This is a genomic window from Pseudoalteromonas sp. NJ631 (genome assembly GCF_000276645.1).
In the GTDB taxonomy this organism is placed as follows: Bacteria; Pseudomonadota; Gammaproteobacteria; order Enterobacterales; family Alteromonadaceae; genus Pseudoalteromonas; species Pseudoalteromonas piscicida.
The window spans coordinates 173015-288357 of record NZ_AKXJ01000004.1 but is presented as its reverse complement, the minus strand read 5'-3'; the positions used below and the strand labels follow the sequence as shown (position 1 = coordinate 288357).

Annotated in this window: 117 protein-coding genes (1 of these 117 cut by a window edge); 63 read left to right on the top strand and 54 right to left on the bottom strand. The window is 42.7% G+C overall.

Going from position 1 to position 115343, the window contains the following annotated elements; all coding sequences use genetic code 11:
- The 6 genes from A587_RS0110105 to A587_RS0110080 form a co-directional block, all read left to right on the top strand.
- On the top strand, window positions 1-2739 hold the 3' portion of the coding sequence (locus A587_RS0110105) for a TonB-dependent receptor (protein ID WP_017217481.1). 246 nt of this gene lie to the left of the window's left edge; only the last 2739 of its 2985 coding nucleotides appear in the window; its start codon lies beyond the left edge, outside the window; it ends in the stop codon at window positions 2737-2739.
- 95 nt (window positions 2740-2834) lie between these two features.
- Window positions 2835-3833, top strand: coding sequence for a proline racemase family protein (locus A587_RS0110100; protein WP_017217480.1), 999 nt, complete (start codon window positions 2835-2837; stop codon window positions 3831-3833).
- Window positions 3830-4918, top strand: a complete 1089-nt coding sequence (locus A587_RS0110095; RefSeq protein ID WP_017217479.1) for a M24 family metallopeptidase — start codon at window positions 3830-3832, stop codon at window positions 4916-4918. The genes A587_RS0110100 and A587_RS0110095 overlap by 4 nt, the downstream gene beginning before the upstream one ends.
- A 9-nt stretch (window positions 4919-4927) precedes the next feature.
- Complete coding sequence (locus A587_RS0110090) at window positions 4928-5872, top strand: ornithine cyclodeaminase family protein (RefSeq protein WP_017217478.1); 945 nt, start codon at window positions 4928-4930, stop codon at window positions 5870-5872.
- A complete protein-coding gene (locus tag A587_RS0110085) occupies window positions 5853-6110 on the top strand; it encodes a hypothetical protein (protein WP_017217477.1) in 258 nt (85 codons plus the stop codon). Before A587_RS0110090 ends, A587_RS0110085 begins: the two co-directional genes overlap by 20 nt.
- Before the next feature lie 556 nt (window positions 6111-6666).
- Complete coding sequence (locus A587_RS0110080; RefSeq protein WP_017217476.1) at window positions 6667-6981, top strand: cupin domain-containing protein; 315 nt, start codon at window positions 6667-6669, stop codon at window positions 6979-6981.
- A 233-nt stretch (window positions 6982-7214) separates the two neighbouring features.
- Here the strand turns inward: A587_RS0110080 and A587_RS0110075 are convergent, their stop codons facing one another.
- Window positions 7215-8186, bottom strand: a complete 972-nt coding sequence (locus A587_RS0110075; RefSeq protein WP_017217475.1) for a hypothetical protein — start codon at window positions 8184-8186, stop codon at window positions 7215-7217.
- A 367-nt stretch (window positions 8187-8553) separates the two neighbouring features.
- Between A587_RS0110075 and A587_RS0110070 the strand changes: the two genes are divergently transcribed.
- The 3 genes from A587_RS0110070 to A587_RS24905 all read left to right on the top strand — a co-directional run bounded on the left by A587_RS0110070 (window position 8554) and on the right by A587_RS24905 (window position 12439).
- Entirely contained in the window at window positions 8554-9678 is a 1125-nt protein-coding gene (locus A587_RS0110070) for a hypothetical protein (RefSeq protein WP_017217474.1), read from the top strand.
- Between the two features lie 74 nt (window positions 9679-9752).
- Window positions 9753-10499 carry a hypothetical protein gene (locus A587_RS0110065; RefSeq protein ID WP_017217473.1) on the top strand — a complete coding sequence of 249 codons (747 nt, stop codon included), beginning with the start codon at window positions 9753-9755 and terminating at the stop codon, window positions 10497-10499.
- 197 nt (window positions 10500-10696) lie between these two features.
- Window positions 10697-12439, top strand: a complete 1743-nt coding sequence (locus tag A587_RS24905) for an alpha/beta hydrolase family protein (RefSeq protein WP_017217472.1) — start codon at window positions 10697-10699, stop codon at window positions 12437-12439.
- A 102-nt stretch (window positions 12440-12541) separates the two neighbouring features.
- Here A587_RS24905 and A587_RS0110055 read toward each other — a convergent pair whose 3' ends face one another.
- Window positions 12542-13711, bottom strand: a complete 1170-nt coding sequence (locus tag A587_RS0110055) for a putative manganese transporter (protein ID WP_051020064.1) — start codon at window positions 13709-13711, stop codon at window positions 12542-12544.
- A gap of 70 nt (window positions 13712-13781) precedes the next feature.
- Window positions 13782-15407, bottom strand: a complete 1626-nt coding sequence (locus A587_RS0110050; RefSeq protein WP_017217470.1) for a M28 family metallopeptidase — start codon at window positions 15405-15407, stop codon at window positions 13782-13784.
- 229 nt (window positions 15408-15636) lie between these two features.
- On the opposite strand from A587_RS0110050, the gene A587_RS0110040 reads away from it, so the two are divergent.
- The 5 genes from A587_RS0110040 (at window position 15637) to A587_RS0110020 (ending at window position 20178) form a co-directional block, all read left to right on the top strand.
- Window positions 15637-16437, top strand: coding sequence for a DUF3025 domain-containing protein (locus A587_RS0110040; RefSeq protein WP_010372614.1), 801 nt, complete (start codon window positions 15637-15639; stop codon window positions 16435-16437).
- A gap of 1 nt (window position 16438) precedes the next feature.
- Complete coding sequence (locus tag A587_RS0110035) at window positions 16439-17224, top strand: ABC transporter ATP-binding protein (RefSeq protein WP_017217469.1); 786 nt, start codon at window positions 16439-16441, stop codon at window positions 17222-17224.
- Window positions 17217-18425: an ABC transporter permease gene (locus tag A587_RS0110030; protein WP_017217468.1), complete on the top strand. Its 1209-nt coding sequence runs from the start codon at window positions 17217-17219 to the stop codon at window positions 18423-18425. Before A587_RS0110035 ends, A587_RS0110030 begins: the two co-directional genes overlap by 8 nt.
- 155 nt (window positions 18426-18580) lie before the next feature.
- Window positions 18581-19729, top strand: coding sequence for a hypothetical protein (locus A587_RS0110025; protein ID WP_017217467.1), 1149 nt, complete (start codon window positions 18581-18583; stop codon window positions 19727-19729).
- Window positions 19730-19884: 155 nt separating this feature from the next.
- Window positions 19885-20178, top strand: coding sequence for a hypothetical protein (locus A587_RS0110020; protein ID WP_017217466.1), 294 nt, complete (start codon window positions 19885-19887; stop codon window positions 20176-20178).
- Between the two features lie 32 nt (window positions 20179-20210).
- Here A587_RS0110020 and A587_RS0110015 read toward each other — a convergent pair whose 3' ends face one another.
- The 3 genes from A587_RS0110015 to tsaA all read right to left on the bottom strand — a co-directional run bounded on the left by A587_RS0110015 (window position 20211) and on the right by tsaA (window position 23708).
- The gene (locus tag A587_RS0110015; protein ID WP_017217465.1) at window positions 20211-21011 is read right to left on the bottom strand and encodes a UDP-2,3-diacylglucosamine diphosphatase; all 801 of its coding nucleotides are present in this window, start codon (window positions 21009-21011) and stop codon (window positions 20211-20213) included.
- A gap of 130 nt (window positions 21012-21141) precedes the next feature.
- Window positions 21142-22869, bottom strand: a complete 1728-nt coding sequence (locus tag A587_RS0110010) for a proline--tRNA ligase (RefSeq protein ID WP_017217464.1) — start codon at window positions 22867-22869, stop codon at window positions 21142-21144.
- A 131-nt stretch (window positions 22870-23000) separates the two neighbouring features.
- Window positions 23001-23708, bottom strand: coding sequence for a tRNA (N6-threonylcarbamoyladenosine(37)-N6)-methyltransferase TrmO (tsaA, locus tag A587_RS0110005; protein ID WP_017217463.1), 708 nt, complete (start codon window positions 23706-23708; stop codon window positions 23001-23003).
- A gap of 156 nt (window positions 23709-23864) precedes the next feature.
- Between tsaA and A587_RS0110000 the strand changes: the two genes are divergently transcribed.
- From A587_RS0110000 to A587_RS0109990, 3 genes are all read left to right on the top strand, one after another.
- Window positions 23865-24047, top strand: a complete 183-nt coding sequence (locus A587_RS0110000; protein WP_017217462.1) for a hypothetical protein — start codon at window positions 23865-23867, stop codon at window positions 24045-24047.
- Window positions 24047-24334 (top strand): hypothetical protein, encoded by a 288-nt coding sequence (locus tag A587_RS0109995; protein WP_010372642.1) that lies wholly within the window; start codon window positions 24047-24049, stop codon window positions 24332-24334. The genes A587_RS0110000 and A587_RS0109995 overlap by 1 nt, the downstream gene beginning before the upstream one ends.
- Window positions 24335-24592: 258 nt before the next feature.
- Window positions 24593-25642 (top strand): energy transducer TonB, encoded by a 1050-nt coding sequence (locus A587_RS0109990; RefSeq protein WP_017217461.1) that lies wholly within the window; start codon window positions 24593-24595, stop codon window positions 25640-25642.
- A gap of 41 nt (window positions 25643-25683) precedes the next feature.
- Here A587_RS0109990 and A587_RS0109985 read toward each other — a convergent pair whose 3' ends face one another.
- Together A587_RS0109985 and A587_RS0109980 are read right to left on the bottom strand one after the other, a co-directional pair.
- Window positions 25684-26163: an acyl-CoA thioesterase gene (locus tag A587_RS0109985; RefSeq protein ID WP_010372647.1), complete on the bottom strand. Its 480-nt coding sequence runs from the start codon at window positions 26161-26163 to the stop codon at window positions 25684-25686.
- 83 nt (window positions 26164-26246) lie between these two features.
- Window positions 26247-27896 carry an electron transfer flavoprotein-ubiquinone oxidoreductase gene (locus A587_RS0109980; RefSeq protein ID WP_017217460.1) on the bottom strand — a complete coding sequence of 550 codons (1650 nt, stop codon included), beginning with the start codon at window positions 27894-27896 and terminating at the stop codon, window positions 26247-26249.
- 176 nt (window positions 27897-28072) lie between these two features.
- Between A587_RS0109980 and A587_RS0109975 the strand changes: the two genes are divergently transcribed.
- The 4 genes from A587_RS0109975 (at window position 28073) to A587_RS0109960 (ending at window position 31215) form a co-directional block, all read left to right on the top strand.
- Window positions 28073-28825, top strand: coding sequence for an electron transfer flavoprotein subunit beta/FixA family protein (locus A587_RS0109975; protein WP_017217459.1), 753 nt, complete (start codon window positions 28073-28075; stop codon window positions 28823-28825).
- Window positions 28822-29748 (top strand): electron transfer flavoprotein subunit alpha/FixB family protein, encoded by a 927-nt coding sequence (locus A587_RS0109970; protein WP_017217458.1) that lies wholly within the window; start codon window positions 28822-28824, stop codon window positions 29746-29748. The genes A587_RS0109975 and A587_RS0109970 overlap by 4 nt, the downstream gene beginning before the upstream one ends.
- Window positions 29749-29860: 112 nt before the next feature.
- On the top strand, window positions 29861-30268 hold the full coding sequence (gene fos / locus A587_RS0109965) for a fosfomycin resistance glutathione transferase (protein WP_017217457.1): 408 nt from the start codon (window positions 29861-29863) through the stop codon (window positions 30266-30268).
- 92 nt (window positions 30269-30360) lie between these two features.
- Entirely contained in the window at window positions 30361-31215 is an 855-nt protein-coding gene (locus tag A587_RS0109960) for a pirin family protein (RefSeq protein ID WP_017217456.1), read from the top strand.
- Window positions 31216-31259: 44 nt separating this feature from the next.
- Here the strand turns inward: A587_RS0109960 and A587_RS0109955 are convergent, their stop codons facing one another.
- Window positions 31260-32330, bottom strand: a complete 1071-nt coding sequence (locus A587_RS0109955; protein ID WP_017217455.1) for a DUF3083 family protein — start codon at window positions 32328-32330, stop codon at window positions 31260-31262.
- Window positions 32331-32578: 248 nt separating this feature from the next.
- Here A587_RS0109955 and glnS point away from each other — a divergent pair, with 248 nt between their 5' ends.
- The 9 genes from glnS (at window position 32579) to A587_RS0109905 (ending at window position 41053) form a co-directional block, all read left to right on the top strand.
- Window positions 32579-34243, top strand: a complete 1665-nt coding sequence (glnS, locus tag A587_RS0109945; protein WP_017217453.1) for a glutamine--tRNA ligase — start codon at window positions 32579-32581, stop codon at window positions 34241-34243.
- A gap of 56 nt (window positions 34244-34299) precedes the next feature.
- Window positions 34300-36126, top strand: a complete 1827-nt coding sequence (locus A587_RS0109940; RefSeq protein WP_017217452.1) for a protein kinase domain-containing protein — start codon at window positions 34300-34302, stop codon at window positions 36124-36126.
- A gap of 86 nt (window positions 36127-36212) precedes the next feature.
- Window positions 36213-36686: a DUF1203 domain-containing protein gene (locus A587_RS0109935; RefSeq protein ID WP_017217451.1), complete on the top strand. Its 474-nt coding sequence runs from the start codon at window positions 36213-36215 to the stop codon at window positions 36684-36686.
- A 144-nt stretch (window positions 36687-36830) separates the two neighbouring features.
- Window positions 36831-38105 carry an RNA polymerase sigma factor gene (locus tag A587_RS0109930; RefSeq protein ID WP_017217450.1) on the top strand — a complete coding sequence of 425 codons (1275 nt, stop codon included), beginning with the start codon at window positions 36831-36833 and terminating at the stop codon, window positions 38103-38105.
- Window positions 38106-38242: 137 nt separating this feature from the next.
- Window positions 38243-39091 (top strand): YciI family protein, encoded by an 849-nt coding sequence (locus A587_RS0109925; RefSeq protein WP_010372679.1) that lies wholly within the window; start codon window positions 38243-38245, stop codon window positions 39089-39091.
- Window positions 39092-39176: 85 nt separating this feature from the next.
- Window positions 39177-39566, top strand: coding sequence for a YciI family protein (locus A587_RS0109920; protein WP_017217449.1), 390 nt, complete (start codon window positions 39177-39179; stop codon window positions 39564-39566).
- Between the two features lie 14 nt (window positions 39567-39580).
- Window positions 39581-39934: a DUF1428 domain-containing protein gene (locus tag A587_RS0109915; RefSeq protein ID WP_017217448.1), complete on the top strand. Its 354-nt coding sequence runs from the start codon at window positions 39581-39583 to the stop codon at window positions 39932-39934.
- A gap of 54 nt (window positions 39935-39988) precedes the next feature.
- The gene (locus A587_RS0109910) at window positions 39989-40621 is read left to right on the top strand and encodes a glutathione S-transferase family protein (RefSeq protein WP_017217447.1); all 633 of its coding nucleotides are present in this window, start codon (window positions 39989-39991) and stop codon (window positions 40619-40621) included.
- A 24-nt stretch (window positions 40622-40645) separates the two neighbouring features.
- Window positions 40646-41053, top strand: coding sequence for a VOC family protein (locus tag A587_RS0109905; RefSeq protein ID WP_017217446.1), 408 nt, complete (start codon window positions 40646-40648; stop codon window positions 41051-41053).
- 48 nt (window positions 41054-41101) lie between these two features.
- Here the strand turns inward: A587_RS0109905 and fur are convergent, their stop codons facing one another.
- From fur to A587_RS0109880, 5 genes are all read right to left on the bottom strand, one after another.
- Window positions 41102-41548, bottom strand: coding sequence for a ferric iron uptake transcriptional regulator (gene fur / locus A587_RS0109900; protein ID WP_010372691.1), 447 nt, complete (start codon window positions 41546-41548; stop codon window positions 41102-41104).
- A 103-nt stretch (window positions 41549-41651) separates the two neighbouring features.
- Window positions 41652-42179, bottom strand: coding sequence for a flavodoxin FldA (gene fldA / locus A587_RS0109895; protein WP_010372695.1), 528 nt, complete (start codon window positions 42177-42179; stop codon window positions 41652-41654).
- A gap of 14 nt (window positions 42180-42193) precedes the next feature.
- The gene (ybfE, locus tag A587_RS0109890; protein ID WP_010372698.1) at window positions 42194-42472 is read right to left on the bottom strand and encodes a LexA regulated protein; all 279 of its coding nucleotides are present in this window, start codon (window positions 42470-42472) and stop codon (window positions 42194-42196) included.
- A complete protein-coding gene (locus A587_RS0109885; RefSeq protein WP_010372701.1) occupies window positions 42472-42693 on the bottom strand; it encodes a DUF2788 domain-containing protein in 222 nt (73 codons plus the stop codon). The genes ybfE and A587_RS0109885 overlap by 1 nt, the downstream gene beginning before the upstream one ends.
- 87 nt (window positions 42694-42780) lie before the next feature.
- On the bottom strand, window positions 42781-43548 hold the full coding sequence (locus A587_RS0109880; RefSeq protein WP_017217445.1) for an alpha/beta fold hydrolase: 768 nt from the start codon (window positions 43546-43548) through the stop codon (window positions 42781-42783).
- 136 nt (window positions 43549-43684) lie between these two features.
- Here A587_RS0109880 and seqA point away from each other — a divergent pair, with 136 nt between their 5' ends.
- From seqA to A587_RS0109850, 6 genes are all read left to right on the top strand, one after another.
- Window positions 43685-44233: a replication initiation negative regulator SeqA gene (gene seqA, locus A587_RS0109875; protein WP_017217444.1), complete on the top strand. Its 549-nt coding sequence runs from the start codon at window positions 43685-43687 to the stop codon at window positions 44231-44233.
- A gap of 13 nt (window positions 44234-44246) precedes the next feature.
- On the top strand, window positions 44247-45884 hold the full coding sequence (gene pgm / locus A587_RS0109870; RefSeq protein WP_017217443.1) for a phosphoglucomutase (alpha-D-glucose-1,6-bisphosphate-dependent): 1638 nt from the start codon (window positions 44247-44249) through the stop codon (window positions 45882-45884).
- An 82-nt stretch (window positions 45885-45966) separates the two neighbouring features.
- The gene (astE, locus tag A587_RS0109865; RefSeq protein WP_017217442.1) at window positions 45967-47001 is read left to right on the top strand and encodes a succinylglutamate desuccinylase; all 1035 of its coding nucleotides are present in this window, start codon (window positions 45967-45969) and stop codon (window positions 46999-47001) included.
- Window positions 47002-47352: 351 nt separating this feature from the next.
- Window positions 47353-48570, top strand: coding sequence for a thiamine pyrophosphate-dependent dehydrogenase E1 component subunit alpha (locus A587_RS0109860; protein ID WP_010372716.1), 1218 nt, complete (start codon window positions 47353-47355; stop codon window positions 48568-48570).
- Window positions 48570-49547 (top strand): alpha-ketoacid dehydrogenase subunit beta, encoded by a 978-nt coding sequence (locus A587_RS0109855; protein WP_010604720.1) that lies wholly within the window; start codon window positions 48570-48572, stop codon window positions 49545-49547. Before A587_RS0109860 ends, A587_RS0109855 begins: the two co-directional genes overlap by 1 nt.
- A gap of 9 nt (window positions 49548-49556) precedes the next feature.
- Window positions 49557-51128: a dihydrolipoyllysine-residue acetyltransferase gene (locus A587_RS0109850; RefSeq protein WP_017217441.1), complete on the top strand. Its 1572-nt coding sequence runs from the start codon at window positions 49557-49559 to the stop codon at window positions 51126-51128.
- 676 nt (window positions 51129-51804) lie between these two features.
- On the opposite strand, the gene A587_RS0109845 is transcribed toward A587_RS0109850, so the two are convergent.
- The 8 genes from A587_RS0109845 to A587_RS0109810 form a co-directional block, all read right to left on the bottom strand.
- On the bottom strand, window positions 51805-54870 hold the full coding sequence (locus A587_RS0109845; protein WP_017217440.1) for a TonB-dependent receptor domain-containing protein: 3066 nt from the start codon (window positions 54868-54870) through the stop codon (window positions 51805-51807).
- A 355-nt stretch (window positions 54871-55225) separates the two neighbouring features.
- On the bottom strand, window positions 55226-55474 hold the full coding sequence (locus A587_RS0109840) for a hypothetical protein (protein ID WP_017217439.1): 249 nt from the start codon (window positions 55472-55474) through the stop codon (window positions 55226-55228).
- A 12-nt stretch (window positions 55475-55486) separates the two neighbouring features.
- Window positions 55487-56311, bottom strand: a complete 825-nt coding sequence (locus A587_RS0109835; RefSeq protein ID WP_017217438.1) for a CsiV family protein — start codon at window positions 56309-56311, stop codon at window positions 55487-55489.
- On the bottom strand, window positions 56308-59781 hold the full coding sequence (mfd, locus tag A587_RS0109830; RefSeq protein ID WP_017217437.1) for a transcription-repair coupling factor: 3474 nt from the start codon (window positions 59779-59781) through the stop codon (window positions 56308-56310). The genes A587_RS0109835 and mfd overlap by 4 nt, the downstream gene beginning before the upstream one ends.
- A gap of 16 nt (window positions 59782-59797) precedes the next feature.
- A complete protein-coding gene (locus A587_RS0109825) occupies window positions 59798-60688 on the bottom strand; it encodes a carbon-nitrogen hydrolase (protein WP_017217436.1) in 891 nt (296 codons plus the stop codon).
- Between the two features lie 5 nt (window positions 60689-60693).
- Window positions 60694-61731: an agmatine deiminase family protein gene (locus A587_RS0109820; protein WP_017217435.1), complete on the bottom strand. Its 1038-nt coding sequence runs from the start codon at window positions 61729-61731 to the stop codon at window positions 60694-60696.
- Between the two features lie 114 nt (window positions 61732-61845).
- Window positions 61846-62412, bottom strand: a complete 567-nt coding sequence (locus A587_RS0109815) for a hypothetical protein (protein ID WP_010372743.1) — start codon at window positions 62410-62412, stop codon at window positions 61846-61848.
- Between the two features lie 66 nt (window positions 62413-62478).
- Entirely contained in the window at window positions 62479-64347 is a 1869-nt protein-coding gene (locus A587_RS0109810) for a methyl-accepting chemotaxis protein (RefSeq protein WP_026000948.1), read from the bottom strand.
- Window positions 64348-64512: 165 nt separating this feature from the next.
- On the opposite strand from A587_RS0109810, the gene A587_RS0109805 reads away from it, so the two are divergent.
- Window positions 64513-65472 (top strand): DUF4382 domain-containing protein, encoded by a 960-nt coding sequence (locus A587_RS0109805; protein WP_017217433.1) that lies wholly within the window; start codon window positions 64513-64515, stop codon window positions 65470-65472.
- A gap of 53 nt (window positions 65473-65525) precedes the next feature.
- Here A587_RS0109805 and ald read toward each other — a convergent pair whose 3' ends face one another.
- Complete coding sequence (ald, locus tag A587_RS0109800; protein WP_017217432.1) at window positions 65526-66647, bottom strand: alanine dehydrogenase; 1122 nt, start codon at window positions 66645-66647, stop codon at window positions 65526-65528.
- Window positions 66648-66786: 139 nt separating this feature from the next.
- Between ald and lrp the strand changes: the two genes are divergently transcribed.
- From lrp to rmf, 7 genes are all read left to right on the top strand, one after another.
- A complete protein-coding gene (gene lrp / locus A587_RS0109795; protein WP_010372754.1) occupies window positions 66787-67266 on the top strand; it encodes a leucine-responsive transcriptional regulator Lrp in 480 nt (159 codons plus the stop codon).
- A gap of 114 nt (window positions 67267-67380) precedes the next feature.
- A complete protein-coding gene (locus A587_RS0109790) occupies window positions 67381-69990 on the top strand; it encodes a DNA translocase FtsK (RefSeq protein ID WP_017217431.1) in 2610 nt (869 codons plus the stop codon).
- On the top strand, window positions 69990-70628 hold the full coding sequence (gene lolA / locus A587_RS0109785) for an outer membrane lipoprotein chaperone LolA (RefSeq protein WP_017217430.1): 639 nt from the start codon (window positions 69990-69992) through the stop codon (window positions 70626-70628). The genes A587_RS0109790 and lolA overlap by 1 nt, the downstream gene beginning before the upstream one ends.
- The gene (locus A587_RS0109780; RefSeq protein WP_017217429.1) at window positions 70621-71961 is read left to right on the top strand and encodes a replication-associated recombination protein A; all 1341 of its coding nucleotides are present in this window, start codon (window positions 70621-70623) and stop codon (window positions 71959-71961) included. The genes lolA and A587_RS0109780 overlap by 8 nt, the downstream gene beginning before the upstream one ends.
- A 2-nt stretch (window positions 71962-71963) precedes the next feature.
- Window positions 71964-72344 carry a fluoride efflux transporter CrcB gene (crcB, locus tag A587_RS0109775; RefSeq protein WP_010604733.1) on the top strand — a complete coding sequence of 127 codons (381 nt, stop codon included), beginning with the start codon at window positions 71964-71966 and terminating at the stop codon, window positions 72342-72344.
- 7 nt (window positions 72345-72351) lie between these two features.
- A complete protein-coding gene (serS, locus tag A587_RS0109770; RefSeq protein WP_017217428.1) occupies window positions 72352-73647 on the top strand; it encodes a serine--tRNA ligase in 1296 nt (431 codons plus the stop codon).
- Between the two features lie 488 nt (window positions 73648-74135).
- Entirely contained in the window at window positions 74136-74306 is a 171-nt protein-coding gene (rmf, locus tag A587_RS0109765; RefSeq protein ID WP_010372771.1) for a ribosome modulation factor, read from the top strand.
- Window positions 74307-74376: 70 nt separating this feature from the next.
- Here the strand turns inward: rmf and fabA are convergent, their stop codons facing one another.
- A complete protein-coding gene (gene fabA / locus A587_RS0109760) occupies window positions 74377-74892 on the bottom strand; it encodes a 3-hydroxyacyl-[acyl-carrier-protein] dehydratase FabA (RefSeq protein WP_010372774.1) in 516 nt (171 codons plus the stop codon).
- Between the two features lie 240 nt (window positions 74893-75132).
- On the opposite strand from fabA, the gene A587_RS0109755 reads away from it, so the two are divergent.
- The 16 genes from A587_RS0109755 to A587_RS0109680 all read left to right on the top strand — a co-directional run bounded on the left by A587_RS0109755 (window position 75133) and on the right by A587_RS0109680 (window position 89951).
- Window positions 75133-75987, top strand: a complete 855-nt coding sequence (locus A587_RS0109755) for a 6-carboxytetrahydropterin synthase (protein ID WP_017217426.1) — start codon at window positions 75133-75135, stop codon at window positions 75985-75987.
- Complete coding sequence (locus A587_RS0109750) at window positions 75980-76804, top strand: M23 family metallopeptidase (protein WP_017217425.1); 825 nt, start codon at window positions 75980-75982, stop codon at window positions 76802-76804. The genes A587_RS0109755 and A587_RS0109750 overlap by 8 nt, the downstream gene beginning before the upstream one ends.
- A complete protein-coding gene (locus tag A587_RS0109745) occupies window positions 76801-77235 on the top strand; it encodes an acyl-CoA thioesterase (protein ID WP_010372783.1) in 435 nt (144 codons plus the stop codon). The genes A587_RS0109750 and A587_RS0109745 overlap by 4 nt, the downstream gene beginning before the upstream one ends.
- Window positions 77236-77519: 284 nt before the next feature.
- The gene (locus A587_RS0109740) at window positions 77520-77885 is read left to right on the top strand and encodes a response regulator (protein WP_010372787.1); all 366 of its coding nucleotides are present in this window, start codon (window positions 77520-77522) and stop codon (window positions 77883-77885) included.
- Window positions 77882-78463, top strand: a complete 582-nt coding sequence (locus A587_RS0109735) for a chemotaxis protein CheX (RefSeq protein WP_010372790.1) — start codon at window positions 77882-77884, stop codon at window positions 78461-78463. Before A587_RS0109740 ends, A587_RS0109735 begins: the two co-directional genes overlap by 4 nt.
- A gap of 2 nt (window positions 78464-78465) precedes the next feature.
- Window positions 78466-79764 (top strand): sensor histidine kinase, encoded by a 1299-nt coding sequence (locus A587_RS0109730; protein ID WP_017217424.1) that lies wholly within the window; start codon window positions 78466-78468, stop codon window positions 79762-79764.
- A gap of 325 nt (window positions 79765-80089) precedes the next feature.
- Complete coding sequence (locus A587_RS0109725) at window positions 80090-80605, top strand: chemotaxis protein CheW (RefSeq protein WP_017217423.1); 516 nt, start codon at window positions 80090-80092, stop codon at window positions 80603-80605.
- The gene (locus tag A587_RS0109720; RefSeq protein ID WP_017217422.1) at window positions 80605-81792 is read left to right on the top strand and encodes a methyl-accepting chemotaxis protein; all 1188 of its coding nucleotides are present in this window, start codon (window positions 80605-80607) and stop codon (window positions 81790-81792) included. Before A587_RS0109725 ends, A587_RS0109720 begins: the two co-directional genes overlap by 1 nt.
- An 8-nt stretch (window positions 81793-81800) precedes the next feature.
- Window positions 81801-82166 (top strand): response regulator, encoded by a 366-nt coding sequence (locus A587_RS0109715; protein ID WP_010604742.1) that lies wholly within the window; start codon window positions 81801-81803, stop codon window positions 82164-82166.
- Window positions 82167-82176: 10 nt separating this feature from the next.
- Window positions 82177-82461 carry an STAS domain-containing protein gene (locus A587_RS0109710; RefSeq protein ID WP_017217421.1) on the top strand — a complete coding sequence of 95 codons (285 nt, stop codon included), beginning with the start codon at window positions 82177-82179 and terminating at the stop codon, window positions 82459-82461.
- Between the two features lies 1 nt (window position 82462).
- Window positions 82463-84439: a chemotaxis protein CheA gene (locus tag A587_RS0109705; protein ID WP_017217420.1), complete on the top strand. Its 1977-nt coding sequence runs from the start codon at window positions 82463-82465 to the stop codon at window positions 84437-84439.
- Between the two features lie 14 nt (window positions 84440-84453).
- Window positions 84454-86688, top strand: a complete 2235-nt coding sequence (locus A587_RS0109700) for a methyl-accepting chemotaxis protein (RefSeq protein WP_017217419.1) — start codon at window positions 84454-84456, stop codon at window positions 86686-86688.
- A gap of 11 nt (window positions 86689-86699) precedes the next feature.
- Complete coding sequence (locus A587_RS0109695; RefSeq protein ID WP_017217418.1) at window positions 86700-87500, top strand: CheR family methyltransferase; 801 nt, start codon at window positions 86700-86702, stop codon at window positions 87498-87500.
- Entirely contained in the window at window positions 87494-87994 is a 501-nt protein-coding gene (locus tag A587_RS0109690; RefSeq protein ID WP_232288046.1) for a chemotaxis protein CheD, read from the top strand. Before A587_RS0109695 ends, A587_RS0109690 begins: the two co-directional genes overlap by 7 nt.
- Entirely contained in the window at window positions 87994-89046 is a 1053-nt protein-coding gene (locus A587_RS0109685) for a protein-glutamate methylesterase/protein-glutamine glutaminase (protein WP_017217416.1), read from the top strand. Before A587_RS0109690 ends, A587_RS0109685 begins: the two co-directional genes overlap by 1 nt.
- Before the next feature lie 53 nt (window positions 89047-89099).
- Entirely contained in the window at window positions 89100-89951 is an 852-nt protein-coding gene (locus tag A587_RS0109680) for a lysozyme inhibitor LprI family protein (protein WP_017217415.1), read from the top strand.
- 34 nt (window positions 89952-89985) lie between these two features.
- On the opposite strand, the gene A587_RS0109675 is transcribed toward A587_RS0109680, so the two are convergent.
- From A587_RS0109675 to A587_RS0109625, 11 genes are all read right to left on the bottom strand, one after another.
- The gene (locus A587_RS0109675) at window positions 89986-90378 is read right to left on the bottom strand and encodes a hypothetical protein (RefSeq protein WP_232288044.1); all 393 of its coding nucleotides are present in this window, start codon (window positions 90376-90378) and stop codon (window positions 89986-89988) included.
- 59 nt (window positions 90379-90437) lie between these two features.
- On the bottom strand, window positions 90438-92729 hold the full coding sequence (locus A587_RS0109670) for a sensor domain-containing diguanylate cyclase (RefSeq protein ID WP_017217414.1): 2292 nt from the start codon (window positions 92727-92729) through the stop codon (window positions 90438-90440).
- Between the two features lie 2 nt (window positions 92730-92731).
- Window positions 92732-93709, bottom strand: coding sequence for a response regulator (locus tag A587_RS0109665; RefSeq protein ID WP_017217413.1), 978 nt, complete (start codon window positions 93707-93709; stop codon window positions 92732-92734).
- Window positions 93681-94820: a response regulator gene (locus tag A587_RS0109660; RefSeq protein WP_017217412.1), complete on the bottom strand. Its 1140-nt coding sequence runs from the start codon at window positions 94818-94820 to the stop codon at window positions 93681-93683. Before A587_RS0109660 ends, A587_RS0109665 begins: the two co-directional genes overlap by 29 nt.
- Window positions 94810-96708 (bottom strand): EAL domain-containing response regulator, encoded by a 1899-nt coding sequence (locus A587_RS0109655; RefSeq protein WP_010604754.1) that lies wholly within the window; start codon window positions 96706-96708, stop codon window positions 94810-94812. The genes A587_RS0109660 and A587_RS0109655 overlap by 11 nt, the downstream gene beginning before the upstream one ends.
- Window positions 96709-96710: 2 nt before the next feature.
- The gene (locus A587_RS0109650; RefSeq protein WP_017217411.1) at window positions 96711-97310 is read right to left on the bottom strand and encodes a response regulator; all 600 of its coding nucleotides are present in this window, start codon (window positions 97308-97310) and stop codon (window positions 96711-96713) included.
- A gap of 149 nt (window positions 97311-97459) precedes the next feature.
- On the bottom strand, window positions 97460-98788 hold the full coding sequence (locus tag A587_RS0109645; protein ID WP_017217410.1) for a Na+/H+ antiporter family protein: 1329 nt from the start codon (window positions 98786-98788) through the stop codon (window positions 97460-97462).
- 1 nt (window position 98789) lies between these two features.
- Entirely contained in the window at window positions 98790-100733 is a 1944-nt protein-coding gene (locus A587_RS0109640; RefSeq protein WP_017217409.1) for a transglutaminase family protein, read from the bottom strand.
- Window positions 100723-101652, bottom strand: coding sequence for a DUF58 domain-containing protein (locus A587_RS0109635; RefSeq protein WP_232288043.1), 930 nt, complete (start codon window positions 101650-101652; stop codon window positions 100723-100725). The genes A587_RS0109640 and A587_RS0109635 overlap by 11 nt, the downstream gene beginning before the upstream one ends.
- Window positions 101653-101666: 14 nt before the next feature.
- Window positions 101667-102572: an AAA family ATPase gene (locus A587_RS0109630; RefSeq protein ID WP_017217407.1), complete on the bottom strand. Its 906-nt coding sequence runs from the start codon at window positions 102570-102572 to the stop codon at window positions 101667-101669.
- A complete protein-coding gene (locus tag A587_RS0109625; RefSeq protein WP_010372856.1) occupies window positions 102569-102952 on the bottom strand; it encodes a response regulator in 384 nt (127 codons plus the stop codon). Before A587_RS0109625 ends, A587_RS0109630 begins: the two co-directional genes overlap by 4 nt.
- A 386-nt stretch (window positions 102953-103338) precedes the next feature.
- Between A587_RS0109625 and A587_RS0109620 the strand changes: the two genes are divergently transcribed.
- Window positions 103339-103818, top strand: a complete 480-nt coding sequence (locus A587_RS0109620) for a hypothetical protein (RefSeq protein ID WP_017217406.1) — start codon at window positions 103339-103341, stop codon at window positions 103816-103818.
- Between the two features lie 62 nt (window positions 103819-103880).
- On the opposite strand, the gene A587_RS25160 is transcribed toward A587_RS0109620, so the two are convergent.
- The 11 genes from A587_RS25160 to A587_RS0109565 are packed head-to-tail and all read right to left on the bottom strand — an operon-like array spanning window position 103881 to window position 109096.
- Window positions 103881-104036, bottom strand: coding sequence for a hypothetical protein (locus A587_RS25160; RefSeq protein WP_017217405.1), 156 nt, complete (start codon window positions 104034-104036; stop codon window positions 103881-103883).
- Complete coding sequence (locus A587_RS25155) at window positions 104030-104179, bottom strand: hypothetical protein (protein ID WP_017217404.1); 150 nt, start codon at window positions 104177-104179, stop codon at window positions 104030-104032. Before A587_RS25155 ends, A587_RS25160 begins: the two co-directional genes overlap by 7 nt.
- A gap of 3 nt (window positions 104180-104182) precedes the next feature.
- Window positions 104183-104563: a hypothetical protein gene (locus tag A587_RS0109605; protein ID WP_010605414.1), complete on the bottom strand. Its 381-nt coding sequence runs from the start codon at window positions 104561-104563 to the stop codon at window positions 104183-104185.
- The gene (locus A587_RS0109600) at window positions 104556-105014 is read right to left on the bottom strand and encodes a virion protein (RefSeq protein WP_017217403.1); all 459 of its coding nucleotides are present in this window, start codon (window positions 105012-105014) and stop codon (window positions 104556-104558) included. Before A587_RS0109600 ends, A587_RS0109605 begins: the two co-directional genes overlap by 8 nt.
- Entirely contained in the window at window positions 105014-106447 is a 1434-nt protein-coding gene (locus A587_RS0109595; protein WP_017217402.1) for a hypothetical protein, read from the bottom strand. The genes A587_RS0109600 and A587_RS0109595 overlap by 1 nt, the downstream gene beginning before the upstream one ends.
- A 1-nt stretch (window position 106448) precedes the next feature.
- Complete coding sequence (locus A587_RS0109590) at window positions 106449-107270, bottom strand: hypothetical protein (RefSeq protein WP_017217401.1); 822 nt, start codon at window positions 107268-107270, stop codon at window positions 106449-106451.
- Window positions 107263-107622: a hypothetical protein gene (locus tag A587_RS0109585; protein ID WP_017217400.1), complete on the bottom strand. Its 360-nt coding sequence runs from the start codon at window positions 107620-107622 to the stop codon at window positions 107263-107265. Before A587_RS0109585 ends, A587_RS0109590 begins: the two co-directional genes overlap by 8 nt.
- Window positions 107619-107834 (bottom strand): hypothetical protein, encoded by a 216-nt coding sequence (locus A587_RS0109580; RefSeq protein ID WP_017217399.1) that lies wholly within the window; start codon window positions 107832-107834, stop codon window positions 107619-107621. The genes A587_RS0109585 and A587_RS0109580 overlap by 4 nt, the downstream gene beginning before the upstream one ends.
- On the bottom strand, window positions 107831-107953 hold the full coding sequence (locus A587_RS25355) for a hypothetical protein (protein WP_017217398.1): 123 nt from the start codon (window positions 107951-107953) through the stop codon (window positions 107831-107833). Before A587_RS25355 ends, A587_RS0109580 begins: the two co-directional genes overlap by 4 nt.
- Before the next feature lie 3 nt (window positions 107954-107956).
- Window positions 107957-108277, bottom strand: coding sequence for a hypothetical protein (locus A587_RS0109570; protein ID WP_017217397.1), 321 nt, complete (start codon window positions 108275-108277; stop codon window positions 107957-107959).
- 9 nt (window positions 108278-108286) lie between these two features.
- Window positions 108287-109096, bottom strand: coding sequence for a major capsid protein P2 (locus A587_RS0109565; RefSeq protein ID WP_017217396.1), 810 nt, complete (start codon window positions 109094-109096; stop codon window positions 108287-108289).
- Window positions 109097-109306: 210 nt separating this feature from the next.
- Here A587_RS0109565 and A587_RS0109555 point away from each other — a divergent pair, with 210 nt between their 5' ends.
- Window positions 109307-110050: a hypothetical protein gene (locus A587_RS0109555; protein WP_017217394.1), complete on the top strand. Its 744-nt coding sequence runs from the start codon at window positions 109307-109309 to the stop codon at window positions 110048-110050.
- Here A587_RS0109555 and A587_RS0109550 read toward each other — a convergent pair.
- The 5 genes from A587_RS0109550 to A587_RS0109530 all read right to left on the bottom strand — a co-directional run bounded on the left by A587_RS0109550 (window position 110040) and on the right by A587_RS0109530 (window position 112820).
- Complete coding sequence (locus A587_RS0109550; RefSeq protein WP_017217393.1) at window positions 110040-110690, bottom strand: hypothetical protein; 651 nt, start codon at window positions 110688-110690, stop codon at window positions 110040-110042. The two genes, A587_RS0109555 and A587_RS0109550, sit on opposite strands and share 11 nt — an antisense overlap.
- Complete coding sequence (locus A587_RS0109545; protein WP_010605424.1) at window positions 110665-111081, bottom strand: hypothetical protein; 417 nt, start codon at window positions 111079-111081, stop codon at window positions 110665-110667. The genes A587_RS0109550 and A587_RS0109545 overlap by 26 nt, the downstream gene beginning before the upstream one ends.
- Entirely contained in the window at window positions 111078-111389 is a 312-nt protein-coding gene (locus A587_RS0109540) for a hypothetical protein (protein WP_017217392.1), read from the bottom strand. The genes A587_RS0109545 and A587_RS0109540 overlap by 4 nt, the downstream gene beginning before the upstream one ends.
- Window positions 111382-111576: a hypothetical protein gene (locus tag A587_RS0109535; RefSeq protein ID WP_010605426.1), complete on the bottom strand. Its 195-nt coding sequence runs from the start codon at window positions 111574-111576 to the stop codon at window positions 111382-111384. The genes A587_RS0109540 and A587_RS0109535 overlap by 8 nt, the downstream gene beginning before the upstream one ends.
- Window positions 111577-112505: 929 nt before the next feature.
- Window positions 112506-112820 carry a hypothetical protein gene (locus tag A587_RS0109530; RefSeq protein WP_017217391.1) on the bottom strand — a complete coding sequence of 105 codons (315 nt, stop codon included), beginning with the start codon at window positions 112818-112820 and terminating at the stop codon, window positions 112506-112508.
- A 227-nt stretch (window positions 112821-113047) separates the two neighbouring features.
- On the opposite strand from A587_RS0109530, the gene A587_RS0109525 reads away from it, so the two are divergent.
- Window positions 113048-113341 (top strand): hypothetical protein, encoded by a 294-nt coding sequence (locus A587_RS0109525; protein ID WP_017217390.1) that lies wholly within the window; start codon window positions 113048-113050, stop codon window positions 113339-113341.
- A 352-nt stretch (window positions 113342-113693) separates the two neighbouring features.
- On the opposite strand, the gene A587_RS0109520 is transcribed toward A587_RS0109525, so the two are convergent.
- The 3 genes from A587_RS0109520 to A587_RS0109510 are packed head-to-tail and all read right to left on the bottom strand — an operon-like array spanning window position 113694 to window position 115339.
- Window positions 113694-114266: a tRNA-(ms[2]io[6]A)-hydroxylase gene (locus A587_RS0109520; protein ID WP_017217389.1), complete on the bottom strand. Its 573-nt coding sequence runs from the start codon at window positions 114264-114266 to the stop codon at window positions 113694-113696.
- Window positions 114267-114308: 42 nt separating this feature from the next.
- Window positions 114309-114962, bottom strand: a complete 654-nt coding sequence (locus A587_RS0109515; protein ID WP_017217388.1) for a sulfotransferase family protein — start codon at window positions 114960-114962, stop codon at window positions 114309-114311.
- Window positions 114963-114964: 2 nt separating this feature from the next.
- Window positions 114965-115339: an MAPEG family protein gene (locus A587_RS0109510; protein ID WP_017217387.1), complete on the bottom strand. Its 375-nt coding sequence runs from the start codon at window positions 115337-115339 to the stop codon at window positions 114965-114967.
- Between the last annotated feature and the right edge of the window lie 4 nt (window positions 115340-115343).

The window sequence follows — 115343 nt, the reverse complement described above, 5'->3', positions numbered from 1 at the left end:
GTTGGTCGTTACAGCGTGTCGATTAATAAAGCAGGATTTGAAACCGTTATTGAAGAGGATGTCGAGCTTAATATTGGACAGGCGCTGATCTTAGACGCTCAACTATTACAACAAGGACAGGATATAGAACGGATAGCAGTAACTGGTACGGCTATCCGACGTGTTGATATGGCCTCGTCAACGGCTGGCGTAACCTTTACAGACGCAGAGCTTAAAGTTATGCCAGTAAACACCGGCTTTGAAAGTATCGCGTTACTCGCACCGGGTACCGCTGAACCAGGTGGTAGTTCGTTTCGTGGTGCATCAAGCTTTGGCGGTTCTTCGTCAGCAGAAAATGGCTATTACTTTAATGGCCTAAATGTCACGAGTATTCAAACGGGTTTAGGCTCAATTCGCTTGCCTTGGGAAGCTATTTCGCAAACCCAAATTAAAACGGGGGGAATTAGCCCTGAATTTGGTGGTGCATTAGGGGGGATAGTTAATGCAATCTCTAAATCTGGTGATAACGAATTTAACTTAGGGGCGGAAGTGAGGGTCGATCCTTCATCAAGTCATAGTTATCACGACTCTAATTATTTAGATAATGGCACCATCAATATAAATACTGAGCAAGATTATGACTCGTTCAAAGAACTGCAAATCTGGGCGAGTGGTGCACTCATTGAAGACAGCTTATTTTACTATGGCCTGTATGCGCCTCGACGAGAGGTTAATCGCTGGGCTGGACAAACGACCTTCAATGACAGAAGCCGAGATGAAGACCGCTGGTTTGCAAAACTAGATTGGTTCATCAATGAAGACCACTCAATCGGTTTTTCAGCCATGAATAACAAAAGAGAATGGACGAGACAAACCTATGCCTATGATTGGGAAAGCGATGCGATTGGTGATAAACAAGGTGTAGCGGCTCCAGGTGAAGATGGCGGTAAGGTTTACAGCATCAACTATAATGGGTACTTTTCTGACTTCTTCTCGGTGTCTGCGGTAGTTGGCCGAGTCACAGAAAATGTAGAAAACATTGTCGCATCGACCGTACCGGGAGTTTGGGATGAAAGAGAAGGGACGGTAACGTTATCAAGCCACACGGCAAGCGGTGTTTCTGAGCAAGAATTTATCCGTGACCAAGCGAGAATAGATTTTAATATCGATTTGGACTACCACTCCATTCTGTTCGGTGTCGATTATACCAAAGTGACAGTAGATTATTTTGAAGGTCAAAATGGTCTTGGAGACGCAGAAGGCTGGTGGACAATCAAAACTGCTGGTGAAGGTAGCATTTCTGGTGCTGCGCTAGGTCAGGATTATATCGAACGTCGAATAAGAACAAGGACGGTTGATTCTGAGGTTAATTCACTCGCATTCTACGTCAATGATTCTTGGCAGGTCACCGACCAACTCGTGTTAAATCTGGGCTTGCGTTATAGTCAGTTTGAAAATACCGTCACCGACGGCAGAGCATTTGTTGATATGGATAACCAACTTGCGCCTAGATTTCAAGCGATTTATGACCTAAACGGTGATGGCGAATCCAAAGTTTTCTTTACTTACGGGCGATACTTCCAACCTGTATCTGCCAACATGAACATCACTCAAGGCTCGGCTTCAGTAGAGTGGTTTGAGTATTTCGACCTAGATCAAGTCGACAGTGATGGTTATCCTGTTTTATTGAGTGATGGTTCGCCAAGTCGAGGGGAAATGCTTCGAGATAGACGCTGGCGCCAACGCGGAATTACAGAGCCCGGTTTGATAGCTTCGTCCACCCTTAAGCCGATGTATTCTGATGAATTAACCTTAGGGTATCAGACCACCGTTTTTGACGATATGGCATTTGGAGTTAGGGCGATTTATCGAGATCTTGGACGCAGTGTTGAAGATACGGATGTCGGCCCTGTGCTTGCGAAGAAATTGGCCGAACTCGGTATCCAAGACAATGTCGGTCAGGGTTCTTACTATGTGCTAAATAACCCGGGTGAAGCGATCACCATGAGTTATGACTTTGATGGCGATGGCCAAGTCGATGAAGTGACACTTAGTGCAGAAGAGCTTGCCCTGCAACAAGCAGTGCGTAAATATCTGGCACTTGAATTTACCTTAGAAGGCAATATTACCGAAAAGTTACGGATTAATTCTTCTTATACTTGGTCACATAGCTATGGTAATACAGAAGGTTTAGTGAAAACCGATAACGATCAGGCCGATCCAGGTTGGACAACTTCCTATGACTACGCGGATCTGATGGATCACGGCTATGGTAATTTGCCGAACGACCATCGCCATTCAATAAAAGTATCAGGTTCTTACGATATCACAGATGAGTTAACTCTTGGGCTGGTTGCAAGAACGTCATCAGGTCGCCCGACTAACTATTTCTCAAAACACCCTGTCGGTGTAGATAGCTGTGCGCCTGGTAACCCTTGGGATGCTTGCGTGAGTAAATATTACGGCCATGTTTCGCATTACGACGAAAATGGTAACCCAGCCCCTCGCGGCAGCGTTGATAATCTTCCTTGGGCAACCACGGTAGACTTATCACTCAGTTACTCTACCGACATCATGGGACATGACTTGTTACTCAAGGGCACCGTTTATAACCTACTAAACAGTGATAAAGCGCTTGGGATCAATGAACAGCGATCTTTAGATGGTGAAAAAGGCTTAATCGTTAATCCTGACTACGGCATAACAACGTTACGACAAACTGAGCGTTACGCGTCGTTGGTTGCAAGGTTTACATTCTAGTTTCCCTGGTGATAGCCAAGTCTGGGTGCTATGCACCTAGTTCTTGGTTTAAGCCAAGCCAAGTGTTTGGCTTATTTCATGTCACGGAGAGTATGATGACGTTAACAATAGATTTGGAGCAGATACTGAGTCACGCGAAAGTAGTAGAGACGGTTGACATGCATACCGCCGGAGAGCCTTTGCGGGTGATTGTCGGTGGCTTCCCTGAACCTCAAGGCAACACTATTTTAGATAAACGGCAATACTGCGTAGAAAATCTTGATCACTATCGCACCGCGCTGATGTATGAGCCTAGGGGTCATGCTGATATGTATGGTGCGCTTATCGTTGAAAAGCAGTTACCAGAAAGCGATTTTGGCGTGTTATTTCTTCATAATGAAGGGTACTCAACAATGTGTGGTCATGCGGTTATTGCTTTAGCCACACTATTTTTACAGCACAATCCTGCAAAGAAGCAGTTATTGATAGATACGCCTGCTGGGCTAATTACTGCATGGCTAAGAGACGGCCAAGCTGAATTTGCCAATGTACCAGCAGAGGTGGTGACACTTGATAAGCAAGTGAAGACATCTGAATTTGGTTTAATCTCAGTGGATATTGCATTTGGTGGAGCGTTTTACGCCTATATTAACGCTGATACAATCGATTTAGCTCTTACGTCAGCAAATGCTGCTTACATTCAGCAGTTAGGTTTAACGCTTAAACAAGAAATTGCAACACAGATTAGCTTAGCGCATGACGATGCGCGCCTTGCGTTTTTATATGGTGTGATTTTCTATTCCAATTCTCAAAAATCGGACTCTGCCCACAGTAAACATGTATGCATTTTTGCCGATGGCGAATTAGATCGCAGTCCAACAGGGACTGGGGTCAGTAGTAGAGCTGCAATTCTTGCCGCCAGAGATGAGCTCGCCGCAAATCAACGTATCTTTATTGAAGGTATATTAGGCTTGGGCTTGGATGTTTGTTATCAACTTAGTGATGACAGTAAATCGTTAATCCCAATAGTTTCGGGCACGGCCTATATTACAGGCCGACACCAATTTATTTTAGACGACCACGATCCATTAGTAAGAGGATTTTTACTACGATGAATGTAGATTACGCAGCCAGACAGCAACGCTTAGTCAATAAATTACAACAACATCAAAGCGACGCTATCATTATTTATGGCTACGAGAATATTGTATATTTAACCGGCTTTACCGGTCATGCCGCAACATTGTTGATCTCTTCAAATGGGCGACACCGACTCATTACCGATTATCGTTACTTTGAGCGTGCTTGCAATGAAGCAGTTGGAGTCGAAGTTATTTTAAGAAATCGTGATAAAGAAACGTTACCTGATTGTATTTTTAGATTATTGGATGGGCCGCGACAGCTTGCATTTGAAGCGCATCAAATCAGTCACGCAGATTATGTCTCATTAAACATCAGCGCAAAAAATACCACGCTTATCGCCGCGCCGCTTTGGGTGGAATCACTAAGACAAGTTAAAGATAGTGATGAAATTAACTGTATTAAACGTGCCGCCGAGATAGCTGACTCGGCGCTTGCCCATACACTGCCTTTGTTAAAAGTAGGGATCACTGAGCGAGAAGCGGCAATTGAGCTTGAGTATCAGATGCAAAAGCTAGGCTCCGAAGGTCTCTCTTTTGACACAATCCTATTATTTGGTGCGCGTTCTTCCTTACCGCACGGAAACCCAGGACAGACAAAACTTAACCTAGGCGATTTAGTACTTATCGACTTTGGTGCGGTGATAAGCGGCTACCGCTCTGATATGACGCGAAGTTACGTGTTAGGGGAGCCGACGAAGCAACAACAATCCATTTATGACACGGTCCAACATGCGCAGCGAGCTGCGTTGGCGCTAATAAAAGCGGGCGTTAACTGCATAGATTTAAATAACGCATCACACGATGTGTTGAGTCATAGTGACTTTTCACAATACGCAGGTGAGGGACTTGGTCACGGTGTGGGGCTATTTCTACACGAGCAGCCGTTTATTAAACCTGGGGTCGATCACCAATTAGAAGCTGGCAATATCATAACCATAGAGCCGGGTATTTACATTCCAAATTATGGTGGTGTGCGCTTGGAAGAAGATATATTGGTGACTGAAAATGGTTTTGAATGCTTAACCCACGCGCCACAAGTATTTCAGCTAACAAACTAAGGGATGATGATGCAAATTATTACTCGCCAAGAGGTCGCGGATAACCTCAACTACCCAAGCTTAATTCAAGCGCTTAAACACGGTTTTGCGCAACCAGCAGGTACACCAACACGGCAAGTTTTTGAGCTAGATAATAGTCACAGCAATCATGACGCTTTTGCTGTTTTACCTGCTTGGAATGCCGATGTGATTGGCGTAAAGGCGTTTACCTATTTCCCTGATAACAACCAGTACGATAAAGCCAGCCTTTATTCAAAAATCATGCTGTTTTCTAGGCAGTTCGGTGAGCCGCTCGCGCTTGTGGACGGCACCGAAGTAACATTGTGGAGAACCTCTGCTGTGTCAGCATTAGCCGCGGAGTATTTAGCACCTAAACATGCCAAACATTTGGTTTTCTTCGGTTCAGGCAATTTAGCCAGTTACATGATTAATGCGCATTTAAGTGTAAGGAATTATAGTAAAATTTCAATAATTGCACGTAATTCTGAAAAAGGACGCCTGTTGCTGGAGCTATTGTCCTCGCAGCATCAGGGAGTGGAATTTTCATTGTATCAGCAGGCAACCGCATCTGTTATTGCTTCGGCAGATGTGATCAGCTGTGCAACAGGCAGTCATACGCCTTTGTTCAATGGAGAGTGGTTGAGCGATGGCACGCATATAGACTGCATTGGCAATCACCATAAAGATTGTCGAGAAACTGATACCACAACGGTAACTAAGAGCCGCGTTTTTGCAGATAGTCGCGCCAATGTATTGAACGAGGCGGGCGAATTGTTGTTACCGATCAGTGAAGGTAAGTTTAGCCCCGATAAGGTGGTTGCAGAGCTTAGCGAAATGACTAAAAATAACCTAGGTCGAAGTAACGAGAATGAAATTACTTTGTTTAAGTCTGTAGGAACAGCGCTGAGTGATTTAATTGGAGCGAAATTAGTGTATGACTTGGTTCAAAAATAAAGAGCACGGTAAAGTGTATGAAGTAACCGCAGTAGTCAAAGCTGCTGATAAGCGCTTGGTGAATCCGCTTATTTGTCACGAATGTCACATGTTGGTTAGTTATCAAGGAGTTGGCGGCGAAACGAAAAGCGAAAAGCTGCTTTATGACGAGGTGTTTTACAAAGCGTTTCAAAACCACGATAGCTGTTACGTCATGGTGGATGACAATGGTATTCGCCATTATCATCCAAGTGAGTAAAGTGACTTATTTAATTAAGTGAACACAATTAGGTGAATAAGTGCTAATTTTTGACCTGACAGAGTACAAATATAGAATGCTATGAGTACGGACACTTCAGCTATTGGTCAGGTGCTGACTGCGGTACTAACATGTTTCTGTCCCACAATGAGTTAACATAAATGCTCTAAGGGTCTGCGTTGAGCGCATAGCGGACGGTGAACAAAGCCATGTGTACGATTTAGCAGCTCGATAGCTGCTTAAAATCAATTGGTTAACCTGCTTAATTGCTCAGCCTAGCGGCCTCTGTGCGCGTAAAAAATATAATTGCTTATTAAGGCAAATTTAGATGTAATGAAGACATAATAAGCGCTGAGCAATGCAGGGAAAGCTTACAAACACTAGCTAGGAAAGTGAGAGCTTCCAAAAAGCCTATTTTTTCTAAGTAAGCTATAGCATAAACAACACCAACTCTGTAACACCGAGCAGGTAGCGGCTCAGTCCAAAAAGCGATTATGCAACACAGACTACGTGTCGCATAAATACTAAAATGTTATGTGTTCTAGCGAGGATTGAGATGTCTGGAAGTTACCCTGCAAAAATAAAGAAATTACCTCTCTACGATGGTCGTTTTGATGCTTACAAGCTAGAGGCTAAAGATAGCGATGTTTTGTTCGCCTCATATCCTGCGGGAACTGAAATTCCACCACATACACATGATACTGACAACTATGGTGTAATAACTAAGGGCGAGTTGATTCTAACTATGGATGGAAAAACTGAGAAAATAGGGCTCGGGCAGTGGTATCACGTTCCTGCCCACGTCGAACATTCAGCTCGGTTCGAAGTAGAAACAGATGAAATTGAATTCTGGTTTACAAAGAACATATAACATAATCATCAACAGAATAATCATTGATGACACCCACCGTTATTTGTATCTATGCTGGCAAAGTGAGATTAAAACGTGCGGAAACACCTCAATCACTGGGTACAAAAACGTTTTTCGATAGGCCAATTTTTAGCGCTTAAGCGTATTTCTACACTAAAATTGGGTTATTGCGCACGACAACGTGCTGTAAATACAGCAGTAAGAAAATTCTAGAATTGAGAATGTGAGTTTTGCTAAGCCAGCAAGCGCTCGCAGTTTTTTAGGTTCGTTCGTCGTCGTTTTTGAAGTGTTTCGCAGTAAGCGGTTATTGTCCGCTCTCGACCAACGGCACCGTGAAATACCCGTGAAAATTGCGTAGTGAGTTTTATCCAGTTCTCCGGATCTATATTTAGTCGAGTAAGAATGGATTGAGACTCAAAGATATAACCGCGTTTATCGGCGTGAATACATTGGCCCGTGAGCTCAACTAATTCAATATAGGATTTGAGTTCAAAAGGCAGGCCTTTGGGCATATGTTTTCGTGGGCTACCAGCGAAGCGTAGTAGACTTTTTGGTTGTTTGCCCTGTTTAGCGTAGTCAATTCGTTTTTTGATGCTGGTGTAGTCTGAGGTCTCAGGTGTTGCGGCAATTTTGGCTCTAATAGGGTTTAAGTCTACGTAAGCGAGACAAGCAGCCAGTGCTGCCTCGTCCAGTAATGCTTGGGATTTAAATCGACCTTCCCAAAACCGACCTGTACAATCATCTTCTTTATTTGCTCGACGGGCGATGTCTTCGTTAAGTACCCGCATAAACCAGCTAATATCTGCGAGCCTTTCCCTGTACTTGGAGACATGCTCGTTGAGTATTAATCGCTCCGACTCACTGAGTGGTTCATTTTCAATATACTTTTGGCTTATCCAATTGCCCTTAAACAACTTGTGCCACCTTATCACAACTGCTTTATCCGACAGGCGCTTAGCTTTTTTATCATCAACATATAAAACAATATGAGTGTGATTACTCATCACCGCATAAGCACAAATATCAATACAAAACACAGACCCCAACATCAGGAGCTTTTCTTCAACCCAATCACGGCGGTGTTCATATGATTTTCCAGTAAATTTATCTTCACCGCAGAGAAAGGCACGCCTTACACAGCGGGAGATGCAGTGGTAATATTTGGTGTCAGTTAAACTGATTTGTCTTTTACGGGCAGTTGCCATAGTTTGGTTTCCTCAATCCTTTGAGTGCAGAGTTAAAGCTTAGGCGGTATATTTAGAAGGTGCAAATTAGTGGTGGGTGTCAGTGATTTGTCCAGTGGTGGGTGTCAGTGATTTGTCTCAGTGATTTGTCATAACGGTGTTGCTAGCAAGCAGCTTTCATGGCTTGGTGCAATCACATTGCTTTTTGGCATGCTTTCATTGGTAGTTATCCTATGTCTGCCGCTGTTCTAGCTCCGAGCACTTTAACAAGCGCATGTTGTTCGCCCCTACGGGGCTGGGACCTCCGTTCCGCTGCGCTTCACTACGGCCCCAAATGCGGGCGTTAGACATCTATAGCAATCAACAGCATATGGAGAGTATTTTATAAATGAGCGTTATTTCATCTTTTAATAATTTAGATAAGCGGTTTGCGTGGTCATTCTTAGGGTTTATGTTGGCCGCCGTTTTTGGTGGAATAACAATTTATACTGAATTTTTTAGAGTCGATACACCTTCTGTTATCGTAGAAATAGTGAGTGAAGCAAATGTTCTTGATGTGAAAGAAGATATCAATGAGCTAAAAGTTTTCTACGGTGACGTTGATATTAAAAGCTTAAATCAAACATTGTCGGTACTATTTGTTAGGGTGAAAAACATTGGTGGAGCTCCGATTCTAAATGGCTACTATGATATAAATTACCCATTTAATATTTCATTGAAGGAAGGTAAGTTTTTAAAAGTAGAGCAATTAAACGCTACTAATGGATACCTAGAATCAGCAGCTCAGCCAAAAATCGAGACTGACAAGAAAATTATTCTCCCTGAGGTGATCTTGGAGCCTGCCGAGAGTTACACAATAAAAATACTAGCTCTCCATAAATCAAATTCAAATATAGGTATTGAAGTTTTAGGTAAAATTGCAGGGACTAAAGAAATAAAATTAACTCATTTAAATGACGAAGATAAAGAGCTGTCATTTTGGGGTTCTGTTTTTTATGGTGATCCACTTGTTCAGATTGCTCGCCTCCCAATCTACTTTTTTGGCTTTATCTTTGGGTTGGCTTTTACCTTTGGGCCAATTGCATTCGCTTCGGATGCTATATCAACAAGAAAAAGAAAGAAGGTTGTAGCGCAGTATAAGGAGTATGATAAAGGCGATCTGTCTAAATATCATGAGATTATTTTTAGCGCGTATATCAGCGATGGACTGTACCTATTAGCTGAGGCAAAAGAGGCTTTAGCTGATAAACGAAATTGGAACCGCCTGCTGCAAAGAGAAAATAATGATAGTGAAGCAGCTGAACCTATACCTCAAAGTCCAGCTACGCGGCTTATGTTTGAGCAAGATGAGCGCATTGAGTCAGGCCCGCGATATCGCAAACACCGAGCTGCAAGGCTAATTAGAAAAATTGGGGCACTGACTAAGTCAGAAGACAATCAGATCAATATTAATGAATCTGTAGAGTCTGGGCTTAGCAAATTCATTGACTTTGTTGTAATCAAAGAGAGCTGAATGCCTAACAAGGCGCTGCTGTCGGACAAATTTTCCGCAGAGCGCGGCGTTATATTTTAATTTGAGATTTGAGCATGAAAAAAATTTGGAATGAACTAATTCTACCTTTTATCAAACGGTGGTTGTTGGCGCCTTTTTCAAATAAAGTAACAAAAATGTTTCTTTATACTGGTGCTGCTATCGTAGCTGCACCATTAATTGAGCATTTAATTATAAAGGTTGTCCTACTTAAACTATTTGATATTGATATACCAATTGATGTCCCGGATGTGCCTGCTTATGTAGCTGGAGTAGCGTTAATGTTTCTTGGTGGTCTTCATAACATTGGGTTTCAATACATTAACTATGTGCAAACTAAATATAATGATGGTAAGGCTCTGGAAGTACTTAAAAGCCAGCAACCTCATGACAAAAAAATAATCGATGAATTGCTAGTGTTATTACCCTATGAAAATACTCATCATTGGTTAGAGCAAGCTGGTTATGCGGGGTTAAGACGGGATTTCTCACACGATTTGCAAGAATGTGAAAAGTTCAACGATGCTCCCTATAAGGTATATAACCAAAGCGTGGAAACTGCGAAAACAGCTTTGATAGATCAAATTCAAGATTTCAATGTTCATTGTATGGGGCACCTTGGGGCACAAGAAGATACAACAGGGGAAATGTATTTGCCTCCTTACCACTGGAAAAGCCAAGGAAAAGAGAGTGAAGCAAGGTATTACGAACAGGTTAAAGGTGTGAGCGAGTCAGGACAAAAAGTTAGAACCATGCTTGATCAGTTTATTGAAGTCGTAAAGAAGGAAGGCTTCATAATTTAAAATATAACAAAGCATTCAAGAGGGATTCACAACGCTTGGCAGTTTTGGTTTGAATCAGCTTTAGTGTTTACAGCACAATAGCTTAGGTTGGGTGGTGGCGTTGTTCACCCCTTAATGCGGCGTTATAACTTTCTCGATCTCGTTTAAACCTTTATTAAATATTAGTCGACTAAGTATATTTTAAGATAAAGGAAAATATGTTGTTTACCAGAACCCTATTCCATTTTTTTGTGATTTCTTTAGGACTTCTGACATGTTCAGTTTATGCATCAGTAAAAGATCTAAAAAATTGTGTTTTGGCACAGTATAGTCCGCAAACAGGCGCAATTTCGGGATTGCCGGATCCATCTACCATGGGAAGCTATAAATTTAAGGTAGTGAAATATGGTAAGAAACCTTCAATATTTAGCTCTTCAAATCCGGAAATTGTTACTAAAAAAGTAAAGCTCCCAAGATTCTTGGCGGAATATTCTCGTTCCAAAGGTTACAAAGATGATGCCTACCATAAGTTTAATAATAATGTTTCCATTGATGGTAAAGTTTGGCTTCCAAATGGGAAAGGTCCATTTCCTTTAGTGTTAATTACTCACGGAAATTCTGCTCCAGGCTTTGATTATCTGGCAGAACTATTAGCGAGCCGGGGTTATTTAGTCGCACAGGTTGATCAGACATATTTAAACGGTTTATGGGGCGAGAACGGTGCCAGAGGATGGGTATTGCTTGAACATTTGAAGTTATGGAGACAGTGGAATTCAGAATCAAAACAGCCTTTTTTTGAGAAAGTTGACATGGAGAATGTTGCACTTATAGGGATGTCTAGAGGTGGTGAAGCGGTCGCTCTGGCTACAACATTTAACCAATGGCAAACACTGCCTCATAGTGATGAAGTTCTAGATTTAGGGTTTAACATTCGAGCTGTTGTAGCGCTTGCACCTATGGATGGGCAATACCTACATACAGACGGAAGTAATGTCTTGAAAAATACCAATTACCTTGTCCTACAAGGCGGCCACGATGCCGATGTTTATCAGTTTCTCGGTAGCCAACAATGGCAAAGAACAAGCTTTGATGACGGTGGAGACTATCTTAAGCAATTGGTCTATTTTTACCGTGGAAACCACATTAACTTTAATCAAAGTATGTCTGGAAGTTTTCATTGGGGAAAAAGGGGGGATTTTGACGCTCAATTGCTGGCACCAGCTCAACAAGAAAAGCTTACTAAAGTATTTGTATCAGCTTTTCTAGAAGCATCTATATTAAAAAAGGTTGAATATCGCCAGCTTTTTAAACAGCTACCACTGACCGAATTTGATTTACCTGAAGATATCTACATCAGTCGCTATATTACTTCCGATTTCAAGGTTGTTGAGGATTTCGAGGATAGCTCTATAAAGGTAAAATTATCGCGGGTAAACCGAGATAATAAGCAAACTTTTCTACCTGTATCGATTGAACCAGAACGGTTGAGGTATGGCGTAGAGACTCCAAATCAAGTGCTAAGACTAAACCTTGCAAGAGACATTGAAACGCATGTGAGAATGCAGCTACCTGCCCAAGTGATAAAAAATCAGAGGAATCATCAGTATTTTAATTTTCAATTTTCATTAGCGCGCACAGACACTTCTACGCAACAAAAGTGCGAACCCTACAACTTATTCTCTGAGACTAAAGTCGAAGTGCTACAAGATTCTTTATTGGTTGAGTCTATTTCATTGGGTTCCATAGGAACCGTTAGTCCTTTATTGCTTTCCGACTTCTCAGAACTGGAACGAGGAGATGTTCAATACGCACAAACAGAACCAGTTTTACAAACTTTTTCCGTTCCGGTTAAAGTTGAGAATATCGGTAATGGTGCAACAGAGCTTGATATCATTTTTAAGCCATCACAAAATGTGACTATTATTCTCGATGATTTTGGAGTTACCGGAGGCACACATTAGTGCAGCCATTAATAAATATCGCAGTCTCTATAGATTGGAACTAAGTTATAACAAGGCAATTATGTATGGGACGTCTAAAGCTTGGCTGGCGCTCATTCTTCGCTAATAAGCCAAGTTAATGTAGTAGAGGCCGTAGCCCACGATAAATGCAGGCACTGCAGAGTAGATGGTGGCAAATAGCGCCGCCCTTGGTGCCAATGCTATCGCTGGAAATAACGCATCGCCATCGTTAGCAACGGCATTGGCTGCAAGGGCACTAAATGGCACGACGCCTTGTAGGTAAAGCGTTGTTACGACAATTTGGGGTCCACAGCCAGGTAATAACCCGACAAGAATGGCCACCAGTGGTGCATACAGTGCATAGTCTTTAAACCAAACCGCGAGATCAAGCCCTAAATACGCAGTAGATAGCTCGTAAAGCAAAAAGCTTGCAACCACCCAAGCGGTCACAAAGTGCGTGTCCTGCAGCACTCTAGTGAGTTTTGAGGGTGGGTCGCATTCGCCTTCTTCACAGGTGATATCTTTATAGCTTACGCCTTTTGAATTCAGTGCCCACACGCAAACAGCAAAAAGACATAATGCTGCACCAAGCCAAGCAATTTCTGTATCAAATGGCGCTAAATCGACGTTAAAAGCAATCGCGAGTGCAATAGCAAGGCTAGGTAGTAAGCACAGCTTCCACACCTTACGGCTTAGACTAAACGCACGGCTCGCGTGTAAGGTTTCTTCTTCGACCTCATTGATGGTCTGCGGGACACAAAAATCGGGTTTATGAATTAAGTGCACACATAGCCCACTCACGATACCCACACCAACGCCCATCGCGATGATAGTGAGGCCTGTCAGGGGCTCTTTGGCGAGTAGCAAAAACGCTGCATCTCCCATCGTCGCAGTAAGCACTGCGACAACTGAAGCAAAGCTCGCTTGTTTTTTGGTAAATTGGGTGACCACGATAATCGCACCACCACAGCCTGGCAACGCGCCTAATATTGACGCCATACCAATTTCGAGAATAGGGGATTTGGTACTCAGATAACTGAGATTAAGCTGTGGAATTCTGTCAACAAGAAAGTAGTACACGAGTAGAGTAGCGGCAACAAAAACGCTGACTTGAAAGAATGCATCACTCAGCGCACTGACCACAATTGGTCTCGCCGTTTCAAATGCCATTAGTACAATAATAACGAGGGGTAAAATCAACCGCTTGTTGAACAATAAACTCACCTTAGCGCCATGTGCTGGTTGAGAGTATCGAAGTAGAGATGAAAACATAAAGTGCAACCCGTGTATTGTCTAAGTTGCACTTTAATTTCATTTTAAATGAAAATCAATATCATTTGCATTATTTTCTTTGGAACTCAGCGGTTGCTTTCCATTTCGGCCATGCATCTTGCTCAGAGACATCGTAGCCAACTTTAAAGAACAGCTGTAGATCCTGGATTGCTCCGCTTAAATCCCACTCTTCACGGTAGCGGTCACACGGCTGATGATAACAACCACGCAATACTAAGCCCATACGTTTACGGTAGGTTTCAGTCTCTTCGTCACGTGCTTCGGTTCCACCACCTGCGTACATGGCAGGCACACCCATGTTCGCAAATGCGAAGTGATCGGAGCGATAGTAACCACCAGCGGCAGGACGTGGATCCCCTGAAACGACGCGGTCTTGCGCTTTTGCTGCGGTTTCTAGCATTTCATCGAGTTCCGATTTACCAATACCAACTACGCTGATGTCTTTTACTTTACCCAATAAATTTAGGCTATCCATATTGATGTTAGCAACGGTTTTCTCTGCTGGAATAACAGGGTTTGCAGCATAAAATTTAGAGCCTAACAGACCTTGCTCTTCAGCCGTTACGGCCAAAAATGTAATTGAACGGTTAGGGCGAGTTGGTAGTTTAGTAAAGGCTTCAGCTACCTCAATCATACCGCCTGTACCGCTAGCATTATCATGTGCGCCGTTATAGATCTGATCGCCTTTACGATTTGGATCGGTACCTAAATGATCCCAATGTGCTGAGTAGATGATGTGCTCGTCAGACTTTTTGCTACCTGGTAGGGTGGCGATAAAGTTATACGAAGTTGATTTTTTGATGGTGTTTTTGACGGTAACTGACGCGCTTAGGTTGCCCATATCAACGTGGTATGCGCCTTCAGCAGCTTTTTTCTTTGCAGTGTCAAAATCAAGTCCTGCCTTTTGAAACAGCTCTTTAGCAACGTCTACCGTTACCCAACCTTCAACCGCAACGCGGTCCATATTGTTATTTTCTTTTTGGAAGCCAAACTGTGGGCCACTCCAAGAGTTTTCTACTACGCTCCAAGGATAAGAAGCTGGCGCTGTTTCATGAATAATGATCGCACCTGCTGCGCCTTGGCGTGAAGCTTCTTCGTATTTATACGTCCAACGACCATAATAGGTCATAGCTTCACCGGTAAATTTACCCGAGTCAGGATTAGCAAAGCCAGGATCGTTTACTAGCATCACCACTGTCTTGCCTTTCACGTCTAGGCCTTCGTAATCATTCCAGTCGTACTCTGGAGCATTTACGCCATAGCCAACAAAAACCAGCTCTGAATCTTTGATTGATTCGAGTTCACTGATACGGGCTGAGCCCATCACCATGTCTTTTTTATATTCGTAGTTTTTGCCACCGATTGTTAACGTCATATTAGGATCGGCTTCAAGCGAAACAAGCGGCACTTCTTGTAAGAAGCTGTTGCCATTTCCTGGCTGATAGCCAAGCGCTTTAAAATGTTTGGTTAAATAGGCAAGCGTTAGCTCTTCACCTTTTGTTGACGGAGCACGGCCGCCAAATTCGTCAGAGGCAAGGGTTTTAATATGGGCTCTGAGTTGAGCATCGTTAATACTATTATATGCAGTATCGATGTCTTGGGGGCTATTGCTAGTGCTAACACAGCCCGCCAGCACCGCCATAGATAAAGCGCTAAGCGTCAGTTTAAGTTTCATAATTGCCTTTCTTTTACTTGTTAGGAACCCATAAGTAGTAACATAAAATGCGTAAAAGTTCGAGCGGGACAAGACGGCTAGAAAGGCATTAATTATCCGAAGCTCAGGTTAATTACCTTACTTTTAGCATGCGATTTAGCCTGTTACGCTCATTTACAATTGGCTTTTGCCAAGTATCAGGCGCTTCAGTAAAATAGTTGGCTAATTGCATGATAAGTATCTCAATCAAATGAAAAAGTTTACAGCGCCTGAGGCGTGGCAGGTTGCATGTTTACATGCTGAGCCGTTTTCCCATTTAAATCAGCTTTTTGACTTAAAAAGCCAGCAAGATTGGCCAAGCCCCGAGTGGTTGTCTTCGCACGTAAACAGCATTAGCTTGCAACAGTATGATACCCGCTTTGTGGCCGATGAAACGATAGACTTTGGCGATAAATACTATGAAGAGATTATCTTTGAAACCCATCAGGTACCGACGCGTAGTCAAAATTGGCACGACTTATTTGGCGCGTTGATTTGGTGTTTATTCCCAAAAACAAAAGCTTTGTTAAATGCCCTACATATCGAAGAAATAGCACAGTTTGGTTTAAAGCAGCGGAGTAAAAAGCGCAATGCGTTAACACTCTTTGATGAGTGTGGTTTGGTGTTGGCAATCGATGATGATAAGTGGCGTGATGCCCTTAAATCACACCAATGGCAGAATGTATTTTACGATAATCGCTCAGAATGGCAGCAAAACCTAAAGCCTTTTGTATTTGGCCACGCAAACTACGAGATGCTAACCAATCCCTTTATTGGGCTAACGGGAAAACTGGTGTGTATTAATGTTGACGCTGCATTTTGGCAACTTTCATTAAGCGAACAATATCGTTGGTTAGATGATAAATTGGTCGCACTGATCAATGATGGGCTGCTTGAAGACAATACCAAAATGTCACCCATTCCGCTGCTTGGGATCCCAAACTGGCATGAGCCACAAGATTTAGAATTTTATCAAAATACGGACTATTTCAGGCCGAAAAGAAGGAAGTAGCATGATAGCTATCAATGGATTAAAAAAGCGCTTCGCCCTGACTCGCGAACATAAAAAGAAAAAGAGTCAAACGGATCCTCGCGAGCGTGAGGGTTTTTTTCATAGTGTAGAAGAGGTCAATCTACACTGTGGGCAAGGTGAAGTACTCGGATTGCTCGGCCCCAATGGGGCGGGAAAAACCACCACTTTGCGTATGCTATCAACTGCGCTGACGCCGGATGCTGGAACTATCTTAGTGGATGGTCAGGATATTGTGAAAAAGCCTGTTGTTGCACGCAAAGCCATCGGTTTTTTATCAGGGTCAACAGGGTTATATGGACGTCTAACCGCCAAAGAAAATGTTGAATATTTTGCACGACTTCATGGTTTAAAAGGAAAAGCATTAAAAGCGAAATGCGATGAGCTGTTTCAGCGCTTAGAGATGGAGACCTTTCTAGATAAAAGGGCTGAACACCTATCGACCGGTATGAAACAAAAGACCAATATAGCAAGGGCGGTGGTACATAGCCCTAAAGTCGTGGTACTAGATGAGCCTACGACAGGCCTTGATATTATGACCACACAAACGGTTATCTCTTTTATTCGCGACCTCAAAGCGCATGGTACACCCGTTATATTTTCTACCCATCACTTAGATGAAGTTGCATTATTGTGCGATAGGGTGTCTGTTATCGATAAAGGGATCACCTGTTTTGATGGCAGTTTGGCTGAGTTTAAAGCAAAGGGGCAAAGTGAAGAGCTAAATCAAGCATTTTTAAATTTGTTAACGGGAGCACAGCATGTTTGAGGTATTTTTAAAAGAAATTAGAGAGCTGCTGCGCGACCGCAAAACATTGTTTTTTGTGATTGCACTGCCAATGTTAGTATTTCCTGTGATTATGGCTTTAGTCGGCTTTATGGCTTCACAGGCCGCCATGGAAGCGAAGCAAGAAGTTCATACGTATTACATCGCAAATGAAGCCTATGCTGAAAAGTTCTCAGAGCAGGTTTTTTATCATAAAAGTTTTAAGAAATATGCAGGTGAGCTCAAGCTTGATAGCGTCGAAGCACTGAGTGATGCGGTACGAAGTGGCGTGATCGATGTTGGGGTTTTTATTCCATCCGATCCGGTTGAAAACCTGGAGTCTGGCGTAAAAAGTGAATGGAAAATCGTGTTTAACGATGCGCAATCTATCAACTTTATTTATGACCGTTTGTCTAAACTTGCTAAGAAGTTTTCTGATGAACTCAGAGCGGCGAAGTTAACCTCACTGGGGTTGTCGCAAGCGGAGCAAGTGGCAGTGCTCCAGCCTATATCGATTACTAAAGTGGATACCGCTGACAAACGCGAGAATTTAGGCGAGAAGTTAGGTGCATTTATCCCTTATATGTTGATTCCGCTGGTATTGATGGGGGCAAGCTATCCAGCTATTGATTTAGGCGCTGGAGAGAAAGAGCGTGGCACTTTAGAGACGCTGTTGTTAACGCCAATTTCTCGCACAGAGTTAGTGTTGGGTAAATTTTTAACCGTATTGAGTAGTTCAATATTCTGTGCGCTTATCACGGTCTCCAGCATGGCGCTGTGGATAGGAATTGCCAGTAGCTTTGTCGAACTAGACGTTATTAAAAACGCCTTCTCGTCGGTTGCATTAATAGACTTTGTGTTGATTTTTGCGTTGTTGCTTCCTGTTGCTGTGATGCTTTCGTCGCTAACACTTGCTATCTCAATTTACGCTAGAACCTTTAAAGAAGCACAAAACTACATGGGGCCGCTCAGCATGGGGATCTTCATTCCCATTGTGATGTCTTTAATGCCAAATATGGAGTTAACCGCTAAAACTGCATTGATCCCAATTACCAATGTCGCATTAGCGATTAAAGAAATCATCAAAGGTACGGTCGATTATGGCTACGTCGCGTTAATTTTTGGCGCTTCTGCCGTTTTAGCAGCAGGATTACTCGTGTGCTGCGTTAAATGGTTTAATAAAGAAACCGTATTGTTTAGGTAAAGCTTCAGTTAGGTGTGAGTCATTGAGAATTATGGCGTTTTTCTGTACGATAAACGCCTTATTCAGCGTTTAACTTTTTGTAATTTAGTCTTCTACCTGTTTAGGTAGCTTGTGCAAGTAGTAGGTTTCAATATTAGTCACTCAAGGAATGTAGGATGACATCAACCACGGTACTTAAGTCAGTCAGTGAATCAGTTACTAACGGCATTGCCATTTTATTCTTGTTTTCGTCGGTTTTTCACTTAGCCGGGTCAAGTTTTTTGGAAGCTCTGATCTACTTAGTGATTTCTTTGTTACTATTTGCATACCGTAATCGTTTAATGTTTGACCCTGCACAAAAGCAGTTTGTTATCACTAAACAACTATCGTTATTGAATGTACGTATTCGGAGAATAGGTGAGCGTGTGATACCGCTTTCAACTGTGACTGAAGTATCTACGGGTTGTAACAAGCAACTCAATTATATTAGTATAAGTTATCTCTCAGAAAATGAGGAGCCTGCGGTCTATTCATTTTCGTGTTTACGGCAAGCTGATAAACTCACCGCGCTTGTGTCGGCATCTGGTTTTGACCAAAACATTCAACCAACGGCAGACGCGGATGCAGATAGGAGATCAGCTACGCGTTCAACTCCCACTAGCCTTGCAAGATTATTTCCTTTATTTATGAATAGCAATCGCGATATTGAAGAGCGATTCTCCGTGTTACGATGTGCACTACCGACGCCTAAGCATAAGCTGCATATTGTTTGGATGGTGGTAGGGGCTTTTGCTCTAATGACCTGCTTTATTCTTTACTCGTCACAAAATTACATAGCTGGTTTGGTATTTTTGGTGCTCACGTATTTGAGCTATTGGTTGGCGTCTTTACTTATTAGTAATAAACACTATTTTGTCTATCACTCACCCTGTAACCAAATTAAGGTTGAGGAAAATAGTTTGCTGCTACCTGCGTTACTGTTTACAGATAAACAAGCACGAGAGGTAAAAAAGGATGAAGTTAACGATATTAAGGTACATTGGAATACGTTTATAGTCAGCGACTTGGATAGGTTAACCGCGTCGACTCGTCGTAATCATATTGTTGATTTGGTCTTTGATACTGAGTATGGTGCGACGGTTTCACTCTCTGGCATGAGCGTAGAAGCTGAGCCACTCTTACTTGCGTTAACGCATTGGCAATATCCTTTGTCTATTGAACGTACGGATAAAGCGGTGTTCCCAATGGTGAGGCACTTTCAATATGGTATTCTAGTGTTTATTATCGGTATTATTGTCTGGGCAACGACTACATTTGTGATATAACACACCTGACGAAAAGCGGAGATTGTTTTCATAAAACGTCTTCTTAAGTGATAAAGCTTGGGTAATTCCCCATTTTTGGGCAACAAGTATTGTTAACAAACGGCGATTGTTTATTTCGAATATAACTTCGCTAAAAATAAGTGAAAGTACTATATATGAAGAAAAATCAGGATTGTCCTCAGGTGCTGTTTGAGGATATGTCGCGAAAGGAAGCGATACTAAAAGAGTTTAATTCGCTGAGGCCTAATAATAAGCGACGATTCTACCAGATCATCGGTATGCTAACGGCAGTCGTATTTTTAATTTATCGCTACCCAGAAATTATTGAACAACCCGTTTTATACATCTTTTTGATTTTAATGATGAGCTTAAGCGCAGAGGCATACGTACAAAACAAGCGTGTCAATAAACGCATCGATTTACTGCATAAGCTATTAAAAGAAGAGTGACTAGCTGATACTTGAAGAACTGAAGCCGCTGACTAAGCGGCTTCAACATTGTCGGTTTTAATATCGTCAATTTCAACTACGTTGAGGACGGATTGAACATCTGACCAATGCAGCAATTCAATACGACCTTCTTGGTTTTCAACCAGTGCCGTGCAGTTTTCTATCCAGTCACCATCATTACAGTACACAATACCATCTACGACACGGATCTCCGGTTGGTGGATGTGCCCGCAGATAATGCCGTCGACACCTTGCTTCTTCGCTTCATGAATTGCTGCGTTCTCGAATGCGGCAATGGCCTCTCTGGCTTTATGCACGCGCTTTTTCAGCCAAGATGCAAGCGACCAATAATGACCACCATATAAACGTCGTACGCGATTGGTCCAGCGATTTAAGAATAGTAGAAAATCATAAGCGGCATCCCCAATGATACTGATCAGTTTGTTGTATCTTGTTGCCGAGTCAAAATCATCACCGTGTAGTAATAAAAACCGCTTACCTACGGAAGTGGTATGAATAAAGGTTTTATGCACTTCGACTTTAAAAAGCGTTTGCCCAACGTAGTTTCTGAAGGTTTCGTCGTGATTACCCGGAATGTAGATAACGCGTGTACCAGATCCCGCTTTTTTTTGTATGCATTCTAATACCTGATAGTGGGATGGATCCCAAAAAAACTGGCGTTTCATTGACCATAGATCAACGATATCACCGACCAGATAGAGTACATCACATTCGGTTTTGTTGAGAAAATCTAGCAAGAACTTCGCTTTACAGTCCTTGTAGCCCAAGTGTACGTCTGAGATCCAAATACTCGGATAGTATGTTGTTTTCATGGCTTGGCTCTTTAGCGTAATAATGACAATGCTAAGAGGCAAAGATGACAGTGGCGGGGCAGTTAGGAGAAGCTAATATGACAAAAGAGCATACACCTGTATGCTCTTTTATTATGTAATTTACGTAGGCTTATTTGCTTTTAATTGCATTAACGATTGTTTCAACCGCAGATTCAATATCCAGCATCAGTTTTTCGCCAGTTTGACGATTTTTCAGCTCAACCTTATTTTCATCAAGGTTACGCTCGCCAATCACGAGGGTGTATGGAATACCGATAAGTTCCATATCGTTAAACATAACGCCCGGACGCTCTTTACGGTCGTCGAATAACACATCAATTCCCGCATTTTGTAGATCTGCATAGAACTTTTCTGCGATCTCTGGGATACGGTGAGACTTATGCATATTCATTGGCACGATAGCCAACTCAAATGGCGCAATAGCAACAGGCCATTTAATACCGTAATCATCGTTATTTTGCTCGATTGCTGCGGCAACGATACGAGAAACACCAATACCATAACAACCCATGGTTAATGTTTGGTTTTTCCCTTCTTCGCCAAGTACACCAGCTTTCATTGCTTCAGAGTACTTAGTACCAAGTTGGAACACGTGACCTACTTCGATACCACGTTTGATAAGGATTTTACCTTTACCACAAGGGCTTGGGTCGCCTTCAACCACGTTACGGATATCTTCAACTGTATAAGTGCTTACGTCTCTGTCCCAGTTGATCCCACTGTAATGAACACCATCTTTGTTTGCACCGGCAACAAAATCAGCCATGATAGCTGCGCTGCGATCGACAATAACAGGCATTGAAAGACCAACAGGCCCCAAAGAGCCAGGTTTTGCACCAATAGCGTTAACAATGTCTTCTTCACTCGCCATCTCTAGCGGTGAATCCACTAGTGCTAATTTCTCAGCTTTCAGCTCATTTAAGTCATGATCGCCACGAACGATAAGCGCGACAAGACCACGTTTACCGTCTTCGTCTGGTGTGCCATACACGATGAGTGTTTTCACACCACGGTGTGGTTTAACGCCATGTTTTGCTTTTAGCTCAGCGATGGTGAAAGCTTCAGGTGTGTCAAACGTATTAAGTTCTTTACTTGGCGCTGGGCGAGCTTCAGTTGGTGCAAGTGCCTCTGCCTTTTCAATGTTTGCAGCGTAGTCACTTTCATCACTGAATGCGATTGCATCTTCACCAGATTCTGCAAGTACATGGAACTCATGCGATAGGTTACCGCCAATTGAACCACTGTCAGCAATAACAGGACGGTAGTCAACGCCTAAACGATCAAAAATGTTACAGTAAGCTTGGAACATCTTGTGATACGTTTTTTCAAGACACTCATCAGTCATATGGAATGAATAGGCATCTTTCATGGTAAATTCACGTGCGCGCATCACACCAAAACGTGGACGAACTTCATCACGTACTTTCGTACTGACTTGATAAAGTGTGATCGGCAGTTGCTTATAGCTGTTGATTTCGCGACGTACAAGATCAGTTATCACTTCTTCATGCGTTGGACCAAGTGCAAATGGACGGCCATGACGGTCATTAATACGAAGTAGCTCAGGACCAAACTGTTCCCAACGGCCTGACTCTTCCCATAGCTCTGCAGGCTGGATCACTGGCATTAGCAGCTCAATCGCTCCCGCTTTGTCCATTTCTTCACGGACAATTCTCTCTACTTTGCGGAAAACTTTTAGGCCTGATGGTAGCCAAGTATAAAGACCTGAAGCCAATTTACGGATCATACCCGCTCTAAGCATTAGCTGGTGGCTTACCACCTCTGCATCAGACGGCGTCTCTTTTAGAGTCGCTAATATATATTCACTCGTACGCATTCTTATTCCAGTATAAGTTACTTATTGTTCTCTTATTGGCGGCTATTCTAGCAGTGCAGTAGCCGCTTAAAAAGCTTTAATACCTAAACATCTTCATAATTTATAAGTTTATTGGCAAGCCGCTGAATTTGCTATTTTGCTAACGAAATTTCAGTGACATGGTTATGCTCACCATCTACTGTCCAGCGGATATTAAAATCATACAAACTCATACCATAGTCCTGCTGTGATGTACGTTTCTTTTTATAAGCCGGACGAGGATCTTGCTTCAGTACATTAGCAATGAATTGCTGAAGTTCTGGATAGTTTTTTTGTTTTTCAATAAAAACAATAGCCTCGTCTGAGAAACTAACAGACATTTGCGTTTCTGGCCGAGTATCAGCAAAGCCAGCTGTGGCATCCACCAAGGCATCTGAATAGGGAAGGTACGGCTTAATGTCAATGATTGGTGTACCGTCCAATAAATCCACGCCGGAGAGCAACAGATCCAGCTGACCATTTTTATATTCTACGCTCTCAAGCTTTACTGCACTCATGCCAATCCCGTTGGGTCGAAAAGTCGCTCTAGTCGCAAACACGCCTTTACGTTCATTGCCACCGAGTCTCGGAGGACGTACAAGTGCAGAGTAACCCTTATCAGCGGTTTCATGAAAGCGAAACAATAACCAAATATGCGTGAACGCTTCAATACCACGAACAAATTCTTCGCGATTGAATTCACCAACAAATCTAAGCTTGGCTTTTGCCTCTGGGACAAGCCTTGGTTGTCTCGGGATAGCGAACTTCTGTTTATAAGGAGATTGGATAAAGCCGATGGGCTCAATAGTGATCTGTTCCACTACGGTCTCTGTCTGAATTAAGATGAGTAAAGTTTACTATTGATCCCGACTTTCACAAAATCCTGCTCGCAATCAGCCCTGTAATGCCATGTAATTCATTTATTCAGATTTTTCGCATAACCTTGTAAATAATGGAATATTGGTGGAAGTCGCAACATGAATCGGTATACTTTTTCGGCCCAAAATAGCTTACGTTCGAGTTTACACACAGATAACGAACAAATCATTGGCACTAGAGCATACGAGTACAAGCAATTGGTCGAAGACATTAAACCAATTCAAGGCTTACGAGAAAAATTACAAGCATTTAATCGCCTGAAAAGAGATGAATGTAAATAATGGAGTTTCATAGAAAGGTTGACCAAAGCTGTCAAGAAGCGCTCTGTAAATCATCCCCTTTAAAACCTATTTTGATCCGCGCGATATCTGAGCGTAGAGCAGCGTTGCAAGCAATAATTAATGATTTAACAGAAGGGGCGGTAAGTCCAACTAAAATGGATGTACTACTCAGTCAAGAAGCGGAAAAAGTAAGCTTACAATTATTAAAAGAAGGCAACTTAAGTAAACGCGACGCGCTCGCTGCAAGTGAAAAAGCCATATTTACATTAGCAAGGAATTTGCTTTAGCGCTGCTTAACTAGCCAAATCTATCAATATCCCCGAATGATTTTTTATCTTCAGTTTCAGTTTCCATAGGCTCTACGGCCAATACATTATCTAGCTTACATTAAAGTGCAGGCCAGCAAGGCACGCGTTTTTCAAAGGACATACGGCTCTTATCAGCGCTAGATTGTAAATAAAAACAAGGTCCCCATTTAAGGGTCGTTGTTGGGAATATAAAGTCTGTGCTATATTTTAGCTGCTACCAATAACGGACAATTTGATATGGAAAATTTTATTAAATCTACTTTAATGACCTCTGTTTTATTCGTTTCACTCACAACAGGCGCATTCGCAAAAAGCGAGCCAAACATACATTTATCTACAATCGTAAATGCATCGGCTGTTGAAAGGGTTGCTCCTCAGTATCCACGTAATGTTGCGTTAGTCGGCGGGGAAGGCTGGGTTACGCTGAGTTATATCATCAATGAGGATGGTTCGGTGGCGTCTCCGATAGTGGAGAATTCATCTGGACAGAAAGGCTTCGAACGCGCTGCACTGCGAGCAATCAAACGTTGGCAATATTCTCCAGCAACAAAAGATGGAAAGCCGATTAAGCAGTGCAAAAATAGTGTGATGTTTTCATTCAATATGTCAGATGCGGAAGAAGGAGCATCGCGAGGTTTTGTGAGAAGCTATCGCAACATCAATAACCTCCTTGATGAAAGTAAGCTAGTAGAAGCTAAAGAACATGTTGATAAACTGGCAAAAAAAGGTCGTTGGAATCGATATGAAGAAGCCTATTTTAACTTAGTAAAAGCGCGATACTTTCAACTAACAGCGGAACCTAGACAAGAACTTGAGGCGCATAAAGGGATCATCTGGCACGGCAAGGATATTGTTAAATCTGAACTCTACGCCAACGCCCTTATCAATGCAATTAAGCTCCAAACCCAGCTGCAGGAATATAAAGGAGCGCTGAAAAACCATAAAAAACTAATGGAGTTAGATGGACAAGACACTTACAAGTCAGCAGTTCAACCTGTTATAGATGAAATCGTTGCTTTAATAGCAGATAAGAGCAAGATGCTTGTTATTGCCGCTGAAATCAAAAATGATGATGTCTGGACGCACGCATTGGTCAGACCAAATTTCGCTATCGCTGAGGTTTCAGGCGCACTTCATACCCTTGAAGTACGATGTGATAACCAGTTTTCACAATTTAAATTTGCTGAAAATATGCAGTGGAATATACCGAAAAGTTGGGGTGAGTGTAATGTCGTGGTTTTTGGTGAGCCGAATAGCTCCTTTAAACTGATAGAAGTTCAATCTTAGCTGAACTTCTACACTTCGATTTTTGTTATCAGACGTTCATGTTATTTACTATCAGACAAGGTTTCTTCTAATAGCGATTCGGTCTGGATCGCTATTTCCTTCATTTTCACCGCATAGGCTTCTAATTTTTTCTCCTCTTCGGTTTTCGCTTTAAACTGAGGAATTTGAATTGGATACCCAGCTTGGTCCATGGCGATAAAGCTGATAATACAGTGATTGGTTTCGACAAGTCGCTGCGTTTTTGGGTCGCCACAGCGCACCTGAATAAAAATCTGCATACTGGTGTTTCCGGTGTGGGCAATGCGCGCGGAAACTTCAACAATCTGACCCACAAGAATAGGGCGGTGGAAGCGCATGCCCGCTACTGAAACGGTAACGCAGTAGCTACCGCTCCAACCCGCGGCGCAAGCATATCCAGCTTGATCAATCCATTTCATGACCATACCACCGTGTACTTTACCGCCAAAGTTGACGTCGGTGGGCTCTGCTAAAAATCGAAAGGTGACGGATTGTTGTGGCATAGACTCAACTCTATTTTAAAAATATACGCTAAGTATAGGAAAGAAAGGGGCATTTCGCCCCCGCAATTTAGGATTTATTGGTATTACATGTTTGGATAGTTCGGACCACCAGCCCCTTCTGGTGTGACCCAGGTAATATTTTGGCTCGGATCTTTAATATCGCAGGTTTTGCAATGAATACAGTTTTGCGAATTGATGACAAACAGCTTCTCACCTTGCTCGTTTTCGTTTACTTCATACACGCCTGCGGGGCAATATCGCTGTGCAGGCTCATCAAACTTAGCTAAATTCACTTTGATTGGTATATCAGAATCTTTTAACTGTAAATGACATGGTTGCACTTCTTCGTGGTTAGTATTCGATAAAAATACGGAAGAAAGTTTGTCAAAACTTAATTTACCATCCGGCTTTGGGTAACTTATAGTCTGCGACTCAGATGCAAGCTTAAGCTGTGCGTGATCCTGATGTTTGTCCTTAATGGTAAATGGTAGCGAACCTGAGAAAATGTTTTGGTCGATCATATTGTAGGCGCCACCCATAATACGACCTAACTTATGCATTGCTGGGCCAAAGTTGCGAGATTGATAAAGCTCATCATAAAGCCAACTTGCCTTAAATTTGTCGGCAAAGCTTACCAAGTCTGACGGAGTGCTTTCTTGGCCGAGTGCCTCAATGATGGCATCGGCTGCAAGCATACCGGACTTCATTGCTGTATGGTTACCTTTAATTTTGGCAAAGTTGAGGGTACCTGCGTCGCAGCCAATCAGTAAACCACCTGGGAAGTGCATTTTAGGTAGGCTGTGAAAGCCACCTTTGGCGATTGCTCGAGCACCATAGGCAATGCGCTCACCACCTTCAAGTACACTCGCAAAGGTGTGGTGATGCTTCATACGCTGAAATTCATCAAATGGACTTAGGTGTGGATTAGTGTAATTTAAGTCGATGATTAACCCGACCACGACTTGATTGTTTTCAGCATGATACATAAATGAACCGCCATGGGTATCATTGTCGAGCGGCCAGCCTGTGCCGTGTACAACAAGACCTTCTTTATGCTTGCTTGGGTCTACTTGCCAAATTTCCTTAAAGCCGATGCCATAGTGTTGAGGAGAAGCGTCTTTATCCAGTTTAAATTCAGCTATAAGTTGTTTGCCTAAGTGGCCACGGCAACCTTCAGCAAATACGGTATATTTCGCTCTAAGCTCCATTCCAGGCATGTAGCTGTCTTTAGGTTGGCCATCTCTATCTAAGCCCATGTCACCGGTAATAATACCTTTAACTTGTTGCTCTTCAACAATTAGAGAGTGGGCGCTAAAGCCTGGGAAAATTTCTACGCCAAGTTGCTCAGCTTGTTCAGCGAGCCAACGACAAACATTCCCCATAGAAACAATATAGTTGCCGTCATTTTTAAATGTTTTTGGTACCACTAGATGAGGCAGTTTGGTGGCATTGGTTTCATTTTTGAATAAATAAATGTCGTCACCCGTCACTTTCGTTGTCACGGGAGCGCCTTTTGCAGCCCAATCAGGGATAAGTTCGTCTAGTGCTTTGGTTTCAAATACAGCACCCGACAAGATATGTGCACCTACTTCTGAGCCTTTTTCGACTACACAGATCATTAATTCTTGTTGTTTTTCTTGAGCCTGTTGAGCGAGTCGGATAGCGCAAGACAGGCCCGCAGGACCTGCACCAACTATCACAACATCAAACTCCATGGTTTCACGTTCGACCATTATTAACCTCACACTATTTGACGGTAGATTAACTAAAGAGAGGCTTTAGTTTGATTTTCGTTAAACTAAGGTTATTTGAGGTTGACGTTTACGTCAACAGGAAGTAGTCTGAAACCAGTAAAATAATTTGTTGACGTAGACGTCAGCTTAGAGAATAACCAGATGATGGAGTAACCATGAAAGTACTTGTGCCAATCAAACGCGTGATTGATTACAACGTAAAGGCAAGAGTCAAATCTGACAACAGTGATGTTGATTTGAGCAATGTTAAAATGGCGATCAACCCATTTTGTGAAATCGCAGTAGAAGAGGCGGTTCGTTTAAAAGAAGCGGGCACAGCAACGGAAGTTATTGCCGTATCAATTGGCGATAAAGCTTGTCAAGAGCAGCTAAGAACTGCGCTTGCACTGGGTGCAGATAAAGCGATCCACATTGAAACAGACGCAAAGCTTGAATCTCTGCACATTGCAAAACTACTGGCTAAGGTAGTGGAACAAGAAAGTCCAGAGCTGGTCATTCTAGGTAAACAGTCTATCGATTCTGATAATAACCAAACAGGACAAATGCTAGCGGCGTTAACTAAACGTGCTCAGGGCACTTTTGCCTCTAAAGTTGTAGTTGAAGGCGATAAAGTGCAAGTGACGCGTGAAGTTGATGGTGGTTTGCAAACGGTATCGCTATCACTCCCAGCTGTCGTTACAACAGACTTGCGTTTAAATGAACCTCGTTATGCTTCTTTGCCAAATATCATGAAAGCTAAGCGTAAACCACTAGATGTAATCGCAGCGGATTCGTTAGGCGTTGATTTAGCTCCTCGTATTGAATTGGTGAAAGTTGAAGAGCCAGCTAAGCGCTCTGGTGGCGTTATGGTTGAGAGCGTTGAAGAGTTAGTAAACAAGTTAAAAACAGAAGCAAAGGTGATCTCATGAGCGTATTAGTTATTGCTGAGCACGAAAATGGTGTATTGAAACCTGAAACCGCTAAGGTGGTTGCTGCTGCAACAAAAATCGCAAGCGACATTACCGTATTAGTTGCAGGTCACAACATTGCTGAGGCTGCCAATCACGCTGCTCAGATCGCTGGCGTACAAAAGGTGGTCGCGGTTGACGATGCTTCATTCGAACATCAATTGGCAGAAAACACATCTGAGCTAGTTGTTGAATTAGCAAGCGACTTTTCACACATTTTGTTTTCAGCGTCTACCACAGGTAAAAATATCGCGCCACGTGTCGCGGCGTTACTCGACAAATCACAGATCTCAGAAATTATCGATGTGATTGATGCAGACACCTTTAAGCGTCCAATTTATGCTGGTAATGCAATTGCGACTGTAAAATCATTAGACTCACAAAAAGTTATCACTGTGCGTGCATCAGCATTTGATGCCGTAGAGACTCAAGCAGCATGTGACATTGAGGATCGTTCGCAAAGTATTGCCTCTCAAGTGAGTGAGTTTGTGAGCATTGAACAAACTGAATCTGAGCGCCCTGAATTAACTGCCGCACCGGTTGTTATTTCAGGTGGCCGTGGTATGCAAAACGGTGAAAACTTTGCCTTGCTAAATGGTATTGCTGACAAACTAGGGGCCGCAATTGGTGCATCGCGTGCTGCTGTTGACGCGGGCTTTGTGCCTAACGATATGCAGGTGGGCCAAACCGGTAAGATTGTGGCGCCTAACTTATATATTGCAGTTGGGATCAGCGGCGCTATTCAACATCTTGCAGGTATGAAAGATTCTAAGGTCATTGTCGCTATCAACAAAGACCCAGAAGCTCCCATTTTCCAAGTGGCTGATTATGGCCTTGTTGCGGACCTATTTGATGCGTTACCAGAGCTTGAACAGGCACTGTAACGCTTCTTTTTGTAGCTAGCCTACATCAAGAAAAATAATTCTGGTTGTTAAAGCCGTTGTACCTTTGGTCACGGCTTTTTTCGTGTCTGGGATAAAAACGGTAGGAATAAATATGTTATCAGGCTTAAATCACATCACAATAGCAGTATCTAACTTAAACACGTCACTTGATTTTTACTGCGGCTTGCTAGGATTCGAGCTTTGGGTAACTTGGGACAAAGGGGCATATTTAACGCTTGGTGAGGTATGGCTTTGCTTATCTTTAGGTGAGGTATCTCCAAGCTCAGATTACAGCCATATAGCGTTTAGTGTTGCTGCCGAAGACTTTACAACTTTTTCTAAAACGATATTGGAAAACGGGGTTGGCTTATGGCAGCAAAATAGCAGCGAAGGAGACTCGCTCTATATTTATGACCCCGATCATCACAAACTCGAGATCCATAGTGGTAGTTTGCAAAGTCGGTTAAAAAGTTTGCAGCAGCAACCGTATTCAGGCCTCACTTGGTACAAAGCGGTGTGATTCTATTTTCTAGAATGCTTGTATCTTTAATTGCGCATTTTACTTCTGGTTACGGAGCTCCATAATAAAACAAAACATGATGGAGCAAAGTAATGGCAATTCAACTAAATGGCAAAGCACATGACATCGGTGGTCTTTCAGTAAACCGCGTACTTCCGCAGCGTGCGAAACGTATGGTAGGTCCTTTTATCTTTTTTGATCAAATGGGCCCCGGTAACTTCAGTGCTGGTGATGGGATCGATGTAAGGCCACATCCACATATCGGGCTTGCAACTCTGACTTATTTGTTTGAAGGTAACTTGCTCCATCGTGACTCTCTTGGTAATCAACTTGAGATCCACCCAGGGGATGTAAATTGGATGGTGGCAGGGAGCGGCATTGTACACTCGGAGAGAGAATCGTTTGAAACCAAAGGGCAATCACATACTATTCATGGTTTGCAATGCTGGGTGGCGCTACCGGAAGAAAATGCTGACGTTGAACCCAGTTTCTCACATATAAACAGTTTTGACTTGCCGACTAGGCAACTAGAAGGGGTGATGGCTAGGGTCATTATCGGCAGTGCGTATGGCTTGCATTCTCCTGTACCAACATTTTCACCTATGTTTTATGTTGATGTGATGGCAAAAGCTGGCGGGCATATTGAAAGGCCTGATCAGACACAAGAGGTTGGCGTATATGTGATTTACGGCGAAGTGGTGGTGTCGAATAACTTATATAGTGCAGGCTCATTTGTATTACTTGAAGACGACGACGCGCAATTACATTTCAATGAGAATAGCAGAGTGGTATTGCTTGGTGGAGAGGCGTTTAAAAAAGTCCCTTATATTGATTGGAACTTTGTTTCTTTTAGTAAACCCCGTATTGAACAAGCGAAGCAAGATTGGCGAGAGGGCAAGTTCGATAAGATCCCCGGTGATAAATTGGAGCATATTCCTTTGCCTTAGGGTGATAAAAGTACACCCAAATAGAACATGCTCTCTTTTATCTATTAATAGTCGTAACTAATATGCTGGAAGAAGCGTACGTTGATGTCTTGCTTTTCAATATTAACAGGAAGTTGTGCAACAAAGCGTTTAATCGCCGTTTCTACGTGATTCATAAAACGACCATAGCCCATATCTTTTTTGTCTTTGTCATTGGCAACGATGACAAAGCGAATGGTATCCACTAGGTTTGCTTCGTTAAACAGTGAGTAAATTTGATTGTCACCGGAGCCGGTATCAAAACTCAGCTTTTGTAGCTCTCGGTTAGTATCGGACTTATCGATTTTGGCGCTTCTGACAATAGGTAAACGGCCATCGGCTACCATTGCTACCATATTGAGCTGTTTATCGGCGCAAGAAGAAAGAAATGCATCTTCTATTGTGCGATAGAATTGTCCGTAATCACCAGGGCGCATTTGGCTTTGGAACTCTGTTTTTATTGCACGTGACACTGGAATGTTAAAGGTCGCATAAGTCATTTCGCTATATTCTTCTGGTAACGTGCAGTTTCTGGCTTGATAACGTGGGTAAAGTGCACGCAACTTATAGCCATACGACTCTTTGTCGCCTTTCGCTTTGGCAAATAGGTCATAGGTTAAATGTTGATGGTCTCGCACTCTAAACTGAGGTTCTACCGAAGAAAACCCTTCTTTAAGTGCATCAAGCACCTTTTTTACTTTGCTGTGGAAGGTCGCTGCATTGGCGCGTAATTCATTTCCCGTGGCTAAAAATAATAAGCGGATTTTACGCGCTTGGTATCCATCATTGAGATAAGTTTGGTGCGCTTCGTGGAACTTAGGATTGTAGAAAAACAAAATCTGCTTTTCTGTTTGCATGGTATAGGCTTCGTCGTGGTAACGCACCACTGGCAATTTATCGTTCGCAATTACATGTACATTATGCAGTTCATATTCGTCACACAGTGCGAATAGCTGGCGAGACAAACGCTCGTAACATGCGCTGCTGGAGTCAAAACATGCATAGAATGCATCATCTGGTTTAAACTCAGCAAGAATATAGTGATTGTTCCTAGCCTTAGTTGATATATAAACACGATTCAAATTCATTGAAGCCATTACTTTTGTCCTTTCCTCGGTAACGTGACTTAAGCAGTGTTTGTGGTATAAACACTGAGATGGCGCAACTATAGGATGAAGTTGTGACGGAAATATTGCGCTAGAACAAAATTTGTCACAAAAATCTGATGAACATTTAACCAAATGAATAAATCCTGATACAGCGCAGATAATTGCTGTAAGTTCGGCTGAGTTTTTGTAATAATGCCGAGGTTAACTAAGAGCATAATTCAGAGGAAAGATTTCCTATGGCGGAAACTGAAAATCGCCCATCAAACTTTATTCGCAACATTATTGATGCGGATCTTGCCAGTGGCAAACATGCGTCTACGCACACACGTTTTCCACCTGAGCCAAATGGCTTTTTACACATTGGCCATGCTAAATCAATTTGCTTAAATTTTGGTATTGCCCAAGATTATCAAGGTAAATGCAACTTACGCTTTGACGATACCAACCCAGAAAAAGAAGACATCAACTACGTTAAGTCGATCCAAGAAGACGTACAGTGGTTAGGTTTTGAATGGGATGGCGAAATTTGCTATTCATCAAATTACTTTGACAAGCTCTATAGCTACGCAGTTGAACTAATCGAAAATGGCAAAGCGTACGTTTGCTTCCTGTCGCCTGAGCTGGCGCGTGAATATCGTGGCACGCTGACTGAACCTGGCAAAAATAGCCCTTATCGTGACACTTCACCTGAAGAGAACTTAGCCTTATTCGAAAAAATGAGAAATGGCGAGTTCAAAGAAGGGGAATGTGTACTTCGCGCTAAGATTGACATGGCAAGCTCATTTATGGTGCTTCGCGACCCTATTATCTATCGTGTACGTTTTGCACACCATCATCAAACTGGTGATAAGTGGTGCATCTATCCGATGTATGACTTTACGCATTGTATTTCCGATGCGCTTGAAGGGATCACGCATTCACTTTGTACATTAGAGTTCCAAGATAACCGCCGTTTGTACGACTGGGTGCTAGATAACATCAGCATCGAGTGTCATCCACAGCAAATCGAGTTTTCTCGTTTAAATCTTGAATACACAGTGATGTCGAAGCGTAAGCTCAACGACTTAGTTGTTAATAACCATGTTGAAGGGTGGGATGACCCGCGCATGCCGACAATTGCAGGCCTTCGTCGTCGAGGTTATACACCAGCTGCAATTCGCGAATTTTGTAAGCGCATTGGTGTAACCAAAATGGACAACATGGTTGAAATGGGCATGCTTGAAGCGTGTATCCGTGACGACTTAAACGAAAATGCACCACGCGCAATGGCAGTACTTGACCCTGTTAAGCTAGTCATTGAAAACTTTGATGCAGATAAAGTTGAAATGCTGCAAGCGCCTAATCACCCAACATTAGACATGGGCGAGCGTGAGCTACCGTTTACGCGCGAAGTCTACATTGAACAAGAAGATTTCCGCGTAGAAGCGAACAAAAAATTCAAACGTTTGGTGCTAGGTAAAGAAGTGCGTCTTCGTAATGCTTATGTGATTAAAGCTGAGCGCATTGAAGAAGACGAAAACGGTAATATTACGACAATCTACTGTAGTTACGACCCTGATACTTTGGGTAAAAACCCAGAAGATGGTCGCAAGGTGAAAGGCGTAATTCACTGGGTATCGGCTTCACATTGTATTGAAGCGCCAGTACGTCAGTATGACCGCCTATTTACTGTGCCAAACCCAGCGGCTGCTGAAGATTTCACGGAAGTGTTAAACCCAGACTCTTTGGTAACCATTGCGAATGCCAAACTTGAGCCAGCGCTTGCAAACGCTAAGCCTGAGCAAGGTTATCAGTTTGAGCGTTTAGGTTACTTCTGTCGTGATAACAAGTCAGAAGCGCTAATGTTTAACCAAACTGTTGGTCTACGTGATTCGTGGGCTAAGATAGAACAGCAAGGTTAATACTAAATGAGGTCGGCTTATGTCGACCTTTTTTATTGCTTTTTCTGCGTACAATTATGTCTGAAAAATCCATCCAACACTTCTATATCAACGAACAGCAGTCCATCTACTTACTGTCTCATCATGATGCAAAAAAGCACCGTCAATGGCTGAATATCTGTAAAAAGCAATTGAGCCTACTTGGCTATAAACATGTTGAGGTAATTGGCTCCGGTGCATTTGGCTTTGTATTTGCTGGTACAAGTGATATGGGGAAGGACTGGGTGTTTAAATTTTCTCGGATCACGCTTGCCCAAAGTGTGCGTGATAGGCTTGAAGATGAAGGCTATATGTTGTCGCAAATTGACAACCCGATGGTGCCAAACTTCTATGCGTTCGAGCGAGTAAAGAAGCAAGGCATTTTGATGATGGAGCGTGCCCCTGGTGAAGACTTAGAAAAGATCTCGCTCAAAAAGGGCCGTTTTAAAGCGCATGAGTTGGTAAGCCTCGCGCTAAAACTCAGAAATGTGTTGGTTGATTTGCGCGAGCGTCGCAATGGCATGTCTCCTCAGCCCATCGTTCATGGAGATATTAAGCCATCTAATATCGTTTGGGATGAAGCCTCAGATGGTTTCTCTTTGGTTGATTGGGGAAGCTCAGTCTATGCTCAGGTGGACGTGCATGGTGAGCCTATCGCGAGCAATATCATGGATTTGATGTCATCTGATGTAAGTACGACCAACGCTCGGATGGGAGATGTGTATTTTATTGGCGATGAACAAATGTCGGGTGCACAATCTTCTCCTCGCTTCGATGAGCAAGGCGTTGCATCGACGATTTATGCACTGGCTAGTGCACAATCATGTCGTTTTGGTGCTCAGGTAATTCCTGCTAGCGCTTTGGGACTGCCAAAAGTATTTGCGCAGGTGCTAGATGGCATGCTTAGCAAAGACAAAGCAACGAGGGACAGCGCAGGGGATTACTTTGTTCGTAATATGCCAGCAATGGCAAAAATGTATTTACCTGATTTAACACTGTCAGAGAAAAAATCCCGCATTCCTTTTTGGACCTACGAAACCACAGTTAAGCCTGAAACGGTCGTCTACAGCTCACGCAAGCAGTTTTTGCGTCGTGCTGACGATAAACACAATCTAAGAGACGTAAACGACGCGCAATTAGATAGATATTATAAAGAGTTTTTGTTTGATACCGGCGATACCGAGAAAGCCTTTTTGGCTTCAATCAGCAGACTGGCAAAATATCCGGTCGTTGGTGGTCTCAGTTTTCATTGGAAAGACGCGCAGGTATTTGTTGAGTCGAGTCTTATTTTACACGATGAAACATTGAGTCATGCATTTAAAGACGCGTTGAACGCCACCGTAATGATTGCGCAGGGGATCAAACAAAAAGGTTTGTTTAAATGCTGTTTGTTCGACGCGCGGCAAACTATTCAATTGACTCGTGACGGCACCGGTGCATTCCAATTTGACCATCTGCCAGAACTAGAATTTAGCGTTAGCGATATTTCGAGTAATGAAATTACACGTCCGCATTCATACTTTGAAGACGGCAAAGATCCAGACGAGCAGCTGCAACTGCCAAGACAGATAATTCAATGTGTGTTCGAGTTAAACCAAATCCATCATACAGGTTGCATCATTTTTGAATCGTTACAAGATAGGATGAAAATCCATTATTACTATCGGCTACTTGATGCTAATAAAGAAACGCAATTTAAGGCGCTACTGACTCGGATCATGCAATACGCCGTTAGCGTTCAAGATTATGGCGTAGCAGGGTTTATGAAGCTGCCCTATAAAAATACACGTGAGTTTGCTCTATGCGACCGCCAGCCTGACTTTTTCTTTCCCAAAAACCCCAAAACATTTGTTGTTAACACTTAGGTGCTACTTAGGTGTTAGTACCACTTCTGGCCAGTCATTAACTGCTAGTTCTTTACACTCATTATAGTGAAGCAGGAGTGGTAAACATGACAACACAATTTCAAATTAACGCGATTGACTACAAACAATTTAAGCATTTATTTTCTTTAAGCGATGAAGAACTAGCGGTATTACATGCCAAGAAACTCGTCGTTGACGCTAAACCCGGCTATCCTTGTCGCGTTTCCCTACAAGAAGCCGAGATTGGGGAGGTGGTGTTGTTGTTACATTATCAGCACCATACTACTTTATCGCCATATCGCTCTTCTGGGCCTATCTTTGTGAGGGAAAATGCAGTACTGGCAGAGCCTAAAGTAAATGAAGTGCCAGAAATCTTGCAAACCAGATCACTGTCCATCAGAGCCTACGACAGCTTGGGTGTAATGATAGAGGCGCAAATCGTAAAAGGAATGGAAATTAAAGACTGCCTCCATACCTTATTTGATGACCATAAAATCGAATATGTGCATATTCACAATGCAAACCCCGGTTGCTTTAATTGCGTCGCGAGCAGAGTATAGGAAAAAGAAGGTGGATCTGCCCAGGCTAAAACCAATCTGCTGAGTCTTTCAGAGTTGATGGTGTCAAGTTGAGGCGCTTGTCGATTTATGAAATAGTGACTATACCAATTCAAATGGCGATAACCTAGCTGACGAAGGAAAGTGATGAGCAATCAACTCGCTTACGATAGCAATGCTATTCGTAAGTCTATAGAAGTGCTGTACAAGCAAGAAAGCCGGAAAATTTACGCCACACTGATCCGCCTTCTAGGTGACTTTGAGTTAGCGGAAGAAGCATTGCAAGACGCGTTTAATGTGGCGTTAAAACATTGGCCTACTCAAGGTATACCAGAAAACCCAGTCCCTTGGTTAATTTCTACTGGTCGCTTTAAAGCCATTGATGCAATACGTAAACAGCAACGTCAAAGAGAAAAGCTAGAAGTTGCTGCTACTGACTTGGATGGGGTTTCTGACATCGCAGGCCAAGCTCAAGAGCAAAATGCCAATGCAATTGAAGACGACCAATTGCGGCTAATTTTTACTTGCTGCCATCCGGCTATTGATCCAAAAGTACAAGTTGCGCTTACGCTGCGGGAGGTCTGTGGACTGACAACAGAAGAAATTGCCAGTGCATTTTTGGTGTCTAACACAACAATGGCACAACGAATTGTGCGCGGCAAAGCGAAGATCCGTGATGCCCGTATTCCGTTCGAGCTGCCAGACGACACTGACTTTAACAACCGACTTGATGCGGTGCTCACGGTTATCTATCTGGTCTTTAATGAAGGGTATTCAGCAACACAAGGCGAACTTGCAATACGCAGTGAACTGACTTCGGAGGCTATCCGCTTAACTCGTTTACTTTATTCTCTGACGCCAGATCCAGAAGTGGCGGGGTTACTCGCCTTGATGCTCTTGAATGATGCAAGAAGGGCGGCGCGCACCAATGCCTGCGGTGACATTATTTTACTGGAAGATCAAGACCGAAGCCTTTGGAGTAAAGGTATGATCGCCGAAGGTACGCAGTTGGTCGCTGAAATAATGCGCGCCGGTGAATATGGCTTTTACACCATTCAGGCGGCTATCTCTGCGACCCATGCAGTTGCGATAACTGCAGCGGCGACAGATTGGTCACAGATTGTCGAGTTATATACTCAGCTACACCAAGTGAGCCCATCTCCTGTTATTGAGCTCAACCAAGCGGTCGCAATCGCTATGAAAGAGGGGCCTGATGCGGGTATTAACATTATAGAGCGGCTACTAGAGCACAAAGAAATGCAAAGGTATCACTTGGCTCATGCGGCTTATGGCGAACTATTATCTCGTGCTGGCAGAACCGCAAGTGCGATTAATGCATTTAAAACAGCTCTTAATTTAACTACGCAATTACCAGAGCAAAGGGTTCTCAAACAAAAGCTTCTTAAGCTCGGTGAAAATTAATTAAGAAAATTTTCCCTACTTTGTCGATCTCTAGAGAATGCATTCGACTAGAGTGTATAGAGCACTTTATTTATCAAAACCGCAGGTGATCTTTGGTTATTCAGCTCTATTTACGAAAGACAACAGGAGAATTGACGATGAAAGTAATGGTGATTGTAAAAGCAAGTGAAGGGTCTGAAGCAGGGGAGTTACCAACCGCGGAATTAATGGCTGCGATGGGGGAATTCAATAATGCATTAGTTGATGCTGGAATTATGACTTCTGGTGATGGTTTAAAGCCGAGTAAAGAGGGAGTTCGCGTTCGTTTTAAAGGCGAAGAGCGGATTGTAACTAAAGGGCCTTTTGCAGAGACTAATGAGTTAATTGCGGGTTATTGGGTTTGGGAAGTAACATCGATGGAAGAGGCGCTAGAATGGGTTAAGCGCTGCCCTAATCCCATGAATGAGGAATCAGATATTGAAGTTCGACCGTTTTATGAAATGGCTGACTTTGCAGATATTGATCCCTGCGGCGAAATCCTCGCAGACGAAGAACAATTAAGACAAAAGATTGCGATGCAAACTGCACATGTTTGCAATTATTTGTTTTTTGCAGGGCGTACCGAAGAGGCACTTGAATACTATCAACAGCATCTATATGCCAAAGTCGGTCTACTTATGCGCTTTAACGAAAGTCCAGATCCTATCCCAGATGGTGCGATACCAGAAAACTTTTCAGATAAAGTAATGCACTGTGAGTTTAGTATTGGCGATATGAAGATTTTTGCATCTGACGGCTGTGGTGATGATGCTTCGTTTGCAGGATTTAGCCTGTCTATAACAATTGATTCTGAACAAGAAGCTCACCGTGCATTCAATGCTCTAGCCGATGGTGGCACGGTCAGAATGCCATTACAAGAAACATTTTGGTCCCCCCTTTACGGTCAAGTCGTTGATAAATTCGGTGTGGCGTGGATGGTGATGCTACCTAGTAACGCCGCTAATTGACCACGAGTACGGAGTAGCTAAGTCAAAGCGAGCAGCAAAAGATGCTCGCTATTCAGATACCAATTAATAAGGAGCTGGACACACTATGAAATATGTCGCTTTGGTTTATTACGATGAACAAGCAATGGAAAAGCTCTCACAAGATGAATGGGACGCACTTAACCGTGAATGCATCGCGTGCGGGGAATCATTAAAAGACCGCGAGCAGATGATAGGGGGTAACGCGTTGCTCTCAACTCAAAGTGCGACAACATTGCGGGTACGAGCGGGTAAAGTTGATATTACCGATGGTCCTTTTGCAGAGACTAAAGAGCAGCTTGCGGGCTTCTATTTACTTGATGTTAAAGACTTAAATGAGGCTATCCAAGCGGCTAGCAAAATTCCGCCTGCACGCTATGGCAGCATCGAAATTCGGCCTGTTCGCGAGTTGCAAGACGAGAATAATGTCAGCTATGAAGCACAAAGACGTGAATAAGAGAGGGGTCAAAGATGAGTTATATTGATGGTTTTGTATGCGCTGTACCCACCAATAAGCGCGAAGAATATCGGGCGCACGCCAGTAAAGCGGCAAAAGTGTTTAAAAAGTTTGGAGCAGAACGCGTTGTCGAGGCATGGGGGGATGATGTTCCTGATGGAACGCTTACCTCTTTTCCACTGGCTGTAAAATGTAAGCCTGATGAAACTGTGGTGTTTTCCTGGATCACTTGGCCTTCAAAAGAAGTCCGTGATGCTGGAATGGCAGAAGTATTTAAAGATCCTATTTGCGATCAAGAAGCTAATCCAATGCCGTTTGATGGCAAAAGGCTCATCTATGGTGGCTTTAAGACAATAGTAGAGTATTAACCTTAGTTATTAAATTGGGCTGAGTTATCAGTCCAATTGACATGGAGATGATATATGTCGAACTTTACCATTACCACGTTTGATTGGGTGCCTGAGCTGCCAAGAGGTTATGTCCGGGATATTCGCTTGCGCTGGGCGCTAGAAGAGGCGGGAATACCCTATGATATAGAGCTTACCGCTTTCAATGAACGAGAAAATACGCATTATTTACATCAACCATTTGGCCAAGTTCCTTGGCTTAGCCATGAAGATAAGGAGATATTCGAAAGTGGTGCTGGTCTGTTATACATCGCTGAGCATAGCGATGAATTAATATCGACAGAAAATAGCTCATCGGTAATACAGTGGCTATTCGCCGCGCTCAACTCTGTAGAAATGGCGAGTCTTCCATGGACAATTTTGAAATTTTCTGGAGATACTTTTGAGAATCATGGTAGCAAAGCGATAGAGCAATTTTTACATAGCCGCTTGAAACACATGAATGAATATCTTAGGGAGAGAAACTGGTTGACTGAGCAATTTTCTGTTGCAGACATCGCGATGGCTGATGTACTTCGTTTGGTCGATAGGTTTGATGGGCTAAAACAATATAGTTATTGCCGAAAGTATCTAGAGCAATGCGTTTCTAGAGCTGCTTTTAAAAAAGCATACAAAGATCAACTGGAATTGTACTCTACAGTAAGGTAACCAAATAAATGGAAGAAGGTGTTTATGCAACAAATTAAAACAACATTACTATTTGTAGGCCAACATGCGGGTAATGCGAAGTCAGCTGTAGAATCTTACATCGAGCTATTTCCGAGGTCCGAAATTTTGGATATCGAACTTTATGGAGCCGACGACAATGAGCCTGAAGGTGCTGTGAAACTTTTAAAATTTGCGTTAAAGGATGTTGAGTTTTTGGCGATGGACAGTTATCTCCACCATAAATTTGGATTTACTCCTGCGATGTCAATTTATGTTGACTGTGAATCACAGCAAGAAATCGAAAAAGCTTACAGTACGCTAGCTGAAGGTGGAAAAGTGCTGATGCCACTTGGCAGCTATGGGTTTAGCCAAACTTTTGCTTGGTTAAATGACAGGTTTGGTGTGTCTTGGCAGCTAAATTTAGCGAACTAAAAAGCCAGCAATTTGCTGGCTTAATGCTTAAATTGGCGAAGTGGTAGGTTAGTTACCATTTTCCTCAGCGTACTTTTTGCACGCTTCTTTATCTTCACACTCACCGTATAGATATAGTGAGTGATTAGTCAGTTTGATGCCATTGCTGTTCGCGATTTCTTCTTGGCGTGTTTCAATAACGTCATCTTCAAACTCGACAACTTTGCCACATTTTAAACATACCAAGTGATCATGGTGCGTGCTGCCAGACAGCTCGAAAACAGATTTACCGCCTTCAAAGTGGTGACGTGTTACAATACCAGCATCATCAAATTGGTTTAGTACGCGATATACCGTAGCTAGACCAATTTCTTCACCTTTGTCTAATAAGATCTTGTACACATCTTCTGCGCTGATGTGTTGATTATCAGGAGACTGAAGGATCTCTAAAATTTTGATGCGTGGAAGCGTTACTTTTAAACCAGCCTTTTTAAGCTCTAAGTTGTGATCAGTCATTAAATCTGTCTCAATCTGTTAGTTATAATTTGTCTTAGGTCAATATTCACGACGCTATACCTAAGAATAACTTGCTCGGGCAGCAAGTGCAAAGCAAATGGAATTAATCTTCCAGCTCGCTTAAGCACATTTCATCATATACTTGTGCACACCATTGTTTAACACGTTGTTCTGTTAACTCTGGCTGACGGTCTTCATCAATACCAAGGCCAACAAATTTACCATCTTCGACGACAGCTTTTGACGCTTCAAAGTCATAACCATCGGTAGACCAATGGCCAACAACAATAGCGCCGCGCTCAGTGACGATATCGTTGATCATGCCCATCGCATCGAGGAAGTATTCAGCATAATCTTCCTGATCGCCACAACCGAAGATAGCAACTAGCTTGCCTTCGAAATCGACTTCTTCAAGTTCAGGGAAAAAATCATCCCAGTCACATTGCGCTTCACCGTAGTACCATGTTGGAATACCGAACAATAGTAAATCAAATTCAGCAATCTCTTCTTTACTGCTTTTAGCAATGTCTTTTACGTCAACGAGCTTTTTACCTAGCTCTTTTTGAATCATTTTAGCAACGTGTTCTGTATTACCAGTATCACTGCCGAAAAAAATACCTACGCTTGCCATTAATTGCTTACCTTCTATCTATTAACCGCTAACTTCTCTTGTAAGATGGTCTCTATGAGTGCACTTCGACTAATGTTTTGCGACTCTGCCATATCACTTAGCGCTTGATACAACTCTGATGAAACCTTAAATTCTACCCTTTTTAGGCCACGAGCACGATCTCTCTTGATTTGATTGCGCTTGTTAACCTTTAACTGCACTTCTCGTGGCAGTGGATTCGTCTTAGGACGTCCGGGACGTTTTTCATTTTCAAATAGGTCGATAGTCGTTCTATCTGTTTCAGCCTTGGCCATTATCCAACACCTGCGCCTTGCCAAAACACTTGGATCAAGCCTTTTGCTATAAATCCAGAGCAACCAAGAAACAACACCAGCCAAACGATATAGCGTCCGAACTTTGGCACGTCACCTTTTTTCAGTACGTCCTGAATCGCCATACCGATGAAAAAGAATATACCAGCTAGCGCAAACCACAGCCCTAGCGTTTCAAATTCATTTATAAATTGACTGACCATCTGAGCTCTACTCAATACTTAAACGGCGGCTACTATATCATAACCTAAATGCATAAATTAAGTTTATAACGGTAAATTCGATTCGTTTTATTGAAGAAAATCAATAATTGAGCGATTTACCGCTTCAGGCTTTTCAGCATGTAGCCAATGGCCCGCACCTTGAATTATTTTTGCTCGCGCATTTGGGAAAGAACGAGCGATGGCATCCCTATGCTCAGGCAGGATGTAGTCAGAATTATTCCCTTTAATGAACAAAGTATCGCACAAACAGGAATGAGTTTCATTAATATTTGATGTAATTGTATCGTATTTTTCAGTAATTACGTCTAAATTGAAACGCCAAGCAAGCTTGCCTTCTTCATTTTTTGCTAAACTTTTGAGCAAAAACTGACGCACACCGACGGTTTCAATATACTGCGACATTATGGTATCTGCTTCACTACGACTTGATACATCACTTTTTTGCACTTCGTTTAGCGCAGCAATTATTGCATCATGTCTTGAGTGATAATCAACAGGTGCAATATCTAATACGACAAGTTTGTTGATGCTTTTTGGGAATAATTGGGCGAACTGCATTGCCACTTTACCACCCATCGAGTGACCAACGAGGTGTATTTTTTCCAGTTTTAACTCATCCATTAGTGCTTTGACGTCATTTGCCATTATTGGATAGGACATTTGCTCATCATGAAAAGAGCGACCGTGATTTCTTAAATCGACGTTAATCACATTGAAATGTTCAGCAAGTGCTTTTGCCACCACATTTACATTTTCCAAAGAACCAAATAGTCCGTGCATAACAAATACACTAGGTTTGGCTTGGTCGCCAATTTGTTGATAGTTTAACTGCATAAATCCTCCAAATTTGGCGCTAATTGTGACATTGAAGAGTAAAAATGCAAAGCCATAGAGTAATAAGTTAAATTTGGATATACTAAGTGACAATTGAAATGAGTTGCTCCTAATTAGCATAGATGACAGGAAACGCATGAAAAAGATAGAAATAGATGACGAGCTATATCAATACATTGCAAGTAACACACAAAGTATTGGAGAAAGTGCTTCTGAGATTTTACGTCGTTTATTAAAACTTACTCCTCGGACAGAATCTAAACCCGTCGCACAGCAGGAAGAAAAACAAGTACAAGAAATGGCAGCTGAGTCACAAACAAAAACACCAAGCCAACCTGTAAAGCCAGCAGCGAATGTTTTTAATATTTTAAATAAAGAAGAGCTTGCCATGCAAAAAGGGGTAGTCGGGCGCTTTTTGTTTATCCTATCCGCGCTCCATCGTACACATAAATCCGAATTTAATAGTGTGCTTGAAATTAAGGGCCGCGATAGAATTTACTTCGCTACGAGTAAAAATGCTCTACTCGAAAGTGGTAGCAGTATGAACCCGAAAAATATTGCAGACAGTGAATATTGGGTGATGACAAATTCAAATACGACTAGAAAGAAAATGATGCTTCATGAAGTAGCTAAGGTGTTAGGTTACACAGATGAAGCTGCCGAGAAAATTAGAGACTACCTATAAGTAAGGAAATCTTATGGCGATCCATCCGCAAGCTGGCAAAAAGGTATCGAAAGAATTATTGGTAAATGTACCTAAGCTGGTTTCATCGTACTATTTAAATGAGCCTGACTTAGAAGCGCATCCAGAGCATTGTGTCGCCTTTGGCACAAGTGGCCACCGAGGTTGCTCACTTAATTTTAAGTTTAATGAGTCGCATATTCTGGCCATCACTCAAGCGATCTGCGATTACCGTAAAAACAACAATATTTACGGTCCGCTTTTTCTTGGTAAAGACACCCATGCGTTGTCGGAAGCCGCTTTTAACTCGGCTATTGAGGTCTTGGTTGCCAACGAAGTACAAGTTATCACACAAGAAAATGATGACTACACACCAACCCCTGTGATCAGCCACGCGATTGTCTCGCACAATTTAACCAATCCACACGAGCTTGCAGATGGTATTGTGGTGACGCCATCACATAACCCGCCAGAAGATGGCGGATTCAAATATAACCCACCAAATGGTGGACCGGCCGATACCGATGTCACCAAATGGATTGAAGATAGATCGAATCAGCTACTACTCGAAGATTTGGTTGAAGTTGAGTTATTCCCGTTTGCGAAAGCGAGAAGATCTGGATTTATCAAGTATGAAGATCTGATCACACCATACGTTCAAGACTTGGGTAATATCATTGATATGGAAGCCATTGCTCGAGCCGGTGTTAATATTGGTGTGGATCCTCTTGGTGGTTCAGGTGTTAATTTCTGGCCTGTGATTGCCAAACACTATGATTTGAAGCTAACGGTTGTAAATGACGTTGTCGACCCAAGTTTTGCCTTTATGCCACTTGATAAAGACGGCAAGGTGCGCATGGACTGTTCATCACCTTATGCAATGGCTAATTTGATAGCGTTAAAAGACGACTATGATATCGCTATAGGTAATGATCCGGACTTCGACAGACACGGTATTGTCACGCCAGATGGCCTGATGAACCCAAACCACTTTTTAGCAGTGGCAATTGATTATCTGATCAAGCATAGAGCTTGGAATAGCTCGATAAAAATTGGTAAAACACTGGTATCTAGTGCCATGATTGACAAAGTGTGTGGTGCAAATGGCCGAGACGTTTACGAAGTGCCAGTGGGCTTTAAATGGTTTGTAGACGGGTTAGCGGCAGGAGAGCTCGCATTTGGCGGTGAAGAGAGTGCTGGCGCTGCGTTTTTAAGAAAAGACGGCAGCACATGGTGTACAGACAAAGACGGTTTTATCATGGGGTTACTTGCCGCTGAGATCCTAGCTGTTACAGGTAAATCGCCATCTCAACATTACCACGCTTTTGAACAAGCATTTGGCGCGCCTGTATACAAACGTATCGATGCACCCGCAAATACTGAGCAAAAAGCAAAGCTCAAGGCATTAAGTGCAGACAATATCAAGGCTGACACCCTAGCAGGTGATAAAATTACTCAGATATTAACCAATGCCCCAGGTAATGGTGCTGCTATTGGTGGTCTTAAAGTCGTTACCGAAAACGGTTGGTTTGCGGCGCGTCCATCGGGCACTGAAGATATTTACAAAATTTATCTTGAATCATTTAAAGGTGAAGCGCATTTAGCTGAACTTGAACATGAGGCAAAGACATTGGTTGACTCAGTGATTAGTTAACAAAAAGCTTCTACAAGCCATACTCCTCGTATGGCTTTTTTGTATCCCAATGCGGATTATTCAACAACATCAATTTGGAATTATGACGTACTTAGCAGAATTAAAACAAAGCGGTGACTTTCTTACTATCACAAGAAATAATGAATTTACACTTGAACCCGTGAACTTCACTTTAGACAACGGTACCTTGGTGGAAGTCCATGATACTGGTGTGATCCAGTTTACGCCCGTTGGTGAAACAACGAAAGATATTGTGCTATCGAGCGCTGTGCACGGCAATGAAACCGCGCCAATTGAGATATGTGACGAGCTTATCCAACATATTATTACTGGCAGATTGGCATTGGCGCAGCGGGTGTTATTTATTTTTGGTAACCCGAAATCCATTAACATTGGCCAGCGTTTTGTCGATGAAAACCTAAACCGCCTATTTAACGGCGCACATAATCAAGAAACAGATAACCCTGAAAAGGTCAGAGCTCAAAAGCTAGAAGGTTATGTTAAGGCTTTCTTTGAACAGGGGAGCGGTGAGCGCTATCGTTGTCACTATGACCTTCATACTGCTATTAGAGGGTCTAAAAACGAAAAGTTTGCAGTTTATCCGTTTTTACATGGTAAGCCGTGGAAGAAATCACAGCTACAGTTTTTATTGTCATGCGGTGTCAATACCGTATTAATGATGCGCTCGGCGGCGACAACATTTAGTTACTTTTCTTCTTACCAGTTTGGGGCCGATGCTTTCACTATCGAACTTGGGCAGGTGAAGCCATTTGGTGAGAATAACATGGCGAGCTTTGCAAAAACCAAGGAAACGCTAAAAGCATTAATTAGCCAAGAAAAAGTGGAATATAAAGAATTTAATGCAGATGAGTTCGAGCTATTTACCGTTCATCGTACTATCAATCGTACTCAAGCCGAATTTTCTTTTCCATTCGCTGATTCTGCAGAGAATTTTACAGGCTTTTCGAAAGGTGAATTACTAGCGACGGACGGAGATAAGCAGTATTTCGCTGAGGTTGAGGGCGAAGCTATTATCTTCCCAAATGCCAATGTGGCTTTGGGGCAACGTGCATTACTAACCGTTGTACCGTTAGAGGTTGATGAAAACTTCATATAAATCATAGATGTAAAATTCTACTTGTCTTCGTATCAAAATCTTTCCAAAAACATTGATGCATTTTCACGGTTATTCATCTAGGATTAGTTGAATAACCGTTTACGTTAACGTAAAGTTGAAACGCTTTAATTTAATTTACTTACTTAAATCGCAAATATTATTCAGTCTTTGATAAGTTGTTAGACCAGTTATTCATACTAACCACAAATGTGATCAAGACCAATTAACACAATCATAAATGCGAGGTGAGTTAAGACTCTTTTCGTCTTGCGCTATCTGAAGCCAGATCTCGTATGAGGAAGTCGGGTTTGAACTCCGTAAGTTTGTTATGACAACAAGAGAAGGTAGGTTATGACTAACCCCAATAATATATCCTTAAATATCAGCCACGCGCTGGAATTTATAGATGGTCATGCACTCAATATCCCTACATTAAAGATTTTAAGTGACCAAGGCGATGTTCTAGACGGTGCAACAGCACCAGATATTGATAAAGAAACGGCATTAAGAATTTACTCTACAATGCGGTTTATTCGTTTACTTGACGAGCGTATGCAAGGTGCTCAGCGTCAAGGGCGTATTAGCTTCTATATGCAATGTCTTGGCGAAGAAGCTGCTGTTACGGCAAGTGCCGCAGCGCTTAAAGAAGATGACATGATCATGGCTCAGTACCGTGAACAAGCTGCAATTCACTATCGTGGTTTTTCGCTTGAGCAGTTCATGAATCAGCTATTCTCGAATGAGAAGGACTTAGGCAAAGGCCGCCAAATGCCTGTGCACTATGGTTCTAAAGAACTACATTACTTGACTATTTCGTCACCGCTAGGAACGCAAATTCCTCAAGCAACGGGCTATGCATACGGCCAAAAGCTAAAACATATTGATAAAGAAACCGGCGAGCTAACGTCTGAAATCGATAATGTCACGATTTGCTATTTTGGCGAAGGTGCTGCGTCAGAAGGTGATTTCCACGCCGGTCTAAACATGGCCGCAGTGCATGGTTCACCGGTCATCTTTTATGCACGTAATAATGGTTATGCGATTTCAACCCCTGCGGATGAACAGTTCAAAGGTGATGGTATTGCCGCTCGCGGTGTAGGCTATGGTATAAAAACTATCCGTGTGGATGGTGCCGATGCGCTTGCCGTTTACGCCGCGACACAAGCCGCGCGTAAAATCGCAGTTGAAAACGGTGAGCCTGTGATGATTGAATCTATTGCATACCGTTTGGGTGCACATTCAACTTCTGATGATCCGTCTGGTTACCGTACTAAAGACGAAGAAGCTGAATTTAAAAATAGTTGCCCGGTAAATCGATTTAAGCAATGGCTTTTAAAACAAGGTTGGCTGGATGAAGCCCAAGATGATGCGGAAAAAGAAAAAATCCGTGAAGATATCTTGGCTGCATTGAAGGTTGCAGAGAAAGTACAGAAGCCTGCATTAGAAGATCTGGTCTCAGATGTTTATGACACGCCAATTCCATCGCTGCAGAAGCAATATGATGAATTGAAAGCGCATATTAAAGCTTATCCAGACGCATACCCAGTCACAGCAGGGAGAATTAAATAATGGCTAAAATGAACATGCTACACGCCATTAATTCGGCGCTAGATATCACGATGGCGGAGCATCCGCAGGCTTGTATTTTTGGTGAAGATGTAGGCTACTTTGGTGGTGTATTCCGTGCAACTTCAGGCCTTCAAGAAAAATATGGTAAACACCGCGTATTTAATACACCACTGACTGAACAAGGTATTTTGGGTTTTGCCAATGGTCTTGCTGCGTTTGGTGCCCCTGCGCTTGCTGAAATTCAATTTGCGGATTATATCTTCCCAGCATTTGACCAAATCGTGAACGAGTCGGCCAAGTTCCGTTATCGCTCGGGAAATGAGTTTGATGTGGGTAACTTAACAATTCGTACGCCGTACGGTGGCGGTATTGCAGGTGGTCTATATCATTCACAATCACCAGAAGCTTACTTTGCACATACACCTGGTCTTAAAATTGTAGTACCCCGCAATCCGTATCAAGCGAAAGGTCTACTGCGTGCTGCCATTAAAGATGATAACCCGGTTATTTTCTTTGAACCAAAGCGCTTATATCGTGCTTCTGTTGGTGAAGTGCCAGAAGAAGATTACAGCATCGAGCTTGGTAAAGCCGAAGTGATTAAAGAAGGTACCGACATAACGCTATTGGCTTGGGGCGCGCAGATGGAAATCATCGAACAAGCGGCACAAAAAGCTGAAGAAGCAGGTATTAGCTGTGAAATAATCGACTTAAGAAGTATTCTTCCTTGGGATATGGACACGGTAGCCAAGTCAGTGGTTAAAACGGGTCGTTTGGTCGTGAGCCATGAAGCGCCAATCACGAATGGTTTTGGCGCTGAGATTGCAGCAACCATACAAAAAGAGTGTTTCCTGCATTTAGAATCTCCAATTGAGCGAGTTTGTGGATTAGACACGCCATATCCTTTAGCACTTGAAAAAGAATATGTGCCAGATGCACTTAAAGTGTTTGCCGCTATCAAACGTTCTATGGAATTTTAAGGATAAGTTATGGCTAAAGAATTTATCTTACCAGATATTGGTGAAGGCATCGTAGAGTGCGAAATCGTCGAGTGGTTGGTGGCTGTTGGTGACGAAGTAAAAGAAGATCAACCTATTTGTGATGTAATGACTGATAAGGCACTAGTTCAGATCCCTGCGGTACATGACGGTGTGATCACTAAGCTGCATTACGAAAAAGGTGAAATTGCGAAGGTGCATGAGCCTTTGTTTGCAATGGATGTTGCTGGCGAGCAAGCTGCTCAGCCGGAGCAATCGGCACCTCAGTCCTCGCCAACTACTTCAACCAGTACTGTACTTGAAGACTTTATCTTACCTGATATTGGCGAAGGCATTGTTGAGTGCGAAATTGTTGAATGGCTTGTCGCTGAAGGTGATGAAATTAAAGAAGATCAGGCCGTTTGTGATGTAATGACTGACAAGGCGCTAGTGCAAATTCCAGCCAAGTACGATGGTATTGTTGAAAAACTCTATTATCAAAAAGGTGAGATAGCACAGGTGCATAGTCCGCTATTTCAAATGAAGTTGGCGTCATCTCACGCCGGAAAATCAGACGATCCAATCGCTGATGTCCACAAGCCTAAAGAAAGTAATGCACAAGCTGCTACTGCAAACGATGATGCTACGCGCAGTTTGCCGAAAAATGGTAAAGCAATTGCCTCTCCGGCAGTACGCCGCAAGGCGCGCGAAGTTGGTGTTGACCTCTCTGAAGTGCCTGGCTCTGGTAAAAATGGGCGCGTTTATAAAGAAGACATCGAACATTTCCTTGAGCACGGTGTAACTGACGCTTCAACCACGAATGAAGCTAGCACCATGGTACAGCCTCAAACGCAAAAGTCGGCTCCTACCTCAGAAGGTGGTAAAAGAGTTGAGCCTCTACGTGGTATGAAAGCGGCGATGGCCAAACAGATGGTGGCCTCTGTTTCGACGATCCCACATTTCACTTACTGTGACGAGATTGACTTAACCGATTTAATTGCACTTCGTGGTGCTTTGAAAGAGCAATATGCCAAACAAGGCGTGAAGCTGACGATGATGCCATTTTTTATCAAGGCGTTGTCACTCGCTATCAACGAATTCCCAATTTTGAATGCAAAAGTAAATGATGACTGTACGGAAATCACTTATTTTGATGACCATAATATTGGTATGGCAGTGGACAGCAAGCTGGGTCTTCTAGTGCCAAATATTAAATCATGCCAAAGCAAATCGATTATTGAAGTTGCCCAATCTGTTACTGAACTGACAGAAGCCGCTAGGGAAGGGCGTGTATCTCCTGATTCTCTGAAAGGCGGTACTATCTCAATCTCAAACATAGGGGCGATTGGCGGTACGGTTGCTACACCGATTATTAATAAACCAGAAGTTGCTATCGTTGCACTTGGCAAAGTGCAGCAGTTACCACGCTTCGATGCACAAGGTAATGTGGTTGCGCGCTCTATCATGCAAGTAAGTTGGTCTGGCGACCATCGTATTATTGATGGTGGCACGATCGCACGTTTCAATAATTTATGGAAAACCTTCCTAGAGGAACCGGCTAAAATGATGATGGCAATGCGCTAATCCTTGTTTTTGCTAGTTTCTACTTGTTGTAAAGGGCCTTTACGGCCCTTTTTTATTTGTAAAAATTTAACAGTAGTAAACGGTAATTTTCAAATTTTTGAATTGGAAATTACTGTGAAAGTCATGCTGAAATTGTGTCAATGTAATCGCTGAACATGATTTGGCCGATAAAAATAGCCATTCAATAAATTTTAAAGCTTTTAAACTAGGTAAGTTTCACAGAGTGAATTACTTGGATTGAGTGGCACATTACCTCTGATGTGCGAGGCAATTCTTAACAAGGTTGCATAACTCCAAAAACCTGCAAGTTATATATTTAGCCCTAAATCTTTCGTAGTTCAATTTGACTAGTAAATCTGAATTATTTCTCATTTTTTTTGTGGGATTGTACTTTGGGTGTAGTGGGTGTGTAGCTGGAAGTCTTATACCAATGCGCGTAATTAAGTGATCTATTTTGAGGCGAAAATTTTGCTATTTAGTTGTTCTAAATGAGAAATTTTTAACACATTTAGCGTCAGATTTGCTCCTAATTTGAGCAAGTATTAAGACTAATTGGTATGAAGATAGATGCAGGGTTGTATTGTTAAGATCTCTGTTCACGGGAGCAAAAAGAAGCCTTAAAAAGATGCCATTTCACTCATGAAATGGCATCTAGATTTATAACGTACTAAGAAATTTAAAACTTGTACGTGAAACCAGCGCTGAATACGCGGCCATAAGTGTATCTAGCAACTGATAGCTCACGAACACTTGGGTACCAATCGAATAGATTATCCACTCGGAAACGCACAACAGCATTATCATTCAGGTAATATGAACCACCTAAAGTATATAAAGTCTGTGATTGGATCTTGTTATACGGATTACCGTTTTGATCGATATAATCATAGAAATTAGTAGAGTCGTTGTTGCGATTACCTTCACCGTAGTACTCAACATCAAAATACACGTTAATGTCTTCGAGAGTGTAGTCAAATCTTAAATCACCACGCCAATCTGGATTAGTGTATTCACCTGTATTGTCTTCGAAGTCGAAGCCGGTATTAGACTCAGCGTCCTTTTTAAGGTTATATAGACGCGAACGAATACCTAACTCACCAGAGTTTTCAGGTAATAATCCACCAATAAGTGGATATTGGTGCAATGGACGCTTGAACATGACCTCGTATTCATATGTCTCAAACTCTTGAAGTGCAGCATTTACATAACCAGATTCAAACGCTTTATCAGCAGGGATCTGGAAGTCTGCGCCTCGTCTAAATTTACCACAGAACTCATTCGGGTAATTAGTAGAGTCGTAACATGCATTTAAGATGTCGGTCAGAGTAAAGTCAACAATCGCGTCTTCAATATCGATCTTTATATAATCAATTTTAAAGCTGAAGCCTTCAAACCACTCTGGAGCATAAACAAGTCCAATATTTAAACCTTCTGCTTTTTCGCTTTCAAGATCTACATTACCGCCAGTTGTACCAACCCTTGAAGCATTTCCTGATACTGCCTTATAACCAGCTGGCACACCAGCAGCTTCACAGTTAGCTCTTCTTGTTGCTGGGCTTGGACCTTTATCTATATTATTGATATCACAAGGATCTGTGCCGAATTGAGAGTCTAGAATTACTGGTAAAAATAGTTCGGTAACAGACGGTGCTCTAACGGTTTCTGAATAGTTAGCTCTAACCATTAGGTCACTGATTGGCTGGTAATTTAGACCTACAGCCCAAACATTGTCTTTACCCGCTGCATCATTGTCAATTCTACGGAACGAAGCGTCAACGCTCAGCGTATTTACAAGTGGAATATCCATGTCGCTTGAAACTAGCGGTAGACTGATTTCCGCAAATAAATCTTGTGTAGTATACGAACCTGAAGTAGAAGCATTAGCCAGACCACTGTTTAACACATTTGTGCCATCTTCACTAAAGCTTGCTTTTTCTGTACGTCTTTCGTAACCAAATGCTGCTGCTAAATAACCTGCAGGTAATTCGATAATATCACCTGTGGTGAACGCTTGAAGGATATCTTGTTCAACACGTGAATAACCCATTGCAGGGTAGGTGATATAATCAAGAACTTCTTGAGAAGCTGGGCCAAATGGGTTGTATGCAACACACTTGCCAACTTCACCCAGTACTGATTGGGTTTCTGTTACACCAAAACCGCTAGTTGTATACTTGTCGTGATAGCCGTCGACATAGTTGGCTTTACAGTCAATAGCGCCATTGTTATAACCAACATCGATTGCCGCTAAGAAGCGATTTTCGTTGATGTTAAAGTCTTGAGAGAATATTTTGCTTACACCTTGTTGATAGAAAACATCCCATTTCCATTCGTTTTCTCCCAGTTCAAAATAACCATCAAAGCCAATTTTTATACTTCTTACATCAGATTCATTGGTAATTTTACGTTTACCCAATGAAGTCCAAGCTTTGTGCATATAAAACTCACCAGGACCACCAAGGTAGTTTTCAAGGCGATTCCTTGTTTCACTTGGTAAGTAAACATAGTCTGTGTCGAATTTAAGTGCAGCGCCAAGGCCACTGAATAGACCTGAACTATATTTGTTTGGTTGATAGCCTTCATTTACCGCATCAGATGAGTTAAAGAAACCTAGTACAGACATGTTGATATCATCTGTAAGCTTATAATTACCTGATATAGTAAAGTTGTAACGCTCAAACCCTTCTCGAGCAGTATTAGATTCAGCAAGGTCCAGACCGTCACCACCAGAAGACCAAACAGCATTACCTGTAGGTGTTCCTGTGTTGAAAGGGATTAATTGCCCGTTACCACTTGGGTCAAATTGTAAAAATGAACCGTCTGGCCACGCACCTAAACCTGCATTAACTACCGCTGTCGGTCCTGGAGTGATAAGGCCAGAGTTTGATAGAATTCCAGCTCTACCATTTGGGTATAAACGACGTTGGCCTGCAACAGGGTTGCCATCGGCATCAACTACCGCGTCAGATCCCAAAGGCGTATAACCACCCCATTGGTCAACCCATGATGGTAATTCGGATGCTAAGATACTTTTCTGATCTTGGTATTCAAAACTAAAAACTAAGTTGCCTTTATCTTCATTGAAGTTTCCGCCAAATAAACCGCGGAATGATTTATCGTACTTACCTGCTTCATCATAATTCGTTACGTCAGCTGAGAACTCGGCACCCTCGTAGTCAGTTTTTAAGATAAAGTTTACAACACCTGCAACTGCATCGGCGCCATAGACTGGTGCACCACCCACCTTAACTACTTCTACTCGCTCAATAAGAGAAACCGGGATATTGTTTATATCTACCTGGCTACCTGGTGCACTACCACCACCTACAGGTGAGTTACTTGAAACAAAACGTGAACCATTAACTAGAGATAGGGTACGTTGAGAACCCAGTCCGTACAAATTAACGGTACTTTGACCAACACCTTGGGAAGCGGCTTCTTCGTTATTTGAAAGGTTTGCTGTCGCTGCAAGCGCGATACCAGGGACTTCCTCTAACACTGATGCTAAGTTAGTTGTACCTCGTTTACTTATATATTCAGAGTCAATCGTTTCTATAGGTTGTGTTGACTCTAGATCAACTCGAGAAATACGTGAACCTGTTACTTCTATGCGCTCAACTTTATCTACTACAGCTTGATTTGCGTCTTGTTCTTCTGCGTATACTGCTGGAGATACCGCTGCGATTGTCGCACTTACGGCTAAAGCCGCTTTGATCGACGATGAGAGTGTATTGATTTTCATAATTATTCCTATTTTTTTAGCATATCTGTGTATGCAATAGCGACTATATTTAGATTAATTACAAATTTACACACTCAATTGATAATTTACTTTTTCAAAATTAATTTGTTACATTTCATACTATGCAGCTAGTATTTACGCGTTTTTTTAGTATCTTGTTATTAATTGTTAAATTTATTGTTGTTGTATTGGGGAGATTAAAAATTAATTGTATTGATTGGTTTACGAAATGGATATTTGTTCAAAGAGAGATAACTTATTTGACACTAATTTTATAACATTATTTAACTACTGAGTGATGGAAGGTATGAGACTCAATCAATTTATTATTGAGTCTCGATAACAAGTTTCAGGATTATTCAATACCTTTCTTTGAATAAAGAGTTACTTTATCTGAAAGCAGCGTTACTTTAATGTGCTTGTCTTCGCTTCCCCAAATGCAATTGGTGTGTAGCGTTTTTTCTTCACATTTATCAGCAGAGCCAAGAATATTCTCAACTTCAGCTTTGTCCATGCCTACTTCTAGCTTATTGTAGTTTTCTAAACTTACTTTAGAACAGCCGACTAGGGTGAGTAGCGCAGCAGCAGTTAGTAATTTTTTCATAGGGTTGCCCGTCTAATGTTTGTATTTTCTTATTTGAAAGATGACCCCAAGTTTGGGGTGATCTAAGTAATGTATGTCGCCGCTATACACGCGTGTATATTGGGACATACGAGCAGTACGAATGTCGTTGCCGTCTTCGTACTTTAAATCTAAATCCGTGGTCACGTAAAGGTAGTGTCTCACGTGAATTTTAATCAAGCCTTCAAGTTGCCAATGCACTTGCTCTTTTGATTCTTGAATATTAAAGCGCTTCGATAGTGACGAAAACTGATCGTCATTTTCAGTTACGCTATAACTGGATGGTGGCGCAAACTGTTTGCCAGCAATAATTTCGATGTTGGGAGCACGCTTGTTACTTTGTTCAGGGAATCGCCAACCAGTGTGCAACAGTGGCTTGAGTCCTTTACGTTTTAACTCGGCAATTTTGTTAGAAAAATTAAACTGTGACTCATTCAATAAATAAATTGAGTCCATATGTTCTTGTGGCTCAACTTGCGGTGAAAGAGGCAAAGTGCCGAATTTTTCAACATAGTTTGCATCTGGATCGCAAGAACTGGAGCGTGCACCCGATGTTAATCCACGAATAAAATCGTGCTCAGCGAACTGCTCACTGCCTTCCAAGCATAGTTTATAGCCGGTGGTATTAAAACCGTCGAATAATAGTGACTTGATGTTTTTTTGATTGAGCGGCTCAGGTTCAATACTAAAGTCTTCTCGCAAAGAGAAACTAGGCTCTTGCTCAAATGCTATCATTTCTACTTCAAACCAACGGGTGGCGTGTGCAGACGCGCTACTTACCAAAGCCGCTAGGATGGCCAGACTTTTTATTGTTTTCATGCTACAGCCTTTTTCTCAAAGTCATCAATCATCGCATTAACCAGTTTCAATCTCTCTTGGCCATTTTTTTCTTCGATCAGGAACTTCAGTTTATTCGCGCCTTCCATTCTATAGGTTGACGGGCTACTTTGTATCAATCCTATGATGAATGTTGGGTTAACTTTTGTATGACTACTGAACTCAAAGAAGCCACCTTTGGGGTTTGCTTCGACCTTGTTAATGCCTAATTGGGTTGCCTTTAGCTTAACAGACTGCACCGCAAAGAGGTTTTTCGCCGCATCTGGCAGCAGCCCAAAGCGATCGATTAATTCGATCTGCAGCTCATCGAGTTCAGCCAATGATTTAGTGCTTGCTATGCGTTTATACATACTAAGACGAATATTTACATCATGAATGTAATCATCCGGTAGCAGTGCTGGGAACTTAAGGTCAACCTCGCTTTGCTGCTGAAGTAGGTTATCGAGTGTCGGCTCTTTACCATTTTTTAAAGCTTCAACTGCTTGTTCCAGCATTTCCATATACAGTGTAAAGCCAACGGTTTGAATTTGACCGCTTTGGTCGTCTCCCAGTAACTCACCTGCACCACGGATCTCTAAATCGTGGGTGGCAAGGGCAAAACCTGCGCCTAAGTCTTCGAGCTGCTCAATGGCCTGTAAGCGCTTGACCGCGTCTTTAGTTAAGGCTTGGCTATTCTTCGTGAGTAGATATGCGTATGCTTGGTGATGGCTTCGTCCTACACGGCCGCGAAGCTGATGTAACTGTGCCAATCCGAGTTTATCGGCTCTATCCATTATGATGGTATTAGCAGAGGGAATATCGATACCGGTTTCAATAATGGTCGTACACACAAGCACATTATACTTTTGGTGATAGAATTCACCCATCAAGTGCTCAAGTTCTTTTTCACGCATTTGCCCGTGGGCGGTGGTGACATTGGCTTCTGGCACGAGCGCTGAGATATCAGCGGTGATTTTGTCTATCGTCTCGACATTATTGTGGAGGAAGTAAACCTGTCCACCGCGCTTGATTTCACGCAAAATTGCTTCGCGGATAAGCTCGTCGTTGCGCTCTCGCACAAAGGTCTTTACTGCTAATCGTTTGGCTGGAGGTGTTGCGATAATAGAGAGATCACGCATACCACTCATTGCCATATTCAGTGTACGCGGGATTGGGGTAGCGGTTAGGGTAAGAATGTCGACATCCGCTCTAAGCTGCTTAATTTTTTCTTTTTGTCTCACACCAAAGCGGTGTTCTTCGTCAACAATCAACAAACCTAAATCGGCGAACTTGATGTTTTCTTGAATAAGCTTATGGGTGCCTATCACAATATCAATTTTGCCTTCTTCAAGTTTTTGTAACGTCTCCTTTTGTTCTTTCGCTGAGTTAAAGCGCGAAAGCACACCAACTTCAACAGGCAGATCGGCAAAACGGTCTTTAAAGTTCTCAAAGTGTTGTTGGGCAAGGAGCGTAGTTGGCACTAAGACAGCCACCTGTTTGCTATCGTTGACGGCAACAAATGCAGCGCGCATGGCCACTTCGGTTTTACCAAAGCCAACATCACCACAAACTAGCCTGTCCATCGCTAGGCTTGATTGCATGTCTGCAAGTACGGCTGTGATTGCATTGCGTTGATCGTCTGTTTCTTCAAATGGGAAGCTATCAGAAAAGTCTCGATAGGCACTCGCATCTAGCTTAAATGCATATCCCGGCTTACTTTGGCGTTTTGCGTATATGTCTAGGAGTTCAGCTGCAACATCTCTGACTTTTTCAGCCGCTTTGCGTTTTGCTTTTTCCCACGCGTCGTTACCCAGTTTATGAAGAGGTGCAGAAGCTTCTTCACCTCCAGAGTAACGACTGAGCATATGAAGCGAAGAAACAGGCACATAAAGTTTAGCGTCATTGGCATAGATGATAGTCACAAACTCGGTAGCAATACCCGCTGCATCTATGGTTTCTAGCCCTAAATAGCGGCCTACACCATGATCTAAATGAACAATAGGTTGACCTTCTTTTAACTCAGCGAGGTTTCGGATCAGCGCGTCTTGCCCTTGCTCGTATTTATGTTTACGGCGGCGCTTTTGGGAGATCTTAACACCTAACAGTTCTTGTTCGGTGATGATAGACAGCGATTGTTTGTCCAGTAGTTTCACACTGGTCGCAAGCGGAGTGACGACCACACCAACATCTGAGTCGCTAGATACAAACTCTGCAATGCGCTTATAAGGCTTAAGCTTTAGTCCTGTCGGTTTTAATAAGGTAAGCAGTGACTCTCGTCGGCCCTCTGATTCAACACTGAATAACACCCGAGACTTTTGTTTTTTTTCAGCAGCAATATAATCGAGGATTTTTTGATACGGATTAGCTTGTTTATGCTCAATGCGGACATCGTCTATTAATTCTGCTGCGACATTGTTATTGCCCGCTTTGGTTCCCAGTATCGCTTGACTAAGCTTTATTCGAGAGAAGCCGTTAAGGCCTTCAAATAAGGTCTCTATTGGCTGATATAGCTTGGCTGGTGCAAGTAGCGGGCGAAGAGGGTCAACCCGGCGACTTTCGTAGCGTTTAGATACGTCTTGCCAAAAGGTTTGGGCCGCAGATTCAATGTCGCCAAAAGGCATAAATACGGTATCTTCAGGTAAATAGTCAAACACCGTCGCTAACGAATCAAAAAAGAGCGGTAAATAATACTCTATACCCGCTGGCCAGTTCCCTTTGCTGACTTGCATATAGATGCTGTCTTTTTCACTACTTGCGCCGAACGCTTCGCGGTAATTAATTCTAAAGCGTTCAATGTCTTCTGCATTGGTTGGGAATTCGTGCGCCGGTAATAAATCGATAGCATCAATCTCATCATTTGAGCGTTGGCTTTCGATATCAAAATGACGAATTGAGTCTAACTCATCATCAAAGAAATCTAGTCTAAAGGGGAGTGGGCTACCCATGGGGTATAAATCAATTATGGAGCCTCGAACAGCAAACTCACCATGCTCCATTACCTGCTGAACATGACGATAACCCGCTTGAGTTAAGGTATCACGCAAGCTTTGTGCGTCTACTGTGTCACCTTTTTTTACCTGAAGACTCATGCCGTGGATAAAGCTAGGTGGTGCGGTACGTAGCATGAGGGTTGAAACAGGAATGATGAGTACGGATTGCTTTTCCTGTTTGAGTGTATTTAGCGTCGCAAGACGCTGAGAAATAATGTCTTGATGTGGTGAAAAGTGATCATAGGGTAATGTTTCCCAGTCAGGAAACATCATGACCGGCGTGTCTTTTAAAAGATACGCTAGTTCATGCTCAAGGCGAAGTGCAGAAGGTGTATCGGGGGTGACGAGTACAATTAAGTTGTCATGTTGTTGGATGTGCTCACTCAAACACAGTGACAAGCTACTGCCAACCAAATTACCCCACGAAATTTTATCCTTGTTTGATTTTACCCAAGGTAAATTGTTCCATTGCACATTCGCCATTGATTACTCCTATTTATTAATCGCGATAAATTTTGCAAAGATCCTGATAGTGATCGATTCGTCTGTCTCTTAAATACGGCCAGATGCGACGAACAGATTCACTGCGTGCAAGATCAACATCAACAACCGAGATTTCCTCAGCTTCTTCAGATGCATGCAATAACATTTCACCTTGCGGACCGGTAACAAAAGAATTGCCCCAGAATTGAATACCTTCACTTTGACCTGAAGGGTCTGATTCATGGCCAACACGGTTAACGCTAATCACAGGTACTCCGTTAGAGACTGCATGTGCACGCTGTGCAATTATCCAAGCATCTCGTTGACGGATTTGCTCTGCTTTATCATCGCGAGGATCCCAGCCAATTGCCGTTGGGTAAATTAAAAACTCAGCGCCCGCCATTGCCATCAGACGCGCACCTTCTGGGAACCACTGATCCCAACACACTAGTACGCCTAATTTACCTACAGAAGTCTGAATTGGAGTAAAGCCCATGTCGCCGGGGGTGAAGTAAAACTTTTCATAAAAACCTGGATCATCAGGAATGTGCATTTTACGGTATTTGCCGGCAATCGTACCGTCAGACTCAAGTACAACTGCGGTGTTGTGATAAAGCCCTGTTGCACGCTTTTCAAATAACGACGCAACGATGACAACATTTAGCTCTTTTGCAAGTGCGCCTAGTGAGTCTGTGCTTGGGCCTGGAATGGTTTCCGCTAAGTCGAAGAGATCTGTGTCCTCAGTCTGGCAAAAATACAAGCTGCGGTGCAATTCTTGTAACACGATAAGCTTAGCACCCTGACTTGCTGCTTTTCGGATACCGTCACAGGTTTTCGCAAAGTTGTTTACGAGATCTGTAGAGTTACTATGTTGAACAATACCAACTTTGATGTTTTTTTCAGTCATGGTACTTACCTTAAAAAACCTTTTGGTAACTGCATCGTAATACAGTGCAGGCTACCGAATTGATGGATGATTGGTAGGCAGTTTACGCCAATTACCGTTCTTTCTGGGTGAGCAAGAGAGACTTTATCTAGCGCTTCTTGATCTTTGTCGTCGCCATAGATAGGTACTAACACCGTTTTATTCAAGATCAGATAATTTGCATAGGTTGCAGGTAATCTCTCACCCTCGTTATCAAACTTAGCACTAGGCCAAGGTAAACTAATCAAACGGTATGGATCGCCATTTGGGGTGCGGAATGTGCGTAGCTGCTGTTCCATTTTATTGAGGGCATCGTAGTGCTCGTCTGATTTGTCGTCGCACTTAACATATACCAAGGTGTTGTCCGGTGCAAAACGCACTAAAGTGTCGATATGACTATCCGTATCATCACCGGCTAAGTATCCATGATCTACCCACAAGAATGACTCTGCACCCAACTCTTTTTGCAACAATAGTTCTAATTCGGTTTTACTTAGATGTGGATTGCGATTTGGGTTCAACAGACACTCTGAAGTAGTCAATAAAACATTGGACTCGTTGATCTCAATACCGCCGCCTTCAAGTACCACGTCAACCTGTTCGAAGGTACAGTTTGGGTTGAGGACCTGTTTAGCCAGCTGCTGATTGATCTTATTGTCTAAATCCGCAGCAAACTTGTTACCCCAACCCGTAAAGGTGAAATCTTTGATACATAGATTTCCTGTACTTGTTTGCGTCGTAAGTGGACCATGGTCACGGGCCCACGTGTCATTGCAAGGCGTAACAACAAAGTGACACTTGGTTAAGCTAACCTCAGCTGCGCTAAGTAAGTTTTCAATATGCTGTTTTAACGCTTCATCATGCGCCACGATAACGACTTCTTGAACTTGGGTAATATGTTGGCAAAGTGCAACGTACACAGGTTCAACGTCACTGAGAATGTCGCTCCAATCGGTATCAGAATGCGGCCAAGTAAGCATGATTGCATCTTGTGGTGCCCATTCTGGGAGTAAAGTAAAACTCATTAAATCATCACCATATAATAATAAGCCTATAGTTTATCATTAACCTCAGGTGTGTCAGTAAGTTTTGTGAAGATAATTGAGCATTTAAATAAGGCACTTAATGCGTTAAAAGCCTTATTGGTCTTTTTGCTGCTTTAGCTTAAGTTGTCTGGTCTGGGCGTGTAGGCTTGCCCGTACAAGCAACTCTTGATCCGCTTCTCTAATAGCGGTAAAAGCGAGGGTGAATTTACCATCTTGCTTGGCAATGACTTCTGAGTAGCAAAAGATAGCACTGGCTTCATTGCGCAAAAATATTTTAGTTCGTAACGACTGTCCGACCTCATAATCTGCTTCTAACGTTGCGGTCAGGCCGCCGCCGCCGTAGCTGTCACAAAATAAATGACTGTCGTCAGGCTCTTCAGTCGCGAGAATATGGCTGATAATTAAATCAATCTTACGTGATTGCGCCTGCAAATAAGCTGCTAACTCATTGGCAATATCACCCAGATTACGAAGTGGTCGCAGGGCATTAAGATCTAACTCATTAATTTCGTTCGCGAGCTTAAATAGCGGCGGAATTGCAGCTTCTAATTGATATTCGTTTTCTGGAACCATATTGTCATCAACTGGGTAGAGGTTGATCTGAACCTGTTCAGCTATCTGAAAATACTGTTCAAATAATTCCTGCAAATTCGCTTTCATGTTTTATCTCTTGGCATCGCGCCGCTTTACAACTTTCTCTATAGTAACGGTTTAGTTTACCGATAATCAAACTTTGAATTGCTCAAGTAGTTGTTCTTGGGTTGTTATCTTTTCTACTTGAGACTGCATGGTGGCATCTACGCTCTTAGCTTCGCTATACACCGACTCAGAAATACCACGAATTGATGAGCTACTGCTATTCACGTTATTTACAATGTCATTTTGCTCATTCAGCATATCAGCAATACGTGAATTTAAATCGACAATATGGCGAATGGCACTACGCATATCTTCAAGCGCGGCTCGAGTTTGCTCTGCCTTTTCAACCGTTTTATCGACATAGTGTTGACTTTGCTTCATTACAGTAACCGCGCTTTCTGAACCTGACTGTAGTTGACTTATCATTCCACGGATTTCAGTTGTAGCTTCTTGTGTTCTTTGTGCAAGCGATCTTACTTCGTCTGCAACGACGGCAAAGCCGCGGCCAGACTCACCGGCCCTTGCGGCTTCAATGGCAGCATTGAGCGCTAAGAGGTTGGTTTGCTCAGCGATACTGTTGATAACCGATAATATTTGCTCAATAGCTGTAGACGAGCTTTCTAACTCCGTAACTACGGTCATTGCCGAACTGATTTGATTAGATAGCTCTTGAATTGTCTCCGTTGTTTCTGCAACGATTTTTTCTCCTTGGCGAGCAACTTGATCGGTGGTTTTAATTGCTTCAGCGGCTTCATGGGCAGATTGTGTTACTTGATGCTCGGTTGTAGACATGTGTGTTGTTGCTTCATCAAGGACTTTGATACTCGCCAATTGCTCTTGAATGGAAAGTTTGGCTTTATTTGCAACTTTAGATGTTTGTTGAGCATCGTTTAAAACTTCATGGCCTAAACCCTGAATATTCGCTATTAGAGACTGTAAGCTACTGGTAAAGGCATTAAAATTTTGCGCCAGTGCTGCAAATTCGGGTTCATGCTCGGTATTTAATCGTACGGTTAAGTCCGCATTACCGCGTGCGATAGCAGCCATGGCGGTGTTGATTTCATCAAGCGGCTTTAATAATAAGCTAATCACAAAAGAAAGTAGTACAGTCGCGAGTGCCACAGAAATAAAGGCAAATATGGCTGCATCTCTTTGCAGTCGTGAAAGTGCGGCAAAAACGGTGTCTTCATCCAGCATCACCCCTAAATACCAATCTAAGCCTTCGACTTCTTTAAACTGCACTAATTTGTCTTCGCCGTTGACTTCAACGTATTGGATATTTTCTGAGATACTTATATCACCGAGAAATGTACGAGAAGACTTACCATTTAGTTTTACATCAGGGTGTGAGATAGTCGACCCGTCTTTACTCACCATAAAGGCAAAACCCGCGTCTAGCAGGTTAAACGAGTTAATCATTTCGCCGAGTTTTGCCAAACTAACGTCGTAAAAAATCGCGCCGTTAAATTGACCTCGTTTAAACACTGGTGCACCGATTGATACCACAATTTCGTTGCTTACTGCATCAGCGTAAGGTGCTGTGATAATGAGCTTTCGTGCGGTTTTTGCGTCGGTATACCAAGGCCGCTTTCTCGGGTCCCAGTTTGCACCTGGGTTCCAATTTGGATCGCTAGCGACATATTTTCCAGTTTGCTCTTCACCATAACCTATCAGTAGGAATGAGGTTGTGAGCTGTGGCTGAGAGAGAATAGGGAAGGCCGCGTCTAAGGTGTCAGTGGAAGCAACGAGATTGGTAGCAAGAGCAGCGAGATCGGTTGCTCCTTTCATTTGCGCAGTGACAGTGTTACTGATTCCCTGAATTATTTCATTCACACTTTGTTCTGCTTGCGCTTTGATTGCTGATTGTACGGAAATGTATTGAATAACAGATAAGATCAGTAATGCTGCAAGCAGCACCAGCGCAGAGACGGATACGACTTTGTGTTTAAACTTCACGGCCACACTCCAATAAGTTTGATACATTAAACTTATGACATTTAATAAGAAAATGCCAAACCTTCTACACTGCATTTGAAGGTATTTCAAATTATTGCATTTATATTAATTATTTATTCATGGTGTGCTTCCTATCCTTTAAGACTTAGAAGAGGAGAAAACATCATGTATAAACCAGTTTTAACAGCAATAGCCTCGGCAATGATACTCGCTGCATGCGGTGGCGGTTCAGGTTCTGACTCAAACGACAACAACACCACGCAACCAACCCAAAAAACCACCGTAAGTGTTGGTGTATCAGATGCTGCTGTGAATAATCTTGCAGAGGTAAACCTTGTTATTCAACAGCTGACATTTAGAGCATCTGGAAAAGAAGATGTCACATTTGATACCTTGGATGCGCAGGGGAATCCAATGAAAATCAATCTGCTTGAATATACGGGCGATGATATCTATTTAGTTGTAAACGACCAAGAGATCGATGCCGGTGATTATGAGTGGATCAGAGCCGATGTTGTAAACGGTAGTGCGGGGTCTAATTTTGATTTAACCTCTAGCGTGCGTTTTTTAGATGGTAGTCAAGCACCATTAGCCGTAACCCGTAAAGGAAACGATGGTGTAGGTGAAATCCAACTCAATAACTTCTCGTTGAATGAAGGTGAAAACCAAATCGTATTGGAGTTTGACTTAAATAAGGCGCTGTTGAAACGCGGGAATGATGACACGGTTTATCTAAAACCAACAGCTGTCCGTTTGGAAAATCTGTTAACCAGTTTCGAAATTGAGGGCATGGTTAGCGAGTCTGTGAAAAATGCATGTATAGCAGATAATGCGGACCTAGCTCCTCTAGTCGGAGAGTACAAACATGTTGTTTATCTTTACAATGCGGATGTTGCAGGGCCAAGCGACATCAGTGATGAAGATTCAGCGCCGGCAGCAACCGCAAATTTAGATGCCGAGAGTGAATATGAGATAGCATTTATTGGTTCTGGAGATTACAAAGTAGGGTATTCGTGCTTAGGTCATTTAGATGATGCCGAAACGATAGATGCAGATTTTAGTTTGTATCAAACAAAAGACGTTACGTTAACGCAAGATACAGAAGTCAATTTCGAGACAAACTAACAGCAAACAAAAAGGGCTTCAATTGAAGCCCTTTTTACTACTTAAATTCAAAATTAAGCATTTTCTAGTGCAGCGCGTGGGTCAACATATTCCATGTTGAAGCCTTCTGCTACTTCTTTACACGTTACTTGACCTTTCAGAACGTTTAAGCCGTCCATGAAGTGTTTGTCATTTAATAGCGCTTGTTTGTAGCCTAAGTTTGCAAGCTTGATGATGTACGGAAGCGTTGCATTGTTAAGTGCAAACGTTGAAGTACGTGGTACAGCACCAGGCATGTTAGCTACACAGTAGTGAACTACGTCATCAACAATGTATGTTGGTTCTGCGTGTGTAGTCGCTTTAGAAGTCGCGATACAACCACCTTGGTCTATAGCAACGTCAACAATGGCAGCACCTGGCTTCATCGCTTTGATGTGTTCTGCAGTTACAAGCTTAGGCGCCGCTGCACCAGGAATTAGTACGCCGCCGATCACAAGATCTGCTTCTAGTACGTGCTTTTCAAGTGCATCAGCCGTTGAGTAGATAACTTTAGCTTGGCTACCAAACTGTGCATTTAGTGAACGTAGTACGTCGATGCTACGGTCAAGGATAGTAACGTCTGCGCCTAGACCTACAGCCATTTGCGCTGCATTACGACCAACCATACCACCACCGATCACAACAACTTTAGCTGGTTCAACACCCGGCACGCCACCTAGCAGCATACCACGGCCTTCACGCGACTTTTCAAGCGCTTGAGCACCAGCTTGAATTGACATACGACCAGCAACTTCTGACATTGGCGCTAGCAGTGGAAGACCACCACGCGCATCAGTTACCGTTTCGTATGCGATACAGATAGCACCGCTCTTAACTAGATCTTCTGTTTGTGGAAGATCTGGTGCTAGGTGAAGGTAAGTAAATAGGATTTGATCTTCACGTAGCATTGCGCGCTCAACAGCTTGAGGCTCTTTTACTTTAACAATCATATCAGCAGTAGCAAAAACTTCTGCCGCTGTGTCTAAAACTTTAGCACCAACTTGAACATAATCTTCGTCAGTAAAACCAATGCCGATACCAGCATTTGTTTCAACAACGACTTCGTGACCGTGATTGATTAGTTCACGAACGCTCGCAGGAACCATACCAACGCGGTATTCGTGGTTTTTTATCTCTTTAGGTACACCAATAATCATAATATTCGCCTCAAAATAAGAACGGGGTAAAATTTTTGACTATTATATTTACCTATAGCCAGTGTGTCTCACTGTTTTAATATTTCAATGTAGTGATATACTCTGAATTAACGAATCATTCAGGATAAAAAACTACACTATGTATCAACAACTAGACAGAATCGACAGAAAGATTTTAGTCGAACTTCAGAAAGATGGCAGAATTTCCAACGTAGAATTAGCCAAACGTATAGGATTGAGCGCTACGCCTTGCTTGGAGCGCGTTAAAAAGCTGGAGCGAGAAGGATTTATTCGAGGTTATAAAGCCGTAGTCGATCCTGCTAAGCTTGGGCAGGGACTTTTAGTGTTTGTTGAAGTGACAGTGAATAAAAACTCGCCTGATGTGTTCGATAGATTTAATCAAGCAGTAAAGCAGCATGACGAAATTATTGAATGTCACCTTGTGTCCGGTAGTTTCGACTATTTATTAAAGACACGAGTGACCGACATGTCAGAATATCGAGGAGTTTTAGGAGAAATTTTACTTAAACTGCCAAACATCAGTGAAAGTCGCACTTTTGTGGTCATGGAAGAAGTAAAAGGAGAAGAAGGAGAAGTAATAAAACCTTGTGCACCTTGAGGTATTTCTTGGTAAGGTGTAAGTATATACAGCAATACTAACGCAAATCACTAATTTGCTGACGTTTTGGGCTTTTATAGTCCAGAAAAGAAACAGAAAAAAGGTTTAATTACAATGCGCTTAAATGGTGTGCAACGCCTCTTAGAGACAGGTTTGATTGTAAGCACGGCTGCAGCAATATTTATGTTGTGTGCGTTGATAAGTTTCGACCCAGCCGATCCTGCTTGGACTCAATCCGGTGAGTACGTAAAAGTAAACAATATAACTGGTGCTGCCGGAGCTTGGCTGGCAGACATTATGCTGCTGAGTTTCGGTTGGCTGGCGTTTTTGATCCCAGCGGCGCTGCAGTTTCTTGGCTATTTACTGTTTAAAAAACCACATAAGCTACTGCAACTAGATTACACCACGCTAGGTTTGCGCCTTATTGGCGCGACACTGTTCATTACCTCTGCGAGTGCAATCAGCAGCATCAACTTCGATGATATCTATAATTTCTCATCTGGTGGGGTAGTAGGGGATGTGGTTGCTGGTGCAATGATGCCTGCCTTTAACTTTACCGGCACTTCTATACTGTTACTGTGTTTTTTCTTCGCCGGAATGACACTACTTACCGGTGTATCTTGGGTTGAATTCGTTGATTATTTAGGTGAAAAGGTACTCGCCGGCTTTAGATGGGTACGCGATAGACTGACAGCAGAGCGCAATGTAGAGCAAACGGAGTCAGTTTCACAGAAATCTGAGGGCGCTAGCACCAAAACGGATAGAGTAGAAAGTGAGGCACCAATAATAGCTACCGAGCGAAACGATGATCATGAGCAGGCTCTCCAGCAGCAAACCGATACTGAAATTAATATAGATTTCGATGCTGAAGAAGAACCCAGTGGACTTGGCAAATTAAAAGATAAATTGTTCCGCAAAACGAACACTGAACCTGCACCTCAATCCACGTCTGCACCGCACTCTGATCTACAAGAGAAGAAAGAGCCGTCGGTATTTGATGAGCTAGATGATATTCTAGAGCAAGAAATCAACTTTTCAGCGATAGAGGATGAGCCACTGGATACTGTCGCGGCATTAAATGCCTTGGATGAAGCACCAGTGCACGAAACCAAAGTGGTTTCTCCGGCAAGGCCTCTTAAGCCTAAAGCACCTGAAAAGGCGGCCAATGGTTATCAGCCTCCACCAAGCGCCAAAGAGCAATTTGAAGCGCTTCTAGAAGCTCAGCCACCTGCGGATCCATTGCCTTCATTAGATTTGTTGGATAGGCCGGACAAGGCTAAAAATCCAATTTCGCAAGAAGAGTTAGATCAGGTCTCGCGTTTGGTTGAAACTAAACTATTAGACTTCAATGTCCAGGCGCAGGTAGTTGGTGTGTATCCAGGCCCTGTCGTTACGCGCTTTGAGTTAGATCTCGCGCCGGGCATTAAAGTTGCTAAGATCACGGGTCTGGCAAAAGATTTAGCGCGTTCATTATCTGCAGTCTCAGTGCGTGTAGTTGAGGTTATCCCAGGTAAAACTTATGTGGGTTTAGAGCTACCTAACAAACACCGCGAAATCGTACGTTTGTCTGAAGTGATAGGTGCCCCTAAGTTTGAACAAAACCCATCACCTTTGACCATGGTGCTTGGTAAAGATATCGCGGGCCAACCAGTTGTTGCTGATTTAGGTAAAATGCCTCACCTGCTGGTGGCCGGTACCACTGGTTCTGGTAAGTCAGTGGGCGTTAATGTCATGATCTTAAGCTTGTTATATAAGTCGCCGCCAGAAGATGTGCGAATGATCATGATAGATCCGAAAATGCTTGAGCTTTCAGTTTACGAAGGTATCCCACATTTATTATGCGAAGTGGTTACCGATATGAAAGAGGCAGCAAACGCGCTACGCTGGTGTGTGGGGGAAATGGAACGCCGTTATAAGCTGATGTCGGCACTCGGTGTTCGTAACCTCAAAGGTTACAATCAAAAGATTAAAGATGCCAAAGAAGCGGGTCATCCAATTTTAGATCCACTCTTTAAAGATACAGACGGTATGGCGGATGAACCACAAGAGCTAGATAAATTACCGAGTATCGTGGTCGTTATAGACGAATTTGCCGACATGATGATGATTGTTGGTAAAAAAGTAGAAGAGTTAATTGCACGTATTGCACAAAAGGCTCGAGCGGCAGGCATACATTTAGTGCTGGCAACACAGCGTCCATCAGTAGATGTTATTACGGGTTTGATCAAAGCGAATATACCAACGCGAATGGCGTTCCAAGTATCAAGTAAGATTGATTCACGTACAATCTTAGACCAACAAGGTGCGGAGAATCTGTTGGGTATGGGTGACATGCTCTATTTGCCGCCAGGAACGAGTGTTCCGGTTCGTGTACATGGCGCGTTTGTTGACGATCATGAAGTACATGCGGTGGTGAGTGACTGGAAAGCAAGAGGCAAACCAAACTACGTAGAAGAAATTCTATGCGGTGAAGCGACTGAGGATATTTTACTACCAGGCGAAGCACCGGAAGGTGGGGATGAAGAGTCTGACCCACTTTATGATGAAGCCGTTGGGTTTGTTATTGAAACAGGCAAAGTGTCTGTTTCGAGTGTACAACGTAAGTTAAGGGTTGGTTATAACCGTGCCGCTCGATTAGTTGAGCAAATGGAAATGTCTGGAGTGGTAAGTGCTCCTGGTCATAATGGTGCACGAGATGTATTGGTAAAAGGTGGAGCCAATTAATGAAAAAATTTAAGCAAATTGCGTTGCTAACGGTATTATCAAACCTCCTTATTCAGCCTGTGTGGGCTGATGAGGCAGCGATGCAAAGTCTAAAAGGAAGACTGGCTGAATTAACCAGTTTTCAAGGTAAGTTTGAGCAAATCGTTAAAGATCAAGAAGGCAATGAGTTGCAAACCGGCGAAGGGGCGATAATCTTAGCGCAGCCACTAAAAATCCGCTGGCAACAAGAGATGCCGGATGACACTTTATTTGTATCAAGCGGAGCAACAACCTATTACTACGATACGTTTGCTGAGCAAGTGACCATCCTAGATACGACTAAACTTATTGATACTACGCCATTTGTGCTACTTACGACCCAAGAGGACAGTCAATGGTTGAAGTACAACGTAGCACTTAACGGTCAAGAATATCTGATCACGCCAAAAAACAAAGTAGACTCGCAGGTAGAGCAATTAACACTGCGTTTTGATGATAAAAGCGATGGCTTAGCACTATTGAAAGTGAACGATATTTCAGGTCAAGTCTCTACGTTTAGCTTTAAGGAAAGCAAAGTCAATACACCAGTAAAAGAGAGTTTGTTTGAATTTACAATTCCACAAGGAGTGGTCGTAGACGACCAAAGAGGCAGTGACTAGTTTAGGGTTTGATTTTACACCTGATGTACGACCGTTGGCCGCAAGAATGCGGCCAACCTCGTTAGAGCATTATGTCGGGCAGAGTCATATTTTGTCCAAAGGCTCTGTACTTTATCGTGCGATCGAATCTGGACGCTGTCATAGCCTGATCCTTTGGGGGCCACCCGGAGTGGGTAAAACCACCCTTGCTGAGATCATAGCCAACTATGCGGATGCAGAGCTTATCAAACTTTCCGCTGTTAGCGCGGGAATTAAAGAGGTTCGTGAAGCGGTCGTCGATGCTAAAAATCGATTAGCTCAGTTTGGCAGACGTACGCTGTTATTTGTTGACGAAGTACATCGCTTTAATAAATCCCAGCAAGACGGATTTTTACCTCATATTGAAGACGGCACCTTTATTTTCATTGGTGCGACCACTGAAAATCCTTCTTTTGCACTGAATAACGCGATCTTGTCTCGCGCGCGCGTCTATACTTTACAATCGCTTGTAGAGGATGAATTAGGTCAAGTACTCAAAGATGCGTTGTCACGCGATGAACAGCTGTCGAAATTAGCGATCACCATTGATGACAGCGCACTTGAACTCATCGCCAAAGCAGCTTCGGGAGATGCGAGAAAGGCGCTTAATCTGCTGGAGCAGGCTGTTGACTTAAGTTTTGAGCCAAACTCAAACACTCATTTGGTGAATGAACTTGTACTAAAACAAGTGTTGCCCAGCCAATTATCAAGTTATGACAATAAGGGCGACTTATACTATGACCTAATCTCAGCGTTTCATAAGTCAGTTCGCGGCAGCGCACCAGATGCGGCACTTTATTGGTATTGCAAAATATTAGCAGGCGGTGGCGATCCGCTCTATGTTGCACGGCGATTGCTGGCGATCGCCACTGAAGATATCGGCAATGCAGACCCAAGAGCTATGCAAGTTGCGTTAAATGCTTGGGATATATTTCATCGTGTTGGGCCAAGCGAAGGAGAGCGTGCAATAGCACAGGCAACGCTTTATCTCGCGAGTGCGCCAAAAAGTAACGCGGTCTACATGGCGTTCAATCAAGCTAAACGCGATGCTGCTAGTGATCCAAATTACCCCGTACCAGAACATCTCAGAAATGCACCGACAAAACTAATGAAAGAGCTGGGTTTTGGCGAAGAATACCGTTACGCACATAATGAACCCGGCGCGTTTGCTGCTGGAGAAAATTACTTCCCTGAAGCCATTCAAGAGCGACAATATTATCAACCCACAGACAGGGGACTTGAGAAACAAATCGCTGACAAGCTTAACTATCTACAGACGCAAAATGCGCAAAGTAGCACCAAGAGGTACAAGTAGCGATGCTGATAAATTATCTCACAATTGCGCTAGGTGGAGCGTTTGGTGCAATGTTACGCTTTTTTATCAGCGATATGTCGATAAAACTCTTAGGTAAGGGATTCCCTTTTGGGACGTTGATCGTTAATATTCTTGGTTCATTATTGATGGGTGTGCTTTACGGTTTAATTGAAAAAGAAGTTATTTCAGTTTCTCCATCTAAAACGTTGATAGGTATTGGCTTTTTAGGTGCGTTGACTACTTTTTCTACATTCTCAATGGATTCCTTGTTGTTACTTCAACAAGGGCAATATGTGAAAATGGCGTTTAACGTCACATTAAACGTGGTGGCGTGTATCTTTATGGCCTGGGTTGGTCTCTGCCTCATCATGCAAAAAGGTTAAAAAAACAATGTTAGATTCTAAATACTTTCGTCAAGACATCGAGGAAGCCGCTGCGCGTTTGAAAAAGCGTGGTTTTGAACTCGATGTTGCTAAGATCACCGAATTAGAAGAAAAGCGCAAAGCGCTACAAACCAAAACTCAGGAATTACAGAGTGAGCGTAACAGTTCCTCCAAAGCGATTGGTCAAGCTAAAGCGAAAGGGGAAGATGTTCAACCTTTACTAGATGCTGTTGCAAACTTGGGTGACCAATTAAGTGCGGCAAAAGAAGAGCAAGATAAAATTCTTGCTGAACTTAATGACTACGCAATGTCGTTGCCAAACCTCCCTGCTGATGAGGTACCTGCAGGTGCCGATGAGTCTGAGAATGTTGAAATAAGCACTTGGGGTGAGCCAAAGCAGTTTGATTTTGAAGTTAAAGACCATGTTGACCTAGGTGAAGCGCTTGATAAGGGTCTCGATTTCGAAACTGGTGTTAAGCTAAGTGGTTCTCGCTTTACAGTGATGCGCGGTGGCGTTGCGCGTATGCATAGAGCGCTTGTACAACTAATGCTGGATACCCACACTGAGCAAAATGGTTATACAGAAATGTATGTACCATATCTTGTGAATAAAGCGAGCTTGTTTGGTACAGGTCAGCTTCCTAAGTTTGCAGAAGATTTATTCCATACAGAAGCATTATCTGAAGACCAAGATGGCTTTAGTCTAATTCCGACAGCAGAAGTACCGTTAACTAACTGCGCTCGTGACGTTATTTATGACGAAAAAGAGCTGCCGATTAAGATGACGGCGCACACGCCTTGTTTTAGAAGCGAAGCAGGTAGCTACGGGCGTGATACGCGCGGACTTATTCGTCAACATCAGTTTGATAAGGTTGAACTTGTCCAGCTTGTAAAACCTGAAGATTCAATGGCAGCGCTTGAAGAGTTGACAGGTCATGCAGAACAAATTTTACAAGCACTTGGCTTACCTTATAGAAAAGTGGTGCTTTGTACTGGAGACATGGGATTCGGCGCGACGAAAACGTACGATTTGGAAGTTTGGTTACCAGCGCAAAATACCTACAGAGAAATTTCTTCTTGTTCAAACATGTGGGATTTCCAAGCGCGCCGTATGCAAGCGCGTTTCCGCCGTAGTGGTGAAAAGAAGCCTGAGCTACTTCATACCCTTAATGGTTCTGGTTTAGCGGTAGGTCGTACTCTAGTTGCGATTTTAGAAAACTACCAGCAGGCAGATGGGTCAATTATTGTGCCTGATGCACTAAAACCATATATGGGTGGTGTAGAGGTTATTAAAGCAAGCTAAGATAGTACTGCTTAATTGAGCTTTGCTCGATTTAAAAACTCAAGTTATTGAAAAGAGGTTGGATTCGTCCAGCCTCTTTTTATTACTATATTATGAATGTTTTTTTACAGAGAAATATAGAAAAACAAGATCATAAACCAACAATTTACGTCTTGAATATCTAGGTATCTATATAAAAGTAAAATAATTATGCTTTTTCTGCTCAGCTGTACAAGAATTACATTTCTGATCGTTGCATGACTCGCTGAGATGTGATTTATTGAAGGTATGGGTTTGGCCAAATCTCATCGGTAAGTAGCACATCTGTATGAAATACGATGTCGCTCGTGTTTAACTTTTCTCAATAAAATCTTTAATTTAAATAGTTAGTACGAATAGTCATTATATCGCAAGTCACTATCTTCGTTTTGAATGACGTTCGCTCAAGTTTGAACTACACAGTATTAGAAACGCTAATGCTGATCGAGAAAAAGGTGAGGATATTACCTATGAAGAGACAGAAAAGAGACCGTTTAGAAAGAGCACATTCACAAGGATTTAAGGCAGGATTAGCCGGTCGGTCGAAAGAAAATTGTCCCTATCAACAAGTAGAACACAGATCAGAATGGTTAGGCGGATGGCGAGAAGCGATGGATAATCGCAACATCTTTAAAACCTGATACCGAATTTTAGGAGAGCAAAGCCCCAGACGGGGCTTTGTGTGTTTTTAAAACGATAACAGCGAAAAAGTTAAAATGCGCTGGTATCTTGGAAAAGACCTACTTTCAAATCTTTTGCTTCATAGATCACGCGACCATCAACTTCGACGATGCCATCTGCTAGACCCATAAATAGCTTACGTTTGATAACGCGCTTCATTTCAATGCGATAAGTCACTTTTTTAGCAGTCGGTAAGATTTGACCCGTAAACTTCACTTCGCCCACACCGAGTGCACGACCAAGACCAGGACCACCAGACCAACCAAGGAAGAAGCCTACCAATTGCCACATCGCATCCAAACCTAAACAGCCGGGCATTACTGGATCACCTTTGAAGTGGCAGTCGAAGAACCACAGATCAGGGTTGATGTCGAGTTCAGCAATAATTTGACCTTTACCATGCTCACCACCGTCATCATTAATCTGAACGATGCGATCCATCATTAGCATGTTGTCGCTAGGTAGGCGGCAGTTGCCTTCACCAAACATTTCTCCACGACCACATAAAATAAGTTCTTCTTTTGTATAGCTGTTCTTCGGTTCCATAAATCTTCTTCTTAACTTGCAAATTGACGCTACTTTAGCGTACAGATGTACGCTAAACAACTCCGAACAGTTAAAAAGCGTACGGAGACTTGTAAATTTTGCGCTAAAGATATGTCTATTTGATTAAATTTCAAAAAATTGAAGAGATTAAATGCAAATCAGTTCCAATTGGGGGCGATTTATAATGTGAAAATCATTATAATCGGGGATGACTTTTTAGCAGGCTATTTTAGGTGATCTATGATCCTTTTTGTTGACTCTTTGACCGTAATTGATTTTTCATACCTTTGCCCACGTCGTGGTGCGGTAGGTGAAAGCTGGATCACCGATATTGTGTTGCATGGTGAGCTAAACGAAGAGTCTATGGTGTTAGACTTTGCAAAAGTTAAAAAGCAAATCAAGCGTATTATCGACGAAAAGCTGGACCACAAATTAGCGGTACCCAGCGCGCTTGCGTGTAATGCAAAACACAGTGAAGGCCGGTTTGAATTTGATATGCAATTTGATGGGAATCACTTAGCCATGAATGCACCGGAAGAAGCGGTGTGTGTAGTGGAAGGGGATGAGATCAATGAAGCCAATGCAATCGCTTACCTTAAGTCTGTTATTATGCCGCATATGCCTGAAAACGTGAAAGGTTTAGATATAACACTGCGTCCAGAGGCCGCAACTGGCTTCTATTATCACTATAGCCATGGCTTAAAGAAACACGATGGTAACTGTCAGCGTATTATTCATGGTCATCGTTCATTGATTGGTGTGAAGCTAAATGATATCAGCATGCCTAGATTACAAAAACAATGGGCGGATAAATGGCAAGATATTTATCTTGGCAGTGAAGAAGACTTGATTGATCCTAGTTTGCTTCAGTACGTAACCGCGCATGATAAAGATTATGCGTTCGCATATACCTCGTCGCAGGGATATTTTGAGTTGGCGATCAGCAAATCACGTTGCGATATATTACCTTGTGATACAACAGTTGAATGTATTGCGGAGTATCTTGCTGGCCAAATAAAGCTGCAAAGCCCACATGATAAGGTTGAAGTAAGAGCGTACGAAGGGGTTGGAAAAGGAGCGATTGCGTATGCTTAAACGTGCAATTGTCATATTGCTTGCGAGCACCACATTATTTGCTGAGGCGCTTGAATTAAAAGGTCACCTGACACAAGGTGGCTTGGTCGTCGGCAAGCTTGAAAATGCAACTGAGATAAAGCTAAACGAGACAAAATTAAAACGCTCGAAAGATGGCTATTTCGTGTTTGGTTTTGGTCGTGATGCTGAACTTAACCACATCTTGAGTTGGCAATCTGATGATGGTCAAAAGCATCGCCAGGCGATAGTGATCACGAAACGAGATTATGATATAGACAAGATCACGGGGGTGGCGAAAAAGTATGTTTCGCCACCTGAGTCGGTGCTAAAGCGCATACGTGAAGAAGCTCAAGCCGTGTCAAAAGCAAGACAAGGCAATTCGGATTTATTATTCTTTAAAGACCCCGTTTTCAGGCCTGCGAAGGGCCGTATTTCAGGTGTTTATGGTAGCCAAAGATATTTTAATGGTGAGCCAAAACGACCACATTTTGGGTTAGATATCGCAAACAAAACGGGTGAGCCGGTCTTAGCGCCGGTATCGGGTAAGGTGGTGTTTGCAAATCCAGATCTTTATTACAGTGGCGGCACTTTGATTATCGACCATGGTCACGGCATTACCTCTACGTATATCCACCTTAGTAAACTGGATGTTAAGGTTGGCGATACGGTAAAAACAGGCGATAAAATCGCTGAAATTGGCGCGACGGGCAGGGTAACTGGCCCACATTTGGATTGGCGCTTTAATTGGTTCGGGGAACGACTCGACCCAGCTCTACTTATGAAAGATACACTAGCGGATAAAGCAGTACAAAAATGACAGACGAACAAAGACAAGCCATTGTTGAGCAACGTATTAAAAGCTCAATCACACACGTAACAAAAACCGTATTCCCAGGCCGTACAAACCATCATAACACTCTGTTTGGCGGTGACGCTCTTGCTTGGATGGACGAAGTTGCCTTTATTGCTGCAACGCGTTTTTGCCGCAAACCTTTGGTGACTATCTCTTCAGACCGAGTTGATTTCAAAGAGGCAATTCCTGCTGGTACTTTTGCTGAATTAGTATCTAAGGTAGTGCATGTTGGTAATACCAGCTTAAAGGTTGATGTTGAAATCTATCTTGAAAGAATGCACAAAGATGATAAACACTTAGCAATTACAGGTAGTTTTACCTTTGTTGCCGTGGATGACAACCATAGGCCAACTCCTGTGGTTTGTGACAAAATGCTAAACGGCTTTGATAGCTAGTTTTTCGCTAAGATTTTATTTTTAAAATCTCTAAAGCAAATATAGGGCTAAGCCCTATATTTAATAGGTTATAAAGAACACATCATACAAAAATTTGTAAAATTGCTACTCGTCAAGAACGGCTAAAGCCCTTTTATGATAATTAATCCAGCCATCATTTGTTATTCGAGTCGAGTTTCTTTCATTCAGAGGACAAATGAGTCACTTTTTACTCATAATTTTTTGACAGTCAAAAAGCCAAAGACCATACTTTTTACCAATACAGTGAAATAGGAGTGGTGCTCATGGCAATTCCAGTAACCGTTGCAGACGATTCTATGATGTCGAGAAAGGCTGTGCTTAGGGCAATACCTGAAGACTGGGATGTCGAGGTCAGTGAGGCAAAAAATGGCAAAGAAGCATTGGTGATGGTTGAGCAGGGCAAAGCTGAGGTGTTATTTTTGGATCTAACCATGCCAGAAATGGATGGTTTTGAAGTTCTCACGCATCTACATGAACACCATGCAAAAACCGTGGTTATTGTTATTTCCGCTGATATTCAGCCCGAAGCGAAAAAGTTGGTAGATAAACTCGGCGCGTTTCGCTTTTTGCAAAAGCCACTACAAAAAGAAGAGCTACATAACACGCTACAAGAGCTAGGTTTATTATGAATATGCCACTCAGTGAAGAGCAAAGGGATGGCTTGCAAGAGCTAATGAATATATCCATGGGTCAGGCAGCCAACTCTCTAGCTCGATTAATCGAAACTAAAATTAGTTTATCTATCCCTGAAATTACTTCGGTAAGCCCAAATCAACTCAATGAGATCTGTAATACCGCACATGTTTACAGAACGAGGCAGTCATTTTTAGGGGAAATTAAAGGTGAAGTCATTAATCTATTGTCACCGCAAGGCTTACAAGAAATAGCCGAACTTATGGACTACGATAGTCCGCTCGATGACTCTGATCTTAATGAAGTCCTACTAGATTTATCTAATATCTTGGCTGGTGCATGTTTAAACGGCTTTTCTAGTCAGTTAGAGCTTAAAACCTCATTAACTATGCCTACTATTTATAAACATCAGCTATCCGACGACATTGCTGAGTGGAAGACAACACTGGTGATGAAAATCGCATTTATAATCGAGTCTATTGCTTTTGATTCGAGAGTGATTATCTGTCTGGATGAAAACTCCATTAAAACAGTGATCCAAAAACTTAATGCCATGCTTGGAATAGAGGACTGACTGTGTTTAACGAATTACAGCGTTATATTCCGGTTGGAATTTGTGTCCTAGACCAAGCACATACGGTGGTTTTTGCGAATGAATTTTTGAAAAACCGGCTACCTGATAACACCCCAAAAAATATTGAGGGCATGTCCATCGATGAGGTATTTCCTGAAGCTGCAAAAATCATTAAGCGGAAATTGAAGAGTGTTTTTGCTTTAAAAGCAGCAAGTTTTAGCTACTGGGAGCATCGTCCTCATGTGTTTGAACTTAGCAGCAGCCGTCCTGTTACTGGCGATGAAACTTCAATGTATCAGAACATTCAGTATGTGCCAATTTTTGAGCATTCTGAAGAAGTGAAAAAGGTATGCGTGATCATACAAGATGTGACGGAGCTAGCGAGCTATTATCAAGAGCAAAAACGTCTAACTGAAGCGTTAGAAATAGAAAAGCAAGAGTTAAAAACACTCAACCTTAAGTTAGAAGCTGCACAAAACCAATTACTACAGTCTGAGAAAATGGCAGCTATTGGCCAATTAGCTGCTGGCGTGGCGCATGAAATCAACAATCCAATTGGTTTTGTGAATTCCAATATTCAAAGTTTAGAAGGCCAGGCTAGCGGACTGTTTGCGATGCTCGCTTTTTATGAGTCGAATTTTAGTAAATTTGTCGACAGTGACCTTGCACTGCAGGAGCAGCAGCTCCAAAATCAGCATAGTATCGACTTTTTAAAAGAGGACGTACCTGAATTACTGCAAGAGTGTTTAGAAGGGCTGGACCGAGTATCTAAGATAGTTGAGAGTTTAAAATCGTTTTCTCATGTTGATAACCAGGAGTGGCAAGAGGCAGATCTCATTAAAGGGATTGAAAGCACACTAAAAATAGCAAACAACTCAATTAAGTATCATGCGGTTATCAACAAAACTTACTCCCTTGATGATGAAGTGTTGCTATATTGTCAGCCGCAGCAGATTAATCAGGTATTTTTAAACTTAATCATCAATGCTGCACAGTCTATAGAGTCAAGCGGTACGGTAACTATCTCTATCGAAGATAAACAAAGCGAGGTGATTATTGCCATCCAAGACACTGGCAAAGGGATCCCAGCTGAGGACATCAATAAAATTTTTAATCCATTTTTTACCACCAAACCTGTTGGTCAAGGCACTGGCCTTGGACTGTCTCTATCATATAGCATCGTTTCCAAGCATAAGGGTCGCATTCAAGTTGACTCACAAGTCGGTGTAGGCACAACGTTTACGGTATCTTTTCCTAAGCTCAGCGAAGCAGATTTCTCCGACGAATTTACGGATAAGTAATCAATCAAACCCAGTTGATAATAAAACTAGCCTTCATTAGGTTAACGTTTCTTTGCAATTCATGTACTTCCTTATTGTTTCTGTTCTGATTATCCAGTTTTCAATCAGTTGGCTTTAGCTTTTTGCCACAGGTTTCGTTGTCAAAAAATCCACTATAAATCTGTCACTGCGGTAATACTCAATACTACGAAATTGTTTCTAACCACCTGTTTTTAATGTCATTTTTACCGGTCAAAAATAGTTAATATAAATTATTGTTCAAATTTTGACAGATAAGAAATACAAGACTAAAGTAACATATAAGACAAATGAGACGGGGCGAAATATGCAAGCGATCACAGAAAACACACAGTCATTGCAATATCTCACTTTTCAGTCAAGACAGGATTGCTATGCAATTGAGATCCTGTCAATAAAAGAGATCATTGAACTGGGCTCCGTGACAAAAGTCCCCTTGATGCCTGAGTTCATTAAAGGAGTGATTAATTTAAGAGGCTCAGTTGTACCCGTTATCGATCTGTCAGCTCGGCTTTGTGGAGAAGTAATAGAAGTTGGCAGACGAACCTGCATTATCATTTGTGAATTCAGTATTTCTGACAACCTCATTGAGATGGGTGTCATTGTTGACGGCGTCAATGAAGTCATAGAAGTTGACGCAAAAGATTTAACCAATTCACCTCAGTTTGGCGCGCAAATCAGAGCTGATTTCATCGCTTCCATGGTAAGGCGCGGCGATGAGCTACTTATCGCGCTAGACCTTGAAAAAGTTCTCTCAGTTGAAGAGATGGCTGAGCTAATAGAGTTAAGTGAGCGTAGCAGTCACCTTGGGGAGTCAGCATAATGCAGATACTTCCAATTAATGAGCTAAAGGCAATCTACAAGTACTACATTAGCGCTGCGGTGTTGCTAAGCCTAGTATTGTCTCTCACGCTATTACTCAGTGTTCGCGTTGATATTTTATCGCTATCTTCTGTGCTCGTCACCAGTGCACTCTTAGCGGTAACGTTAAGGCAGCGTCATTTAACTGCAAAAGTCATTCTCGATTGTGAGGCATTTGCTAGTTATTCGAGTGAGATGCAAGAGCATTGCGAGGTAGAGCAGCACAATACGGAATCTGTTGCCGCGATTTTAGAAACTGTTATTAATCAAGTCTACAGTATTAAGACCTTGGGTAATGACTCGGTTTCAGGGCTTACCCTGCAGTTTTCAGAGCTAAGACAGGCACTAAATAACACGATCGAATCGGCACGAGGCTCAGTAAAAAACTTCGGTGATGATGAACACTGTTTTGCCAAACACAGTCAAGAAGAACTCAATGAAGTCCTGCACAGCTTGCGCGTGGCTCTTGGTTCAAAACTCGAGGTTGTTAATTCCAATCAAGCTGTAAGCCATGCTGCCAAGGAATTAACTGAGCAAACCAAATCCATTCAAAAAATCTCAAAAGAGATCACTTTATTGTCACTCAACGCATCAATCGAAGCTGCAAGAGCGGGGGAAGCCGGTCGGGGGTTTGCCGTGGTAGCGGAAAGGGTGCGTGAGCTTTCGGATATTACCTCAGAAGCTGCAGAGCTTATTATTGAAAAGATGAATGGCTTAACCAATGCCGTTTCTGACAACACTGAAAAGCTCACCGAATCACAGGCACAAGACGTTACGCTTATGGATGACGCTGAATTACATATCCGAAAAGTGCTCAATGAGATGGCGACGGTCGCTAATGAGCTGACGCAATCGGTACATGGATTAGATGATACCGCAAGCAAGATAAAAGCGAACGTCGACGACGCGATAACCGATTTTCAATTTCAAGATAGAGTGAGCCAAAAGCTAGAACACATTTGCAAAGGGCTCACTTCATTAGTCTCACTCTACAGGACAGAAGGTGAGCTAGGCGAGGAAGGGTTGGCTGCATTACAGCAAGAAATGTTCAACTCTTACACCATGAAAGAAGAAAGGGAATGTCATGTTTCAATCACTGAAAATACGTCTCAACACGACCATGTTGAAGATGAAGTAACATTTTTCTAGGAGGTCTTATGACTAAGAAAATTATGATAGTAGATGATTCGGCTTCAATTCGTCAGGTGGCAAAAATGACACTACTCGCTGAAGGTTATGAAGTCATTGATGCCTGTGATGGTCTTGACGCAATCAACAAGCTAGATGAAGGCAAAATCAACCTGATCATCAGTGACTTGAATATGCCAAACATGGACGGGCTGAGCTTGTTGAAGAAGGTGAAAGAAATGGGCCAATATCGCTTTACGCCTTTTTTGATGCTAACCACAGAATCGGGCTCTGATTTCGTGAGTCAAGGTAAGCAAGCGGGAGCAAAGGCTTGGATGATAAAGCCGTTTAAACCCGAAAAGCTGATTAATACCGTTTCACGTATTTTGGCTTAGGAGCATAAATATGAGCAACTTAACCATTGTGCTGCCAGAAGTATTGACCATTTATGAAGTGAGCAAAGTGGCAGCAAAATGGCAGCTCATGTTAAGCGATGACACAACTGCGGTAGCGATTGACCTTAGCGAGCTGCTGGAGGTGGACGCTGCAGGCTTTCAATTAGTTGTAGCACTCGCACAGTGTTGTACGGAAAAGCCGTTATCTGTGATAGGTGTCGATGCGCATCACTCACCTTGTGCCTTATGGCTACTCAATACCTTAGTTGCATCAAACTGCGCGCAAAGGAGGTAAGATGGTTGATTTATCCGAAATTCAAGCGGTCTTTATTGAAGAAGCCAAGGAGTTGGTACTTCAATTTGAAGAAAGCCTCTTGGCAATGGAGTCTATACTGCCAAATAGTGACGATGAGATCATAAACGAGGCGTTTCGTGCTGCACATACCATAAAAGGCTCAGCCGGTGTTGTTGGCTATGATCATATTGTCGATTTTACGCATTTTGTTGAAGCAACAATGGAGCTTCTTCGTGATCACGCGCTAAATCCTTGCGAAAAACTGATTTCGACTTTGCTCGAATGTAATGACCATATAAATGCGTTAATTAAGTGCTTAGAGTCAAACGATGATTTTCCTCAGGCGTTGACCGATGCCGAAGCTGGGCTGCTAGAAAGTTTAAAGTCATATAGTGGTTTGCAAGACCAAGTCTCAAGTGAACAAACCCTTGTCGAAAATCAAGAAACAACGCAGAGCTTTCGAGTCTCAGCGCAGTTTTATAAGGCCTGCATGGTGGATGGTTTTGATCCGCTCTCGATTATTCGCTACATCGAAAGTAAAGGTAGTACGGTAGAAGTAGATTGGCTAATTGATGAGGTACCTGCGCTTAACGCGGTTACACCAGATGAACTAGAATTATGCCATTTTAGCATGCAGCTAGAGATACATCACTCTACGCGAGAAGATATTGATGAAGCATTTGAGTTTATTGCTGCAGAATCAAATATTGAGATAGCCCCAATTGAAGATGATAAGCCAACACCAACACTTGTCAAAACTGATAAACAGCCCACCAAAAATAACAAAATCAAACCAAAGAATCCCGAGCGGATGATGAAAATACCAGCGCAGAAGCTAGATGAGTTAGTCAATGAACTTGGTGAGCTGGTTATTGTGTCTGCGGCACTTGAAGATCACACCAAAACGATACGCGACTCAGCCCTTACCGAAATTGTTGAACATATCCAACAACTCGTTAGTGATGTGCAAAGCAGTACACTGCAACTCAGAATGGTACAGATAGGCGAAACGTTTAATCGCTTTAGCCGTGTGGTGCGAGACACCTCAAAGGAGTTAGAAAAACAGGTTTCTTTAGAAATTATGGGGGCTGAAACCGAACTAGATAAATCAATGGTTGAAAAGATAGTCGACCCCCTCACGCACTTAGTTCGCAATGCCATTGACCATGGTATGGAGCCACCTGCACAACGAGCGGCCAGTGGAAAGCCGGAATACGGTACTTTATCGCTCAAAGCCTTTCATGATTCGGGCAGTATCGTAATTGAGATCAGTGACGATGGGCGCGGGCTAGACAAAGAAAAAATTAAGGAAAAGGCAATTCAGCGTAATCTGATCTCGCCTGATACTGAGCTTACCGACAAAGAAATCGCTAACTTAATCTTTGAACCAGGTTTTTCCACAGCAGAAAAAGTTTCAAATATCTCGGGACGCGGCGTTGGCATGGATGTGGTGAGAAAGAATATTGAAGCGGTACGTGGAACGGTGAGTGTTGAATCTGTCGCGTACCAAGGTACGTGCTTCCAACTCAGGCTGCCGTTAACCATGGCCATTATCGATGGTTTTATGGTGAGTGTTGCTGATGCTAAGTTTGTCATTCCACTCGATATGGTTACAGAGTGTATTGAACTTCCGCTTGGTAATGGGGCAACTCGTCAAACCGATTACATTAATCTACGCGGTACGGTGCTGCCATTTATTCATTTGAGTCGTATTTTCGACTTACCGACGAACCCTAAGATCAGACCAAGTATTGTCGTTGTGAAGTACGGCCAGTTGCGAGCAGGCATCGTCGTCGATCAGCTGTTAGGTGAGTTTCAAACGGTCATTAAACCACTCGGTGCGTTATTTGAAAAGATGTCGGGGATCAGTGGCTCAAGTATTTTAGGGTCAGGAGACATTGCGCTCATTCTTGATGTGCCAAAGCTTATTCATGATTTTGCTCATGAACCTGAATCTAGAAAATTAGCTAACTCTTAATAAGGGGATACATAATGGGAATTTTACCAGCAATCTTTGACAAACAAGTTAATCAACTGTCGAAGGCAGTCGTAAACGCGATTGAACACTCAGATCTTACCCAAGTAAACCCTGCTTTATATGAAGGGGAAGCCAAAACACTCGCGACCAATATATTAAGTTTGCTTAAAAGTAATGCAGAATTAACGGCTATCGAGACTACAGGCACATTTGCTGCTCTCTTAGATGGTGCTGGTCGGATTGTTCATCAAAGCAATCAATTTACCCAGCTTATTGCAAATAACGCACAAAGTGATGGTGGATATATTACTGATATGCTGTCGTTGCACAATAACTTTTCCGAGCTGATAGATAAGGCCACCAAAGTTAATATGCCAAGCGGATCTTATCAATTAGAAATTATGAAATTAGCACAGCCCATTGCCAACTGTAGTTTCGTGGCTAAATTAATCAGCCAATCGAGTTTGAGCGCTGGAAGTAATAGCGATTTTTATAAACAAGCCATGGATTACAGTACCGCTTGTATTATGCTGGCTGATGAAAATTACGATATTGTTTATATAAATCGCGCCATGCGAGACATGTTACTCAGGTTAGAAACTGCTATCCAAAGCACGTTACCTACCTTTTGCGTTGACAAACTGGTGGGAGGAAGTATCGACCAATTCCACCGTAATCCAAGCCACCAGCGCACTATGTTAGCGAGTTTAAGCTCTACGCACGTTGCAAGACTAGGGTTTGGTGAGCACAGCTTGGAGCTCATGATCACCCCTGTATTTGATGAAAACAATAAGCGTATTTCTACTACGGTTGAGTGGAAAGACGTAACTGATGAAAAGCGCAAAGAGCGCTTGTTAGAAGAAGAGTTTGGTGTTGCCTTCCAAGCGGTAGCTTGCGGGGAATTTGACAGACGCATTGAAGCCAATGAATTAGAGGGATCGATAGGCAGAATTGCAGAGGCATATAATAAGTCGATGGAAGTGCTGGAATCGGTACTTGAGGACAATTTTGCCGTGCTAAACGCAGTGAGTGAAGGTAACTTATCATTAAAGCCCAAAGTACAAGCACAAGGGCTTTTAGGTGAGCTGGCGCAACGTACAGCCAATCTCACCGATGTGTTAGATACCTTAGCGACCGATATCGTCGAGTTGGTTTCACAAGCGGTCAAAGGAAACATCCAAAATCGCGCCGATACCTCAAACTATGCCGGCGCATTTAAAACCATGACTGATGGTCTTAACGAGGTATTGGAAGCGACTGAAAAGCCAATTCAAGAAATTGCTAACGTCATGGAGGGGTTAAAAGAAGGCCGCCTTGATGTTGAGATTGCAGGAAGCTATTCAGGTGTCTATGACGAGTTGAAACAAAGCGTAAATAGTACAATCTCCAGTTTAAGTCGCATTATTTGTGATGTTCGTTCTAACTCAGAATCGCTAGCACAGGCATCGACCGAAGTCTCCTCTACAGCCCAGTCACTGGCACAAAGTGCAAGCGAACAAGCCTCATCAGTTGAAGAGACATCAGCCTCTGTAGAGCAAATGACGGCATCCATTGCACAAAATGCAGAAAACTCTAAAATCACTGACGGTATGGCATCTAAAGCGGCAGGTGAAGCACAAGAAGGCGGTAGCGCCGTGGAAGAGACCGTATCGGCCATGAAACAAATTGCTTCTAAGATAGGTATTGTTGATGACATTGCTTATCAAACGAATCTGTTGGCACTCAACGCTGCCATAGAAGCGGCTCGAGCTGGAGAGCATGGTAAAGGGTTTGCTGTGGTGGCTGCAGAAGTCAGAAAGCTTGCTGAGCGATCTCAATTTGCAGCGCAGGAAATATCTCAGTTAGCATCTGGCTCAGTCAGCAAAGCCGAGCGAGCTGGTAGTCTACTTGCTGAAATCGTACCTGCGATTGGTAAAACCTCTGATTTAGTACAAGAGATCTCCGCAGCGTCAGACGAACAAGCTGCGGGTGTTGGCCAAATCAACGACTCGATGAATCAAATCACCCAGCTAACGCAGCAAAATGCGTCATCGTCAGAAGAACTAGCAGCTACCGCGGAAGAAATGTCCAGTCAAGCAGAGACGCTTACCCAACTCGTCGCCTATTTTAAAATCGGAGACATTGAAAGCCAAAGCAAAATGCGAGTATTAGAAGGAGGAAAACCGCAAACAGAAGCAAAACCCGTCGCCGAGCGAAAAGAAGTTAGTGCTGGGCAAGCTCGCTCAAAAGAGCACTTTGAACAGTTCTGAGGAGGTGCCACATGATTGGGGACTTTATTAGCGATCAAGAATTTACCTGTATTGCTGACTTCTTCAAAGCCGAATCAGGAATACATCTTAGGGATCATAAAAAGAACTTAGTCTGTGGACGGCTAAATCAAAGACTGAGGATTTTAGGATTAAGTAGTTATGGCGAGTACATTGAGTATCTAAAAATACCCAATAACAAAGGTGAGCGAAACATGTGCATCGACTTGCTGACTACCAATGAAACCTATTTCTTCAGAGAACGTAAACACTTTGAGAAGTTAGGAGAACTGTTTACCACGTACTACCAAAAGTCTGCACCAGATATTTGGTGTGCGGCTTGCTCGTCTGGCGAAGAGGCATACACCTTGGCCATGTGCACACAGGAGCATTATGGCCACGGGAATTGGGTGGTGCGTGCCAGTGATATTTCTGAGCGGATGCTGGATTTAGCGAAAAAGGCAATTTACCCCTTACATCGTGCTAAAAACATTCCTGACGAATATCTAAGGAAATACTGTTTAAATGGCGTCGGAGAGAAGACCGGCTATATCATGGTGAATGATGAGCTCTATCATAAGGTTAATTTTTTCAAAAATAATCTACTTGTGCCTTATATCGGTGGTAAAGCTGACATAATATTCCTCCGTAACGCACTGATTTATTTTGAAAAAGACGAAAAGGTAAAAATCCTCGAGAATATTTATAGGGCGATGCCGAAGCAAGGCTTTTTGTTTTTAGGACACTCCGAGAGCTTAAATGGCGTGTATGACAAATTTGAGTCAATCGCCCCTGCGGTGTATGCAAAATGTTGATGCCAAACAGAGACGTTGAATCAATATTTTTGCAGCCGGGTAGTTTGGCAATTGAGTCATTTCGTCCAGCAACGCTCAATACCTTGCTGGGGTCCTGTGTTTCATTTGTTTTAGTGTCTAAGCAGCATCAACTAGTTGTTGTCAGTCATATGCTATTGCCAACCACAGAAAAGCCGAATGACGATGAGCCCGCTAAATATGTCGATAAGACTTTTTCGTTGGTTCGCCAATATTTAAAGCGGTTTAGTATCGCTGAGGATTGTGTGGAGATTAAGCTTTTTGGTGGTGGAGAGATGTTCAAAACGTCTTGTTCAGAGACTGTTGGCATGCGAAACATCGAAATGAGTCATAAGCTGATTGACGATTATGGATTTAGGCTTATTGCGCGTGATGTTGGTGGCCCTTATTATCGGAGAATTCAAGTGGATCTCAAGGATGGCTCTTGCCGGGTAGACCGTTTTCATGTTGCGTTATCTAGTAGGAGAGCAACCTGATGTCGAATAAAATTTCCGTCTATATAATCGATGACTCTGCTGTAGTAAGACAAACGGTCACTGCGATGTTGGAGTATTCGCCTGAAATCTGCGTGACTAAGGTGTTCAGTAACCCAATCTTGGCGCAGCCGAGTGTGTTGGCAGAGCCGCCAGATGTTATTATTCTTGATATTGAAATGCCACAGATGGATGGCATTACCTTTTTACGCTGGCTCATGGGCAATAAACCCATCCCCGTGATCATTTGTTCATCACTAACAACCACAGGAGCTCAATTATCTGTAGAGGCACTCTCCCTTGGGGCATTTGAAATCTTAACTAAACCTGAGTGTGGCTTAAAATCATTTCTTGAGTCTAAACGCGAGCAATTTATTAAAGTAGTTAAGCAAGCGAAATTCTACAGACCAAAGTCCTCTACGGAAGACATCAGCCGAGCGCCTGCTATCAATGTCGCAATGAGCAATACCAACCTTGCCATTAATACCACTGATAAAGTGGTAGCCATCGGCACTTCGACGGGGGGGACGCAAGCACTTGAATACATATTTAGTCAACTAGAACCCGAATTGCCTGGTATTGTGGTGGTACAACATATGCCAGCCAACTTCACTAAAGCCTTTGCTCAAAGGCTAAATGATATTTCAAAATTAAAGATTAAAGAAGCTGAGCATAACGAACGCGTATTGGCTAACCATGTGTACATCGCGCCAGGCAGCCACCACCTTCAGCTTGTTCGTCGTGGTGCATTCTATTACACTCAGCTCAAAGATGGGCCGCCAGTGCAGCGCCATAAGCCTTCGGTCAATGTATTATTTCAATCTGTTGCGAAGCAAGTTAGAAGCAATGCGGTCGGATTTATATTAACTGGAATGGGCGCAGATGGTGCATTTGGTTTGTTAGAAATGAAGAAATCAGGAGCGAAGACTTATGCACAAGATGAAAGCTCTAGCATTGTATTTGGAATGCCAAAAGAGGCCATTAAGTTAAATGCTCACAGTCAAGAAGTGACTCTAGCGGATGTGCCGATGACAATAACTCAATGTTTTTCATAGCGTTACTGTTGGGGTAAGCGCAACTCTTGCTACACGATTAAAAGGAAATTAGCTTGAAAGCGACCATATTAACTCGAACTTTTTATCATGGATTGGCTGTGGTTATAGCCATCACTCTATTTGGATGTGCGCCACAAACTAGGGCAGTTTTAACACCCACTGAGCAATTGAACGTTGAAGCGTTTCACTGTGGCGAGCAGTGGATGACAGAGGTCGATGACCTTTTAATAAGTGGTGATGGTAGCGGGCATGGTCCTGATCTTGGCAGCCAAGAATGGCAATCGGTCATTGAGTTTAAACTTGGTGTAAGAAGTTACTCGGATAAGCCCGACCGTAGCACGCAGGATTGGTGTCGCTATATTGACGAGCACTTAAAACAACATACCCTACATACGCCTTCATTCGCTTGTAACGAGGTAAGAGCTGGAAGCATGGAAGCCGTTATTTGTGATAGTGCGGTGTTGTCTCGACTGGATAGCAGGCTCAATTCTGTGTATGAAAAAATTGTAAAAGAGCCGCATTCGAAGCAGCTTCAAGCCGAGCAAAGAGGGTGGATAAAAGGGCGTAATGCGTGTTGGAAATCTAGCGATAGCACGCATTGCTTGAAGCAGTCGTATATTAACCGTATCGCCGAGCTTGAGGCTCGTTTTGCATTAGTAACTAGCTCCGGGCATACGACGTATCTCTGTAACGATAAGTTATTATCCGTTTTTTACTATGATACTCAGCCACTAAGCATGGTCGCAGAATTTAATGACAGTGAAAAGCTGATGTTCATCGATAACTCCGCCAGCGATACTCATTACCGCGGTGGCGATTATCACCTTAAAGTACAAAGTAATGTAGCAATATTAACTTGGGGTTATTATCAACAGCCCATCCAGTGCAAAGTTACAGTAGACTAAGTTTAGAAGCACATTAGCGCTTCGAGTTGAAGCGTTAATCACCGGTTGAATGATAGCAAATCTTGTCGAGCATCATGATAATAAACGAGTCGTCTTTTGCTTTTCCTAAGAACTCCATTGCGTTAAATTCAAACGTCCCATCAGATTTGACTTCGTATTGAAGAAGAAAATCAAACTTTTCGCCTTCTTCTTCTACATAACCATCAATATTTATGTAGTTTCTGCCCCAATCGCTTGTGAGATAATCCCAAGTGAGTTCGGTAAAAAAATTATTCATAACTTGGCGAAAAGTGTAGTCGCTACACTCTTTAAACGGTGTGTCCTGCATTCTGTCAATTTCTAACTCAGCAGTATAATCGGCATAAGCTACAGATGAAGTGACTAAAAATCCAAGTGCAGCTAGGTTACGTGAGAGCGGTTTCATCATTTTTCCATTTTTATGTCTGACGCGAAATTAAAGTATATCAAGCAATATGAAATATTTTGCTATTCGAACCAAACTACTTTATTTTTGCCAGTATGTTTAGCCTCATACAAAGCTTTATCAGCATCATTTAAATGTCCTGTAATAGACATTTTTTCCATCTCGGGAAGTACCGCTTTTACACCAATGCTGACCGTGAGATGTATTTTCTCTTCTTCTGACAGTGTAATTTCCAAGTTGGATATAGATTCTCTGATAGTCTCAATCAATGCGCTAGATGATCCATGTGTGGCATCAAGCAATACAAATGCAAACTCCTCACCTCCCATTCGCGCGGTAAAATCATCACTGCGTAGCGCATCCTTTATGGTGTAAGCAATCAGCTTAATGGCTTTGTCACCAGCATCATGACCGTAGGTATCATTAATTGATTTAAAGTTATCGATATCTACCATACCAATTAAATAGGGGAAGGATATCTCACCAACTTCTGCGGCTTTTTCCATAAAGGCACGTCGGTTGGGCAGGCCTGATAAGGTGTCGGTCATTGCAAGTTCAAGCAGTTTGTTTTCTGCTTCTTGACGTTCTTTATCGAGTTTAACCGCATAGTATAAACCAGCTAGAGAATCGACTAATGGTTGTAAGAATTTTGCATCTTCTTCGGTATAGTCAAAAAACTTATTCGCAAGTCCAATCATACCGACCAATTCGCCATTGAGCTTTATCGGCAGCCCCAAAAATTTAGAGATCCTTGGGTGTCCTTTTGGTGTGCCTTTCGATGCCGGGTGCTTGCCTCGTTCATTACTAATGACTGTTTTTCCCGTCAGGATCACTGATCCGAACAGATTATTAAAGTCAGTAAAATAGAGATCGTTATCATAATATCTCTGTACCAATTGAGAGCTTAAATCATTCCACTGCATTTCTGAAATGGCATGAATAAAGAGCCTTGGTACACCGGCGGTATGCTCAAGCTCGCCGATCAGCGCAAATTGGCTATCCGCAATGTCGATGAGCTCTTCTAGAATTTCACGGCATGATTTAGACAGATCACCTGTCTTTAAATAGGCTGACTGTGCTTTACTGATAAAAGACAGTAATTGTTTTTGTTTACGCTCTTGCAACTGTGCTTCCATCCGGTAGGTAATATCCCGGTGAGTACCAGCAAGGCGCAGTGCTCTGCCGCTATTATCGCGTTCAACCACTTTGCCATAGGTTTCAATCCATACCCAGTGGCCATCGGCATGTTTCATTCTATAGGAAGTGGTGTAGGCGTCGGTTAACCCTTGTAGGTGCTTGGCTAGGTCTCTTTCTACGTGACTACGATCGGCTGGATGAATAAGTTGGCGGAAGTAATTAACGCTGGTCTCAACGTATTCAAATTCAATTCCAAGCATATCACACCACTTTTTATTAACTTTATTGATATCTGCCGGAATATTCCAATCCCATGTACCTAGCTCCGAGGCTTCGAGCAACAGGCGCATCTGTCGGTTCGTCTCATTGAGTTTGTCTTCGGTGTACTTTTGCGCAGTATTTTCTGTAATAAAAGCCTGAATGCTTGTCATTCTGCCGTCGTGGTTAAAATGCGCCACGGTGATCATACGGATCCAGATCTGTTTTGAGTCTAATGCCATCTCTAGCAAAATTTCAGACGCTTCTAAACCATCCAAGTGGTTTTGTAAATTAAAATGAAATTTCTCAACACTTGGCTCGGTGAGTAAGTCTTCAAAATGCAATTCTCCGGAGCATAAGTGGAAAGCGTCAATACCAATTACGCGTTCAATATTCGGAGAAACCGTACGAATGCGCAGCCCATTATTATACTTCCACTTAATTAACACGATTGGTGAAAAACGGATTAACTCTTGATCTTCAAGGTATAATGAATAGTTTTTTTGTAGCTCTAAAATATTGGTGATAAGACCGCTGATCGTCTCGAGTAAATGAACATCTCGCTCGGCATAGGTTTTCGGTTTGGTATCGATTAAACATACGCCACCGATTGGCTTGCCGTCGAGTCGAAAAGGTACGCCCAAGTATGAGCGAATGTAGGGCTCGCCAGTCACGAGCGGGTTATTGGCATAATTTTCATCCATGGCGGTATCTGGAACAAGTAAAGACTTGTTATGTTTGATTAAGCTCTTACAAAAAGCATCTTGCTCCGGTGTCTTGTCGGCTAGGATCCCATGTCTGGCGATCAGATGTTGCCATTGCCCTTCGATTACAGTGACTAAAGTTATTGGTACCTCAAAATAATCAGATAGGGAGGTAAGTAGCGTATTGAGGTCGGCGAGCGGAAAGCTTGATTCGACTAAATCTTGTGTTAATTCAACTTTTGCAAAAGTATCCACGCCTACTCTCCATTATTTAAAAATGCAGCAAGTTGAGTGGTATTACTTTGTATCTCGTGAGGTAGCGCGGTATCAAGTAACTTTTCCAACTGAATTTCTAGTTCTATCTGTTTTCTTGGCAGTAAGGATTGCTCAATGTTATCCAGTACGAACAGATAGTTATGGGTCGGTGATGGTAATATTTTATAGTTTCTGAAAACTTCTTGCGCCGCAGCTGCCAATTTCGCTGTGGTGAGTTCGCAAGTTGGCAACGCATAGTAAGTGAGAACGGGGTTTATCGAGTAACATAATAGCAGTTCGGTGATAACTTCATAGACGTTAATTTCGTCTGTTACTTCGACTTTTTCTATGGTGATCAGATAGAACTCTTCGTCTTTTGGATTGCTGCGGATCTCACATCTTAAAACACCAAGAGGAGTGTGGTAGATACCATTACCACTAAAGCATGCCGAGAACTCTGCAAGAATCTGAGATTCAATGTCTTTGCTGAGATTATGCTCGACAACTTGGCCTTCATTATTGATTAATACCCGTGGACAATCACGCTTTTTTAGTTGTTCCTGTAACACCGTTTTAAAATAATTATTATTGTATACGTCTATTGCTGCATTAACTTCTTCGAGTAATTTGTCGTTCTCCCATGGTTTACACAAAAACTTATGCGCAACCTTGCTATTAATCATATCAATAAGCATATCGGAGTCGGTGTAACCGCTAAGAATTAGGCCAATTGCACCAGGGTTCATTTTTTTGGCTCGTTTTAGAAAATCTCCGCCATTCATGAGCGGCATTCTAAAATCAGAGATAATAACCTGAACAGGGTGCGTGTCTATGTACTCAAGAGCTTCAAAAGGATTATCAAAACTGACAACCTCTACCGAAGGCAGCCGTATAACTCGTTTTAACGCCTTAAGTATTGACGTTTCATCGTCTAATATCAGTACTTTGTAACTAACTAAAGTATTTGCTTCTGAGTTCATAGAAAAGCTCCAACCAATCTTGGCTCTTTTGATCAAAAAAGATATTGATCACCGTCTGATTGACTTCTTTATTGGTGATAGTGTCTATTAGCAATAATAGCTTCGTAGCATTGCAATCTGAGCTACCCGTTTCTAGGGCTTTAATGAGTGCATACAATTGATCTGTGATGGCTGACTCGTAGCCAATTAACGTGGCAGTATAAAGGGCGATATGCAACTTCTCGGTATAGCAACTCTGTGGGGAATGACATTGGCTTTCGGTTATAAGTTGAGCTATTTCTGAGCCGAGCTCGCCAAGAAATAATAAAGATTGAAGAAAAACAATGCGCTCAGAGTCAATTGATGCGTCATGTAGCTTATGTACCAATTCCTTAAGTAACTTGACCTTTCTAAAGTTAATATCGCTTAACTGCTCACAGTTTGCGATATCATATCTGGCTGAGACCATATTGTGATAACACACAGAGACAATAATTGCAGAAACCAAATCTACACCGAGCGTCTTAATTGCGGTAGAGAGGGAGTATTGCTTAGTCGATAATCCCACATAAGCACTGTTACATAGGTGGAATAATTTAGCTTGAATGAGCACCTCTTGTTCCAGCATTGCTTCAAGCTTGTGAAAATCTAAATCAATGTCTTCAATTTTACTTAGCAAGATAGGCAATTCGTTTTCAATGAAAGTTTCATTTAGCGCACGCTTTATTGCTTCACTTAATGGCAGCTCATTGAGTCGATAAAAAGCGGTGATAACCTCATCGAATTCTTCTCTTCTAAATGGCTTAGCGACGATAAAGGTCGCAGAAATTGAAGACTTACACAGTACCTTGCCTGTGGTATCGCCGGTTAACAACACGGTGAGGACTTGTGGATAACGGCGCCTCACGATATTGATTAATTCAACACCGTTAATCGATGGCATAAGGTAGTCACTCACTAAGATGTCGATGCTCGCTAACGTATCTAGGGATTCTATGAATTGTTTAGGTGATGAAAAGGTCAATATTTCAGCGCCTTCCATGCTGATTTTGAAGTGGCGGTGGAGCGACTTCAACATTAACTCATCATCATCAACGAGCACAATCCGTGGCACTAGGCTTTTAATAGACATAGTGAGTAAACTCCTCAAGCAAAACAGGTTTTCCGATGAGATATCCTTGTACTTCATCGCATTTTAACTGTTCTAGAATTTCAAGCTGTTCCACGGTTTCTATACCTTCAGCGACAACTTTTAATTCAAGGTCGTGAACTAATCGAATAACATTTTGGACAAGATCTCGAGCTGATTTCGAGCTGTCGATGTTTTCAATCAGGCTTTTGTCAATTTTGATAACATCCACTGGCAATTTTGAAATATAGCCCAATGAGGAATAGCCCGTACCGAAGTCATCGATGGCAATGGAGAATCCGATTTCTTTTAATTGTAGTAATTTAGTTTTAGCTTGCTCGAGATTTTCTAAAACAAAGTTCTCGGTGATTTCTAACTCGAATTGCTCGGGTTTGAGCGAATACCTTTCAATAATCGAATACATGGTTTGTACAAAGCAGGGATCGGAAAGTTGATAAGGTGAAACATTCACTGCAACTTTTTGGATCTCAAGTTCTTCCTTTTGCCATTCGCACAGTGCGATACACGCCTGCTCAAGCACCCAAGTTCCTATTTTGACTATTTGTCCGTCTTTTTCTGCCAACGGAATAAAATAATCTGGTGAGTTAGCGCCAAACTGGGTGTTCTTCCAGCGAATTAACACTTCACAACTATTGATTGAATGTTCATTTAAATTAAGCTTGGGCTGGAACCTTAGATAAAACTCATCATTATCAACGGCGTTAAATAATGCTTCAGAGACTTTATGCTCGTTTAGTTTTTCTGAAAGCAGTGATTGCGAATAACGCATATAGAAATCAGTGCGTGACTCGCAAACAAATTGGGTATAGATAACTAAGCTGTCTATTGCTTCCGAGAGTGGCTGCTCAGGCTCAATCATGGTATACGAGACAGAGAACTTGATTTGGATATTTTTGCGAATGAAAAATTGTTTAATTGAGTTGATTAACTCATCTAAAAACTTGTGTACCTCAATTTCACTTTGTACTGAATCTAGCCAGAAAATGGCTTGATCAAAGCTGATTTCAAGCATCGAAAAATGAGTCGCTTCGCTCAATAGAGCATGATCTATGATTTTTTTAAACGTATCAGAATATATTGGGGTATTGGAAATAATATTCTTAACCAACAAATCTCGAATTTTCAGGCAGATCATGACAGAGTTATCGGTGCGATTGATATGTTCGAGAAAGCCCAGTTTGCTCTGATAGAAGTTAGGATATTTATCCTGCTCGCTGGAGAGGGGTTTAATGATAAGTAAGTAGCTGGATTCTGTTTTTAGCTTGAGCTCAACTTGGCATAACACCCCTGAGCTTTTTAGTGTTGCAATTCTACGCTCAGTAAAATCATCAAGGCATTTATCACTTTCAAAATTAAACAGTTGAAAGAAATTACCTTTATTGACCTCGTTCAACACTAATTCCGTGTAAGCGTAATTGCAATCGATGACATTACCTATGGTATTTACTTCGACTAAAGGTGCATTATTATTACGCAGGATTTGGGTTTTTAATTCGTTTTTGTGATGGTTTGTGAGTGCCGCTTCTATCGTTGTGTACAGCTCTTCGTTATTCCAAGGCTTGGATAAAAACTTAAAGGTATTATTCGCGTTGATCAGCGACTTCATATCGTCATAATCAGCTTGTCCACTGAGCACGATGCATTCGATACTAGGATCATGCTTTTTCACTTCTTGGATAAGCTCTTGGCCATTCATGTTGGGCATTCTGAAATCAGTAATAAGCACATGCGGTTTGTGCTCTTGTATCAAACCAAGCGCTTGTCTTGGGTCATCGGTATATACCACTTCATAATGCTGTAAACGCAGAGTGCGTTTAAGCGACTTTAGAATATCAATTTCATCATCAACCAACATGATAGGTGCATTCATAGCTACCCCTGTATTAGCGCATTAATTTTTTCTAACAGAATAGAGTTATCAAACGGTTTAGAAAGGGCATCATTGGCGCCCATCGCTTTGGCCTTTTCAAGTTCTACATCATTTAACGCAGAGACCACCAAAATCTTAATCGCTTTAAATTCTTCTTTTTCGCGGATAAATGAGATCACTTGAAAGCCATCCATTCCCGGCATGGAAAGATCGAGCGTGATTAAACTTGGTTTAAACTCCGAGATGGCAATGCCTGCCATAAAGCCATCCCCAGCTTCTTGTATCAAATAATCGTTGCCTATCACTCGTCGTATCGCTTTTCTATACTGGGGCTCGTCATCAATGATAAGCACCTTAGCTAAATCCCGTTCTTTATCAGAGTGTAGACCACTTTCTGCGATTTGATAGTCGCTAATAAAGTCTTGCGAAAGGGGGATTTTGTGCTTGTTTAAAAAGGATAAAAAGTCTTCAAGTAAGACACGGTAGTTACCGCGTCCAGGAAGCTTATGACCTTTTAATTCGCCATTGGCAATCCAACGACTCACACTGCGTTGGTGTACGTTACAGTAACTGGCTATTTCGCTTGGTTTAAGTGTTTGCATAGTCTTTTTGCTTTAATTCTCTTACCTATTGGTATAGCACAAGAAAACTAATAAGACAAAAGCGACATTAGAGACAAAGAAAATAGAGTATGTTTATGAGCTAAAGGTATCAAGGCGGGGAGCCTTGATACCATCATGAATGTATAAACCTATAACACCATCGCGGCTATCCAGCCGAAGCAGAGTAGTGGGATGTTGAAGTGAATAAATGTAGGCACCACGGAATCCCATATGTGATCGTGCTGGCCGTCGGCATTTAAGCCAGAAGTTGGTCCAAGTGTGGAATCTGATGCAGGAGAGCCCGCGTCGCCTAGAGCGCCCGCGGTTCCCACCAAGGCGGCGGTAGCCATAGCAGAAAAGCCAACTTCTAGAGACAAAGGTACAAATAGCGTGGCAATGATTGGCACGGTTGAAAATGAGCTGCCAATTCCCATGGTAATAAGTAAGCCAACAAGCAAAATCATCGCAGCGGCAAGCGGTTTATTGTCGCCTACAAAATCGGCACAACTTGCTACTAAACTTGCCACATCGCCCGTTGCTTTCATGACAGAGGCAAAGCCTTGAGCTGAGATCATGATAAAACCTATCATTGCCATCATCGCCACGCCTTTGCTGAAAACATCGGAGTTTTGTTCCCATTTCACAATACCAAAGAGGCTAAAAATCATCACGCCAACGAGCCCACCTAATATCATTGAGCCACTGTTATTTTGTGCAATAAGAGAAGCCAACACCGCAGCGCCGCCGACGATCATCACTTTAGTTGCTTCTTTGCCTTCCGGTACTGTGTTTGACTGAGTACGTTGCTGTTGACTCACCTCATAAACTCGCTTTTTACGATAAGTAATGAAAACGGCAATCAACAGGCCAATCAGCATACCAAGCGCAGGGATCACCATAGCGTATGGCACGTCGAACTTAACCAATTCTAAACCATTGTCTACAAGGTTTTTATGCAAAATAGAGTAAAGGTAAATGCCACCGAATCCATATGGCAACACCATATAACTGGTCGCTAAGCCAAACGTTAAAATACACGCAATCGCACGGCGGTCTATCGTCAACTTGTTCAGTACGACTAATAGCGGCGGAATGAGGATAGGAATAAACGCAATATGGACTGGTACGAGGTTTTGCGACGCAATCGAGCAAGCCAAGATGATTACCATTATAAACATGCTTAAAAACGTTGAGCCTTCGCTATCATTGGCGTTAACCAATTTGAGCAGCTTTTGCGCGAGAATTTGAGTTAAGCCAGACTTTGAAATAGCAACTGCAAACCCACCTAACATGGCATAGCTTAAGGCTATTTCTGCGCCACCAGATAGCCCATCATTAAAAGCGTTTAAGGTTGTCTTCAAATCTAAACCGGCCACTAAGCCCGCAGCTATTGCACTGACGGTCATGGCGACAATTACATTTATTCTAAAGAGGGTTAACCCCAGCATGAGCAAGACGCCCAAAATAACAGCATTCATACTATTTTCTTGCCTTTCTTTTTATTGATTTATACAACCTCTTCAACTCACCAAGCTCAAGTTTATTAAGTGGTTTTTGTTGATACTGTGACTTTTCAATTAATTGATAAAACTGCCAAAGCGACGCATCTAACTCTGGAAATAACTTACATAACTCAACAATATGTTGTTTCGCCGTAGTGCCACTTAGCTGCCCTTTGAAATCGGACACTATAGCATTGTAATAGATAAGTTCGATAGGGCGTTTATGCCGAGTAAGCTGCTTGCTAAGGTAAAATAGCGCAATTGAGAGCAAAAGCAGCATAAACAGAGAAAATATTCCGGCCCAAAGTTGACCATTACTCCCAAACCACTCTTTAAACAGAGCGCCTTGCTTTTCTTTGTCAAAATTAATGACGACGCGAGTCCACTGATAGTCAAGCTCCTCGAGCTGCAATCGCAACCAATTAATAGATTGCCAATTAGACAACCCAATTAAGCTGTAGCCCAAACCGCTTTTGAACTCGCTCGATAATTGTTCTAACTGAGAAAGACTCCCTGTCATGCGCTCTGGGGCAATCCAGGCGGTTGGGTCTAAGCGTTGCCAGCCAATTCCCGGCGTAAAATATTCAACCCAAGCATGTGCGTCATATTGATAAACGCTGTAATAGCCTTGATTGTCATTTTTTTCACCGCCCAGATAACCAGATACCAAGCGAGCGGGGATACCCGCGCTGCGTAGTAGAAATGCCGCGGCAGAGGCGTAGTGACCGCAAAATCCATTAAACGAGCTAAATAAAAAGTCATCAATCCTATCATCAGATTGCGCTGTAGTTGGTGTTAGGGTATAGACGAAACCATTTTGCAAAAAATAGCGCTTCATTAATTCAATGAATTGGCTCGTTGTTGTCGATTGACTATCCCAATCGCGGGCCAGCTGCCTTGCCTGTTGATTAATGCCGTCAGGTAATGCGGTGCTACGCCTATAATACCAAGGTCTTAACGAATCTTGGGGTTCAAAGTCAGTGAAATCGATTTGATACTCGACAGGTTTTGCTGATAGGTTTTTCAAATAGACCGTGCCAAACACATTACTATTCAACTTAGCGCTTTTCGAATAAGAGTATGACAGGCCGTACAACCAAGGAAGTTGGCTTGGCTGTGCAATAATGGTTGCTGCGCCAATCGGGTCTTTTGGCAACGCTCTGACATTGGTACCTTGATACTCAGAGACTTTCCATTGCCGTCCGTCAAATTCATCATGAATAATAGCTCTCCAATAGAAAGGTCCCGTTTGTCGAGTGTCCTCAAATGACGCCCGAAACACCAAGTCGCTGGACTGGGATAAGTTTGCAATATTGAAAGGATCTACATTCTCAGATAATCCTGTTTTTGCTTGATTCTGCGGTGCAGGTAACTGCCAAAATGCCGGGAGTTTTGGTAAAAAAACAACTAATAAAGTAGCCACGGGCAGCACCAATACCAATCCCTTTGCGCTTACCTTAAGCGCAGATTTGAACCTTAGGTTTTGCTCGAGATTAAGCATGATAGCTAAATTAACAGCCAACAAAATTAATACCAAAAATGCTGCAAATATACTTTGTGTAAAAAGAAATAAGCACGGGTAAGTAAAGAAATTCAAAATACATATTTGTGTAAATTGGCGGGCTTGCGTGGCATGCACTTGTTTAAGTAGCGATGCAACCAACATCAAAGCCACGAAAACATTCACGCTGTTTTTTAGACCTATTAATGAGGCCGTTGCAATGGCGCCGAGTAAAGTGACCAAGTTAATAAAGCGAATGCTTAACACGCTTGGTTTAGTCACCAACCTCGATGCTTGCCATAGTGTTAAAACGGTACATAACCCGACAAAGCCGATACCAAAATCATCGACAAGAATAATGCTCAGCAGCCATAAAAATAGTGATGTGCTGTAGTACCATTTTGGGAAGCTAGAATTCACTTAATGCCTCCAAGCAACTTAGTTTATGGGTTTCACCTTGACCGAACGGGATCCTGTTTTGTTGCAATAACAGGGCATAACTTGTTTGTTGCTTGTCGGCGTCAAGCACCATAGTACAGAGTTTACTCAGACGTTCTTCTTTGCTGCCTGAAAGCTTAGAATAATCGAAAATAATGCGGTGTAAATCGGCCGACTCCGGTGCATTCTGTTTAATTAACATTTGGTCAGTCTTGGCGTAATGCTTCCAAGAAACGCGGCTTAAACTCATCCCTTTTTGATATTGAGAAAGATGGTCGAACTCAACTGAACGCTCTTTCTTTTGTATGCTTTGGCTAGTATTCGAGGCACTGCCGAAGCTAAACTCTGTGTCTATAACGGGCAATGGAGTAGGGTACACGTAGAAAGCATCGTTTGGTTTTATATACGACCAGGTACGAATAAGGCCAAATGGGAAGTAGCTGAGGATTTTAATTACCCCCGTATCATATACGCCACGAGGTAATTCAGGGGCACTTAGCTCGAGAACTTTTTCATCACTCACTTTGGAAATATGGGTAGCCGTTTGGTTGTATTCACTTGATAGTCTGAGAGATTGGATCTCTGCGCTAGATGAAATACTGAGTCTAATAGATGAACTATATGGGCTAAAATTAGCATTACTTCCCAAATATCGGACATTTGTATTGTTCAAGTTAAAAAAACCTAAAAATAGGGCGGCTATCATCATCACAGCCATAATGTAGGACACTGCAAGGATTAGATTATTCTGATAGTTGATCCCCAATACAAAATTAAGCAAAGCCACAGCGATAAAAAAACCGCCATCCTTAGATGGCAGTATGTAGATATTATTATGAGATAACCGTATTTCTGAGCGTTGATGTCGTTTATAAACATGCTGCTTAACTTTCCGTTTCAAGCGGTTAATCATGCTTAATGTACCGGTACGTTTTGAAAGACCTGTGTCTGAACTTCTGCTTCATTAGTCGTGGTAACGCCAAGTCGATGGGCACAGACTGAAGTGAAAACGGCTTGAACATCATCGGGGATCACGAAATCTCGACCACTAATAAACGCATATGCACGACTTGCGGCTGCAAGTGCAATGCTAGCTCTTGGTGACAGAGGATCGCTAAATTGACCTGAGCTGCGTGTGTAGTTAACTAAGCGAAGGATGTAATCAATAATAGCGTCACTTAGCACAATGTCAGGTACAACTTGTTGATACGCCAATAATGTTTTACCATCGATCACTTGTGGTGCTTGAGTCAGTTTTCTTGCTTTTCCAGCTAATTTAATTAGCTGCGCTTCTGCCATTTCCGAGGGGTATCCTAAGCTTATACGCATAAAAAATCGGTCTAGTTGTGACTCAGGCAGTGGATGTGTGCCAGATTGATGCTGAGGATTTTGCGTTGCAATAACGAAAAATGGGCTAGGGAGCTCATGGCTTACGCCATCGATGGTTACTTGATGTTCTTCCATGGACTCCAACAAGGCGCTTTGAGTTTTTGGACTTGCGCGGTTGATTTCATCGGCCAGTAAAACTTGGCTGAAAATTGGACCAGGATGGAATTCAAAAGACTGATGTTCACGGTTAAAAATAGAAGTGCCGGTAATATCAGCTGGGAGCAGATCGCTCGTAAATTGCACGCGACGATATGTCAGACCTAACACATCAGCAAGAGAATGAGATAGCGTTGTCTTACCCATACCTGGTAAATCTTCGATTAGAAGATGGCCGCGACACAAAAGACTGCAGATCGCGAGTTTTATTTGTTCAGGCTTTTCTAAAATAACGGTAGAGAGCGCATCGGTAAGTTTCTTTATCTCTTCATTCATGTAACCAGCTCTAAACGCTTCATTACCGAATCCACTTTATGTGCATTGAAAGGTTTAGCGATAAAGCCCTTAGCACCAAGTTCCCAAGTGTTTTGAACATTCTCCATACTATTATGACCCGAGCACATGATGACATGGGCCACAGGAAAGTTTTCGTTGATGTAGGAAAGAATTTCGGTGCCATCTGTATCGGGAAGCTCAATATCTAAGAAGACAACACTGGGCTGTTTGTGCTTTAGTAGCGGCTTTGCTGAATCAAAGTCTTCACAACCATAAACTTCTTCAAACCCTAAGTTCTCCAAAATCTGTGTCAGAAAATCTCTGATCTCAACAGCGTCATCAATTATCAAGATTGGTTCTAGCGGTCTTACAAATTCCATATGTCGATACTTCAAATTACAAATTCAACCACATACTATAAAAAGCGAAACCATAGCTCAATAGAAAATACAGTAAACTTTCATTAATGTCCGATACCGTCTAGTATTGGACATAATTATGGTGATTTACTTGGTTTTCCTTATGCTATTTTAAATATCCCATAATTTACGTTATGTTAAATAGCTTATTTTGCGACATTTTGACGGTCGTTGTACAGTTGAATCAAAAATCCCCCTCTAAGCCTTGTTTTTATAAGTTTTCTCGTTTTCCTGTATCATTAGCAAAATTGATTGTTCTAAATTTATTAATCGAAAAATTTCATATAAAAACCCACTTCCGCGCAGGACGCTCGACGCAAAAACAACGTCAAAGGAAGTAAGGATTGATGATGACTGACTTTAAAGAGTTACTTTTCAGAGCGGGATTTATGAATTTTGGTAAGCTTAACCGCAAACAGGTTTGTGAGTTCTTATTAGTTAAAGAACGCACGCTTGAGCGTTGGATAAGCCAGAATAAACCTTGTCCACGTGCAGTAAGGATGCTTGAAATGCGCATTGATGGCCGTGTTTCTAATCACCCTGAATGGCGTGAATTTAGAATATGCCGAGACGGCTATTTATGGACGCCTCGCGGCTTAAGGTATGAACCAAACTACATAAACAAAATAGACTTTTTGCAGAAGTCTACCCATTACCATGAGGCGCAGACAATCGCGTTACAGGCAGAAATTGACCACTTAAAGGACTTGGTTGGGTCACGCGAAAAACTCAAGGAAATGGGACGGGATCTGATTGAAATATCAGACCGCTTTAGGTTCAAGGATGCCATGCTCAGGTTTGAGGAGAAAAAGGACAAGTCGGCTTAGTATTTTGGGCTGCGATATTGCAGCCCATTTTTTGATTTGCGTTACAAATATCAAAATGCAAACTACTTCAAAGCCTCATCCAAAGCCCCTACTAATTCATCATCCAACTTGTTGTTGCTCTTGGCCGCTAGGTGCTTGGCCGTTGCTAAACAGACTCGTTTGATGAATGCCTCTGTGGCCAACTTCGTTAACAGGTATTTTCCTAGTGTGGTTAGCATATCTTTGCCTCCAATTGTTTGATGCGCTCGTCTTGCGCGTTAATAATGACTTTCAGCCAGTTGATGTCGTTTTTTAGTGTGGCGATGGTGGCAATAGAACCGCAGACTTGCACACCAATTACCACGATAGTAGACATATCCATACCCTATCCTTTATCAATCATATCTAATGCCTGAGCCGTTACGATTTGGCCGATTAGCGGCTGGTATCGTGGCCTAAGCTGTAAGTTTCCGTCGAACAGTCTTTCTAGATAATCCATGTGATCATCATGCGTCATTGACATTGCTTTTAACCACGTCTTATCCCTAACGGTATAATCTGGGTTCAGTTTGTCTGGGTCTAAAACAAAGCCCGCATTGGGGTACTTAATATAGTTAGAGCCATTAGCAGCAAATTGGATTTCAGCCAGTACGCTGGCGACAGATTTGGTAAACGGTTTACTCTCTACTTTGAAGTAGTTATATACCCACCACACACCGTACAGCGTGGCAAATAGGCTGACATTTTTTGAAATGAAATTACCCATTGAACCCCCAATCGAAGCCACGTTGAATGGTTTCCATGCTGTATGGCTGTTCGCCGTTCTCCATCATTATCATGGCTTCCATGACTTTCGGGTATTCCGCTTGGGCCAGTGGCCTGTCACTTGGAATACCAGCACGCTTTGACACAAAATTGATGTAGTTCTGTGTTTTGTTCTCTGACGGTGGGGCCCAACGGGAGATAATTCCGTTGATGGTTGTGCGGCCATGTCTAAAGGCGTAGGTGCGCAATATGCGCCCTGCTGCTCTTAGTCCATGTTCTACCGTTTCGAAGATAACAAAGCGGCCATCATCGCCCACCATGCCAATCCAATCTTCGCCTTTTTCGATGTTCAGCGGGTTGTTGTTACGTATGCCTTTTGGTGAACCGGTCTTCATAAAATATCCTCCTAGTAATATCAGTCCTAATGCTAAAAACAGGGTTTTCTGTTGCATCAGATCACCTCTTTCAGCGCCCTAACCATGACCTTAGGCTGTGACCACTTCTTAATCGGTACGAATTGGATATAGCTTGTTGGACTGCTGTAACCGTTAAATGAAGTCACAATGAGTGCGTTGTTGACGAAACCAATAACAGGCTTTGAGATGTTGCTAGGGTGTGTGTAAACCAGTGACCAAGACGCGCCTTGGTTCTGAGACTCAAAAACCTGCGTACCAGAAATGTAATACCATGAGTTTTTGTAAATCCATGCGGCACTAGCGTTAGGTAATTTGTCAACAAACAGGCCTGTCGATTTATCAATTACGCCAAGGCCCTCATAGGCGTTTACGATGATAAAATTGTCATCTTCTGTACAGTTGATGTGATGTGAATTAATAGTGCTTTGAGGCCGACCACACGACACCATTGCACCATCAACGAGTTTATAAATCGTTTGTGCACCATAGTCCTGTGCAAAAATATCCCCCTCACGCGAGATAAATACGCCGTTTAATCGGTTTCCGTGAGGCGCATTTAAGAGTTTTGTAAACACACCCGTTTCAGTGTTTAATTCCCACACCATGCCATTACCACTAAACGCCCCGTTACCGTCAGCGGCTTTGAATTCACTGGTCACAATCAGGCGCGTGCCATTGGTAGATATATACCCAAGGTTATGGTTGGTCGGTGCAGATTTGTAGTGGCCGTAGAAAACTCGGTCAGATTGCACCCACGCAACACCGCCCTTGTACTCAACTGCTGTTTTGATTGCTGTTGAGCCAACCGCGCCAAGCTCTGCAACTGGGTCAATCTGGGTAAACCCACCCTGTCCTAACTTGTAGATATCGCTAGCATCAAGTACATACATATTGCCGAACAATGACACCACGCGGTCAACATCTGACTTTGTGAGTGCGCCATGTGGCAACATTTCAATGTCTGAACTTAATGTGTACTCCGCTGCCTCATTAACAGCAAGATGGAGTTCACCAGAGCCAGTTATACGGGTAGGCGTGTTTGGTAGAATTGGGATCCCATTATTTAGGTCAACCCCGTTGCCACCGTACCAAAGCGGCTTATCACAAAAGAGTGTTACTGCAACTCGATTTGCTTCAAACGGCAGTGCTTGCTGTGAATCACCGTAGTGCTCAATTAAAAAGCTCTGGTTTTGGTTCGCACCTGCTGAGGGCGCATCGTATTGCAATTTATGTGCAGACACCCACACTTCAATTTCTTGTCGTTGTGTTGACGTTAGTTGGATACGTGAAAAGAGTTGGTTTGTCGTAATTTCAAAACCTGCTTTTGCGGTAGTTTCGGTAAGCACTTTGCCGTTAACAGCATAGATTTTTATTCTAAACTCCACCTCTGAATTGATGACCTTAAAGAACTGCCCTTCAGCATCAATATCAGTTGGGAAGTTTGTTTCAATCACTCTACGTTCTAACATGTTATTTTCTCCCTGCCATCATGGCGACAACGGTGACACCAACGACACCCACCACGACATACATCATGGTTTTATTGGTTTGTAATGCGAGTTGCTGGCCGTCACTGCGGCTCATATCGTCAACGAACTGAAGCGCTTGCTTATGCGCCAGTCGGCTTTGGTCGGCTGCATCGCCATAGGCATCGCTTAGTGCGTCTTGTGTACTGCTAATGGCAAGCCCTGCTAAGTCTGCGTTACTGGCCGCAACATCTCGGGCTAAATCGCTGGTTGCGTTCGCAGTGAAGTACGCCATTTCTGATACACGTTCGTTGCTGTCATTCACGGCATTAACCGCATCACCGAATAGGTTGGATGCAAAATCGTTATTGGCTGCGTGCATGTCATTTGCTGAGTTGACGACCGCACGGGCTAAGTCGCCATTTTCCAGCATGGCCGTATTGGCTGTGTCGCTGGTAAATTGCATCGCATCGAGGGCTAAATTCCCGCCCATTTCCAGTGCATCTGCACCAAAGTCAAAGGCGCGAGCGCTGTTATTCTCTGCAAAATCTAGCGAATCGCGGTTAATATCAGAGCCGAAATTAAATGCGTCTGACAGTGCATCAGATGCAAACTGTGTTTGATAATCGGTCATCGTTTGAAACGTATCGGCCATATCTGCACCGATGTTCGACATTGCGTTTACTAAACCATGATCTGTTTGTTGAATGTTGTATGTGTTGCCGTCCCCAACATTCATAAAGCCGTTGTTATCCCCCTGAACCCCAAACGAAACACTGGTGTTATTGGTGGACTGACGGCTGGTACTATTGGATTTACTACCCATTGAGAACCATCCTGTAAACTAAGTAACCGTTGATATCGGTCATTTCATATTGAAAGTGGTAAGCGCTAAGTAGGCGTGCCAGTGCCCGCCTTTTGGTATGAAATACGATTGAGGGGGCGCTGAGCTTTTTGGCAATTTGAACGATGTAAGGTGCCAACTGACCAAGGGCTTTACCCTCGGCACACACGACACATAGGCCGTCTTGGTCGTTACGTAGTACCGCATAGCAAGCGTTGTGATGGATAAAAACTGCGTGTCTGGCTCTTATCTCTTGTGCGATAGCTTCATAATCTGCGGGACTTCCAGCCGCCCGTTTAATCCGCCACAGCTCGCTAATTGGTGCTATGTTCATTTTTTCAAAAGGAACAGCGCGACTAAGGCAATACCGCCAATAATCAACAACTGATTGTTGTTATTGGTGCCAAAGGACACCCCGCCACCTGTGAACCCGTTACGCTGCGTTTGGTCACCTGTCGATGAGCTGGCACTGGAACTAATGGGACTGCCCGCCCCATTCGTCATGCCGGGCATTCCGCCCATCGCAGCCCCCATTAACGGCATCATTGTTCACCCCCTGCGGTGTACTTGCGGTAAAGGCTGCGTACTACTTCGGCCAGTAATGCGCCTCCTGCGGCCACCGCCACACCATAGGCAAAATATTTCACGTTTCTTGGTGTCTGCATCACTTATTTCCTTAGCAGTAAGCCAACCACCAGAAGACCACCAAAACCAAGCAAAAGCGTCTTTTGCGGTACACCAAATACAAGGGTCTCTTGCTGAGCTGAATTAGGTGTCGTTTTTGGAGTCTCGACCTGAACGGCTGCGCCATTTTCTAGTTCAGGTGTGGCGGCGTGTTCCAGCCGCCCCTGACCTGTCGAGTTCTTACGCGCCTTGACCGCCTCGAAATTGGCGTAGGCGCCAACTGCATCACTAAGGAATCCACCGAACTGACCCAACCAAGAGGTTGGCTGCGGTGAACCTTGTGGCAGCATGGTTTGGTTAGACATTTAGCCCCCTTAGAATGAACTTGTGGCAAAGTCATCAAAGTAATACACCGCAACTTCTGCCTGTATTTCCTGCGTGCAGTCCACACGTAGGCGCATATCTCGAATAGCGGGATCTAATTTCAAGGTGTTGTACTTGTCACCCTCAAGACAGAAGTCGAGATAAAACTCGTCTGCGATTGGTGTGCGGCCATTCTGGCGCATGATGTGCTTGTGCAGCTCCAGCGGCACTGACTCACGCCACTTCACGTTGTCGACCAGAAATTCAACCCCTTCAACACCCTGCGCTTTAATCGCAATCGCCATGATGCTGGCGTTCGTTGGGCGTGGCAGGTTGTCGATTTCAGTACGGCCATTGTTCAGCTTGTACACAAACGTTCTTCGCTTCATCAAAGTACCTGGCACGTTGGCCGCTGACTTTTCAGCAAAGCATTCGATAACTGGCGCTGTGGCTTCTTGCGCAATATCAAAGCGAATTTGTGCGGTGTTTAGCCCATTTGTACCCAATGCAAAGAAGCGTTGCTCTATGAGTTCTGGGTAAAGCGCACTGGACATGTCATCGCGTACAAAGTGCCACGTTGCAATCCCTGCTTTCACTTCACGCTTAAAACGTGTGTTTTCTTCGATAAGGTCTTGCAATGTGCTGTACTGCGTAATCAATCGGCCATTGAGTTCAAGGCGCACGTTGGTAATTTGTGACGGTGTTACCCCTGAATACTGCATGTGAATGCGGTCATAGGTCATGCCGATTGGTAATGTCTGGGAAACACTGGCTTTAGGTGCTACACCTGAAATGGTTGGTAAAGCTACAATCTCGCGCATCTTCTACCCCTTAGTTGATTAGTCGTTTAACTGGGCGAAGCGGTGAGGCTTTATTGATGACCGCGATAATAGCGATTGTCATGCCTATAGTGATAAGGCGGTTTTTACTGAACATGTGATTCTCCTTTGTTTAAAATCACATGCAGGGTAAACTAAGATTTAAGTGCTTGTTTTAGCTTTACTATAGCTTTAAATTAACTGGAAAAATCGATGATTCTTCAAACTTTTAGAACCATTGCTTATGCCTTTAAGGAGCATTGGCAGCTTATAACTACTATTACTATTTCATCTTATACTGCGCTATCTATTTTTATATCTAAATATACGTTCTCAATTTTTAATGCTGATTACACCGTGTTTCTAGATTTTGTTGACTTGTACTGGTTTGCCCTTCGCGTTTTAGAGTTTGAGAGAATGCTTATAATTATCATATCTTTAATTATACTCGCTCTCTTGTTAGTTCATGCGTACCATTTCAGAAAGTCGGTATTAGAAAATGATAAAAAACTTTTAGAGGCCCAGCAAAAATCGGTTGAAGAGTTCATTGAGAGATTCAAAGAAAAGAAAGCTTCATATGATGTGAAAGACTCAATTGGGACGATTCTAGAAATGCAAAAACATAAAGCTTCAATTAATAGAAAAGTTTCTGAAACCCAAAAGCTAATTGAAGGTAAGCTTCATAAAAAAGATCAGTTAGTTCTTTATGCTATGGCTTCAGCTGTAATATTGTTCAGCGTTTTTTTAATTGGATCCCAAATTAAGAAAGTTGGAAGGATTGATTACTTTCCAAAATATGAAATAAAAGTAAAAATAAAAACAAATGAAAATAAGAAGGTATGTGGAAGAGTGATATTTAATAGCGATAAACACATCGTTATCGCTACATGTAAGAACTCGAATATAATGGCTATAATCAATAGTTCTATTATTGAATTCGAGCAAGTTAAAAATTAATTGTCTCCATTGTGGCCGCATCCGTCCCTTTACGGATCCAATATTGAACCTGCTTGCGGTGGATGTTTTGAATTGACTGTAATTTCTCTAATGTGATCCCCATTTCTGCGGCCATATACTTAGCGCTGGCCGTTGTCTTGAGTGCGCCACACCATGTGTATTCCACTTGGTTCATAATCGTTTTGTCCGCTTCTTGCGGGCGCTGAGTTATAGCGCATAGCCGCCCGCCATATTTGCGCACCTTGCGGCATAACTGCCCCCAATGGAAACTTGCTTTACTCACCCGTGTAACGTCTGCGATTTCATCCGCGATTATCGTCATTGGTGCAGCAGCATGAGCCAACGCAAACGCGATTGCCGAAAACTGCTCGAAGTTTTCCTCTGTAGGCGATACAGTCAAGGCGCACCGTATAGGCCCGAAACCGCTCTTTCTAGCGAGTTTTAAGAATGCCTCAAGGCTTCGTACTCTTGGGAGTGGGTAATCTTCTTCAGGGTCCCATGCAATAATCCTACGCTGTTTAAAATCCACCGTTTCACGTAGGAACGCAGATTTACCACTACCAGAAGCACCAACGATGAGAATGTTTTCATTCGGTAATGATGGGTCTTGCCGCTTAGCTGGCCGCTTTGCTCTGGTCATCTTCACCCCCGTTAATTTCGATTTCTTCTTGAATTTGCATATCTGTGATAATGCGCGGTGCGAAAATGCCTGTAACTACGGCCACAGCCGCCCACGTTGGCGATAGATTCATATCTGGCACAAGTGCATCCATTGCTTTGCTCAGTTCTTCGGCTTCCTCTGGTTGCAAGTTCCAGTGTTCACCGTTACGCCTTGCCATGTAACCTGTGGCAAACTTTGCGACAATCACGGTCATATCGCCTGCGCCTACTGAAACGGACTGACCACCGCCCTCACTTGCCATTATCTCGCCTGTTATTTCTGGGCTGTCTGTCTCAAAGCTTGAAAAGTCTGGTTGGCCTAGTTCTTCTGCAATTGTGTCTATTGCTTGCTGATCTGCTTCGTTGCTCATGCTTCATCATCTCCAAATAAAGCGGTAAATATTCCTGATTTTTGTTTTGCTGCTTTGAGCTGTGCCTCTCTGGCAAGCTCTGCGGCTTCATGGGCGGCTTCTTCAGCCTCAGCGCCAGTTAATGGGCGCATATTGTTAGTGAGCCACCATTGACCGCCCTCTAAGGTGATCTGCACGGTTCCACACGGGCCTTTAGGGCCGTCGTAGCATCGGTAGTACAATTTTGCGTTTCGGCTCGCCTGACGGTGTACTGTGGCGTCACTACCGCAATGTGGACACGTAACAACGCCCAAAACTTCATTAGCCATTCGCGCCCCCTTTTTGATGTTCGGGTTCAAATACAACGCTGCACAGCATAGCGATGACCTTACGCTGAGACTTAGCCAGTGCAATTGCTGGCGCTTTGATGTTGAGCGGGCTGGCCTTTTCTACCTGCTTTTCAAGTACAGCTATTCGCTCTAACTCATTGAATATCTTTGATTTTATGTCACTCAAAACTCTATCCTTATGATTTTATTGAAAAAAAACGAAAATTGTGGATAAGTGGACAGAATCCCTTGCGGGATTGCTGACACACTTACCGCACAACCCAATAAGCCGTGGATATGTGGACAAAAGCCCTTGCGGGCTTGTTGACGCACATACCGCACCGCCCTATAAGATTTTTTGTTTGCTATGAAATGAACAGGTCATGTTTTTTAGCGCCCAAAGGGCGCGGTAATGAAAGCCCTTGCAGGGCCTTGCTCCTCACTTACGCCCTTGGGGTTGTATGGGGTGAAAATAACCCCCTTTTCACCCCAGAAAAAGGATGGCCCCTCGCGGGGCGATTCATTGGGTTTATAATGCCTCCCGTAGGTCGAAGCTCTTCACCCTTGCTACATCTTCGCTGCGCTTCAGATGCAGCAAGCCCCTTACGAACCGCTAAAGAGCTAACCGAACTGAATCGGTATCTAAAGCTAATCGTAATGTCGGCGCTGCATCTGAAACGCGATAGGTAGGCTTGGCAAGTAACGCTAAAGCTAGTGTTACTTGCCAAGCCCTGCTTCAGATGGCGGGACGTTGTGGTAAACGTTCCGCAAGAGTGACTATTCAAGAGCTTTCAACCTAACGCTCCCCTGTTGCCGCCTGCTCACTCTCATAGCTTTGGCCGTATTCCTAGTGGTCATGAGCGGGAGTGTGCGAAACTCCTATTATCCCCTCTGGGCGCTTCTCCTAGCCGTAACGCTATCGCTTCGTACAGGTGGGGCTATTGACAATGTTCCCGTGATAACCCCATTCGGGCACTCAACCCGCACGGCTAAAGCGTACTGCTCCACTTACACTATGATCCAAAGCAAATACGAAACCCTAAAGCCGTTTATTTAACGAGTGCTTATAGCTAAAGCTACCGTGATAGCTTTAGCTATAAACACGAACGCCAACGATTAAGTTGGCGTGCGTAATAAACCTTTGGCCTCAGCCATTAGCTTTAGCTGTTCCAATTCATTTTGTTTAAGTGAAAGCAATCCGACATAACTATCGCATTCATAAATCATGACTGTTGGAGATCCCAAGGAAAATTTAAAGTGAGTGAAGTTCACAATTAGCCCATCTGCTTCACAATGAATAGTTTTCATTTTGAAACAAATAGATATCTCTCGAATGACTACACAGTCATACCACTCTTCAATTAATAACTGGTCGCCTACTATCTCGACCCGTCTTCCACTTATGTAATCGCCTTCTTTGTAATCCGTCATGCTTTCACCTTGGCTTGGTTATGGGTAAATATTCACCTTGGCTTAATTTTTGTTTTGAAAAATAGCTACTGAGTAAACACTCAGTAGCTAAAGCCAAGGGATTGTTTCCAGTTGAGAAAACCAGTAACGAGGTGAATCGTAACCCACACCTTGTAATATATCCACACCATGTAATCTAGTGAAAATGATGTGTACTACGTCTACAATCAAAAATAGGGATTTTGTTGATGATGAGAAAACTTATGAAAATAGCCAATTCAATCGAATTGCTAGATTGGTTCAAAACCGTGATAGATGTTGAATCTGACTACATGGTTGCGAAGTTAACAGGTATTAGCGCAAACACACTTAGCCATGTAAGAACAGGAAACCGCGAGTTTTCAGAATTAAACTCTCTTAAACTACTTCTTGTTGGTGACCATCCTGAACCCCTTGAAACCGTTGCAATTATTGAAGCTCACAAAGCGAAATTAAGAGGTGACGAAGAAGCGGCAAAACTGTGGGAAGATAGTGTTGCTTAGGCAGCATTTTACCCCCGTAAATTTGCGGGTAAACAGCATGTTAAACCCGCGCCCCTACTGGCTTGTATTTGGGTGGTGAACCTGTGTTTTACGTTATGTTAAATAAAGTAAATTGTAGATGAGGGAAGTCTTATTGGTTTACACTATTTCGTTATTAGTTGCTTCGAATATGAGTCGTTTTGAAACCAAAAGTATTCAATGGAACACAATGCACTGTGCGAAACTAGATATCTTAATTGGTGTATCTAGTGAAACCGTTCTCTTCACTGAATAAGTATTTAGAAATATGGGAAACAATAAAGCCACACTGTAACTTGTTGAGGCTTTATTGGTTCGAGTCATGTGGCTGCTTTTAATGAAGCGCTGCGCTAAATGGAGTGCGCTTACATATATCCGCTTCTGCAATGAGAATTTCTTCTAGGCGGTTATCTATCGTTAATTTGTCGAAATACTCGTAGCCAAGCTCTACAAAGAGATTTTTGTGTTTTTCTTCTGATTTGGCAATGGCAACATAAAAATCTTTCTCTTTGCCTTCAGGAAGCGCTTCTGCAACTAAAGAAAAACGTTCATGGCCCCTAGCCTCAATTACTGCGCCAATCAGTAATCTATCAATTAAATATTCGTCAGTGCCTTGGCGGAACAATGCGCGCATTTGCTTTATATAGGGGTCTTTTTGATCGTTCCCAAGTAGTGTACCACGCTCGGTTAAGATCTTAAGTACCTGTTTAAAATGGATCATTTCTTCTATTGCGAGATCAGCCATCGCTTTTACTAGCTTGATCCTGTCTGGGTAATGACCAAGCATTGCCATCGCCATTCCGGCTGCTTTTTTTTCTGCAGCGGCGTGGTCTTGAAGAAAGGTATCAAAGTCGGCTAGGACTTTTTCAGTCCAGCTAAAAGGTGTGTGATATTTTAATTCAAACATAATTCTATCTTGTATATACAGCTTGTAGTGAGTATAACAAACTCAGGCGCTCGAGCGAACTTGCATACTAAAGAGCGCTGTGTCTTTATCTGCTTTGCCATTACGTGTCGATTCGACTTTATTGGAGTGTGAAAACCACTTCCATGCAGTTACTTTACCACCGATATTGACATGCGGAATGGTCACTTTTTCTTGAGTCACGCCTATAAATTCGGCAAGCGTTTGCTCGGCATCAGCAGCGGTTAGGTTGACCGTAATAAAAGGAATATCATTCATTTTGGCGAATCTAAGCACCCTATCATGATGCTTGTAATAACAATCCTGCCAATAAACATCATCTTCAAAATGTTTGTCAAAATCAGGAAAAGTTTCCAAATAACAACGCTTAATGGTGTCGTTAAAGCCCCCTCTTTGTGACAGTAAATTTTCTTTCATTGCCGTCATCAAACGCTTAATTGAGGGAAGCCATTGCTCAAATTCTCGTGTTAACTGGATTATTTTGGCTTCAGGATATAAAGCATATAATTTTTCATAGTCAGCGAAAACGGGTGTGTCAGCAATAAATTCAGCACAGTCTAATGCTTGCCTCGTGTATGCCGTGTGTGCTGTTTTGTATCCAGCACCTAATGCAGCAATACACAAACTTGTTGTGCCCGTTCGTGGTAAACCCGTTACCAAAAATTTGTGTTTTGTCATAGTTAGATAAAGTAATACACGAGGTTAAATGACGCTAAAATAAGTATTACCCCATATGTTGTCGCCATCGCTACTTTTCTGATTGAAAAGTTAGTTTTACCGAGCGCAACATAGTGTGCAACTCGAGAAAACAAAAAAGCAATGCCAAAAGCATGAAGTAGATATGGGTTGATTTGTTGAGTTTCGAGTAACAACATCATTAACAGTACGAAAGGTGTGTACTCAATAAAGTTGCCGTGGATCCGTATAGCACTTTGCAGTTCATCGATACCGCCATCTCCTAGCGATACTTTGTGTCTGTGTCTGAGTGATATTATGTTAAAACTGAGTTTAATATAGATTAGTGCCAGCAATGCCGCATATAAACCGGTGATCATAAAA

What these genes read in the sequence shown, in the direction of transcription:
- mfd (WP_017217437.1), bottom strand. Translation starts at nt 59,781, where the DNA reads ATGGCGAATGTGCAATGGAACAATTTACCTTGGGTAAAATCAAACAAG.
- A587_RS25155 (WP_017217404.1), bottom strand. Translation starts at nt 104,179, where the DNA reads ATGGATATGTCTACTATCGTGGTAATTGGTGTGCAAGTCTGCGGTTCT.
- A587_RS0110090 (WP_017217478.1), top strand. Translation starts at nt 4,928, where the DNA reads ATGCAAATTATTACTCGCCAAGAGGTCGCGGATAACCTCAACTACCCA.
- A587_RS0109975 (WP_017217459.1), top strand. Translation starts at nt 28,073, where the DNA reads ATGAAAGTACTTGTGCCAATCAAACGCGTGATTGATTACAACGTAAAG.
- A587_RS0109840 (WP_017217439.1), bottom strand. Translation starts at nt 55,474, where the DNA reads ATGAAAAAATTACTAACTGCTGCTGCGCTACTCACCCTAGTCGGCTGT.
- A587_RS0110095 (WP_017217479.1), top strand. Translation starts at nt 3,830, where the DNA reads ATGAATGTAGATTACGCAGCCAGACAGCAACGCTTAGTCAATAAATTA.
- A587_RS0109750 (WP_017217425.1), top strand. Translation starts at nt 75,980, where the DNA reads ATGCTTAAACGTGCAATTGTCATATTGCTTGCGAGCACCACATTATTT.
- A587_RS0109585 (WP_017217400.1), bottom strand. Translation starts at nt 107,622, where the DNA reads ATGAACATAGCACCAATTAGCGAGCTGTGGCGGATTAAACGGGCGGCT.
- A587_RS0109555 (WP_017217394.1), top strand. Translation starts at nt 109,307, where the DNA reads ATGATTCTTCAAACTTTTAGAACCATTGCTTATGCCTTTAAGGAGCAT.
- A587_RS0110075 (WP_017217475.1), bottom strand. Translation starts at nt 8,186, where the DNA reads ATGGCAACTGCCCGTAAAAGACAAATCAGTTTAACTGACACCAAATAT.
- A587_RS0110035 (WP_017217469.1), top strand. Translation starts at nt 16,439, where the DNA reads ATGATAGCTATCAATGGATTAAAAAAGCGCTTCGCCCTGACTCGCGAA.
- A587_RS0110055 (WP_051020064.1), bottom strand. Translation starts at nt 13,711, where the DNA reads ATGTTTTCATCTCTACTTCGATACTCTCAACCAGCACATGGCGCTAAG.
- A587_RS0109845 (WP_017217440.1), bottom strand. Translation starts at nt 54,870, where the DNA reads ATGAAAATCAATACACTCTCATCGTCGATCAAAGCGGCTTTAGCCGTA.
- ybfE (WP_010372698.1), bottom strand. Translation starts at nt 42,472, where the DNA reads ATGGCCAAGGCTGAAACAGATAGAACGACTATCGACCTATTTGAAAAT.
- A587_RS0109935 (WP_017217451.1), top strand. Translation starts at nt 36,213, where the DNA reads ATGACAACACAATTTCAAATTAACGCGATTGACTACAAACAATTTAAG.
- A587_RS0109715 (WP_010604742.1), top strand. Translation starts at nt 81,801, where the DNA reads ATGACTAAGAAAATTATGATAGTAGATGATTCGGCTTCAATTCGTCAG.
- lolA (WP_017217430.1), top strand. Translation starts at nt 69,990, where the DNA reads ATGAAAAAATTTAAGCAAATTGCGTTGCTAACGGTATTATCAAACCTC.
- A587_RS0109675 (WP_232288044.1), bottom strand. Translation starts at nt 90,378, where the DNA reads ATGATGAAACCGCTCTCACGTAACCTAGCTGCACTTGGATTTTTAGTC.
- A587_RS0109510 (WP_017217387.1), bottom strand. Translation starts at nt 115,339, where the DNA reads ATGATCACCGGTTTATATGCGGCATTGCTGGCACTAATCTATATTAAA.
- A587_RS0109665 (WP_017217413.1), bottom strand. Translation starts at nt 93,709, where the DNA reads ATGAACTCAGAAGCAAATACTTTAGTTAGTTACAAAGTACTGATATTA.
- A587_RS0110025 (WP_017217467.1), top strand. Translation starts at nt 18,581, where the DNA reads ATGACATCAACCACGGTACTTAAGTCAGTCAGTGAATCAGTTACTAAC.
- A587_RS0110085 (WP_017217477.1), top strand. Translation starts at nt 5,853, where the DNA reads ATGACTTGGTTCAAAAATAAAGAGCACGGTAAAGTGTATGAAGTAACC.
- A587_RS0109620 (WP_017217406.1), top strand. Translation starts at nt 103,339, where the DNA reads ATGATGACTGACTTTAAAGAGTTACTTTTCAGAGCGGGATTTATGAAT.
- A587_RS0109990 (WP_017217461.1), top strand. Translation starts at nt 24,593, where the DNA reads ATGGAAAATTTTATTAAATCTACTTTAATGACCTCTGTTTTATTCGTT.
- A587_RS0110010 (WP_017217464.1), bottom strand. Translation starts at nt 22,869, where the DNA reads ATGCGTACGAGTGAATATATATTAGCGACTCTAAAAGAGACGCCGTCT.
- A587_RS0109825 (WP_017217436.1), bottom strand. Translation starts at nt 60,688, where the DNA reads ATGACTGAAAAAAACATCAAAGTTGGTATTGTTCAACATAGTAACTCT.
- A587_RS0109550 (WP_017217393.1), bottom strand. Translation starts at nt 110,690, where the DNA reads ATGACCAGAGCAAAGCGGCCAGCTAAGCGGCAAGACCCATCATTACCG.
- A587_RS0109530 (WP_017217391.1), bottom strand. Translation starts at nt 112,820, where the DNA reads ATGACGGATTACAAAGAAGGCGATTACATAAGTGGAAGACGGGTCGAG.
- A587_RS0109630 (WP_017217407.1), bottom strand. Translation starts at nt 102,572, where the DNA reads ATGAATGAAGAGATAAAGAAACTTACCGATGCGCTCTCTACCGTTATT.
- A587_RS0109745 (WP_010372783.1), top strand. Translation starts at nt 76,801, where the DNA reads ATGACAGACGAACAAAGACAAGCCATTGTTGAGCAACGTATTAAAAGC.
- A587_RS24905 (WP_017217472.1), top strand. Translation starts at nt 10,697, where the DNA reads ATGTTGTTTACCAGAACCCTATTCCATTTTTTTGTGATTTCTTTAGGA.
- A587_RS0109540 (WP_017217392.1), bottom strand. Translation starts at nt 111,389, where the DNA reads ATGGCTAATGAAGTTTTGGGCGTTGTTACGTGTCCACATTGCGGTAGT.
- A587_RS0109960 (WP_017217456.1), top strand. Translation starts at nt 30,361, where the DNA reads ATGGCAATTCAACTAAATGGCAAAGCACATGACATCGGTGGTCTTTCA.
- A587_RS0109755 (WP_017217426.1), top strand. Translation starts at nt 75,133, where the DNA reads ATGATCCTTTTTGTTGACTCTTTGACCGTAATTGATTTTTCATACCTT.
- serS (WP_017217428.1), top strand. Translation starts at nt 72,352, where the DNA reads ATGTTAGATTCTAAATACTTTCGTCAAGACATCGAGGAAGCCGCTGCG.
- A587_RS0109525 (WP_017217390.1), top strand. Translation starts at nt 113,048, where the DNA reads ATGATGAGAAAACTTATGAAAATAGCCAATTCAATCGAATTGCTAGAT.
- fabA (WP_010372774.1), bottom strand. Translation starts at nt 74,892, where the DNA reads ATGGAACCGAAGAACAGCTATACAAAAGAAGAACTTATTTTATGTGGT.
- A587_RS0109590 (WP_017217401.1), bottom strand. Translation starts at nt 107,270, where the DNA reads ATGGGTAGTAAATCCAATAGTACCAGCCGTCAGTCCACCAATAACACC.
- glnS (WP_017217453.1), top strand. Translation starts at nt 32,579, where the DNA reads ATGGCGGAAACTGAAAATCGCCCATCAAACTTTATTCGCAACATTATT.
- A587_RS0109940 (WP_017217452.1), top strand. Translation starts at nt 34,300, where the DNA reads ATGTCTGAAAAATCCATCCAACACTTCTATATCAACGAACAGCAGTCC.
- A587_RS0109970 (WP_017217458.1), top strand. Translation starts at nt 28,822, where the DNA reads ATGAGCGTATTAGTTATTGCTGAGCACGAAAATGGTGTATTGAAACCT.
- A587_RS0109930 (WP_017217450.1), top strand. Translation starts at nt 36,831, where the DNA reads ATGAGCAATCAACTCGCTTACGATAGCAATGCTATTCGTAAGTCTATA.
- A587_RS0110030 (WP_017217468.1), top strand. Translation starts at nt 17,217, where the DNA reads ATGTTTGAGGTATTTTTAAAAGAAATTAGAGAGCTGCTGCGCGACCGC.
- A587_RS0110040 (WP_010372614.1), top strand. Translation starts at nt 15,637, where the DNA reads ATGAAAAAGTTTACAGCGCCTGAGGCGTGGCAGGTTGCATGTTTACAT.
- A587_RS0109690 (WP_232288046.1), top strand. Translation starts at nt 87,494, where the DNA reads ATGTTGATGCCAAACAGAGACGTTGAATCAATATTTTTGCAGCCGGGT.
- A587_RS0109850 (WP_017217441.1), top strand. Translation starts at nt 49,557, where the DNA reads ATGGCTAAAGAATTTATCTTACCAGATATTGGTGAAGGCATCGTAGAG.
- A587_RS0109625 (WP_010372856.1), bottom strand. Translation starts at nt 102,952, where the DNA reads ATGGAATTTGTAAGACCGCTAGAACCAATCTTGATAATTGATGACGCT.
- A587_RS0110080 (WP_017217476.1), top strand. Translation starts at nt 6,667, where the DNA reads ATGTCTGGAAGTTACCCTGCAAAAATAAAGAAATTACCTCTCTACGAT.
- A587_RS0110065 (WP_017217473.1), top strand. Translation starts at nt 9,753, where the DNA reads ATGAAAAAAATTTGGAATGAACTAATTCTACCTTTTATCAAACGGTGG.
- A587_RS25160 (WP_017217405.1), bottom strand. Translation starts at nt 104,036, where the DNA reads ATGCTAACCACACTAGGAAAATACCTGTTAACGAAGTTGGCCACAGAG.
- fldA (WP_010372695.1), bottom strand. Translation starts at nt 42,179, where the DNA reads ATGGCAAGCGTAGGTATTTTTTTCGGCAGTGATACTGGTAATACAGAA.
- A587_RS0109705 (WP_017217420.1), top strand. Translation starts at nt 82,463, where the DNA reads ATGGTTGATTTATCCGAAATTCAAGCGGTCTTTATTGAAGAAGCCAAG.
- A587_RS0109805 (WP_017217433.1), top strand. Translation starts at nt 64,513, where the DNA reads ATGTATAAACCAGTTTTAACAGCAATAGCCTCGGCAATGATACTCGCT.
- A587_RS0109710 (WP_017217421.1), top strand. Translation starts at nt 82,177, where the DNA reads ATGAGCAACTTAACCATTGTGCTGCCAGAAGTATTGACCATTTATGAA.
- fur (WP_010372691.1), bottom strand. Translation starts at nt 41,548, where the DNA reads ATGACTGATCACAACTTAGAGCTTAAAAAGGCTGGTTTAAAAGTAACG.
- A587_RS0109735 (WP_010372790.1), top strand. Translation starts at nt 77,882, where the DNA reads ATGAATATGCCACTCAGTGAAGAGCAAAGGGATGGCTTGCAAGAGCTA.
- A587_RS0109880 (WP_017217445.1), bottom strand. Translation starts at nt 43,548, where the DNA reads ATGCAGTTAAACTATCAACAAATTGGCGACCAAGCCAAACCTAGTGTA.
- A587_RS0109995 (WP_010372642.1), top strand. Translation starts at nt 24,047, where the DNA reads ATGGAGTTTCATAGAAAGGTTGACCAAAGCTGTCAAGAAGCGCTCTGT.
- pgm (WP_017217443.1), top strand. Translation starts at nt 44,247, where the DNA reads ATGGCGATCCATCCGCAAGCTGGCAAAAAGGTATCGAAAGAATTATTG.
- ald (WP_017217432.1), bottom strand. Translation starts at nt 66,647, where the DNA reads ATGATTATTGGTGTACCTAAAGAGATAAAAAACCACGAATACCGCGTT.
- A587_RS0109815 (WP_010372743.1), bottom strand. Translation starts at nt 62,412, where the DNA reads ATGAAAGCGAATTTGCAGGAATTATTTGAACAGTATTTTCAGATAGCT.
- A587_RS0109725 (WP_017217423.1), top strand. Translation starts at nt 80,090, where the DNA reads ATGCAAGCGATCACAGAAAACACACAGTCATTGCAATATCTCACTTTT.
- rmf (WP_010372771.1), top strand. Translation starts at nt 74,136, where the DNA reads ATGAAGAGACAGAAAAGAGACCGTTTAGAAAGAGCACATTCACAAGGA.
- A587_RS0109885 (WP_010372701.1), bottom strand. Translation starts at nt 42,693, where the DNA reads ATGGTCAGTCAATTTATAAATGAATTTGAAACGCTAGGGCTGTGGTTT.
- A587_RS0109645 (WP_017217410.1), bottom strand. Translation starts at nt 98,788, where the DNA reads ATGAATGCTGTTATTTTGGGCGTCTTGCTCATGCTGGGGTTAACCCTC.
- A587_RS0109860 (WP_010372716.1), top strand. Translation starts at nt 47,353, where the DNA reads ATGACTAACCCCAATAATATATCCTTAAATATCAGCCACGCGCTGGAA.
- A587_RS0109720 (WP_017217422.1), top strand. Translation starts at nt 80,605, where the DNA reads ATGCAGATACTTCCAATTAATGAGCTAAAGGCAATCTACAAGTACTAC.
- A587_RS0109910 (WP_017217447.1), top strand. Translation starts at nt 39,989, where the DNA reads ATGTCGAACTTTACCATTACCACGTTTGATTGGGTGCCTGAGCTGCCA.
- A587_RS0109700 (WP_017217419.1), top strand. Translation starts at nt 84,454, where the DNA reads ATGGGAATTTTACCAGCAATCTTTGACAAACAAGTTAATCAACTGTCG.
- A587_RS0110000 (WP_017217462.1), top strand. Translation starts at nt 23,865, where the DNA reads ATGAATCGGTATACTTTTTCGGCCCAAAATAGCTTACGTTCGAGTTTA.
- fos (WP_017217457.1), top strand. Translation starts at nt 29,861, where the DNA reads ATGTTATCAGGCTTAAATCACATCACAATAGCAGTATCTAACTTAAAC.
- A587_RS0109595 (WP_017217402.1), bottom strand. Translation starts at nt 106,447, where the DNA reads ATGTTAGAACGTAGAGTGATTGAAACAAACTTCCCAACTGATATTGAT.
- A587_RS0109820 (WP_017217435.1), bottom strand. Translation starts at nt 61,731, where the DNA reads ATGAGTTTTACTTTACTCCCAGAATGGGCACCACAAGATGCAATCATG.
- A587_RS0109660 (WP_017217412.1), bottom strand. Translation starts at nt 94,820, where the DNA reads ATGTCTATTAAAAGCCTAGTGCCACGGATTGTGCTCGTTGATGATGAT.
- A587_RS0109605 (WP_010605414.1), bottom strand. Translation starts at nt 104,563, where the DNA reads ATGGGTAATTTCATTTCAAAAAATGTCAGCCTATTTGCCACGCTGTAC.
- A587_RS0110020 (WP_017217466.1), top strand. Translation starts at nt 19,885, where the DNA reads ATGAAGAAAAATCAGGATTGTCCTCAGGTGCTGTTTGAGGATATGTCG.
- A587_RS0109515 (WP_017217388.1), bottom strand. Translation starts at nt 114,962, where the DNA reads ATGACAAAACACAAATTTTTGGTAACGGGTTTACCACGAACGGGCACA.
- A587_RS25355 (WP_017217398.1), bottom strand. Translation starts at nt 107,953, where the DNA reads ATGCAGACACCAAGAAACGTGAAATATTTTGCCTATGGTGTGGCGGTG.
- lrp (WP_010372754.1), top strand. Translation starts at nt 66,787, where the DNA reads ATGTATCAACAACTAGACAGAATCGACAGAAAGATTTTAGTCGAACTT.
- A587_RS0109695 (WP_017217418.1), top strand. Translation starts at nt 86,700, where the DNA reads ATGATTGGGGACTTTATTAGCGATCAAGAATTTACCTGTATTGCTGAC.
- A587_RS0110015 (WP_017217465.1), bottom strand. Translation starts at nt 21,011, where the DNA reads ATGAAAACAACATACTATCCGAGTATTTGGATCTCAGACGTACACTTG.
- A587_RS0110070 (WP_017217474.1), top strand. Translation starts at nt 8,554, where the DNA reads ATGAGCGTTATTTCATCTTTTAATAATTTAGATAAGCGGTTTGCGTGG.
- A587_RS0109580 (WP_017217399.1), bottom strand. Translation starts at nt 107,834, where the DNA reads ATGATGCCGTTAATGGGGGCTGCGATGGGCGGAATGCCCGGCATGACG.
- A587_RS0109570 (WP_017217397.1), bottom strand. Translation starts at nt 108,277, where the DNA reads ATGTCTAACCAAACCATGCTGCCACAAGGTTCACCGCAGCCAACCTCT.
- seqA (WP_017217444.1), top strand. Translation starts at nt 43,685, where the DNA reads ATGAAAAAGATAGAAATAGATGACGAGCTATATCAATACATTGCAAGT.
- A587_RS0109980 (WP_017217460.1), bottom strand. Translation starts at nt 27,896, where the DNA reads ATGGTCGAACGTGAAACCATGGAGTTTGATGTTGTGATAGTTGGTGCA.
- A587_RS0109655 (WP_010604754.1), bottom strand. Translation starts at nt 96,708, where the DNA reads ATGAATGCACCTATCATGTTGGTTGATGATGAAATTGATATTCTAAAG.
- A587_RS0109925 (WP_010372679.1), top strand. Translation starts at nt 38,243, where the DNA reads ATGAAAGTAATGGTGATTGTAAAAGCAAGTGAAGGGTCTGAAGCAGGG.
- A587_RS0109545 (WP_010605424.1), bottom strand. Translation starts at nt 111,081, where the DNA reads ATGAGCAACGAAGCAGATCAGCAAGCAATAGACACAATTGCAGAAGAA.
- A587_RS0109565 (WP_017217396.1), bottom strand. Translation starts at nt 109,096, where the DNA reads ATGCGCGAGATTGTAGCTTTACCAACCATTTCAGGTGTAGCACCTAAA.
- A587_RS0109740 (WP_010372787.1), top strand. Translation starts at nt 77,520, where the DNA reads ATGGCAATTCCAGTAACCGTTGCAGACGATTCTATGATGTCGAGAAAG.
- A587_RS0109835 (WP_017217438.1), bottom strand. Translation starts at nt 56,311, where the DNA reads ATGAAAACAATAAAAAGTCTGGCCATCCTAGCGGCTTTGGTAAGTAGC.
- A587_RS0109520 (WP_017217389.1), bottom strand. Translation starts at nt 114,266, where the DNA reads ATGTTTGAATTAAAATATCACACACCTTTTAGCTGGACTGAAAAAGTC.
- A587_RS0109920 (WP_017217449.1), top strand. Translation starts at nt 39,177, where the DNA reads ATGAAATATGTCGCTTTGGTTTATTACGATGAACAAGCAATGGAAAAG.
- A587_RS0109955 (WP_017217455.1), bottom strand. Translation starts at nt 32,330, where the DNA reads ATGGCTTCAATGAATTTGAATCGTGTTTATATATCAACTAAGGCTAGG.
- A587_RS0109685 (WP_017217416.1), top strand. Translation starts at nt 87,994, where the DNA reads ATGTCGAATAAAATTTCCGTCTATATAATCGATGACTCTGCTGTAGTA.
- A587_RS0109905 (WP_017217446.1), top strand. Translation starts at nt 40,646, where the DNA reads ATGCAACAAATTAAAACAACATTACTATTTGTAGGCCAACATGCGGGT.
- A587_RS0110050 (WP_017217470.1), bottom strand. Translation starts at nt 15,407, where the DNA reads ATGAAACTTAAACTGACGCTTAGCGCTTTATCTATGGCGGTGCTGGCG.
- A587_RS0109650 (WP_017217411.1), bottom strand. Translation starts at nt 97,310, where the DNA reads ATGCAAACACTTAAACCAAGCGAAATAGCCAGTTACTGTAACGTACAC.
- A587_RS0110100 (WP_017217480.1), top strand. Translation starts at nt 2,835, where the DNA reads ATGACGTTAACAATAGATTTGGAGCAGATACTGAGTCACGCGAAAGTA.
- crcB (WP_010604733.1), top strand. Translation starts at nt 71,964, where the DNA reads ATGCTGATAAATTATCTCACAATTGCGCTAGGTGGAGCGTTTGGTGCA.
- A587_RS0109915 (WP_017217448.1), top strand. Translation starts at nt 39,581, where the DNA reads ATGAGTTATATTGATGGTTTTGTATGCGCTGTACCCACCAATAAGCGC.
- A587_RS0109985 (WP_010372647.1), bottom strand. Translation starts at nt 26,163, where the DNA reads ATGCCACAACAATCCGTCACCTTTCGATTTTTAGCAGAGCCCACCGAC.
- A587_RS0109600 (WP_017217403.1), bottom strand. Translation starts at nt 105,014, where the DNA reads ATGCAACAGAAAACCCTGTTTTTAGCATTAGGACTGATATTACTAGGA.
- astE (WP_017217442.1), top strand. Translation starts at nt 45,967, where the DNA reads ATGACGTACTTAGCAGAATTAAAACAAAGCGGTGACTTTCTTACTATC.
- A587_RS0109855 (WP_010604720.1), top strand. Translation starts at nt 48,570, where the DNA reads ATGGCTAAAATGAACATGCTACACGCCATTAATTCGGCGCTAGATATC.
- A587_RS0109790 (WP_017217431.1), top strand. Translation starts at nt 67,381, where the DNA reads ATGCGCTTAAATGGTGTGCAACGCCTCTTAGAGACAGGTTTGATTGTA.